The organism is Microbacterium sp. GXS0129 (assembly GCF_044769785.1).
In the GTDB taxonomy this organism is placed as follows: Bacteria; Actinomycetota; Actinomycetes; order Actinomycetales; family Microbacteriaceae; genus Microbacterium; species Microbacterium nymphoidis.
Genome location: NZ_JBIZVZ010000006.1, coordinates 57672 through 171227 on the forward strand (window position 1 = coordinate 57672; position 113556 = coordinate 171227).

Consider the following 113556-nt stretch of genomic DNA (forward strand, 5'->3'; position numbering starts at 1 on the left):
CGGGCGTTCTCGGGGGCCGAATCCGCAATCGCGACCTCGCCGAGTTTCACGAACACTCGGTTCGCGGTGAGATCCGACTCGTCTCCGCTCATCAGCGTCACCTCGGGAGCCACACCCAGCTCCATGAGGTTGGCTGCGCCGAGATCGGCCTCGTCGGTGATCGCGTCGGCGTCCCCCGCCGACACGATCACCCGTTCCACGGATCCCGTCCAGCTCCCGCCCGCGGGCTGGAAACTCTGCACCGCGGGGATGGTGACCGGGAATCCGTTCTCACCGGACGGGGGCACGCTCCAGCCGGCCGGCGCCGTCTGCGGTGAGCTCGCGGGACCGACCTCCGTCACCGTGAAGTCATCGCAGTAAGCCGGCGCCGTATTTCCTCCCACGAAGCAGAAGGCGTTGAGCTCGGTCGTGCGCGGTCCCGTCGTGATGGTGGAGGTGTAACGGCCCCAGGCGGTTCCGCCGTCGGGCGTGGTGATCCCGGCGGCATACTCCCCACCACCGTCGCCCACAGCCAGCCCCCGGTAGTACGGGGCATTCTCGGCATCGAAGATCCCCCAACGGATCCCCGATCCCTTCAGCGACACTTCGAAGGTGTACACGGTGTTCGGCTGCACTCCCGTGATGGTCTTGTTGACCATCCCCCGATCCACCCCCGTGCCGCGCACGGGGAGGTTGCCGCCGATGGGGGTCTGAGTCGTGGCATCGGCGTACGGGAGACCGATCCGCGCGGCGTGGCCGGTGCCGTCGGCTCCCGGCTCCACGATCGCCGCGTGGTTGTGCTGAGTTTGCGCGCCCCAGTCGCCCGACTCGAAGCCGCCATCGACGACGACGGGTCCTTCGTCCGCGCTGCTGGGCAGAACGGCGCCGAAGGCCCCCGCTGTCGTCACCGCCATTGTCAATCCGAGCCCGGCCGCCCAGGCTCTCGTCCGTGTCCGCACTTCCTCGTACTCCTTCCCCCGACCGCATCGTTGCGCCCGACGCGCCTGACCTTACCCGGGTAAGCATCCCAGGGGAAGACCCGCACTGACACGGGTAAGTAATTCGGGGGATAGATTCGTTCCGATGTCTTCCGATGGTCCCGCCCGACGCCTCACGATGCGCGAGCTCGCTCGCGAGCTCGGCGTCTCGCACGCCGCTGTCTCCTTCGCGCTCAACGGACGCCCGGGGGTGAGTCCCGCCACGCGCGAGCGGATCATCGCCGGAGCACGCGAGCGCGGCTGGGCACCCAACATCGCGGCCCGGGCCCTCGGCGGGCACGGTACCGGCTCCGTCGGTCTCGTGCTCGCGCGCAGCGCAGACGCCCTCGCTGCGGATTCGTTCTATCTCCGCTTCATCGCGGGGCTCCAGTCGGAGCTCTCCCCCCTGGATCTCACGCTCACCTTTCAGATCGCAGACGATGTCGACGCCGAGATCGCGCTGCATCGCCGATGGGCCGCCCAGGCGCGCGTAGACGGTCTGATCGTCGTGGATCCGCGCACCGACGACCCACGCCTTCATGAGTTGCATGCGCTTGGACTGCCCGCGGTGATCGTGGGAGCCCGGGAGCACGCCGCGGCCGGGATCGCACTCGTCTGGGCCGACGACGAACAGCCGATGACGGAGGTGGTTCGCACCTTCGCCGAGCTCGGCCACCGGAGGATCGGCTACGTGGCCGGAGCAGAGGACCTCGTGCACACCGCGTCACGCGTGCGCAGCTTCGCGTCCGCCATCGCCCGATACGGCCGGGACGCCCTGCCGGTGGTGCACACTCACCACGATCCCGACGAGGCAGAACGCGCGGTCGCGGCGCTCCTGGACGGCGGCCCGACCGCGGTGATCGCCGACGACGACCGCCTCGCCGTCACGGTACTGAGCGTGGCGAAGTCGCTCGACATCGAGGTGCCGCGTCACCTCAGCATCGTGTCGTGGGAGGACTCACCGCTGTGCACGGCGACCACACCGCCGCTCACCGCACTCTGGCGTGACCCCTTCGACCTGGGTCGCAGCGCCGCAGCCGCTCTCCTCGCCGAGATCTCCGATCATCGTGCCGCCGCGATCGCGGTGGCTCCCGCCGTGCTGCGCCGTCGGGATTCGCTCACCGAGGCTCCGTGACGGAACACGCGACCTCCCCTCAGGCGAGCCACTTGCCGGCGATAGCGCGAATCGTGTTGGCGTTGCGGTTGGTGGCCGGCTCCAGCAGCTTCGCGGCGCGGAGGGGATCCACCTCGCCGGGTGTGTAGCCCTCACCGAGGAGAGCGTGGATGGAACGACCGCGCACGACCATGCGGCCGCGCTCATCGGAGAGCCCTTCCACACGCCGCGCGGTCTCCGCGTCGAGGGGCTCGCTGCGCAGGTACACGTAGTGGCGGTGCAGCGCTGGGTCGTCGAGCTCCGCAACCGCCGACACCACGACGCGGTATTCGTCGGCGGTGAACAGCATCACCGGCACGACGAACCCTCGGTCCGCCTCGAACGCGCGCTCCAACGCGGCCGTCACCGTGGCGGGGTCCTCCGCAGTGCGCAGGAACACGTTCCCGGTGTTGATGTGGGTGGCAACGTCCGCGTACCCCAGCTCAGCGACGACGCGCCGGATGTCGGCGGCGGGGAACATCCGTCCGCCGACGTTGACGGCGCGCAGGAACGCGATCATGTCGGTCATGAGGAGATCCTGCCATCCCCGTGCGACATCCCTCAGAGGGCGCCCGTGGTCACCACCGGGATGACGATGTTCTCCAGCGTGACCTCGTAGCCGAGACCGTCGTACAGCGCGCGGGCGCCGTCGTTGTGACCGAAGACGTTGAGGGCGAGGTGGGTGGCCCCCATCTCACGTGCGACGTCTTCTGAGGCTCGCATGATCGAGGCGCCGTAACCCTTCCGGCGGTGCTCGGGCGACACGATGATGTCGTAGATGAACGCCTGCCCACCCCGATCGGCGATCCACACCATGCCCACGCGCTCATCGCGGTCGTAGGCGCTGAGCAGCAGCTGTCCGGGCGTCGACCGCCCCGCGGGCAGCAGCTGGGCGAAGGACGCCCGCGCGACGTCGAGCGCAGCGGCCTCGTCCTCCGCCCCGGCGTTCGCCCTCTCCCGCGCGTACTCGGCGATGGCTCCCCCGATCCACTCCTCGTACTCCGCGTCGGTGAACGGCGACAGGTTCACGCGGCCGTCGGCGCGCGAGGGGCGATCGAGAGCGATTCGCATGTTCGTCGCCACAATGGACTCGTCCGGGGTGCGCAGCGCCTGGGTGATGGGGTCGCCCGCGAGGCGGTTCACCCGGATGCGGGTGGCGCCGGAACGCCGAGCCCACGCCCGCAGCCCGTCCAGGCCACCGATGGCGTGCGCGGGATCCTCCACGGTGGTGGCCACGAGTTCGCACGTGTCCCCCGACTGCGCGATGACGACCTCGCCCAGCTCCCCTGCCACATCGCCCAGCAGAACGCCATCACCACCCGGACCGAACAACCGGACGAGGAGCTGGCGCTGCTGCTCGGCGAACGCGGCCTCATCGGCGATCACACCGGCGCGCGCGTAAGCTGCGGCTCGCCGATCGGCCAGGTCCGCGATGGTGTCAGCAGACGGGGAGGGAAGCCTGACGAGCGTGTACATGGCCTCACATTACGCGTGCCGACGTCGCTGCGGGCAATGTGCGAACAGGTGTCACGACCGTTCCCACACCACAGGCAACCCCTCCCACTTATCCACATTCCGCGTTCACCCGCGCTACGCGAAGCACGAGCCGAGAAGGCTGCCCCTGTGCCCGGAAACAGTTCGACAACGAAAGGGTGCTGGCCATGACCGAGCCGCAGATCTGGACCGCGCTGGGCATTCTCGCCGCAGCGCTCACCGCCATGATCACCATGTCCACGCAGTTCATGATGCGCACGATCGGCTCGCAGTTCGCCGGGGTGCACACGCAGTTCGCCGCGGTGCACACGCAGTTCGCCACTGTGCAGACGCAGTTCGCCGCCATCGACGACAAGTTCGCCGACATGAACGACAAGTTCGCCGCCATGAACGAGAATATGGACCGACGCTTCGATGAGGTCGATCGACGCTTCGATGAGGTGGACCGGCGCTTTGGTCTCGTCGAGGGCCGACTGGACCGGGTAGAGCGTCGGCTGGACGGTCTCCATACCGACGTCCAGGCCATCACCAGACGAATCCTGCCGGACTGACAGCCCACGCCTCCGGTACGTCCGGTGAGCACGATCCCGTTACGATCGCGATGTGAGCGAGCGCACGACGAAGGACACCGCGCGGCCGATCGTGGCGGGCATCGTGACAGCGCTCGTCGGGTTCACGTCCTCCTTCGTCGTGGTACTCACCGGCCTGCGCGCCGTCGGCGCGACGGATGCGCAAGCTGCCAGCGGACTGCTCGCGCTGAGCGTCACGATGGGAATCGCATGCATCCTGCTGAGCCTGCGCACGCGGATGCCCGTGACATCGGCGTGGTCCACACCGGGAGCCGCACTTCTGGCCGGAGCCAGCGCCGTGGACGGCGGATGGCCTGCCGCCGTCGGCGCGTTCATCGTCACCGGCCTGCTCATCGTGGTGACCGGAGTATGGCCCTTCCTCGGGGCACTGGTGACCCGCATCCCCACGCCCCTCGCTCAGGCGGTGCTCGCCGGAGTGCTGCTCCCGCTCTGCGTCGCACCGGTCACCGGAGCCGTGACGAATCCGTGGGGCGTGCTGCCGGTCATCGCGGTGTGGCTACTGGGGCTGCGGTTCCTGCCGCGGTGGGCGGTGCCGCTCGCCTTCGTGGCGGCGGCGGCGGTCGTCGTGGCCGGCATCGTGCAGAGCGGTGCAGCGGTGGATCCCGCGGCACTGCTGCCGCGCCTGGAGTTCGTCACCCCCGCGTTCTCGTTCGGTGGGATCATCGGGATCGCGCTGCCGCTGTTCATCGTGACGATGGCGTCGCAGAACATCCCCGGTGTGGCCATCATGCGTTCGTACGGCTACGAGGTGCCCTGGCGCTCCGCGATGATCACCACCGGTGTCGGCACGATCCTGGGAGCTCCGGCCGGCGGTCACGCGATCAACCTCGCCGCGATCAGCGCGGCGCTGGCGGCGAGCGACGAGGCGGGCAAGGACCCCTCCCGGCGGTGGATCGCCGGAGTCACCACCGGCGTCGCCTATCTGGTGCTCGGTACCGCCTCCGCGGTGTTCGCCGCTCTCGTGGTGTTCGCTTCGGCCGGCGTGATCGCAGCGGTCGCGGGCCTCGCTCTCCTGGCATCATTCGCCTCCGCCGTGCATCAGGCCATCATCGAGCCCGAGCTGCGCATCCCCGCCGCGGTGACGTTCATCGTGGCGGCATCGGGGATCTCCCCCTTCGGCATCGCGGCGGCGTTCTGGGCTCTGCTGGTGGGTCTCGTGCTCCACGTCGTGCTGCGCCGCCGCTGAGCGCGCCCGCTCAGCTCGCGTCGGACTGCTCCGGTGTGTGCAACCGCGCGAGGAATCGGTCGGCGCGGGATGGCAGCCCGCCGCGGTCCAGCAGGGAGACGGCGACCACCGTGATCGTGGCGAGCGGAATGGTCCAGGCGGCGGGCTGATCCAGCACCGAGGACCACCACGATTCCCGGGGCGCCAGTGCGGACGCCACCAGAGCTCCGGCGCTGCTCACGGCACCGACCACCATGCCCGCGGCCGCACCGCGCGCGGTGAGCCTGCGCCACCACACGCCGAGGATGAGGACCGGTGTGAGACTGGACGCCGCGAAGACGAACACGACACCGACGCTCGAGACGAGCCCACCCCCGATCGTGAAGAACGAGAACAGCAGGGGGACGATCGCGCAGAGGACGGCGGAGAAGCGGAACGAGCGCACTGTGCCGCCGAACAGGTCCTGACTCACCACCCCCGCGAGCGCCACCACCAGACCCGACGACGTTGCCAGGAACGCCGCGAACGCCCCGGCCACCACCAGCGCCGTCACAAGCTGGCCGAGCAGTCCGGGAAGCACGCGCGCGGGCAGGGCGAGCACGGCGGTGTCGGCCACGCCGGCGACGGCGAGATCCGGCGCGGCGATGCGGGCGATGAGACCCATCGCGGAGGAGACGGCGTAAAAGGCGCTGATGAGCACGATGACGATGACGGTGGCCCGCCGAGCCGAGTCTCCGTCAGGGCTCGTGTAGAACCTCACCAGCACGTGCGGGAGGCCGATGGTGCCGAGCAGCAGGGCGATCAGCAACGAGGTGGTGCGATAGAGGTCCGCTCCGGCGGGGCCCGCATCCGCGGGGAACACCAGCTGTGGGTCGGGCGGAGCCGGGTCCCCCGCCAGCACGATCACCAGCAGCACCACCGGCACCAGCAGGGCGAACAGCTTCAGCCAGTAGTGGAAGGCCTGCACGGCGGTGATCGCACGCATGCCGCCACCCGCCACCGCGCCCGCGACCACCACGGCCACCACGGCAGCCCCCACCCACAGCGGAAGTCCGGCGGCCACGTTCAGCGTGATCGCCGCGCCGTGCAGCTGGGGGACGATGTACAACCAGCCGATCACCACGACCACCAGGCTGGTGATACGTCGCGCCGCGCGGGACTGCACCCGCGCCTCCACGAAATCGGGGATCGTGTATGCCCCGGACCGGCGCAGCGGCGCCCCGACGAAGAGCAGGACGAGCAGGTACCCCGCTGCGTAGCCGATCGGGAACCAGAACCCCTCCGCTCCGGCGAGCAGCACCAGCCCCGACAGGCCGAGGAACGTCCCGGCCGACAGATACTCGCCACTGATCGCCGAGGCGTTCCACACCGGGCGCACGGTGCGAGAGGCGACGAAGAAGTCACTGGTCGTGCGGGAGAAGCGCACGCCCGCGAATCCCAGGATGACGGTAACGAGCAGCACCACTGCCACCGCGATCAAGACCAGTGTGCTTGTCATCGGCGGCCCGTCCGCCCGTTCCGGGGAGTTGCGCTCCTCATCGCCCGGACCGTCATCGCGAGTGCTCCCGCAGCGCCCGGTAGCGGCGCTCGTTGCGCCGGGCAGCGGCAGCGTAGATCAGCGCGAACACGAAGATGATCGGATAGAAGCCGAACGCATGCACCAGCCACGGCAGCGGCACCCCCGCGATGACCAGCTCGGAGAGACCGGGAACCGTGGCCAGCAGCACCGCGAGCGCTCCCGCGGTCACGACGAAGCCGAGCACGCAGCCCAGGGCGAGGCGCAGCTGCGCGCGCACCAGGCCCCGCACGTAGACGGCCTCCGGCTCGGCTACGGCTCGTCCGTCCACCGTGACGGTACGCATCAGCTCCGTCTCCGTCCGCGGGCGGTCGCCGCGACCTGGTGGGTCGGCGCTGACCCGCACGCGCTCGGTCATGGATGCATCAGCCTGTCGCGGACGTCCGAGACCAGCCGGCGGCTCACGGGCAGTTCGATCTCGGGGAGCGAGACGGTGGGCGCCTGGCCGCTGAGGCGCGCGGCGACGATCGCGTCGACGTGCACGAGGTAGGACCGGTGGACGCGGAGGAAGCCGGCCCCGGACCAGCGCTCCTCCAGTTCCGAGATCGGCACGCGCACGAGATGGTCACCGGCCGCAGTCCACAGGCGCGAGTAGTCGCCCTGCGCCTGCACCCAGCGCACCTCGCTGCGGCGAACCAGGCGCGTCTCGCCCGCGATCGTGACGGGGATGCGCTCGTCGGCGAGGGCGGGCTCGCCCGGGCCGTGCGTCTCGATCGCCCGCCCCACGGCAACGCGGAGGCGCTCGGGGCGCACGGGCTTGAGGAGGTAGTCCACGGCCGCCACGTCGAACGCCTCGACGGCACGCGCCTCGTCCGCCGTGATGAACACCACCGCCGGCCGCTGCTGGAACTGCTGCAGCGCACGGGCCAGGTCAAGACCGGACAGCCCCGGCATGTGGATGTCCAGGAACACGACCGACACGGGCGCTTCGCTCAGCAGTCGCAGCGCGTCGGCGCCGCTGCGAGCCAGCCGAATGTCACCGATCCGTTCGTCGGCGCGCAGCAATGCGGCAAGCTCGTCCAGCACGGGCTGCTCGTCGTCGGCGATGAGGATGTCGCAGGTCACCGTGCCACCGTCTCATGCTCGGGCTGGGAGCGGGGCACACGAATGCGCACCAGCGTCCCCGCGCCGATGGCCGTCTCCACGACGATGCCCTCGCCGTACAGCCGTCGCAGGCGCAGGTCGACGTTGCGGAGGCCGACGTGGTCGGATTCTGCGCCGCTGAGCAGCGCCCGCGCTCGTTCGGGATCCATCCCGGCGCCGTCGTCCTCCACGGTGATCTCGGTGTGAGCGCCCAGATCCTCGCTCGCGATGGTGAGGCGTCCGCCGCGCTCGCCGGGCTCGAGCCCGTGCTTCACCGCGTTCTCGACGAGCGGCTGCACGGCGAGATACGGGATCACGGTGGTGAGCGTCTCGGGAGCGATGCGCAGTCGCACCGTGAGCCGGTCGCCGAACCGGGCACGCTCGAGCTCCAGGTAGGAGTGGATGGAGCGGAGCTCGTCGGCCAGAGTGGTGAACTCCCCGTGACGGCGGAAGGAGTATCGCGTGAAGTCGGCGAACTCCAGCACCAGCTCGCGTGCGCGCGGCGGATCGGTGGTGATGTACGAGGCGATCGCGGTGAGGGCGTTGTAGATGAAATGAGGGCTGATCTGCGCGCGCAGTGCCCGCAGCTCCGCCTCGGCCAGGGCGGCGCGCGAGGAGTCGAGCTGCCCCAGCTCCAGCTGACCGGCGAACCACTCGGCCACTTCACCGGTGGCCCGCACGAGCGGAGCGCGCACCGGATCGGCGAACGCGATCACCACGCCCCACACGGCACCGTCCACGAGGATGGGCGCGCCTACCGCCTCACCGTCCTCGGACGATCCGCGCTGGCGGGAGTAAACCTGACGCCGGCCCGCCGCCGCCACCTGATCGGCGATGGTCCGTGCGGTCTCCGTCAGACCCGTCGCCGGGCCGTCGAAGACGATCTCGCCGCCGGGGCCGACCAGGGCGACGACGCGACTGCCGAGGAGGGCACGCACATGGCGTGCCGCGCGAGCGAGGTCGGTTGCGCCGGACTTGCGCAGATCAGCCGCGGCCCTCCGCGCCGTGTGCAGCGTGCGATAGGTGGCGCGCTCCTCCTCCGAACCGAGATCACGGGACCCCCGGGCCAGGCGCCGCGTGAGCAGCAGCACGATCACCAGCGCGGCGCCGATGACCGCGCCGATCACCAGGAGCACGGCGTCGGGCATCCTCCCATGGTAGGCGCGCCCCTCAGTACGCCGATGGCGTTCCCCGTCCGCGCGGGAAGACGGAAAACGCCACTCCGAGCGCCACGGGAGCTGGGTTTTCCGTCCGCCATCGCGCTCAGCAGCACCGCGAACCGGGATTGGCGTCCTGATCGGCGTAGTGGCGACGCCAGAACTCCCGCTCGGTCATCGGCTCGGAGTCCGGGTGGTGGCGGCGATGATGCTCCGCATACGTGGCGTAGGCCGTCTCTCCCATGAGGTTCGTGGCGTACCAGCGCACCGCGCGCGCGGCCCCCACGAGGGCGCGCCCGGCGCGGGAGAGCAGGCCCTCCCGCGCCGGGCGAATGGTGATCACCATCTCAGTGCCCCGACGAGACCGTGGGCCGCTGCTCCGCCGGCAGCTCCTGCCACTGCTTCTCGATCTCCCGCTCGGCACGGGTGGCGATGAAGCCGTCCGGTGCGAAGCGGCGCGATGCCACCGGGGCGTCCTCGTGGTTCTCCCCACCCCTGGCCCGCAGGCTCTTCACGGTGGATCCGATCGCGACGGCCATCACGATGATGGTCAGCACCACGAAGACAACGCTCAGCACGCCCTGCACCATGGTGTTGCGCACCACGGCCTCCATCGCCTCCACCGTCTTGGCGGTGCCGAACGAGGTCTGGCCGTCCGCGAGCGCGGCGCGGAACGCGGCGTTGTTGGCGAAGTAGCCCACCGCGGGGACCGGGGAGAAGATCTTGTACATCGACGCGGTGACGGTGACCACGGCGGTGAAGGCCAGCGGAACCGCCACGATCCACAGCCACTTCACGTAGCTGCGCCCGCGCTTGGCGACGATGGCGAGCACCACCGCGAGCGCGATGGCGGCGAGCAGCTGGTTGGCGATACCGAACAGCGGGAAGAAGGTGTTGATGCCGCCGAGCGGGTCGGTGACGCCCAGGATGAGGATCGATCCCCATCCCGCCACCATGATCGCGGTCGTGATCCAGACGCCGGGACGCCAGGTGACGTCCTTGAAGCGCGGCAGGAAGGTGCCGATCGAGTCCTGCAGCATGAAACGGGCGACACGCGTGCCCGCATCGACGGCGGTGAGGATGAACAGCGCCTCGAACATGATGGCGAAGTGGTACCAGAAGCCCATCATCGCGGTGCCCCCCAGCGCCTGATGCATGATGTGGGCAAGGCCCAGTGCCAGCGTGGGTGCGCCTCCCGTGCGGGAGATGATGCTCTCCTCGCCGACGTTCTCCGCGGTCTGCGCCAGCAGCTCGGGTGTGAGGTTTACACCGGTGATGCCGAGGGAGTTCACCCAGGCGACCGCGCCCTCCACCGTGCCGCCGGTGGCCGCGGCGGACGAGTTCATCGCGAAGTAGATCCCCTGGTCGATGGAGACCGCGGCGACCAGGGCCATGATCGCCACGAAGGACTCCATGAGCATGCCGCCGTAGCCGATGAAGCGCGTCTGGCGCTCCTTCTCGACGAGCTTGGGGGTGGTGCCGGAGGCGATCAGCGCGTGGAACCCGGAGAGGGCGCCGCACGCGATGGTCACGAACAGGAACGGGAAGAGCGGACCGGAGAACACCGGCCCCGTCTCGCCGGAGGCGAACTGGCTGATCGCCGGCACCTCGATGGCGGGCATCACGATGATGATCGCCCCCGCGAGCACCACGATCACGCCGATCTTCATGAAGGTCGAGAGGTAGTCGCGCGGTGCCAGCAGAAGCCAGACGGGCAGGACCGCGGCCACGAAACCGTAGATGATGATGCCCCAGGCGATGGCCTCCTTGGGCAGGTGGAACATCGCGTAGCCCCAGTCGGTGCTGGCCACCCAGCCGCCCGCGACGATCGCGGCGATGAGCAGCACGAAACCGATGATCGAGATCTCGGTGATGCGCCCCGGGCGCCAGTACCGCAGGTACACGCCCATGAACAGGGCGATCGGGATGGTCATCGACACGGAGAACACGCCCCACGGGCTCTCGCCCAGGGCGTTCACCACCACCAGGGCGAGGATCGCCACGATGATGATCATGATGAGCAGCGAAGCGATGATCGCCGCGGTGCCGCCGACACGGCCGAGCTCCTGCTTGGCCATCTGACCGATGGTGCGTCCGCCGCGACGCATCGAGAAGAACAGCACGAGGTAGTCCTGCACCGCGCCGGCGAACACGACGCCGAGGATGATCCAGATGGTTCCGGGCAGATAGCCCATCTGCGCCGCGAGCACCGGGCCCACCAGCGGCCCGGCACCGGCGATGGCCGCGAAATGGTGGCCGAACAGCACACGACGGTCCGTGGGCGTGTAGTCCTTGCCGTCGTTCTTGTATTCGGCAGGGGTGGCCCGGCGATCGTCGGGGCGGGTGATGAACTTCTGGATCACCTTCGAGTAGAAGCGATAGGCGATCAGGTAAGTGCACACCGCAGCGAACACGAACCAGACGGCGTTGACGGTCTCGCCACGAACGATCGCGAGCATCACCCAGGCCACACCGCCGAGCAGCGCGATCGCCGCCCACAGCAGGATCTTCGGCAGGGTCCACTTCGCCTCGGCGGCCCGCACCTCTGCGGGGACCGCCGTGGGCGGCAGCGCGGGATCGGTGACGATGGTCGCCCCTCCGCTGTCGGCGCCGCGTGCGCCGGATTCGTCCGTTGCCATCGTTCTCGCTCCATCTCCTGCCGCCTCGTCGCGACCGCGTCAGCCTAGGCGGGTGATGCGCCCCGGGTTCCGGCCCACCGATCAACCGCCCGAACCTGCGACGAACGGTAGGTTCGGCGCGACGAACGGGCGATGAGCGGAACCGGGAACATTCCGCGCGCAGCACCGGTTGTCTCCCGAAACGACGGGAGAACCCATGACGGAGCAGATCGAGATCACCCGCGCCGATGATCGTCAGCGCTACGAGATCCACGTGGACGGCGCGCTCGCGGGATGGGCGGATTTCCGCGACACCCCCACCGGCAAGGTGCTCTTCCCCGCCACCGAGATCGACCCGGCATACGGGGGTCGCGGCCTCGGCTCGCGCCTGATCGACGCCGCCGTTCGCGACGTCGCGGATCAGGGCCGGATCGCCGTGCCGCGCTGCCCCTTCGTGGTGTCCTATCTTCGCAAGCACGAGATTCCCGGGCTGGTCGTGGAGTTCCCCACGGCCGAGGAAGCCGCGGCGCACGCGGCGGCCCATGCCGCCGGACGTGGCGGTGACGAGGCCGCCGGCCACGGCGGTGGCGCGGAGTCCGCTTCGGTGCAAGGCTGACAACACCTGCCGGAAGGAAGAACATGTCGGACGTCACGGACGAGATCACCGTCAGCCGCAACGAGAGCGAGGGGCGCTACGAGATCCGCGTGGGCGGTGAGCTCGCCGGTTTCACCGAGTTCGTCGCCACACGCGACGGCAAGCTGGTCTTCCCGCACACACTGATCGACCCGGCCTTCGAGGGCCGCGGGCTGGCGACTCGGCTCGTCGGCGACGCCATGGCCGATGTTGCCGCGCAGGATGGCACGGTGGTGCCGCTGTGCCCCGTGGTGGCGCACTACCTCCGCAAGCACGAGGTTCCCGGGCTCACCGTCGAGTTCCGTGGCGCCGCGTCATGAGCCGCCTGGACGCCGCACCGGAGGAGGCCGAGACGCCGGTGTCGTGCGATGGACCGCGTGCCGATCTGTATGACGCGCGCGAAGTCCCGCTGGGCGGCCTCCGCGCGATGGAGGTGCGGCGGGCACTGCCTCAGCGCCCGCTGCCCACCGTGGGCGCCTGGTGCTTCCTGGATCGCTTCGGCCCTCAGCAGGCCGTGATGCGCGTGGAGCCGCATCCGCACATCGGGCTGCAGACCGTCACGTGGCCCTACTCCGGCGAGATCCGCCACCGCGACGTGCTCGGCAGCGATGTGGTGATCACGCAGGGCTCGCTGAACCTCATGACCAGCGGCCGGGGCATCGCGCACTCCGAGTACTCCGTCGGCGAGGACGCGATGCTGCTGGACGCCCTGCAGCTCTGGGTCGCGCTTCCAGACTCGCGACGCCACGGCGAGCCCGCCTTCGAGAAGCACGATGACCTGCCCCAGGTGCACCTTCCGGCGGGCGATCACGGCACCGGCGACGAGTCCACCGCCGTCGTGACCGTCGTGCTCGGCTCCTTCGCCGGAGTCCGCTCCCCCGCGAGCGTCTACACGCCCATCGTGGGAGCCGAGATCCGACTCCCCGCCGGGCGACGCGTGCGGCTGCCTCTGGAGGCGGCGTGGGAGCACGCGATCATCCCCGTCACCGGCGAGGTGATCGTGGAGGCCGACCCCACCACCGTCGCCGCCCCGGATCAGTTGCTGTATCTGGGCATCGGACGCGAGGGGATCGAGGTGGCCGCGGAGCAGGACACCACGCTGTTCCTCATCGGCGGAGAGCCGTTCGAGGCGGAGCTGGTGATGTGGTGGAACTTCGTGGGCAGGACCCACGAGGAGATCGCGCAGGCACGCGAGGACTGGGCGAACGAGGACCCCCGTTTCGGCGGGCGGATCGTGGGGCACGGGGATGAGCGTGTGCCCGCCCCGCCGATGCCGAACGTGCGCCTCACACCGCGCAAGCGCCGCCCCTGATTTTCTCCGGTCGGGCGCTGGTGAGGGTGCACTAACCTGGATCAGTGAGCCCGAACCAGCGCATCTCCACGCGCGTCCTGCTGATCTGTGCCGCCATCGGCGTGGTCACCGGACTCGTCTCTGCGCTCGCCGGAGCCCTGAGCGGACCGACCATCATCGTTGCGCCCGTCCTGTACGGGCTCGTCCTCACCGCCCATGCCCTCCCGGGAGTGCTGGCCCAGGCCGTTCTCCGCGAGCGCTGGGTCGCGCTGATCACCCATCTGCTCGCGGCGCTCGTCGCCTCCGCCACGCAGCCGGCGTTCATCGGCAGCTACCTCGCCGCCGTCGTCATCATGGGCGGCGTGCAGGAGGGGTGGGCGGCCATCGGCCGTTACCGCCGCTGGAGCGCGGGCTGGCTGTGCACGGGTGGGGCTATCCTCGGCGTGATCCTCGGTCTCACCGCGGGGCTCATCATCGGCATGAAGCACCTGCCCTGGTGGGGGACGATCCTCTCCGTGGCGCTCACGATCATCGGCGGCGTGGCGTGGTCCCTGGTGGCCGTTGCCGTCGGGCGCGCGCTCGGTCGCGCCGGACTGACGAGGACCCACCGTGGCTGACATCCTGATCCGACGAGCCTTCCCCGCCGACGCCGACGATCTCACGCGCATCGAGGAGGCGGCCGACGCCCTGCTGGTCGACCTGCTGTCGCCGCCATCCTGGCCCGAGGTGGAGCCGGGAGAGGTGCGCCTCGCGATGCCCGGTTTCGCGCTCATCGCCGAGATCGACGGCGAAGCGGTCGGCTTCGCCCACGTGATGGAGGTGGACGAGCACGCGCATCTCGAGCAGCTGTCCGTGCTCCCCACCCACGCCGGTGCCGGAATCGGGCGGGCGCTGCTCACCGCGGCGATCGATGATGCTCGCGCGCGCGGTCACGTCCTGATGACACTGCGAACGTTCGCCGAGGTTCCCTTCAACGCGCCGTTCTATGCGTCGGCGGGCTTCACGGTGACAGAGCCGGACACCGATTTCCTCCGCGAGCTCATCGACATCGAAACCTCCCTCGGCCTCACCGGCATCGGCCCTCGGGTGCAGATGTCACTCCCCCTCTGAGCTGGCCGGCGTTCTGGCGACGCTCAGCGCAGGGCGATAGCGTGGTGAGGTAAGCCTTACCCATCCCGGACTGGATACCGTGCCCTTCGACGCCGCCGATCCCCCGCTGCTGCGGGTGCGCGATCTGTCGATCCTGCACGACGGAAACGCCTCTCCCGCGCCGAACGGCGTCTCCTTCGACATCCGCGCCGGCGAGGTTGTGCTGCTCCTCGGCCCATCGGGCTCGGGAAAGTCCACGCTCGCGCTCGCACTGAACGGGCTCATCCCCCACGACATCCCCGCGGAGGTGACCGGGTCGGTGACCGTGCAGGGCCTGGATGCCGCGACGGTCACGCCCGCGGAACTCTCCTCACGCATCTCGATGGTGTTCCAGGATCCCGACGCCCAGCTGGTCACCGGCACCGTACTGGACGAGGTGGCCTTCGGCCCCGAGAACCTGCTGGTCCCCGTCGAAGAGGTGCTCGCCCGGGCCGAACGGGCGCTGCGCCGGGTGCACCTCTGGCACCGTCGCCAGGACAACCCGGACACCCTCTCCGGCGGCGGGCGTCAGCGCCTGGCGATCGCGTGCGCGCTGGCCATGGGATCTCCTCTCATGGTTCTGGACGAACCCACCGCCAACCTCGATCCCGCCGGCGTCGAGGAGGTCTACGCGCTGCTGGCTGAGATCGTCGCCGAGGGCGACCGCTCGATCCTGCTGGTGGAGCACAACCTGGACGAGGCGATCGGCTTCGCGTCACGGGTGATCGTGCTTGACGCCGCGGGACGGATCGCCTTCGACGGCCCTACCGCCGACGTGCTGCGCGAGCACGCCCACGACCTCGCGGCCCTGGGCGTCTGGCTTCCCACCCCCACGCTCGCCGGCTTGCACCTGCGCGCAGCGGGTGCTCTCCCGGGTGAGCTGCCCCTGAACGCCCCTGCGCTGCGAGCCGCGCTGCCGGGAGCCGAGCCGTCCTCCCCCGTGCCGGCGACGACCGTCGCGTCGGACGCCATCGTGGAAGTCAGCGGGCTGAGCGTGCTGCGCGGCGGCCATCGCGTACTCGACGACGTCTCGTTCCGGATTCCCCGCGGCTCCTTCACCGCGGTCGTCGGCGGCAACGGGGCGGGAAAGACCACGCTGGTGCAGGCTCTGGCCGGGGTGGTCCGCCCCCCGAAGGGTGCCATCCGCATCGACGGGATCGATGCGGGCCGTGCATCCGCTCGCGTCCTCGCGCAGCACGTCGGCTTCGTGTTCCAGAACCCGGAGCACCAGTTCATCGCGCCGACCGTGTACGACGAACTCGCCTACGCGCTGCGCCAGCTGAAGCTTCCGGAGTCCGAGGTCCGCGAACGCGTGAGTGACGTGCTCGCGCGGTTCGGGCTGGCCGACAAGGGTGAGATCCATCCCTTCCTGCTGTCCGGCGGCCAGAAGCGACGCCTCTCGGTCGGCACCGCGCTCATGTCAGCGGCCCCCGTCCTGGTGCTGGACGAGCCCACCTTCGGGCAGGACCGCGCCCGCGCCGGTGAACTGCTCGACCTGCTCGACGAGCTGAACGCCGCGGGCACCACCGTCGTCATCGTCACCCACGACATGCAACTGGTCGCCGACCGTGCCACCCACGTCGTCGTGGTACACGGTGGTCGAGTGCTCACCACGGGCGCTGCGCAGGAGGTCTTCGGCGACGACGAGCTGCTGGAGACCACCGGGCTGCGCCTTCCCGCACTGCCCGCCGCCGTACGGGTGGTGCCGGGGTACGCGCACGTGTGGGGCATGGCGGACCTGCTGTCTGCGGCGGCTTCCGGAACGCGGACAAGCGGCGATGGTGCAGGCGGCGATGGCCACTCCGACACCAGCACCCCCGTGCGTGACCTCGACGCCACGGAGACCAGTGACCTCGACACCAGCAAGCACGACACCCGCACCCCCGGAATCGCTGACACCAGCGACCTCGACACCAGCACGAGCACCACCACGACCAGCAGCACCAGCACCAGCACCAGCACCGGCACCGGCACCGGCACCGGCACCAGCGCGAGCACGAGCGAAGCTCCGAGCGTGAATCGCGACGACGCTGTGGCTGCTCGCGGGTCGCGAGGGTCATCCGTGGGTACCTCCCTGCTCCCCGGCACGGGCCCTGCGAACGATGGGACCGGATCATGACGGCCGCGCCGATCACCGGCGGCATCGCGACCGACCCGTATCTGGCCGGCGAGCCCGCGCCCTCCTGGCGGTATCTCCACCATCTCAACCCGCTGGCGAAGCTGGCCGCGCCCATTCTGCCGATCATCGCGCTGCTGTTCGTGCGGGACATTGCCACGCCCGCGGCCCTCATCGTCCTGACGTACCTGATCCTGCTCACCGGTCAGCGCCTGTCCCGCGGGCTCGTGCTCCTCCTGCTGCTCGCACCGCTTGCGATTGCGCTGCTGGCGGTCGGCCTCGCGCTGTGGACCGACCCGGGGACGCTGGAGAGGGTGGGCGAGCCGGTGGTGTCGATCGGGTCGTGGCACCTGTACTCGGGTGCGCTCGTCGCCGGGCTCGCCAGCTCGCTCCGCCTCTCGGCGATGCTGATCCTGGCTCTGATCTGCGGTGCGGCGACCACCGGTCCCGATCTGGTCCGCTCGGCGGTGCAGCACCTGCACTTGCCGTACCGCATCGGGTACACCGCGCTCGCCGCCTACCGTTTCATCCCGCGTTTCCGCCACGAGCTGGGGGTCATCCGCGCCGCACACCGGGTGCGCGGCCGCAACGCCGGCGGTGGCCCCGTCGCCGCATTCGTCCGTGGCTGGGGCTACGTGCTTCCGTTGATGGCAGGGGCCATCCGCCACGCGGAACGCGTCGCACTCGCCATGGACTCCCGCGCGTTCGGCGCCCACCCCACACGCACCGAACGCCATCTCGTCCCCTGGCACCCCCGCGACACCGCGTTCCTCATCGTGTTCACGCTGGCGTGCGCCGCGATCTTCGTGGCCGGCGCCCTCGTCTGAGCTGCCCGGCACCGGCTGCGCAACTACCCCGCCGCCGTCGCCACCACGGCCACCGCCACCACCACGGCCACCGCCACCGCCGAACCGTGCTCGCGGGGATGACGACATCGCCGCCAACTCTCGCATGTGCGTCGACATCTGCCTCTCGCATGTGCGTCGACATCCGTGCGGACCTCGCGCCAACGCGCGCATTCCCGTGACCTCGCGCCGTCCTCGCGCCCGCCCCGCCACTGTCCCCGCCGACCCACCTACCCACGCTGCTAACACCAACGCCGACGCCGCCGCCGCCGATAGTGCACCAAATGAGGACATTCACCCGAAACCAGGACCAAAACGCCCGATCGATCCTCATCTCGACGACATCTCCTCGTTTGGCGACACAACCTCGTCGTCCACTGCACGAACCCTGCACCGGCCGCAACAAGCACCGCATTTGCCAACCCATTCCGCGCTTGCGACGTGACGACACCGACGCCAACCCTCGCACTCCGCTCACGTCCGCGCCGGTCTCCCGCCCGCACCCGCTACTTCCCTGCTGACCAACGCCAACCACGCCGCCGCCACGACGCCGCCACCGCCGGTGCACCAAATGAGGACATTCACCCGAAACCAGGACCAAAACGCCCGCTCGATCCTCATCTCGACGACATCTCCTCGTTTGGCGACACGAAGCCACGCCACAGCAGCCAGCCGAAGTCCGTCGGCTCCCGTGGATGCTTGCGCCGTTCGAAAGCTGCGTGCTCGCCGATGGGCACGCCCACCTGTCGGGCCGCCGCTCGATCCGCCAGAGCCCGACCAAGACCCCGAGCCCGACCAAGACAATGAGCCCGACCAAGACAATGACGCCCGACGAACCCCTCCTCCCCGACCAGGATCGTGACGCCGGGTGCGCACAATGACGCCGAGTGCAGACAACGACGACGCCGCAGGCAAGACACCCCATCGGAGACAGCGGTGACGAACGAACGCAATGACGCGAAACGAGGAGATTGCGTTGAAACGAGGACCAAAGGGCTTGATATGTCCTTGTTCCGACGAAAAGCCCTCGTTTCGAGGCACCATCCCCCTCTCAGGGACCGGTCACCACACGTCAACGCACACCGACCGCCAACGCACACCGACCGCCCGCTCACCCCAGCGCCCGCTCACCCCAGCGCCCGCTCACCCCAGCGCCCGCTCACCCCAGCCCCCGGCTCACCCCAGCCCCCGGCTCACCCCGGCGGCTCACTTCAGAGGCGGGAGAAGCGGCGGCGGTAGGCGGTGGGTGTCGTGCCGACGGTGCGCGAGAAGTTCTGACGAAGCACCGCGGCCGAGCCGAAGCCGGCTCGGGTGGCGACGGACTCGATGTCGTCGTCGGTCTGCTCCAGCAGTCGCTGGGCGAGACCGACGCGCTGTCGGATGATCCAGGCGGCTGGCGTTGTGCCGTACTCGCCGACGAAACGGCGGGCGAAGGTGCGATCAGACATGTGTGCGCGGGCGGCGAGCGAGGCCACGCTGATGTCGTCGTGCAGGTTGTCGATGGCCCACTCGGCGACGGGCGCGAGGGACAGCTCTGCCGATGGCGGGATCGGGCGGGAGATGTACTGCGCCTGACCGCCCTCACGCTGCGGTGCGACCACCATGCGCCGGGCAACGGTGTTCGTGAGCTCCGCGCCGATCGTCTGGCGCAGCAGGTGCAGACAGGCGTCGATGCCGGCCGCGGTTCCGGCGCTCGTGATGATGCGCCCCTGTTGCACATAGAGGGCGTCCGGATCCACATCGATGCTCGGGTGCATCTGAGCGAGCACATCGGCGTACATCCAATGCGTGGTGGCGCGCAGACCATCCAGGACCCCGGCCGCAGCCATGCGGAATGATCCGCTGCAGACTCCGACCACCCAGGCGTCTCGTCGGACGGCGGCACGGATCACGTCGAGCACATCGGCAGGCGCATCGCCCCAGGTCGCGCGGGGAACCGGCAGCACGACGAGCACGTCGGCGTCTTCGGCCACATCGAGACCGTGCTCGATCTGCATGGTCAGCCCGATGCTGTTGCGCACGGGCCCCGGAACGGACGTGGCGACCCGGAAGTCGAAACTGGGCACCCCGTCGTCGCTGCGATCGAGGCCGAAGACCTCGCAGGCGATGCCGAACTCGAAGGGCGTGAAACCCGGCTCCACCAGCGCGACCACGCGTCGGATGTACTCGCTCATGCTTCCTCGCTCGCATTGGCAGAATTCGTTCGAATGATGATTATCCAGCCACTCGTGACGGGATAAGCACGATCATAGCGTTTCTGCCATGACCATTCTCCTCATCGTCCTCGCCCTCGCCGCCTGGGGCGCCGTGCGCACCCTGCGCGAGCTCCCCCGTGACGGGTACCGGGCAATCCGCACCGACCCGCGTCGGCTCCCCTGACCCCAGCGATCCCCGTGAAAACCCCAGGACGTCCGAGAGGCCCCGCGTTGCCGGGCATCTCGGACTCGGACGGGTTGCTCGCGGCGGACGAGCTCAGGCCGAGAGGACGCGGGTGTAAATCTCGAGCATCGCGGACGTGCGCGACGACTGCCGGAAGCGCTCGGCGATCTCCGGATTCACGGCAACCGCCCGCCCCGCGTCGATGTCGTCGGCGGCGCTGCGCAGCGCCTGCGCCAAGGCGGACGTCGACAGCGGCTCCGCCACGGGCCAGAACCCCGATTCCAGCTCCGCTGCGATATCAGGATCGCTCACGACCGCCGGCGTTCCGAGCGCTGCCGCCTCGAACGGCGTCATGCCCTGCGTCTCGAAACCGACGGAGGTCTGCACCACGGCATCGGCGGCCGCGAGACGAGCGAGCGTGTCACGGTACGCCAGCCGGCCCAGGAAGCGGACGTCCGCCCGGGGCGAGCGACGAGCCACCAGTCGCTCGGCTGCGCGGCGCTCCGCGCCCCCGCCGATGATGTCGACCTCGGCGCGCATTCCGGATTCGGCCACGGCCTCCAGGAATGGCAGCAGACGCTTCTCGGGACTCATCCGGCCGACCCACACGAAGCGCGGCACGCCGTCCTTACGCGGGGCGCGAGTGGCGAGGGCGACATCCAGCACCGCATCGTCGATCCCGTTCCAGACCACGTCAACCGGCCGGAACACACCGTGCTCCTCGAGCCGGTGCGCAAAGTGGGCCGAGGGGGCGGTGACAGCAGCGGAACCCGCCGCGATGCCGGCGAGGAAGCGCCACCCGGCGGACTCGCGGGTGGAAGCAGCTCCCGCACCGCCGCCAAGGTGAGTGCGCACAGCGTCGCCGGGACCGGTCTCCGCGACATCGCGCGGGTCCTCGGCCGCGTCCGCAGTCCCCGTGCGGGTGGCGCCACGCAGACCGAGACTCGGCCCCGCCGGGAGCATCCACCGCTGCCATCGCACCAGGGCGGCCAGCACGAGGGGAGCAAGCGGCGTCACGGCCTGGATCCCCACGTCGACGCGGTTGTGCATCGTGTGCACGACGGGAAGACCGTGCCGGCGGGCGAACCGATGACCGGTGAAGGCCCCCCAGAAGTCCGCCTGCACGTGCACCACATCCACCGGGGGGCGCTCGGCGAGCGCTCGATCGACGAAGGCGTCCGTACGGGCACCCGGCCAGGTCATCGAGTACTCACGATCGAGCTGGATGGGGATCGACGGCGTCTCCACGTACGCGGGGTCGCCGAAATCCCGCCCATGCATGCGCGGAGCGACGACCGTCACGGTATGACCCGCGCGCTCCAGGAACTGACGCTGCAACCTCATCGACACCTGGGCGCCGCCCGAGGACTCCACGTGCTGGTCGCCGAAGAAGACGATGTGCATCGTCACTCCGGGATGGGCTCGCCGCGGTACAGCGCCTCGAACGTGTCCAGGGTGCGGTTGATGTCGTGGATCGACACGCCGTCGAGCGACGCCTGCTGCATGCGCAGACGCTCCTCGGGCGATGCCGTCAGCACCCGTGTGATCCGCTCGCGGACGGCGTCGACATCTCCCGGAGGGAACAGGTAGCCGTTCTCACCATCGTGCACGAGGTGCGGGAGAGCCATCGCGTCAGCGGCGACGACGGGCAGCCCCGATGCCATCGCCTCCATCGTCGAGATGGACTGCAGCTCCGCGATCGAGGCGATCACGTAGAGGCTGGCTCGCGAGTACAGGGCGCGCAGCTCCTCATCACTGGCATGACCGTGGAACGTGACGACGTCTTGCAGACCGAGCTCGGTGACCAGCGCTTCCAGGTTGTGGCGCTGATCGCCGCCACCGACGATGTCCACGACCGTGTGCAGATCGGGATCCAGGCGCGCGATGGCCCGGAGGGTGACATCGACCTGCTTCTCGGAAGTCAGGCGGCCCACGATGAGCACCCGGTTCTCCTCGCGCGGCGTGAGATCGGGCGAGTAGAAGCGCCGGTCGATGCCGCAGCTGATGGGGATCACTCCGGTGAGGCCCGTGGTGCGCTCGAGGAAGTCGGCAGCCTTCCGCGTGGGGGTGGTGACGGCGCGGGTCATGTCGAACGTGCGACGCGCGTCATCCCACGCGAACTTCAGGAAGATCTTGTCCAGCAGCGGCGGCAGCGTGGTGAAGTCGAGGATGTTCTCGGCCATCACGTGGTTCGTCGCCACCACGGGGATGCCGCGCTTGCGGGCCTCGCGGGCGAGACCGCGCCCGATGACGATGTGGGACTGGATGTGCACCACGTCGGGCTTCACGGAATCCAGCACCTGACGCGCATAGTGGCGCGAGCGCCACGGCCAGACGAAGCGCAGCCAGTCGTGCGGGGGCCACCGCAACGACGGCAGGCGATGCATCATGAGCTCGGCGCCTTCGATGGTCTCGCGGTGCGGCTCGCTCTTGCGGTAGGCGGTGGCCGGTGCCATCACATGCACGTCGTGGCCGCGCTCGGTGAGCCCGGCCGCCAGCCGCTCGGCGAAGCGCGCGGCGCCGTTGATGTCCGGCGAGAACGTGTCCGCCCCCATGACGATGCGCAGCGGACGGTCGGTGCGGATGGCGCCGTCGCGGGCCTGTGCGGCGCTGGCGGGCGCGTTGCCGTCGGAAGCGGAGCCCTCGGGTGCGGGGGGCGCGGATTCGGTCACGGGTGGGGGTCGCCTATTCTCTGCGGTCGAGCGGCCGCAGTCGCGCCCCCCACTGTACCCGCTGACCTGTGCACGGACCGGGAGCAGACGTACAGGTGGCGCAACCCGCACGGGACGCACAGCCTGGGGAGGAATCGATCACCTAGCCTGTGTTGCATGCCTCGTCTGTACGCCGAAGCCGATGCCACGCGCTGGGTCCCCGTCACCGAGTCGTTCGGCCTGCGCGGACGACGCCAGCGCAAGCAGGCGATCCGCATGCTGATGGCCCAGGTGAACCGGTCGATGGGTATCGAGCAGCGCGGTGGTGGTCGCTTCACCGCGTGGGCGATGAGCCAGGCGGCCCCGATGCTCATGCGCAAAGCGGCGGGCCGCGTGCTGGTGTGGGTGTGGAAGGAAGACCCCGAGCTGATCGTCGCGATGGCGACGCTGCAGGAGGCGACCCCGCAGGCGCGCACGGCGCGAGCGATGCGCCCGATGGAGTACGACGACACCGAGTCGTTCCGCCACCCCACGTTCGGTGTGGGCGAGCGCCTCGTCATGGATGCACCCGGCGGCGACAGTCCGCCCTTCGTGGGCTACAGCTTCGACCTCGGAACGCATCTGGTGGAGCTCACCGCGATCTCCGGCGATGCGAACCGGTTCCGCACGATCCTCGGCGATCTGGATGCCCTGGCGCGCGAGCTGCGTCTGGTGGATGACCTCACGGTGGGCGAGTCCGCGGGCGTGCTGCGCCTTCCGCCGGCCTGAGTCCTCAGCCCAGCCCCGCGTCCAGGCCGGCCCGCAGCAGCGCCTCCGCGACCCGCGCCTGAGTGTCCACATCACCCGCGACGGACACGGTCGTGCTGACCACATAGGTCGGGAACTCCACGATGGCCGCGGCGATGGGCGACTCTGTTCCTGACACCGTACTGGCGAACACCACCGCCTGACCGGTGAAGCCGGACAGCGGCCGCGGCGTCTGATCCGTGAGCAGCGAGCGCGAGCCGTACGACACCTCGTTGAACGTCCCCTCCGTCCCCTCCTGCACCGCGAGGGACGCGCTGCCTCCGCTCGCGGTCGTGTACTGGCACGAGACACCGACGAGGTGCTCGGTGGTGACCGCCTCTCCGAAGACCTCCGCCAGCCGCTCCGCGCCGACGAGCGGGCAGAGGTCCTCGGTGAACACCGGTGGCGCATCGGCGGCAGTGCTGGGGTCGGCGGCAGTGCTGGGGTCGGCGGCGGTACTGGGATCGGCAGTCGCGGCGGGATCCGCGGCGGCGACGCTCGGCGACGTACCGCCGCCCGTACCGGAAGCACATCCCGCCAGCAGGACGATCGCGGTGAGGATGACCGGCGCACCGGTTCTCCTGTTGGACATGAGCCCCTCCTCTCGCGGGTGACTGCAGCCATGATCCTCAGGCGGAGGCGGTGGCGCCATGGGGGATCGGGGTAATTTCTCCGGCTCGATGCGTGCACCCGCGCACTGCCGGGGGAATACTGTCGCGCCATGGATCGACGCGCACTGATCGCCGACGCCGGAGAGGCGATCGTCACGGATGACGCCGATGCGGCGGCCGCCGTGCTCGCCGGCGAACGCGGCCCGATCGCCGATGCGCTGCGCGCCTTCGCGGCGTACTGGAGCGCCGACTACGCAGCCTGCGCGCACTTCGCCCGGCGCTCCTACGCGGATGCTGTGGACTCCCAGCAGCGAGCACTGGCCCTCGCCGTCACGCTGTGGGCACAGGCGGCGGGCGGAACCGGCTCCGCATCGGCCGAGGTGGAGGCCGCCCCTGCTGTGGTGGCCGAACTGCACGGAGACGAAGAAGTGTCGGTGCTGGCTCGCGGCTTCATCGCCGACGGCGCACTGATGATGGGCAGACTCGACGTCGCGCAGGCTGTCGCACCGGCACCGGAAGACACCTCCTGCTGGCGTGACAGCGCGTTGGAGGTGCCGTTGCGCGGGGTGCCGGTGCGGGTGGCCGCATTCGCGGGGCGGATTGAGCGGGCCCGCGCACAGCTCGCCGGCCTGCAGGATGCGGGGCGCCGCCACCGGCTGCCCGCATGGCCGCTGGCGTGCGAGGCGATGGTGGCCGCAACCGCCGGCGACACGAGTGCTGCCCGCCAGTGCGTCGATGCGCTCCTCGCACTGGGGCTGGATGAGACCTCCTTCGCGGGCCGTGGCGCACTGATGCTCGCTGCCTACGGCGCCGCGGCCACGGGCGACGAGTCTGCGGCCGCCGCGCTGGCCCGACGTGCCGGCGGTCACCGGGATCTCAGCCTGCTCGCCTGTGCGGACCGTGCCATGGCGGTCGATCTTCTCGTCGCCGACGCCATCACCCGAGGCGACGAGAGGGCCGTCGTCCGCTCCGAGCTGCTGCTCGCCGAGCTCGACCGCACGGCCGAGGTGACCCTTCCCACGCTGCTGCGCACGCGCGCACGGATCCTGCTTCATCGCGGCGACGCGGCCGATGCCGCGCTCGTGGCGGAGGCGTCCGCCGAGCTTGCCGGCGCAGCGCAGCGCCGCCTCGAACACGGGGACGCACGCATCATCGCGGCACGTGCGCTGCTTCATGCCGACCTCCCGGCCGCGGCCCGCCTGCTTCGCGACGAAGTGCGCGCGGCCGATGCCGCCGGCGAGCATGCGCTGCGCGTACGGGCCGCGCGGGTTCTGTCGGCGGCCCGTCGCCGTCTTCCTCCGCCGCAGACCGCCTGGGCCGCGCTCTCCCCGCGCGAGTGCGAGGTGCTCGACCTCCTGCGCGCGGGGCATGGCGAGGACGCCATCGCCGGCCGCCTACATCTGGAGCGCTCCACCGTGCACCGCCACCTCACGCGAGCGATGTCCGCGTTCGGGACGTCGGGTCGCGTCGCCCTGCTCTGGGCAGCCGGTGCCACCGGCGAGCGGCGCCCGCTTCCGGAGCTCACCTCGCGGCAGCGGGCGGTGACCGAGCTGATGAGCACGGGCCTCACGAACGCCGTGATCGCCGACGTCCTCGGTGTCAGCGCGAAGGCCGTGGAGGCGCACCTTGCGCAGGCGATGCTGCGGTGCGAAGTCCCCACGCGCCTCGCGCTGGCTCACCGGTGGCTGCTTCGGGAGTGAGCAGGCCCTGATCCCCCTCGCCGAGGGTAATCGCACCGCCGAGGTACCTCGAAGGTGCGATTTCCCTCGGCCACGACAAGCGCGCTCCCGAAGACGGTGGCGCGCTCCCGGGCCGCCTCAGCCCGCTGTGGCGTTCTCGTAGGCGCGCATCGCCGCCTTCTGCGCATCGGCCAATGCCTGCTCCGGCGTCTTGTCGCCGAGCAGCGCCGCGGTGATCGCGTTGTTCAGCTCGTTCTGGATCTCCTGTCCCGCCGGGGAGGATCCGAACGACTGACCGTAATCCACCACGTCGTAGTACGCGGAGATGACCTGGTCGAAGTCCGCATTGCCGCTGGGCTTGACCCACGTGTCGCGCAGCGCCTTGTCGGCGTCGGGCGAGCCCGTGAACAGGCGGGCGTCTTCGCCCTGATCGCGCTGCTTCCGGAGGACGCTCTGCACAGCTGGGGCTGGCGTGTGCCGTTCCTCCTCAGCATCGTGACGGTCGCGATCGGGCTGTGGGTGCGCACCGGGATCCACGAGACGGAGGAGTTCACGGCGCTGCGCAAGCAGGGACGGGTGGTGCGGTTCCCGCTGGGCCAGGCCATCCGTCACCAGTGGCGCGAGATCCTCATCGGCTTCGGGATCAACGGTCCGTATCTGGCGTTCTCCTCGCTCACCCAGGTCTACCTCCTCTCCTACCTGACCGGATCGATGGGCCTGCCCGCCTCGTTCGGCCTGGCGGCCAATCTCGTGTCTTCGACACTCGCCATCGCCGTCGTCCCCCTGGCGGGCTGGCTCGGCGATCGCCTCGGACGACGGCAGATCTGGCTGTTCGGCTGCGGTGTCTTCATCGTCTTCGGCGCCATCGCCTTCCCCCTGTTCGCGACGGGCAACGAGTTCGTCATCATCGCGACGATGGTGCTCGGCATCTCCGTGGGTCTGGCCACGATGTACTCGACGCAGGGCGCCATCCTCACGGCCCTGTTCGACCCCGCGCACCGGCTGTCCGCCGTGGTGATCGTGCGCGAGCCCACTGCCGCACTCATCGCGGGCCCCGTTCCGGCATTCGCCGCGTGGCTCGTGCTGTCGGCCGGCGGGGCCACCTGGCCGGTGACCGTCCTGTTCGTGGGGGCCGCTCTCATCGCGGGCATCACCGTCATCCTCGGGTGGAAGCGACTCGCGCGCGTCGAGTCGCGCTGACATCACGGCAGCGACCTGCGCGCCGGGCGGTTTCCGGCACGCAGGTCCCTCTCCCGCTCGCTGAGCGTGGCTGACCCTGGCGCGTCCGAGACGGCCGCGGCCCGACGAGGCACCGCCACCCGTCGACGCGGACTCCGTAAACTCACCGGATGGCGGGTTTCACGAGCGCGGAGAGGAGCGGCGGCGGACAGTGAGGGCACGGACGATCTTCGGCGTGCTGCGTCTGACCGCCGCAGGCGTGTGCCTGACCGCGCTGGTGCACCGCCTGTTCTGGGGACTGAGCTCGCACACCACCGCGGGCGACAACTTCTTCGCCTACCTCACGGTGCAGTCCAACTGCGCCCTGGTGGCCGTCCTCGTCATCGGCGCTGTCCTGGCCTTGCGGCGCCCGGCGGACCCGCGCTGGTTCACCGTTGCGCTCTCTCTGGTGCTGACGTGGACCATCACGGCAGGCATCGCGTTCGCGCTCATCGTCTGGCAGGCCGGGATCCGTGGCATCCGGGTGGATGTGCCCTGGTCGGATCAGGTGCTGCACTTCTGGCTGCCCGCCTGCACGGCTCTCGCGTGGATCCTCACCCCGGGCCATCGCGGTGTGAGCTGGTGGATCGTGCCGATCTCCCTCGCGTTCCCGCTGGCCTGGGGCGGCGTGACGCTGTGGCGCGGACCGTTCGTCGGCTGGTATCCGTACTATTTCCTCGACCCGCGTCAGGTCTCCGGCCCCGCCGAGTTCCTGATCACGTGCGCAGCCGCTCTCGCGATGTTCGCGCTGATCGCAACGCTCATCGTGCTCGCCAGCCGGATGCACCGGCCGGGACACCCGCGCGCGGCGGTCTGACGATCAGGCTGCCGGCGACTGCGTAGACCCGAGGAACGGCGTCAGTGACGCCAGCGCGGCTGCTTTCGCTGCATCGTCGTCGAGCTTCGCGAACTCACCCGCGGCCGCCCCGCCGACGAGACCCACCAGGATGTTCTCGCCCGTCGCCGGGGCGAGGTTGAGCCAGGTGCGGATCGTGGCGTCCCCGCCGACCACGTGCCAGAGCGAGGCGTCCGTCTCGATCACCGGCTCGTCGAAGCGCAGCCACACGGTCTCGATGAGGCCCATACCGAGGTCGGCGATGGCACCGCGATGCGCGAACGGCAGCGCGGGGGAGAACTCGATGCCGTCGGTCTTCAGCACGCCCAGGGGAACCGTCACCAGCACGCGATCGAACGAGAGAGACTCTCCCGTGGCCACGCCGAGGCTCACACCGTCATCGTCGTAGGCGATACGGCTCACGGGCGAGGACACGCTGACCTTCGCCCCGTCGAGGAGCTCCTCGAACAGCGCGGCGAGGTCTCCGAGCACGGCTGTGCGCTCGATGGGCGGCAGCACCGGCGGGAACCAGGACGATGCCTGATCGGCGTCGGCGCCCGACATCGTCGAGAGGTAGGCCAGCAGCGCCTGCAGAGCCGCGTCGTCGGGATCCGCCCCGCCTTCGGTGAGCGCTTCGGTGAGCGACTCGTCCGTCACGCGAGACTGCGCGGCGGTGATCGCCTCCGTCAGCGGCTTCGCCGAGACGGGCTCGACGTCATCGCCCTCGGTGGAGCGCCACAGGGCGCCGGACAGGACCGCGGTGCGAAGGTCGAGCGACGCGGGCCGGTCGATGACGGCATCGAGGGCATCGTCCACCAGCCATCCACCCAGTTGCGCGGACACCGGCCACTCGTCATCGTCGACGTGGGACTGAACACGCCCGCCCACCCGGTCCCGTGCCTCGAAGACCGTCAGCTCCAGTCCGCTGGAGGCGAGACGGGCGGTCGCGGCGGCACCCGCCAGTCCTGCGCCGACGATGGCGACGCGGTCACCGTTGGCGGAGGCGGCGAGCAGGGCCTCCGCAGCGCTGATACCCGACCGCACGGCGGCGGACATCGTTCCGGGTGCCTGCTCATCGGTGGCCTCACCCGCGAAGAACAGACGATCGATCACGGGGGCGGCGAGGGCGGTGCGGGCGCTCTGCTGCACGCCCACCGGCGTGAAGCTGGCCGCGCCGAGGGAGAACGGATCCTCCGACCACGCGCTACGGACGAACGCCGACGGCTCGAGCGAGCTCGGGGCGGTGGGCTCCGGCGCGGGCGTCGTGGACGACGGATCGGGCGTGGGTGAGGGCGCCGGCTCCGGGGTGCAGGAGGCTAGAAGCACCCCCAGGACACCGGCTCCGGCGCTGACCAGCAGAGTACGCCGCGTGATCCTCATCGTGTCGCAACGATACCCGTCCGGGCACGCCCGCGGGGAGCGACGACGCCGTCGGGGCTGTTCTTATCCCCCGAGACGCCCGCGCGGCAGTGGGTCCCGATGGCATCTCCGTCAGAACGGGCGGCGTGACTTCCTGAGCCCGGACGTCGATGAGGCGTCTGACACGCCGCGACGGCGGAGCTGTCGTGAGCGGAGGGCTTATCAGCGGGGCACGCCGAAACCCGGATTCGGCCCTCATCTCGCGACGGCGTCCTCATCTGGCGCCGCGCTCGGTCCGTAGCGGCCGCAGACACCGCACCGTCCTCACCGGACCACGTGCGCGTGTTCAGTCTTCGTCGAGGTGGCTCTCGCGCAGGTGCGGCGGGCGCCAGATCATGACCTCGGTCGCGCGGCGGACTCGTCGGCCGGCGCGCAGGGTGATCACCGAGCCGGTGGTGCCCGCGGCGAACACACGCGCACCGGGTCGGGTCTCCGCGTCCGCCTGCGCCTGGGCCTGCAGCTGCGACACCTGGCGGCGCAGCGCCCGCACCGACTGCTCCAGCTCGAGGATGCGCGCGATGGCGGGCAGGCTCATGCCTTCGGCGGACATCTGCGCCACCTCGCGGAGCTGACGGATGTTGGTGACCGAGTACCGGCGCGAGCCGCCGCGCGTGCGTCCGGGGACGACCAACCCCATGCGGTCGTACTGGCGCAGGGTCTGGGGGTGCATGCCGGCCAGCTCCGCAGCCGCGGCGATCGCGAAGATCGGCGCATCCTCGTCCATCTGGTCCTGATTCATGTCACCCCCGTTCCCGGCGTCGTGCTTCGTCATCGCGCACTTCAGCGCGCTTTTGCGAGCAGGTCCGCTCGCGGATTCTCCTTGGGCTCGGCCTCGGCGAACTTCTCCAGCGCCTCCTTGGCGGCGGCATCGAGGTGCGAAGGCACCACGATCTGCACCTCGGCCAGCAGGTCGCCGGTGCCCTTCGAGGACTGCACGCCACGACCCTTCACCCGCAGCACGCGGCCGGAGGGTGTGCCGGCGGCCACCTTCAGCTTCACCGGATCGCCGCCGAGCGTGGGTACCTCGATGGTGGCACCGAGGGCCGCTTCCGTGAAGGTCACCGGGACGGTGACCCGCAGGTTCAGCCCATCGCGGGTGAACACCGGGTGCTTGCGCACCGTGACGGACACCACGATGTCGCCGTTCTCGCCACCCGAGGTCGAGGGGCGTCCGCGACCGCGCAGGCGGATCTTCTGTCCGTCCTGCACGCCCGCCGGGATCTTCACCTTGAACGGCTTGCCGTCCTCACCCTGGAGGGTGATGGTCTCGCCCTTCACCGCGGTGGCGAAATCGAGTGTGGTGCGCGCCGTGACGTCGGCGCCCTTCTGCGGCCCCTGCCGGAAGCCGGCCTGTCCGCCGAAGCCACCACCGCCGCGGTTGAACATCGAGAAGATGTCGTCGAAGTCCGCCTGCTGCTGGCCCCGACCGCCGCGGTTGAACATCGAGAACACGTCCTCGAAGCCACCCCCGGCTGCGGAGCTTCCGCCACCGGGAGCCTGGAAACGAGCCCCCGAGCCCATGGCCCGGATCTGGTCGTACTCCTCGCGCTGAGCCTTGTCGCTCAGCACCGTGTACGCCTCGCTGATCTCCTTGAACTTCGCTTCTGCCGCGGTGTCCCCGGGGTTCGAGTCCGGGTGGTACTTGCGCGCCAGCTTCCGGTAGGTCTTCTTCAGGTCGGCCTCGGACACGTCCTTGGACACGCCGAGCGTCTTGTAGAAGTCCTTCTCGAACCAGTCGTTGCTTGCCATGCGTCCCCTTTCCGGCCTACTCGGCCGGGACCGAGACGACCACCTTCGCGGGACGCAGTTCCACGTCTCCCAGGCGGTAGCCCACCTCGACCACGTCGAGGATGGTGGACTCGGTGGCGCCCGGAACCGGCTGCTGGAAGATGGCCTCGTGCTGCTGCGGGTCGAAGACGTCGCCGACCGCGCCGTACGACTCCACGCCCTGACGCGACACGATGCCACGGATCTTCTCGGCGATCACGGCGAAGGCGCTGCCCTCGGCGAGGTCGCCGTGCTTCTCCGCACGATCGATGTCGTCCAGCACCGGAAGCAGGCTCTTGACCACGTCACCCGTGGTGCGCTGCTTCTCGATCTGACGCTGCTCCTCCGTGCGACGACGGTAGTTGGCGTACTCCGCCGTGATGCGCTTGAGGTCGTTCAGGTGGATCGACTCGACGTCCATCACGTCGGCCGCGGCCGCGTCGTCGGTCTGGGCAGCACCCAGGATGTCGTCGATCGTGAGTTCCTCGTCCTGCGAAGCGGGGTCGGAGGCGTGAGCCTCCGACCCCTGCTCGCCGGACGGGGCTTCGTTGTTCTCGAAGTCCTTGTCGTCCGTCATGTCTTTACTTCTTCTCGTCCTCGTCGTCCACGACCTCGGCGTCGATGACGTCCTCCTCGGGGTTCGGCACATCGCCGTTGCCCGGGTCGGTCACCGTCGGGTCACCCTCGCCGCCGGCAGCCTGGGCGGAGGCGTACAGCGCCTCACCCAGCTTGCCCTGGCTCTGGCTCAGGGTCTCGAACGCCGTCTTCACGGCGTCGTCGTCCTCACCGGCGAGCGCGGTCTTCACCGCGTCCACGTCGGCCTGGACCGACTCCTTGACGTCAGCGGGGAGCTTGTCGTCGTTCTCCTTGATGAGCTTCTCGACGGAGTACGCGAGAGTCTCAGCCTGGTTGCGGACCTCGGCGGCCTCGCGGCGCTTCTTGTCCTCGGCGGCGTGCTCCTCGGCCTCGCGGACCATCCGGTCGATGTCCTCCTTGGGAAGCGACGAGCCGCCCGTGATGGTCATCGACTGCTCCTTGCCGGTGCCCTTGTCCTTGGCGGACACGTGCACGATGCCGTTCGCGTCGATGTCGAAGGTGACCTCGATCTGCGGGATGCCGCGGGGGGCGGGTGCGATGCCCTGCAGCTCGAACGTGCCGAGCGGCTTGTTGTCGCGGGTGAACTCGCGCTCACCCTGGAACACCTGGATCGCGACCGACGGCTGGTTGTCGTCTGCCGTGGTGAAGGTCTCGCTGCGCTTGGTGGGGATGGCCGTGTTGCGCTCGATGAGCTTGGTCATCATGCCACCCTTGGTCTCGATGCCGAGGCTCAGCGGGGTGACGTCGATCAGCAGCACGTCCTTGCGCTCGCCCTTCAGCACACCGGCCTGGATGGCGGCACCGACGGCGACGACCTCGTCCGGGTTGACGCCCTTGTTGGCGTCCTTGCCGATCTCACCCTTGACGAGCTCGGCAACAGCCGGCATACGGGTGGATCCACCGACGAGGACCACGTGGTCGATGTCGCTGACCTTGATGCCGGCCTCGCGGATGACGTCTGCGAACGGCTTCTTGGTGCGTTCGAGGAGGTCCTTGGTGAGGTCCTCGAACTTCGCGCGGGTCAGCGTCTCCTGCAGGTTCGCCGGGCCGTTCTCGGTGAGCGAGAGGTAGGGCAGCGAGATGGTGGTCGACATGGAGCTGGAGAGCTCCTTCTTCGCCTGCTCCGCAGCCTCCTTGAGACGCTGCAGGGCGATCTTGTCGTTCGCCACGTCCACACCGGTGGACTGCTTGAACTGCGTGATCAGCCAGTCGACGATGCGCTGGTCCCAGTCGTCACCACCGAGGCGGTTGTCACCGGCGGTGGCGCGCACCTGGATGGTGGAGAAGTCGTCGTCCTTGCCCACCTCGAGCAGCGAGACGTCGAACGTTCCGCCACCGAGGTCGAAGACGAGGATCAGCTCGTCCTCCTTGCCCTTGTCCAGACCGTAGGCGAGCGCCGCGGCCGTGGGCTCGTTGATGATGCGCAGCACGTTGAGGCCGGCGATCTCACCGGCGTCCTTCGTGGCCTGACGCTCGGCGTCGTTGAAGTATGCGGGGACCGTGATGACGGCGTCGGTGACGCTGTCGCCGAGGTACTCCTCAGCGTCATGCTTCAGCTTGCCGAGGATACGCGCCGAGATCTCCTGCGGCGTGTACTCCTTGCCGTCGATCGACTGCGTCTTCCACGAAGTGCCCATGTGGCGCTTCACGGACGCGATGGTGCGATCCACGTTGGTGACGGCCTGGCGCTTGGCGGTCTCGCCGACGAGCACCTCTCCGTCCTTGGTGAAGGCGACCACCGAGGGGGTGGTGCGGAATCCTTCAGCGTTGGCGATGACCTTGGGCTCGCCACCCTCGAGAACGGAGACGACCGAGTTGGTCGTACCGAGGTCGATGCCTACTGCACGTGCCATGTGTTTTCCTTTCGTGCCAGGGGATTTCCCGATCCTCCAGCGGTGGCTCGCCCGTGCTGGGCCGCAGCCGAAATCTGTGGTCCGCTTGCGCGGAATCAGGACTTGAGCCCCGATGACTCAACCTTAGAACAGGAGCAGTTTTCGTGTCAAGTCGAAGTTGAGTCGCAGCGACTCAACTTCGGGTGAACATTCAGGGTCAGACCGATTTCGCCAGTTGCTGCAGGGCGACCACGCCGAATCCCGCCGCCACGAGCCCGGCCAGCACGATGATCTTCGCCAGCACCGTCAGCGTGGAACGCCGCACTGCGAGCCAGCCGATTCCCGCCAGCGTCACGATGTAGATCCACGAAGAGATGCGTAGTGCTAGGTGCAGATCCATCCACCCGAGCCACGCGGCGCCGATCAGCGCGATCGGGGCGGCCACCGTCCACAGCGCGCCCAGACCCGCGCGGATCATGATGCGTAGTTCGCTCCCCCGCGCGACGGTGCGATGGACGATGAGGTGCGCGATGTACTCGGACAGCGTGCCCGCCACGACGATGCCGATCACGCCCATCAGCAGCGCAAGGAAGGCGTGCCGCGCCTCGAGGTGGGTCCCGGACTCCACGACGCGCACGATCGCGAGGCCCGTGAAGGTGGCGTACAGCCGCTCCCGGAAGTACGGCACGGTCCCCGGCGGCAGCTCCCGCTCGACATCGCGTGATCGCACCCCCTCCCGCATCGCCCGCCTGTGCTGTCGTCCCCGCTCGCTGCTCATCCCGTCATCGTCGCAGGTCCGCGTCGGATGCGGTGGCTTGGAGTCGCGGATGAGGGGTATCGGGGCGCGGCGGTGGCGCGCGGCGGCGGCGCGGGCGGCGGTGGGGCGGGGCGGGCTGCGGGGCGCGGCGGTGGTGCGGGGCGGCGGCAGCGATGCGGCGGCGGTGAGCCGGGACGGCGAGGCGAGGCGCGGCAGCCGGCCGAGGCGAGGCGCTGCGGCAGGCCGAGGCTGCGAGTCGCGGCGCGGCGCGGCAGTGGGGCGGGGCGGGCTGCGGGGCGCGGCGGTGGTGCGGGGCGGCGGCTGGGTGGCAGCGAGGCGCGGCGCGGCAGGGGGCGGGACAGCGGTGGGGCGGCAGCGAGGCGAGGCGCGGCGCGGCAGGGGGGCGAGGCGGGCTGCGGGGCGAGGCGGCGGGGCGAGGCGGGGCTGCGGTGGTGAGGTGGTGAGGCGGGCGACGACGAGGCGGGACGGCGGGGCCAGGCGCGCCTCACGCGCTGTCGCGAAACGAGGACATTGTCGCCAAACAAGGACCATCCCGCGGCGCGCCGCCCTACATTGGCGCAAATCCCCTCCTTTCACGACACCTCAAATCACGCGACTGAGCCGCCGATACCCCAGGCAAACGCGCCCACCCCGCTCAACACTTGCGGCCGCGGAGTGCAGTCGCCAAACAAGGACGATGTCGACAAACGAGGGCCATCCCCCGGCGCGCCGCCCTACACTCGCGCAAATCCCCTCCTTTCACGACACCCACGTCACATCCACGCGCTCCGATCAGCCACCGAAACGACAGACCACGCCGGACCGCAGCACTCCATGGCGCACGCCCACCCAACGCGCTGTCACGAAACAAGGACGATGTCACCAAACCAGGACAATCCCCCGGCGCACCGCCCTACACTCGCGCAAATCCCCTCCTTTCACGGCACCCACGTCACATCCACGCGCTCCGATCAGCCACCGACAGGACAGGCCGACCCGGAGCCAGGACGGTCAGCGCGAGCGGCCAGGCGTGCCGCCACGAAACGGGCCGTCGCCCGGCACCGTTTGAACGCGAAGCCGATCACCTCCGTTGACGACAGGGCGCGCGGCGGCGGTGAGGGTCAGCGGCGCTCGAGGGCGGGGATGCGCACGAACAGCATCAGTACGAGACCGGCGGCGATCACGATGATGATGCCGAGGATGCCCCAGTAGATCGCCCCCATCGCGGCGACCAGGATCGTCCACAGGCCCGATGCCAGGAAGCTCGCGACCCGTCCGGTCGTGGCGTAGAGGCCGAAGACCTCACCCTCCCGGCCGGCCGGAGTGACCCGGGCGAGCAGCGAACGCGACGCCGACTGGACCGGGCCCACGAGCGCGGAGAGCACCATGCCGCAGATCCAGAACACCGTCTGACCGGCATCATGCAGCAGGAAGACCGCGAGACCCGCCACGCATAGTGCTGTGAGCGCTCCGATGATCACCGGTCGCGGGCCGAAGCGGTCGTCGAGACGCCCGGCGATGATCGTCCCGACGCCGGCGACGAGGTTCGCCGCGATTCCGAAGATGATCACCTCATTGGCAGAGAAACCGAACACCCGCGCCGCGATCACGGCGCCGAAGGTGAAGACGCCGCTGAGCCCATCGCGGTACACGGCACTGGCCACCAGGAACCAGAAGGTGGGACGCGAGTCACGGAAGATCGAGCGGATGTGGCGCCAGAGGTCCACGTAACTGAGGAAGAAGTTGCGTCGCGGGACACTCTGGCGCGCGGTCTCCGGCACGTTGAGCAGGAGCGGGATCGAGAACACCACAGCCCACACCGCGCACCCGACGGCGATGATCCGATACGGCAGCCCATTGTCGGTGGACAGGCCGAACCAGTCGAAGCTGTTGCACAGCACCACGATGACGAGAGCGACGATGCCGCCCACGTAGCCGAGGCCCCATCCGAGTCCGCTCACGCGCCCCACCGTCCGCGGGGTCGACACCTGCGTGAGCATCGCGTTGTAATTGACGCCTGCGAGCTCGCTGAACAACGTCCCTGCCGAGACCAGAGTGACACCCAGCAGGAAGTAGTTCGGCGACCCCTCCACGAAGAACATCCCGGCCATCGTCGCGATCAGCAGCGTGGTGTAGATGATCAGCCAGCGCTTGCGGCGGCCCGCGGCATCGGCGCGCTGGGCGAGCACGGGCGCGAGGATGGCCAGCAGGATGCCCGCTGCGGTGGTGCCGAGTCCGAGCTGGCTGCTGAGCGCTGCGAGCGCCGCGTCCTTCGCTTCATCCCCATCCGGCAGTGCGGCGATCGACGGATCGAGGAAAGTGTCGCTCACCAGATACAGCGCGGTGAACACGAACGTGAGGATCACGCTGTTGAACGGCTGCGTCGCCCAGTCGTAGATCGCCCACGACCACACCTGCTTGCGCGGGATGGTGCGATCAAGGTTCTGATCGAGCGCCAGCGCCGGCAACGCATCGGTGTCGACCGTTGCCGGGGGCGTGTGGGGAGTCTCGCCGGTCATGCGCTCACCTTAGTGGCCACGGGGGTCGCGGCGGTGAACACCCCGTTCGTTGCGCGCGAATGGACCCCATTCCCGTGGAATTCGAGCGATGTGCGCGCGATGAAGGCGAATCAGTCGCGGGGCCAGGCGGCGGCGAACTTGCCGAGCAGGCGAATGAACTCCGTCTGCTCCTCCGGGGTGAGCGCGGCAAGAGCTGTGCGGACGGTGTCATGCCGGTGTCCGCGCATGCCCCCGGCCATCGCGCGCCCCGTCTCGGTGAGCGCCACACGCGTGCGTCGAGCGTCATCGGGATCCGCTTCGCGCTGAACGAGGCCGAGCTGCACCGACTGCTGCACCAGACGCGATGCGCGCGGCTGATCCACGCCCACGGCTTCGGCGATCTCGGACACGGTCAGCGAAGCGGGTGCCGCTGCGAGCACCTCCAGCAGGCGAAAACGCGCGGGACCGCCGAGTCGCCCGCCCATCGCGGACATCCATTCGGCGGCACGCGGGTCCGCGCCCCTACCCGCAAAAGGCCCCCATTCGGGCCCGCCCCGATGCCCACGCCGACCACGGGCGCCATCGCCGCGCACATCGTCACCGCCGCGCCCATCGTGACCGCCATGCCCCTCGTGACCGCCATGCCCATCGTGACCGCCGTGCGCCTCGCCAGCGCCGTGTGCCTCACCGGCGCCATGCGCGTCGTCGTGCCGGTGCACGCCGTCGCGACCATACGCCCCCTCGGGACGAGGGCCACCGCGCGAACCATCGCGGACATGCGAATCGCTGTGGCTCTGCGAACCATCGTGGACATGCGAGTCGCCATGCCCGTGGGAACCACCGTGGCCGTGCGAATCGCCGTGGCCGTGGGAATCGCCGTGGCCGTGGGAATCACCGCGCCCGAACCCGTGCGAGCCCGGGCCTCCCGGCCGGGGTCCGCGCCGCCCCCGGATACGGCCGAGCGCGGCGACGATCGCCTCGACGGGGTCGGTGGGCTGCTCGTCGGTCATGACAGAAGCATATATGTCACTTGACAAGCTTTCCGAATGCATGTCACACTACATTCACTTGTCAGATGACATACATCCGAGCTTCGGCTCCCGAAAGGACTTCCTCATGAACACCCCGAACGACACACTGCTCCGCGAGCGATCGCTCGCGTTCCTCATCCGCGCCGCCGACCAGCTGGTTCGCGCGGAGCGCACTAACATCCTCGCCTCGGAGGGGATCCGTCGCCACGACCTGCGCCTGCTGCACCGGCTCGCCCACCGCGGCAGCACGCAAACGCAGACCGGAGACGACCCCTCATCCCCGGATTCCTCGCTGCAGGACACCACGAGCGCCGACGGGCCGGAGACCGCCGCCGGCGACATCCTCCCGGACGCACAGCCTGCGGGCGTGGATCCGACGAACGATGATCCCCGCCACGGGCGGCACCCGCGCGGAAACCACCGCCGCGGCCCCCACGCTCGCGCACGCCTCGGCGGATTCCGCCTCCGTCATCTGCTGATGCGCGGGTGGGTCACCCTCGCGGACGGATACCCCACCATCACAGTGGAGGGCGCCCGGGCACTGGCCCGCATCGACGACCGGCTGACCGAATCGCGTGCCCACATCGAATCAGCGCTCACCCCGGAGCAGCTGACCGCCGTCACCGACGGACTCTCCGCAATCGTGGAGGAGCTCGGTGGCACGGACCGGCTGCGCGAGGTGCGTCGCCGTCGCCGCCTGATGCAGCAGCTGCGGGAGGGCGGATCTCGACACGGCTTCGGCCGCCGCGGGTTTGGCGAGCGCGGCATGCACGGTGCACACGTCGGCCTCGGCGCCCACGCCGAGTTCCACGAAGGCGGGGGCTGCGGTCATCGGGCCGATGACGCCGACAGCCAGGGATACCGCGGCCGTCCTCACCACGGCGGCTTCCGCGACGGACATGGACACGCCGGCCTTTCCGGTCGGCATGAACACGACGGGCTTCCCGGCCGACACGGACACGCCGGCTTCCCCAGCCGACACGGACACCGCCGCTCCCGCGACGCATACGGACACGACGGCTTCCCCGGTCGGCATGAACACGACGGGCTTCCCGGCCGACACGACGGCCTCCCCAGCCGACACGGACACAAGGGTCCCCACGACGGACACGGACACGCCGGCTTCCCCAGCCGACACGGACACCGCGGTTCCCGCGACGCATACGAACACGACGGCTTCCCCAGCCGGCACCGACACAAGGGTCCCCACGACGGACACGGACGCAGCGGCTTCCCCAGCCGACACGGACACAACGGTCCCCGCGACGCATTCGAACACGGCGACGTCCCCGGCCGGTGCGGACACGGCGACGTCCCCGACACGCACGGCGCGCACGGCGACTCCCTCACCAGGCACGGCGGCTTCCCCGGCGGGCACCGGGGCGGACACCGTCATCACCGCGGGGCCGGACACCACGGCGAGGCGGGACGTCACCGCCCGGACTTCTGATTCACGGAAGGCCTCGACATCGGCGGCCCGGACCACCTCGGCCCGTCCCTCCGAAGCAGTCGACAGACATGACGACGCACGATCGACGAACACGACGGCGGCGCATCCCGAAAGGATGCACCGCCGTCGTGTTCGTCAGGCCGCGAGCGCTGCGGCCATGCGGCGCACGGCCTCGCGGAGGATGGGACGCGGCGTGGCGAAGATCATGCGGACGAAGCCCTCGCCCGGACCACCGCAGTCGATGCCGTCGGTGAGTGCGACCCCTGCGTGCTCACGGAAGAACGCGGCGACCGATCCCTCGATGGGCAGATCACGACAGTCGAGCCAGGCGATGTAGGTCCCCTCCGGCATCGTGTAGCGGATGCCGGGGATCTGCTCCGCGAGATCCTCACCGAGGGTGCGCCGATTCTCATCGAGATAGGCGGTCACCTCATCCAGCCAGGAACCGCCCTCTTCGTAGGCCGCGATGTTCGCCACCACGCCGATCGTGGATGCGCCCGGCGCGCCCTCGCCAAACGCAGCGGCCCAGACCTCGGCATCGGCGTCGTTGGAGAGGATCACCTGCGCGCACTTCACACCCGGCATGTTCCAGGCTTTGGAGGGCGATGTGGCGGTCACGGTGTGGGCGGCTGTCGCTGCGGAGAGCGAGGCGTACGGGATGTGAGCGGCGCCTGCGTAGACGAGCGGCGCGTGGATCTCGTCGGAGAACACGCGACCGCCGTGACGCTCGACGATGCTCGCGACCGCTTCCAGCTCCTCGCGGTCGAAGACACGACCCACCGGGTTGTACGGATTGCACAGGATGAGCAGCCCGGCACCGTCGGCGAAGGCGGCCTCGATGCCATCGAGGTCCAGGCTGTACCGCCCGTCCTCCACCAGCATCGGCACCTCCACGATCTCGCGGCCCATCGACGGCGGAATGGTGAGGAACGGCATGTAGGCGGGCGTCGGCAGGACGATCTTCGAGCCGGCGGCCGAGAACTGCTCGATCACAATGCGCAGCGCGGTGAGGACGTCACCCACCGGACGAACGCGGCCGGCCGGGACGTCCCAGCCGTACCGATCCCGCTGCCAGGCGGCCGTGGCCTCCCCCAGCCGGCTCACCAGCGTCGGCGGCAGGTAGCCCAGCAGCCCGTCGTCGATGGCGCGATGCATCGCGTCGCGGACCGCGGGCGCCGTGCCGAAGTCCATCTCGGCCACGAACATCCCGATGGTGTCGGGGAATCGCGTCCACTTCAGGCCTCCGACGGAGCGGAGGGAGTCGAGATCGATGCTGTCGAATTCGGAGGTCGCAGTGCTCACCCCTCGATTCTCCTCCGTCCGCGATGCCGCGGCACCGACCACCCGCGACGAAGTGGTCGGGCACGCCGAGGTGGAAACCGCACCGCCTCAGGGAGAGGTGCCGGCAATCCAGCGGGGTCGGTACCCATCGCCCCCCGCAGGGCAGGCCGGATCGGCGTCATGGCCCGCGGATCCAGCTGAAGATCCACGACACCGAGCAGACCTCGCCGACCGGGTCCGACTCGCCTCCCGCGGGCCGGATCCCCGCGGAGGGCGATCACTCACTGAGTTTCACCTGTGCGCGATCGTGCGGGGAGCCCCCGCGCGAGAGGGGTTCGACGTCGGTCAACCGTTCGAGCCGTCCACCCCGTGGATCCACGCATCGAAGCCATCGACGCGTGGAACTTCTGCGCCTCCTGCGGACATGTCTTGTTGTCGGCGCAGAACGCGGAGAGCCTGTCGCCAAGTCCCTGTCGCCGAGCCCCTGTCCCTGTCCCTGAGAGGAGCGACATGCTGGGAAACGCCGTAGCTCTGCCGATGCTCATCCTCGTGCTCGTCGTGATCCTGATCCTCGCCGCCGTAGCAGCCCTGATCGTTGCCATGCGGCTCATGCTGGCGCTCACCAGGGTCGCCAACCGCCGGCTCCGCGATGCTTCCGACGGAGCTGCCCTCGACAGGTAGACGACGTGAAGGCCTGCCGCCGGGTCGGCGGCTCAGCCCGCCGACCCGCCGGCGGTGGCGACCACGGCGGCCGACACCGCGGCGGAAACCGCGGCGATGGTGGCTGCTTCGGCCGCCTGCATGGCTGCCTGGAGGGTGGCCTCCACAGCGTCCGAGGCGAGGTTCGCCTCACGGATGGCCTTCGCGCGCTTGGTCACGTCGCGCAGCGTACGAGCCTCGTCCTTCGCGACCACCCGCAGCTGGTTCAGCGCCTGCAGGATCGAGATGACAGCCGCCTCGTGCGGGCTGGGATCCCGATCGAGGATCAGCACCTCGCGGAGGCCGGCGCGCAGCGCCGCCTCGTGGGCGGCGTCTGCTGTGGGCCACTCGGTGCGGGGGAAGAGACCCAGGACTCGTCCTCCGCGCCGTTCCAGCACGCCGCGCTCGACCAGCCGTGCGGCCACCAGGTCGCGCGTGGATTCGCCGTCGACCTTGGCGAGGGTGCGCACCATGACCATGGCGTTGCGTGGCTTCGCCGCGACGACTCCCGCGCCCGCGCGCAGGAGCGGATCGCTGGTGTGCGCATCGGGTACCGCGGTCACCGTCGGTGAGGACAGCAGCCCGGCACGCGGCGAGAGTTCCACAAGGCCGGCCCGTGCCAGATCCATGAGCAGCGCGCCACCCATGGCCAGCCCGGGGTCAACACCGACCGACAGCGTCCCCCGCTGATCATCCAGCAGGAGGAGCAGCAGATCCTCGACCACCAGCCAGGGCTGCGTGCGCATCGTCTCGTCCATGATCCGACCATAGGCGGAGGCACCCGCCCGGCGGATCCCCCGAGCGGCTGATCTTGGTCGTCCACCGGGCTGGACGGCCGTTCCGATGCCGCACCCCGCGTCGCGAGCGCATGATCAGGCGATCAATCCATGACGCATGCCGCGGACCGCTCATGGATTCGGTTCATGCTCATCAGTTCACGACACCGGGACGCGCTCCCCCAAGCGCGCCGGTTCAGTACCCGATGAACTCCTCGGCCTCACCGAAGTCGGGGCGCTCGCGCAGCTCGACCCGAGCCGGCAGCGACACGAAGTCCACCACACGCACCTCGTTTGGCCCCTCACGCCACAGCGGAGCGGGAGCATAAAGCGTGATCTGGGGCCCAACGCGGTCATAGCGACCGAGCAGGAATCCGTTGAGCCACACCCACCCGGCGCCGCCCTCGGCAAGCGCGAGCCACGCGTCGGCCACGTCCGTCACGTGCACCTCCGCGACGGCCACGCCATCCGAGCCCGGTGCCACGGGTGCCTCCCACACGGTCTCGGGAAGCAGTGTGTGCGACCAGCCGTGGACCAGTCGCCGCTCCAGACGCACACCCGTGATTCCCTTGTGCTCACCCAGCCGGTAGCCGTAGTTGATGCGCCCCAGGGCTTCCACCACGATCGTGATCTCGGCACGCCGCGCGCTGCCCGTGAGCACGGCGCTGGTCGCGCCATCGCGCTCCAGCGTCGCCGCGCGCACGCCGTCGACGAACACCACGGCCCGGTCATGGAGGCCGTCGACCGACAGCTCCACATCGCCCGGCAGGTCGGCGATGGCCCGGTACGCGACGACGCCGTCGGGCTGTCCGAGTTCCTCGAACGTCTGCGGCATGGCGGAACGCGGATCCGTGTCCGCGGCGTAGGCGCGCACCGTGTCATACAGCGAGGCGACCGGCGTGAACGTCACCGTCTGCGGCCGCTGGAACACCGGCGCGGGAGGGATCGCCGGCAGCTCCGCGCTGTGGAACCGCGCGAACGCCGCCCGCAGGGCGGAGAACTTCTCGGTGATCGTCCCGTCCTCACCGATCGGGGCGTCGGAGTCGTAGCTGGTGATCGTGGGCTGCAGCACGCCATCCCAGTTCGCCCCGGCCCACAACCCGAAGTTGGTCCCGCCGTGCGCCATGTACAGGCTCACCGACCCGCCCCGACCCAGCAGGTCCGTGACGGTGCCCATCATGCTCTCCGCCGAGCGCACGTGGTGCTTCTCACCCCAGTGATCGAACCACCCGCCCCACAACTCGCCGCAGATCAGCGGCGCTCCCGCCGGACGCAGCGCGTCGGCGAGCGCCGCGCCAGTGCCGAAGGTGAAGGTCGGCGTCGCCGATTCCAGCAGCGAGCCGTGGGACAGCATGTCGGCACGTGTGCCGTCAGCCGTCGTGAGCAGTTCCACCACTCCCCGCTCCCGGAGACCCGTGGCCAGATGCTCCAGATAGCCACGGTCGGAGCCGAACGAACCGTACTCGTTCTCCACCTGGACCGCGACGATCGGTCCGCCGTACGCCGCCTGCAGCGGTGTGATCCGGGGAATCAGCTCGTCGTACCAGGCATCCACGGCCGACAGGAACGCCGGATCGGAGGAGCGGAGGCTGCGGGTGCGCGCCGTCAGCCAGCTGGGAATCCCGCCGTTGTTCCACTCTGCGCAGATGTAGGGGCTCGGACGCAGCAGCACGTCGAGGCCGGCTTCCCCGGCGAGCCGGATGAAACCGGTGAGATCACGCCATCCGTCGAACGCGAACTCACCCTCGCGTCGCTCATGGAAGTTCCAGGGAACATAGGTGTCCACCGTATTGGCGCCCATGGCGGCCAGACGACGCAGGCGGTCCTCCCACTGGGCCGGGTGTACCCGGAAGTAGTGGACCGACCCGGAGAGCAGGCGGTACTCCGCGCCATCGCGGACGAGCACGCCGTCGCCGGGCGTGAGGGCGGGAGTCGTCATGCGTCTTCCATTCTGTGGGGGGTGGTGTGTGACGCGTGTGGCGGCGTGCCGCGATGGGGTGACTGCGCGCCCGCCGGCGATCCGGATGTCGAAACAACAATGTTTGCGCTCTCATTATCGCGCACAGCCCCGCATGCGCAACCCGCGCGAGGCCTACCATGGGGGCATGCCGCGAAGACCGTCGCCCGACCGCGCCCCCAACCAGGTGGACGTCGCCCGCCGTGCCGGGGTGTCGGCGCAGACGGTGTCACGCGTGATGTCCGGTCAGGACACGGTGAGACCGGAAACGGCGCAGCGCGTGCTGGCCGCCGTGGATGAGCTCGGGTACCGCGTGCACGGAGCCGCGGCTGCCCTCGCCACCGGCCGGACGCGCATGCTCGGGGTGATCGTGGTCTCCAACGTGCAGTACTCGTCCGCCGTCATCAGCGCCGGCATCGAAGACGTCGCCACCGACCGCGGCTACACCGTGACCACCACGGCCGTCGCCAAGCACGCCCCCGTCTCCGACTTCACCGACGCCTTCGACCGGCTCGAACGCCAGGGGGCCGAGGGCATCATCCTGGTGGCGCCGTTCGAGTTCGAGGACGAGGCCATGCAGCAGCGTCTGGCGCGCACTCCCACCGAGCGCGGCGACCGGCGTGCGGGCGTGGTCGATCAGGAGCTCATCGCGCGCCTGGCCACCGAGCATCTGCTGGAGCTCGGCCATGGCAACGTCTGGCACATCAGCGGCGACGAGGGGTGGGCGGAGACGCACAAGCGCCGCGACGGCTGGACGCGCGTGCTCCGGGAGCGCGACATCACACCGCCGCCGGTGATCCCCGGCGACTGGACACCGGAGTCGGGGTACCGCGCCGGACAGGTGCTGGCGGGCATCCCCGACGCCACGGCCGTCTTCGTCGCCAGCGACGAGATGGCCTTCGGCGTGATCCGCGCACTCCACGAGGCCGGCCGGATGGTGCCCGACGACGTCTCCGTGGTCAGCGTCGACGACATCGATCTCGCCGCCTACGCCTCGCCCGCTCTCACGACCGTGCGCCAGCCGTTCCGTTCCGTCGGCCGCGACGCCGGGCTGCGGGTGATCGCGCAGATCGAGGGCCGCGATCCGGACGCCGAGGATTTCGACGTCACGGAACCCACGCTCATCATCCGCTCCTCCACGGCGGCACCGGCGCGCTGACACTCACCCCCAGGGGCTGACCGGCTGCTCGCCGGGCTCCGGGTGGCGCAGCGTCCGGGGTGCGGGCCATTCCAGCTCGATCAGCTGGACCGGCACGTCGATGGCACCGAAGTCGTCGGTCTTGACGACGACGCGTTCGGGGGTCACCTCCACCAGCCGCACCGCCCAGGCACCGCCGTCCTCGCGATCGAGCACCCACTTGTCGGCGAGCCAGCTGAGGCCGATGGAGTCCAGCGAAGCCTCGGCGTCCAGCCAGTCGACCACCCCGGGCACCTCGCGGCCGAGCAGGTTCACGGCCACCCAGGCATCTCCCTCGGGGCGGATCCAGCCGAGCAGCTCGCGATCTTCGGCACGGCGGTGCTCGGTCCAGTCTTCGGGGATCATGTGCACATCGTAGGTGCAACGGTCGTCAGAGCTAGTGCACGTACTCCATGAGCTCGAGTCCGAGGATCCGCAGCGCCTCCGCCACCTGCAGGCGGTGCGCCGACGACAGATCGTCGAAGGCCGCCGTCACCGCGTACGCCACCCCTGCCCGCGGACCCGCGAGCACGCCCGCCTCGCTGCGGACGCCGTCCGCCCGGCCGGTCTTGTTGACGAACAGCAGCCGGTGCTTGTCATCCTCGTGATCGTAGGGATCGAGTCCCGTCGCCGCCCCCACCATGCTGAGGTCGGTGGCCAGATTCAGCCACTCCCCCACCTGGGCGCTGACGGCAGCATCCACCGCGGCCCCGTTGACGATGAGAGTCATCAGCTCGGCGAGTTCGCGCGTGGTGCCGAGGGCGAACTGCGGGGCGTCATCCGGGCCACGGGTGTCCCGGTGTTCGTCGAGCACCGCGAGGTGGGCGAGACCGAGTGCTTCCAGACGGGAGCTGACGGCGGGCAGCCCCACCTGCGCGAGCAGCGCGTTCGTCGCCGCCTGATCGCCCACGGCTGCAGACAACACGGCGAGGTCGGACAGCGACAGCGTTGAGGCGCGCAGGTGCGCCCACAGGCCGCGAGAGACCGAGCCACTCAGCGCGGAGCGCTCCACGGTGGCCGCGGGATCCAGCCGGCCATCGCGGAACGCGGCGGCAACCTCCACGAGGATGGCCACCGAGCCGACGTCCGCCACCGGCAGCGAGACGAAGTCGTCGCCGGCGAAGACGACCATGTCGTTGTCGAGGTCGCGCACGTGCGCCGACACCCGGGCGCCCGCACGTGCCAGATCGCTGAGCGCCGCGAGGGTGGCATCGAACGAGCGCTTCGTGGGGCCACCACGACGACGCGACACCGGCGCAGGCTGCGAGGCGCGGCTGGAACGGCGGGTGGGGCGCACTCCGCCCGCGTCGTCCGAACCCGCGGCCTCGATCATCCGCTGCTGCCTCCTCGTCCGGCTCAGGGCCGAACGGTCACCAGATCGTGACACGCTCGTCGGCCGGCAGGAAGAGGGCGTCCTTCTCGGTGACCTCGAACGCGTCGTAGAACGCATCGACGTTGCGGAGGATCTGGTTGCAGCGGAACTCGTTGGGCGAGTGCGGGTCGACCGTCAGGAGGCGGACCGCCTCAGCGTCGCGGATCTTCAGCTGCCACACCTGACCCCACGACAGCAGCAGGCGCTGCACGCCCGTGTAGCCGTCGATCACCGGCGCCTGCGCGCCCTCGAGCGAGAGCTCATACGCGCGCAGCGCGATGCCGAGACCACCGAGGTCGCCGATGTTCTCACCGATGGTGAGGGCGCCATTGACGTGGTGCTCCTCGCCGAGACCCAGCGGGGTGAGCTGGTCGTACTGCGCGATGAGGGACGCCGTGCGCTCCTCGAACGCCGCACGATCGGCATCGGTCCACCAGTCCTCGAGCTTGCCGTCGCCGTCGAAACGGCTGCCCTGGTCATCGAAGCCGTGGCCGATCTCGTGCCCAATCACCGCGCCGATGCCGCCGTAGTTCGCCGCAGCATCGCGATCCAGCTCGAAGAACGGGAACTGCAGGATAGCCGCCGGGAAGACGATCTCGTTCATCAGCGGGTTGTAGTACGCGTTGACCGTCTGCGGCGTCATCAGCCACTCGTCGCGGTCGATGGGCTGTCCCACGCGACGCACCTGACGGTCGTGCTCGAACTGGTTGGAGCGGAGCACGTTGCCCAGCAGGTCGTCGGCCGCGATCTCCAGTTCGTCGTATTCACGCCAGACGTCGGGGTAGCCGATCTTCGGGGTGAACTTCGACAGCTTGTCGAGCGCCTTCGCACGCGTCTCCGGCCCCATCCAGTCCAGCGTCTCGATGCTCTGGCGGTAGGCCTCGATGAGGTTGGCCACCAGCGTGTCCATCTCGGCCTTCGCCGCCGGCGGGAAGTGACGCTCCACGTAGACCTTGCCGATGGCGTCTCCCAGAGCGCCCTCCGCGAGCGAGACGCCCCGCTTCCAGCGAGCGCGGATCTCGGGGACACCGGTGAGGGCGGTGCCGTAGAAGGCGAAGTTCTCCTCGACGAACGCGCTGCCCAGGTACGGGGCTGCCGCGTGCACCAGGCGCCAGCGCAGCCACGCCCGCCAGTCGTCCAGTCGCTCGGCCACCAGGAGCGAGCCCAGCGACTCGGCGAAGCTCGGCTGGTAGAGCACGACCTCGGCGAAGGCGTCGGGCTGCGCCACCGCGACGGCATCGCGCCAGGGAGTCAGATCGACACCCGCGGCCTGCTGCAGCTCGTCCCAGGTGCGGAGGTTGTACGTGGCCACCGCGTCGCGGCTGCGGACGTTGTCCCAGTGGTGCGAGGCGATCTCGGTCTCCAGCGCGAACACCCGCTCGGCCTGCTCGTCGGCGTCCGAAACGTCCGCGAGGCGCAGCATGGCCGCGACGTGAGCGCGGAACTGGTCGCGGACGTCGGCGAAGTTCTCCAGCCGGTAGTAGCTCTCATCCGGCAGCGAGATGCCCGACTGGACCAGGAACGGAACGTAACGCTCGGGATTTCCCGGGTCGGGCTCGACGAACAGACCGAGCAGGGAGGCGATCCCTTCGCGATCCAGCGTGCCCAGCAGGTTCAGCAGCGATGAGACGTCGGTGACCGCCTCGACGCGGGCGAACTGCGCCTGCACGGGCGCGCTGCCGGCGGCCTCGATCGTGGCCTCGTCCATGAAGGAGGCATAGATGTCGCCGATCTTGCGTGCGGTGGTGCCGGGCTCGGCCTGCTGCGACTCCTCGACGATCTCGCGCACATGCTTCTCCGCGGCCTCGGCCAGCAGCATGAACGATCCCCAGCGAGCCTTGTCGGCGGGGATCTCGGTGCGATCGAGCCAGGTTCCGTTGACGAAGCGGTATAGGTCATCCTGCGGCCGGATGGTGGGGGAGAAGTCTTCCGTGAGCAGTCCAGAGCGCAGGTTTTCCGTCATGTCGACAAGGATATGTGCCGCGCCCGACATCGCGGCTGTGAAGCACCATTGCGTCATATCGGCGTCACATTGATGTTGCCGTCCATGCAGCGTCGCGGCGGTCTCGGGATGGCACGGGCCGGATCGACCCCGTTCCCCCGCGCCACGCCGGGGCCCGTATGCCGCGTGCATACCCATGCCAGAATCGACGTACCTCCCACCCCTCAAGGAGTGTCATGTCCCCCGAAGCGCCTCCGACAGCGCCCCGCGTCCTCGTGGTCGACGACGACCCGGACGTCGCCCTTCTGGTGAAAGTCCTGCTCGAACGTCGCGCCGGCGCGGAGGTCGAGGTCGCCACGAGCGGCGAATCCGCCCTGGCACGGGTGGGCGCCTTCCGCCCGGATCTGGTCGTCACGGACATCGAGATGCCCGGGCTCAGCGGCTTGGAGCTACTGGCCGAACTGCGCCGACGCATGCCCGGCGTCCCGGTGGTGGTCATGACCGCGCACGTCTCGGTCGAGTACGCCGTCTCGGCGCTGCGCGCCCAGGCCGACGAGTTCCTCACCAAGCCGCTGGACAATGCGCGCCTGGTGGAGGTCGTCCAGCGCCTGGCCGAGGAGGGTCGTGCACGCCGTGGCCATCGCCGCGGGACCGTGCTGGCGGTGGGCGCCCACCCGGATGACGTGGAGATCGGCGTGGGCGGGATCCTCGCCGCGCACGCCGCTGCCGGGGACGAGATCACCATCCTCACCCTGTCTCGCGGCTCGCGCGGCGGCAATGCCGACAGCAGACAGGGCGAGTCGCTGGCGGCCGCCGAGCTGCTCGGGGCGCGCCTGTTCCTCAAGGATCTGGTGGACACCGAGATCTCCGGCGGCGGGGCCACCGTCCGTCTCATCGAAGAGGTCGTCGCCGAGGTGCAGCCCACGGTCGTCTACACCCACAGCGTCCATGATCGTCACCAGGACCACCGTGCGGTGAGCGAGGCGACGACCGTCGCCACGCGGCGCGTCGGCACCGTCGCCTGCTATCAGAGCCCTTCGGCCACGATCGAGTTCCACCCGACCCGCTTCGTGCGGATCGAGGACTACCTGGATCGCAAGCTCGAGCTCTTGGCGTGCTTCGGCTCGCAGACCGCGTCCCGCGACTATCTGGCGCCCGACTTCGTCACGGCCACGGCCCGGTACTGGTCGCGTTTCGGGGGCGGCTCCGCGGTGGAGCCGCTGGAGATCCTCCGCGAGACCGCCGAATTCGTACGCGTGCACGCGTACGCCGAACAGGAGGCATGATGCCGATCCGCGTACTCGTGACAGGGGCCGGCGGCCCCGCCGGCGTCGCCGTCATCCGTTCCCTGCTCACGCGCACGGATGTCACGGTCTTCGCCGCCGACATGGACGGCTGGGCGAGCGGCATCTACCTCGTTCCCGCCCCGCAGCGGCGTCTGGTACCTCCGGGCGCGGACGCCGGCTTCGTCCCCGCCCTGGCACGACTGGTGCGCGAGGACCACCTCGACCTGGTGATCTCCACCGTCGACGTCGAGCTGATCGAGCTGGCGGATCGCCGTGGCGAGCTCGCACCCGCCGTGCTGGCGGCACCGACGGCAGACACCCTCGCCTGCGCGCTGGACAAGCTCGCCCTGGCGCGTCGCTGCCAGCACACCGGGCTGGTGCCGCGCACCGAGCCCGTCGGCCCGGACGCCCTCGCGGTGGACTGGACCTTCCCGGTGTTCGCCAAGCCGCGCCGGGGAGCCGGCAGCCGCGGCATCCGACTGGTCCCGGATCGCGCGGCCCTCGAAGCCCTGCCGGGTGACGCCGACCTCATCGTGCAGGACTTCCTGCCCGGCGACGAATACTCGGTGGACGTGATCGCCGATCACGACAGCCGTGTGGTGGCTGCAGTGCCGCGCACCCGCACACGGGTCGACTCCGGCGTGGCCATCGCCGGTCGCACCGTGCACGACCCTGAGCTGGAGGAGGCCGCAGCGCGCATCGCCGAGGCCATCGGGCTGGTGGGTGTCGCCAACGTGCAGTTGCGACGCGACCGCGACGGACGAGCGGTCCTGCTGGAAGTCAACCCCCGCTTCCCCGGAGCGCTGCCGCTCACGATCGCCGCAGGTGTGGACATCCCGTCCCTCGTGGTGGATCTATTCACCGGCGTGGACCTCCCGGACCGCCTGCCGTTCCGGGAGCTCGCCACGGTGCGCTTCCTGGAGGACGTGATCCTCGATCCCGCAGAGCTGCTGGAATCGGACCACGCCGGACACCAGGACGACTGATGCTCGAGATCCTGCGCGGCGACCATCACGTGCACTCCACGTTCTCCGACGATGCCGTCTCCACGCCGGAGGAGAACGTCGCGGCCGCGCACGCCGCAGGGCTCCGGGAAGTCCGCCTCGTCGATCACGTCCGCCGGAGCACGACGTGGGTTCCCGACTACGTCCGGGCGATGCGTGCCCTCGCCGTTCCGGACGGGCTGAAGGTGCGCACCGGCGTCGAGGCGAAGATCCTCGATCGCGACGGGACGCTCGACATCCCGCCACTGCCCGATGGCGTGGAGCGGATCCTGATCGCCGACCACCAGTTCCCCGCCGCGGAGGGTCCGCTCGGGCCGACCGAAGTGCGACGGCGCATCGATGCGGGATGGTCGATCGCCGATGTGCTGGACGACTACGTGGGTGCGCTCATCGCGGTGATGCAGCGCCACCCCGGCAACCAGCTCGCGCACTGCTTCTCGCTGCTTCCCAAGCTGGGCATCGAGGAGTCCGCCGTCGGTGAGGAGCGCCTCACCGCCTGGGCCGATGCCGCGCGGGCGACGGGCACCATCGTCGAGGTCAACGAGAAGTGGGCGTGCCCTGCCCCGGCCGCCCTCGCGGCAGCACGCCGCGCCGGTGTCGAGCTCGTGGCGGCCACCGACAGCCACACCGCCGGTGACGTGGGACGGTACGCCCGAGTCCGCGACCTGCTCGACGCGCTCGGTGACCCGCTGTGAACGGTTTCGACGTCGCGCTCATCGTGGTGCTGCTGGTGTGCGTGTTCCTGGGCACGATTCCGGTGCTGTCTTCGGCTTACCAGTTCCTGCTGCTCCCGCTGCACGCGGTGCGCAACCACTACGGCAGAGCACGTCCGCACACCCCGCGGGTCGCCGTGGTGATCCCGGCGTGGAACGAGGGGCTGGTGATCGGCTCGTCGATCGACCGCCTCCTCACCCTGGACTACCCGGAGGGCCTGCTACGCATCTTCGTCGTGGACGATGCCTCCACGGACGACACCCCGGCCGTGGTGCGCGAGCGCGCCGCACGCCATCCCGGCCGCGTGGTGCACCTGCGGCGCGAGGTGGGCGGCGAAGGCAAGGCCCACACCCTGAACCATGGGATCGGCCGGATCCTGGCGGACGACTGGGCCGACGCCGTGCTGATCATGGACGCCGACGTGATCTTCGCGCACGACTCGCTGCGCAAGATGGCACGTCACCTGGCGGACGAGCGCGTCGGCGCTGTCACCGCCTACATCGCGGAGGGCAGCGCGGATCGCAACTATCTGACGCGCTTCATCGCGATCGAGTACGTGATCTCCCAGCTGGCCGCACGACGCACGCAGAACGTGCAGGGAGCCATCGCGTGCCTCGCCGGAGGCGCTCAGCTGCACTCACGGGCCAACCTCGAGGCGATCGGCGGACGCATCCCCACGGGCACCCTCGCCGAGGACACCATGACCACCTTCGAAGGCCAGCTTCACGGGCGGCGCATGGTGTTCGAACCGCACGCGGTGGTGCTCGCGGAGGAGCCGCGGACGATCGATGCCCTGTGGAAGCAACGGCTGCGCTGGGCGCGCGGCAACGTGCAGCTCACCTCGATCTACAAGCGTCTGTGGTTCCGTCCCAGCCGCGAACACCGCCTCGGCAGCCTCTCATTCGGACTGGTCTGGTTCAGCATCCTGCTGCTGCCGGCGTTCATGCTGCTGGCATCCGCCGCCCTCCTCGTGCTGCTGATGCTGCACAGCGACATCGCTGAGGCGGCGTTTCGCTACATGTGGATCTTCACGGCGTGCGTCTACATCTATCTGATCGTCTTCTCCGTGCAGCTGGACCCCCGGATCGGATGGCACTCGTGGCGAGAAGCGATCCTGTTCCCGGGCATCGGCGCGGTGCTTCTCATGCTCGCGGCGCTCTTCCCGAACCTGCCCGAGTTCGTCGCGCAGACGGTGTTCGGGGTGACGCTGGGCCATCAGGGCCAGATCACCCTCCTCGTGATCTTCTATCTCTGGGGACCGGTGTCGATGCTGGGAGCGTGGGTGGCGCGCTTCGCCGAGCGGCTGCCCGGTGGCCGCTTCCTCGCCGGCCTCATGCTGTACGTGTTCGGCTACGGCTCGCTCCTGTGCGCCATCACCGTCGATTCGTACATCAAGGAATGGCGGCGCGCAGACGCGTCGTGGGTCAAGACCGAGAAGGTCGGAAGGGTCGCCTCATGAGCGCACACTCGCCCCGGGACGCGGAGAGGGACGCGCGGGACATCGCCCGTGACGCCCGCCGCGAGCGGCTGCTGATTCCGCAGGCGCTCATCGCCCTGATCGTCGTGGCGGCCGTGGTCGTCCTGCGCGAACTGCTGCTGCGATGATCTCGCGACCGCTTGCTCTCGTGGTCGAAGACAGCGAGGACCAGGTGGAGCTGCTCCGGCGCTACCTGGGTCGTGAGGGCTTCGACACCTTCGCCGCCTTGGACGCGGAGGCGGCCATCGCCGCGCTGGATGACATCTGCCCGCAGCTGGCGATCATCGATCTGCTGCTGCCGGGCATCTCCGGCGCGGAGTGCGCGCTCCGCGTGCGCGAACGTCACCCCGACTGCCGCCTGGTCATCAGCTCGGTGCTCGACGAGGCCGACTACCCCGCGGCTGACGCAGCGCTCCCGAAGCCGGTGCGAGGATCGGAATTCCACGACATGATGCAGCGGATGTACCCGTGAGCGGCACCCGCTCCGACCGCGCCCGCGTGCGCTGGTATGGCGTGATCGACGATCCGAACCCGCTCGTCAAGCAGCTCCCCACCATCGGGGCGGTCCTCGTCGCGCTGCTGCTGGTGCTGTCGATCCCCGGAATCGAGTTCAGCAACGCGCTGCTGGCGCTGATCGGGGTCGGCGTCGTGGCGGTGGCCACTGCGGGGGCCGCCGTGCTCAGCCGGCGCAGCGTGTCCGACGGGTGGTGGGTGCTCGCGATCCCGATGGTGGACATCCTCGCCATCGGCCTGTTCCGCGCCGGCACTGGCGGGACGACGTCCCTGTTCGGATCGCTCGTGCTCCTGCCCGTCGTGTGGCTGGCTGCCACTCCGGGGCGTCGTCACGTCTACATCGTCGCGGTGCTCACCTCCATCGCCCTCCTCATGCCCTACTTCGCGTCGCCGCCGAGCAACACGGTGGACTGGCTGCGCGGTGTGATCTCCCCCCTGGTCTTCGCGGCCGTCGCCGCAGTCGTCAACGAGCTGTCGCGCCAGCAGCGCCGGCAACTGCGCCGATCGGAGCGTCTGGTCACCGAGCGCACCCGCGCCCTGCGGGAGAACCAGGAGATCGTGCTGCGGCTGCGCGAATCGGAGCAGCGCTATCGAGGTCTCCTGGACTCCTACCAGAGCCTGTGGGCATCCATCACCGCCCAGGCGATGATCGCCACCGACCCCGAGGGAATCGTGGTCTCGTGGAACCCCGGCGCGCGCCGCCTGCTGGGCCACACCGAAGAGGAGGCGCTCGACGGGGTGAGCATCGAGCGGTTCTTCCCGGCGGGGTCGCTCGGGGGTTTCACGGGCATCGCCTCGGAGTCTCCTGTGACGGCGCTGTTCGCGATGGTCGATGCGGGTGCGGAGGTTGACGGCGACATCGACGCGATCACCGCGAGCGGCTCGGTGTTCCCGGCCCGCCTCACCGCCACGCCGCGTCGCGATGGAGCCGGCCGGCACATCGGGTACCTCCTCGTGCTCAGCGATGAGACCCGCACCGCCGAGATCGCGCGGATGAAGGACGAGTTCGTCGGAATGATCTCGCACGAGCTGCGCACCCCGTTGAGCTCGATCGTCGGATTCCTGGACCTCCTGCAGACCGACCCGGCAAGCCCGCTCACCGACGAGCAGCTCGGATTCGTGGAGGTGATCGAGCGCAACGCGCAGCGGCTGCTCAAGCTGGTCGGGGATCTGCTGTTCACCGCTCAGGTGGAATCCGGGCGATTCCCCGTCGAGCGCACCAGCATCGACCTGGGAAGCGTGGTCCGCTCCGCGGTCGCGTCCGCAGGTCCGCAGGCCGTGCGCGACGGCATCGAGCTGCACTCGGACGTGCCGGACGAGCCGGTGATCATCTCCGGTGACGCCGGGCGCCTCGGACAGGCGGTCGACAATCTGCTCTCCAACGCGCTGAAGTTCACGCGCGCGGGCGGGTCGGTGACCGTTGAGGTCGACTCCGACGCCGAAGCCACGGTGGTGCGTGTGCGCGACACCGGCATGGGCATCCCGCTCGACGAGCAGAAGAAGCTGTTCACCCGGTTCTTCCGCGCCTCCACGGCCACCCGCAACGCGGTTCCCGGTGTCGGGCTCGGGCTCACGATCACGCGCGCGATCGTGCTGGCCCACGGCGGCGAGATGAGCGTGACGAGCGAGGAGGGCGTCGGCACCGAGTTCCGCATCCGTCTTCCCCGCACGTCCCGCTGACCGCGACCCTGCGGCCCGTGTGACCCGCGACGCTTCCTTCCGGGGGCCAGAATCCCCGTAACGCCGGGATCCTCACCCGGGGACGGAAGTCCCACGGTGCCGAATAGGGTGGATTCGTGGCAGACACCCTCAATCGCGACATCCTGAGACTGGCTCTGCCCGCGCTCGGCGCCCTCATCGCCGAGCCGATGTTCCTCATCGTCGACTCCGCGCTCGTCGGCCACCTCGGCACCACTCCGCTCGCCGGTCTCGGCATCGCCTCCGCCGTGCTGCAGACCATCGTCGGTCTCATGGTGTTCCTCGCCTACTCCACCACCCCGGCGGTGGCGCGCCGATTCGGATCCGGCGACATGCGCTCGGCGGTCTCGGTCGGCATCGACGGCATGTGGCTGGCTCTCGGCCTGGGTGCGATCCTCGCGTTGATCGGCTACGGCGCCACCCCGTTCCTGGTTCAGTTGTTCGGCCCGACCGAGGCGGTGGCCCATCAGGCGGAGCAGTACCTGGGCATCTCGATGTGGGGCCTTCCGGCGATGCTCATCGTCTTCGCCGCCACCGGCCTGCTGCGCGGCATGCAGAACACCCTCATCACGCTGTGGATCGCCGGCGGCGGGTTCGCGCTGAACGCCCTGCTGAACGCCCTGTTCATCTACGGCTTCGGCTGGGGCATCGGCGGCTCGGCCTTCGGCACCGTGGTGGCGCAGTGGACCATGGTGGTGGCCTATGTGCTGATCGCTGCCCGGCTGGCCAAGCAGCACGGCGCCTCCCGGCGCCCGCAGCGTGAGGGCGTCCGCGGATCGGCGCGCTCCGGGGGATGGCTGTTCCTGCGGAGCCTGAGCCTGCGTGTCGCCCTTCTGGCAACCGTGGCCGTGATCACCGGTATCGGCACCGAGGAGCTTGCCGGTTATCAGGTGGTCTTCACGATCTTCTCCACCGCGGCGTTCGCCCTCGATGCCCTTGCCATCGCGGCACAGGCGCTCGTCGGCAAGCAACTCGGCGTGGGCGATCGGCGAGCGACCCAGGCGGTGCTTCGCCGCCTCCTCGGATGGGGTCTGTGGTTCGGCGTCATCGTGGGCGTCGTCATCGGCGCGCTCTCGGGCGTGATCGGCCTGCTCTTCACGGGCGACGCCGCCCTCGCCTCGCTGATCCAGCCCGCGCTCATCGTGCTGGCCGTCTCGCAGCCGATATGCGCGATCGTGTTCGTCCTCGACGGCATCCTCATCGGCGCGGGGGACGCGCGCTATCTGGCCGTGGCCGGGGTTCTGAACCTGGTGCCCATGGTGCCCGCCCTCGTCCTGGTCAGCGTGACGAGTCCGGCGGACGCCGCAGGGCTCGCGTGGGTGTCGGTCTGCTTCTTCGGCGTGTACATGATCGCGCGACTGCTCACGCTGGGCTGGCGGATCCGCGGCACGCAGTGGATGAACGCTCCGGTCTGATCGATGAAAGATCAGAAACGCACCGCGCACGCGGCTCGGAGGTGCGTTTTCCATCTTTCCCCGGCACTCGGCGACCTCGGGGCGGGTCGGCGGCATTCGCGCGGCGCAGCGGGTTAGCGTGGCAGCATGCGCCGCACCCTCGCCTTCGCAGCCCTCGCTCTCGCCGCGATCGGCATAGTGGGATGCACCGCGACCGCGGAGTCGGACAACAGCGCGCAGACCACGAGCACGCGGGTGCCGACTCCGGATCCCGTGATGACGGCGACGGCGCCGCCGTCACTGGATCAGATCGATCTGTCCTACTGGTCCGCGCAGGTCTTTGGCGCGGAGACGCCGCTCTGGCGCAAGGACGAGGTGCTCGCGCCAGGGCACGATGAAGAAGCCGACGTCACCGGCGGCGACGACGCCCGGGTCGACATCGCCTGCACCGGGTTCGGCGCGGCCACCGTCACCGTCGTCGTCACCTCGGCGGGCACTGCCGCCGCGCCGGAGTCGCTGACGTGCTCGCCCAATCTCGACCCCGACGCGGCCGTGCTGAGCATCGACGTGGTCGGCGGCACAACCACCACCGTCGCGATGTCCGCCAGCGCCGAAGCCGGCGTGGCGATGCAGTCCGTCGCGCGCTGACGCGGTCTGCGCGCACCAGGTCAGGGACTCAGTCCGCGTAGCGTCGGCACCACTCGTACATCACGACGGCGGCGGCAGCGCTGGCGTTGATGGATCGCGTCGATCCGTACTGGGTGATCTCGATGAATCCGTCCGCGCCCGCCAGGGCCTCCGGCGACAGGCCGGGTCCTTCCTGCCCGAACAGCAGGACGCATGCCTCCGGCAGTTCGGCGTGATTCACCGGCTGAGCGTCGCCGACGTTGTCCACGGCGATCACGGGGAGTTTCTCGCCACGCGCCCAGCTGAGGAACGAGGCCACGTCTTCGTGATGCACGACGTGCTGGTAGCGATCGGTGACCATCGCGCCCCGACGGTTCCAGCGACGGCGACCGATGATGTGCACCGTGTCGGCGAGGAAGGCGTTGGCGCTGCGCACGATGGAGCCGATGTTCATGTCGTGCTGCCAGTTCTCGATTGCCACGTGGAACGGGTGGCGGCGGGTGTCGAGGTCCGCCACGATGGCCGCCATGCTCCAGTACCGGTAGCGGTCGATCACGTTGCGGGTGTCGCCCTCGCGCAGGAGCTCCGGGTCGTACCAGGGGTCGGTCGGCCACTCCCCCGTCCAGGGCCCCACACCGTACGTGCTCTGTTCGGCAGTCTCCTCGCTCACCCCTCAACGGTAGTCGGCCCCAGACCGTTTCATTGCGCGCGAATGGCTCCATCGCGGGCCGAATAGGAACCTTTCGCACGCAATGAAACACGTCGGTGCCATCTGGACTTTTCGGCGTACCTAAATATCTGGCGTAGAGTTTTCGGCATGCCGAAAACTCTCGACGTTCCCCCCACCCGAGTCCCCCGCTCCGGCTGGCTGCTGGGCCCCGCACTGGTGGCCGGCATCGCCTACCTGGACCCCGGCAACGTCGCAAGCAACATGTCCGCCGGCGCCGAGTACGGCTTCCTGCTGGTGTGGGTCGTGGTGCTGGCGAACCTGATGGCGTGGCTCGTGCAGTACCTGTCCGCGAAGCTCGGGATCGTCACGGGTCAGAGCCTCGCCGAGCTCATCGGCGCACGGATGCGGAACCGGCCCGCGCGCATCGTCTACTGGTTGCAGGCCGAGCTCGTCGTGATGGCCACCGACATCGCCGAGGTGATCGGCGGCGCCGTGGCCCTCCACCTGCTATTCGGGGTGCCGCTCGTGCTGGGCGGGCTGATCACGGGAGTCGTGTCCCTCGGCCTGCTGATGCTGGCGTCGCGGCGCGGCATCCGTCCGTTCCAGCGCGTGATGATCGGGATGGTGGTGATCATCGCGATCGGCTTCAGCGCGGGAATGCTGCTCGCGCCACCCGACGCCGGTGACGTTCTCGGTGGCTTGGTGCCGCGTTTCGAGGGAAGCGGCTCCGTCCTCCTGGCGGCGTCGATTCTCGGGGCCACGGTCATGCCGCACGCGATCTACGCCCACTCCGCTCTGGTCCGGGACCGGTTCGGAGCCGACGACGGCACCCGGCCGCCCGTGGGACGGCTGCTGCGGGCCACGCGATGGGATGTGTCGATCGCGATGATCGCCGCGGGAAGCGTCAACCTCTGCATGCTGCTGCTCGCCGCGACCCACCTCCCCGGCGTGGCGGGTACCGACACGATCGAGGGCGCGCACGCGGCACTCGGCTCGGCCATGGGACCGGTGATCGCCACGCTGTTCGCCGTGGGACTGCTCGCCTCGGGGCTCGCGTCCACATCGGTCGGGGCGTACGCCGGTGCCGACGTGATGCACGGCCTGCTGAAGGTGGACGTACCGGTGCTGCTGCGCCGTGCGGTCACGCTGATCCCGGCGATCATCGTGCTGGGTCTCGACGTGGATCCCACCTTTGCGCTGGTGCTCAGCCAGGTGGTGCTCTCCTTCGGCATCCCGTTCGCGGTGATCCCGCTGGTGCGCCTGACCGCGCGCCGCGACGTGATGGGTGCGCAGCGCAACCACGTCATCACCAGTACGCTGGGGCTCCTCGTGGCGGCGGCGCTGATCGTGCTGAACGTGATGCTGCTCTGGCTGACCTTCACCGGCGGATGACCGGTTCTCGAACCGGCGCAGAACCTGATTGACTGGAGTCATGCGTCGGTCGCCGCTTCCCCGGATCGCACGCGGCTCGTCCGCGGCGTTCATCGCGACCTTCACCGCGCTCGTCTCCCACGTGGCCGCCGGCGGCGCTATGCCCGCTGCGACGGGTCTGATCGTGCCCCTTCTGCTTTCCGCGGCGGTGTGCATCCTGCTCGCGGGCCGGCGGCTCTCCGCCGTCCGGCTGAGCGTAGCGGTGCTGATCAGCCAGGGGATCTTCCACGTGCTGTTCGTGCTGGGCGCCGACCCGCTGATCGTCGGCCACCTGCACGGCGCTGAGCTCACTGCAGCCATGAGCGCGGCCGCCGCTTCGCCCACGACGACCATCGTGCCGACCACGGCCGCGATGTGGATGGGTCACGCGGTCGCGGCGGCTCTCACCATCACCGCCCTGCACCGGGGCGAGAGCGCGGTCCGATCCGGCCTCGCCCTGGTGCGGGAGATCGTCGCAGCCTCCGCGCGCCGCATGCGGCTGCTCCTCGGTGCCATCGCCACCCGACGTCCGGTGCGCACGCCGATCCCCGCTCCGCGCCGGATCGTGCCGCGCCCGGCTCCCCTGCTGCGATCTGTCCGCCGGCGCGGCCCGCCGCTCGCGCCTTTCGCCGTTTCCTGAGCGCACACCGCAGTGTGACTCTGCGCTGTGGCGCCCGACCACCTCGTGGCGCGGCACTCTGACGCACCGGCCGATGCCGGCTCCGCGCGTGAGCGCTCCGCGAAACGGAGGGCCGCGCACGGGCTCAAGGCGCACGCTGCGCCGCCGGCGAGTGAGCGCACGAGACGACGTTTCGCGCAGATCGTGTCGCCCACACGAGACGGCCTCGGGCTCTCAAGCACGCATGTCTGACACGTGTGCCGTTCACGGAGCTCGCGATCCGTCGCGGTGTGCGGGACGAGATTCGTGGTGTGCCATGCAGGTCTCGCTCCCGGGATGAGACCCGGAAGTCTCGCCCGCCGGACACGGAACGCATAGCTCACCCGCGGCGCACGGAACGCATGTCGGTTCGCGCCGGCTCCCGCCGACATCTGCGACGCGTTCGCGTGTCCGCGGATGCTGCGCGGGGCCGGTGCCCGGCGTCTCCGTCTCACCGCGCAAGTTCGGAAACCCCTCACGACAACGCAGCGCGCGAGCGTCACGTTCACGCTCACGCCACCTCTTCATCGCGCCTCCGCGCGCACCGACTCCGCCGGCTCTCCGGCACGACCGAAAGGCCCCCATGTCCACCACGTCCCCAGCCCGCTCCCGCCGGCACGTACGGCGAACGGCGGTGATGGCCGCCATCCTCGCGCTGCTCACCGTGTTCGCGCTGCCGACGGCGGCGTCCGCGCACGACCAGCTGATCTCCTCGGACCCCGCGGCTGACGCACAGCTCGACACCGCTCCGACCACCGTCACCCTCGAGTTCTCCGCCGCCATCATGACCACAGGTCTCGCGATGACCGTGGTGGATGCCGACGGTACGGATCACCTCGCCGATGCACCCATCGCAGACGGCACCACCGTGACCGCGACCCTCGACGCCCTCCCGGTCGGTGGGTATCAGGTGCGGTGGCGCGTGGTCTCCAGCGATGGGCACCCGATCAGCGGATACATCCCCTTCACCGTGGGGGATGCCGAACCGCTGCCGGTGCCTACCGCCGGGGAGGAGACCGCCTCCGACGGAGACACCGCAACCACGGACGACGACGAGACCATCACCACGGCCAGCACCGACTCCGCCGCGGGCTCCGACTCGGGTTCGGACGATCCGGCTGTGCTGCGCACCGTCCTGATCGGCGCCGCGGGCGCCATCGTCGCGGTCGGCGTGCTCGTCGTGATCGTCGTCCTCAACCGGCGCTCGCGCCGCGGGGATGACGCCCGCGACGACTCCACCACCGACACCACCTCGACCACTGACACCACCTCCACCACCTCCACCACCTCCACCACCTCCACCACTGACGAAAAGGCACACTCGTGAACATCTCCTCCCGCAGCGCTCTGATCACCGCCGGAGCGCTCGTCCTCTCTCTCGGCCTCGCCGGTTGCGCAGGCTCCGCCGACGCCGCCGCTCCCTCGGGCGGTGTGACCGCCGGCACCGCGTCAGAGGCGACAGCACCTCTCGCCCTGACCGATGCCTGGGCCAAGGCCGCGAAGGTGGGCGATATGACCGCCGCATTCGGCACGCTCACCAACGACGGCGACACCGATCTGACCGTCACGTCCGCCACCGTGGAGCTCGCGGGCACGGCCGCCGCGTCCGAGATCGAACTGCACGAGACCGTGATGGACGCCTCGGGGACCATGACGATGCGCCCGGTGGACGGCGGATTCACCGTGCCCGCACACGGTTCGCTCACCCTGGAGCCGGGCGGAAACCACATCATGCTGATGGGTCTGGCGTCCGACCTCGTCGCGGGTGACGAAGTGTCCATCACCCTCACCCTCACCGATGGATCGACGCTGTCGGTGACGGCGCCGGTGAAGGACTTCACAGGAGCCAATGAGACCTACGGGGGCGACGACATGAGCGGAATGGACCACGGCGAGCACACTTCGGATCCCACGCCATGACGTCGGGCGACCACTCCTCGATGCCACGTCGGCGCCTGGCGAGCCGGCGACAGTTCCTCCTCGGAGGAGCTGTCGCCGGCGTGGGGGCAGCGGTCGCGATCGGGGCGGACCAGTTGCTGGCCCGCCCCGCCGCACCCTCATCTGCCACGCCGCCCGCTGCCGCAGATGCTGCCGCCGAGCAGGTGCACGGCGCGGACATCGTGATGTTCCACGGGAAACACCAGGCCGGAATCGATACCCCGCCCGCAGCCCACGCGACGTTCCTCGGCCTCGATCTGCGAGAGGACGTCGATCGTGACGGGCTGCGCCGGCTCATGCGTGTGTTGTCGGATGACGCCGCCCGTCTCACGGCGGGTCGCGCGGCCCTGGCCGACACCGAGCCGGAACTCGGTGCGGCCCCCGCCCGGCTCACGGTGACCTTCGGCTTCGGTCCGGGCTTAGTCACGCGCGCGGGAGGCGCAGCCCCCGGCTGGCTCGCTCCGCTTCCCGCGTTCGGCATCGACCGGCTTCGGCCGGAGTACAGCGAGGGCGACCTGCTCCTCATCGTCTCCTCGGACGACGCGGTCACGCTGGCCCACGCCACCCGCATGCTGCTGAAGGACGCACGCTCGTTCGCCTCCGTGCGCTGGAGCCAGTCCGGATTCCGGCGTGCGCGGGGCACGGAGGCATCGGGCACCACGATGCGCAACCTGTTCGGGCAGGTCGACGGCACCAGCAATCTCGTCCCCGGCACGGCGGACTTCGATCGCCTGGTGTGGATCGACGACGGCTGGCTGGCCGGAGGCACGAGCTTCGTGCTGCGGCGCATCGAGATGAACCTGGACACGTGGGATGAGGTGGATCGAGCCGGTCGCGAGCAGTCCATGGGGCGCTTCCTCGACTCGGGTGCGCCCCTCACCGGGACGAAGGAGCACGATGAACCGGACTTCGCAGCGACCACCTCGCTCGGGTTCCCCGTGATCCCGGACTTCTCACACGTGCGCCGCGCGCGCAGCGACAATCCGGACGAGCGTATTCTCCGTCGGGCATACAACTACGACGAGCCGCCGGGCGGGGCAGCGGTGAGCCGTTCCGGACTGCTGTTCGGCTCATTCCAGGCGGATGTCTCCCGGCAGTTCACCCCACTGCAGCGCCGGCTGGACGAGCTGGACCTGCTCAACACGTGGACCACTCCGATCGGGTCGGCGGTCTTCGCCATCCCGCCCGGCTGCGAACCCGGCGGGTACGTCGGGGAGACTCTTCTCGACGCCTGAACCCCGTTCATCGTGCGCGAATGGCCCCTTCCCCCCGGATATGGGAGCCATTCGCGCACGATGAAGCGGGATAGATTGAGGGGGTGGCATCCCCTGCGGTCGACGACTATCTGAAGACCATCTACGCGCACACGGAGTGGCAGGACGACCCGATCACCCCGTCGGTGCTCGCCGGCGCTCTCGGCGTGGCCCCCTCCAGCGTCACCGAGATGGTCAAAAAGCTCGCGGCCGCCGGGCTCGTCTCCCACCAGCCCTACGGTGCGATCCGCCTCACTGACGGCGGGACGATCCGGGCCCTGGGAATGCTGCGGCGGCACCGCCTCATCGAGACGTGGCTGGTCCGCGAGCACGGTTATGCCTGGCACGAGGTGCACGACGAGGCAGAGGTCCTGGAGCACGCGATCAGCGATCGTCTGCTGGAATCGATCGACGAGCAACTGGGCCGCCCGCGCTTCGATCCCCACGGCGACGCCATTCCTGACGCCTCAGGTCGCATCGAACGCGAGCCCTTCGTACTGCTGGGCGACGCCCACACCGGCCACCGCGGCCGGGTGCTGCGCGTGAGTGACCGGGACCCGGACCTCCTGTGCGCCATAGAGGACGCCGGCATCCAGGTGGGGTCGGAACTCGTGGTGGGAACGGCCGTACCGGCCGGCGCGGAAGCCGCCATCTGGCTCACGGTCTGACGCCCGCCCGCGACCGACCCGTGCGGTGCGAGCGCAGGGCACATAGGGTCGAAGCGTGATCGAACCCATCGCCTTCCCCGCCGTCGATGCCGACTGGACCGCCTTCACCACCACGCGCTACGACGATCGTCTCGCCGAGGTGGTCGACCTCGCAGATCAGCTGAAGGACGGCAGCAGCCGACCCGCCGCCGACGTTCTGGAACTGTGGAACCGCCTGCAGATCGCGCTGATCAGCGTCGCAGCCGAGGCCTCGCTGGTGTCAGAGACGCATCCCGACCGGGACATCCGCGCGGGCGCCGAGGAGCGCGTGACACGCGCCGGCGCCATCGAGGCCCAGCTGATGGCCGACGCCGATCTCGCCGCCGTGTTCGCGGCGACGGACGTGACGGGTCTCGACGCGGATGCTCTCCGCCTACGCGACCGGGTGCTGCGCGATTTCCGTCGCGGCGGCGTCGACCTCGACCCGGCGACGCGGGCCGAGGTCACCCGGCTCGCGGATCGCGACACCGAGCTCAGCCTCGCGTTCGGTCGCAACATCCGCGAAGGCCGGCGCGAGATCCGCGTGACACCCGACTCTCTCGCGGGCCTTCCGCAGGACTTCGTCGACTCCCATCCCGCGGATGCCGAGGGGCTGGTGACCATCTCGACCGACTACCCCGACCTCATGCCTGTTCGAGAATACGCGCGGGATCGCGCGACGCGGCTGGCCATCTCAGCCGCGTTCGGTGATCTGGCCTGGCCGGAGAACGACGCCGTCCTCGCGGAACTGCTCGAGGTGCGCGAGCGCCGCGCGCACCTCCTCGGCTACGGAAACTGGGCCGATTACGAGACCGAGACGCGCATGGTCGGGTCCTCGGCAAACGTGGCCCGCTTCCTCGACGAGGTTGACGCGGCCTCCCGCGAGGCGATGATGCCCGAGTACGAGCTTCTCCTCGAGCGCTTGCAGGAGGACGACCCCGCCGCCACCGAGGTACTGGCGAGCGACCTGGCGTACCTTCTCGGCACCCTCCGGCGCGAGCGATATGACGTCGACTCACAGGTCGTGCGCTCTTATTTCTCCTTCGATCGCGTCCTGGAGGGTCTGCTCGGCACATCGGGCCGCCTGTTCGGCCTGACCTATATGCCAGTCTCGGCATCGACCTGGCACGAGGATGTGCGCACCTATGACGTGCTCCAGGGCGACGAGCGGATCGGCCGCATTCATCTGGACCTGCACCCGCGGGAGGGCAAGTACAACCACGCCGCGTGCTTCCCGATGGCGCCCGGAGTCGCCGACGCCGTTCTTCCTGAGGCGGCGCTCGTGTGCAACTTCTCGCGTGGCGCGATGGAGCACGACGAGGTCACCACGTTCTTCCACGAGTTCGGGCACCTGGTCCACGACATCCTCGGTGGTCACCAGCACTGGGCCCCCTTCTCCGGTGTGGCCACGGAATGGGACTTCGTGGAGGCCCCGAGCCAGATGCTCGAGGAATGGGCCTGGAACCACGACGTGCTGCGGACGTTCGCGCACAACGACGCCGGCGAGGAGATCCCCGCTGCCTTGGTCGAGCGGATGCGCACCGCGGACGCCTTCGGGCGCGCACTCGGCGTCCGCACGCAGCTGGGCCACGCTCGTACGTCCTTCCACCTGCACGTGGATCGTCCCGCCGATATCGCCGCCGCGGTGGAGGGGTATTACGAATCCGCGAGCCCGGTGCGACGGCTGCCGAACACGCACTCCTACGCGGGGTTCGGCCACCTCACCGGCTACGGCTCCTGCTACTACACGTACCAGTGGAGTCTCGTGATCGCGCGCGACCTCCTCACCGGATTCGATGCGGACCTGATGGCGCCCGAACCGGCACAGCGCTACCGCGAGCGCATCCTCGCGCCGGGGGGCTCGCGCGATGCGGCGGACCTCGTCGAGGACTTCCTCGGCCGGCCGTACTCGGTGGAGGCGTATCGGAGCTGGCTCAGCCGCGGGTGAGGCCTGCGACCTTTTTTGGAAGGCGACTGGGCCCGCAGAGGAATACCTCGTGTGAGCACAGATAGCGAGATCCTCCGCGACGCGGAGCACACGCCGCAGGCGTTCGCGGAACTCTTCGACCGGCATGCCGTCGTCGTCGAGTCCTTCCTGCGTCGACGGCTGGGTGCGGATGCCGCGGAGGATGCACTCAGCGAGACCTTCCTCGTCGCCTTCCGACGCCGCGGTTCCTTCGACCATGCGTGGGAGTCTGCGCGTCCGTGGTTGCTGGGCATCGCTGCGCGGGTCGCAGCCAGGCACCGCACCACCGAGGCCAGACACTGGCGCGCCGTGGAGGCCTCGGCGTCCCGCGGCGAGTTCACCACCGGAGGCGGGATCGATGAGGCCACCGGACGCCTGGATGCGGCAGCGGCGATACAGGCGCTGGCACCTCGGATCGCGGCCCTGTCGCAGAAGGAGCGGGACACCCTCCTCCTGTACGCCCTCGCCGGACTCGCGCCGGATGAGATCGCGCAGGCGCTCGGCACACGGGTCGGCACCGTCTGGTCGCGGCTGCACCGCATTCGGAAGAAGCTCGCTCCGGCGGGCTCGCATTCTTCTCGGCTCACGTGGATCGGAAAGGAACTGGACGATGGATCAGCTCGAGCACGTGCGTGAGATCGAATGCGCACCGGACGCCGCGGCCACGGCCCGCATCGCGCGGGCGCGCGGCCGGGTGATGTCGGAGGTGTCGACATCAGCCCGGCGACGGCACCGCATGCGATGGGTGTGGGGTGGCACGGCGACGGTGGGCGGGCTCTCCGCTGCGGCGATCGCCGCCACGGTGATCCTTGCGGGCGCCGTGGCACCTGTCGTCTCTCAGCCCGCCTCAGCGGCCGCGGCCGAAGTCGTCAGCGAAGCCGCAGAGATGGTGGTCACCGGAACGGACCCGGCCCTCCAGCCGGGCCAGTATCTGCGCGTGCGGGAGACCTACGAGCTGGTCGCTCTCTGGGATGCGGATGCAGGGGACGGGACCGACCCGATCGCCGGGTTCAACATGGCCTCGTTCCTCACCGCGGAGGGTGCCGTGCTCCAGCGCGGTGTACGCGACCTGTACGTACCGGCTGAGCGCTCCGGCGACTGGGTGCAGGACGATCGGGCCGTGAACGACGTGGTGCAGGTGTGGGGGGATCCGCGCACGGCGGATGCGTTCGCCGGACTCGTCGCTGCAGCCCCCGCACGGGACGCGGATCCGGACGGACTGACGGTGCTCCCCGGCGGGGCGTACCAGCGCACGCCACAGGAGACTCCGCCTCCGGGAAGCACCGCGGCCGCTCCGCAGGGCGAGGAGGAGTTCTACGACCTCTTCCGCCCCTTCTACGGCGAGATGCCTCGTGACCCGCAGCAGCTCCTCGGCTGGTACCGCGACCACCTGCAGACGTCGTCAGACGACTGGTACGTGTTCCAGGCGATCGGACGTCTCCTCGGCACCGACCTGATGCCCGCGGATCTGCGTGCGGCGTCACTGCGGGTGCTGGGCCTACTCGGCAATGTTGACGTGGCCGGGACGAACGGCACCGTGACGACGCTCGCCATGACGACGCAGTTCACCGAAGAGACCGAGTTCGGCGACCAGCTCGTCTCGGAGCTCGACATCGACACGAGCACGGGTCGCATCGTGGGCATCCGCGAGGGCTACCCGCATCGTTCCACGTCACTCATGCCGGCCGGTGTGCCCTGGGCTTCATGGTCGATCGAGGTCAGCGTCGTGGACAGCGCGCCGATGCCGTGATCGGATGACGGGCCGTCGGCTGTGAGGCCGGCGGCCCGCCGTCGTTCACGCAAGCGTGTCGAGTGCCGCGATCACGTGGTCCCAGAACGCCGGGACATCAAGCGCGGTGACCACGTGGACGTTCGACTCCCGGCGCAGCATCCCGTCGATGTCCACACTCGTGGCACCGCGGGTGTGGGTGCCGACGAGTTCGACATCCAGCCGGGTGTGCACGGCGGTGATGGTCTCCGGTGCCGCGAGGACCGCGACGGCGACCGGATCGTGCAGCGGCCCGTCGGGCATGCCGAAGACCTCGTCGTTCGTCGCGCAGAAGAAGTCCAGGAGTTCGGCACCGAACCGCCCGGTGCTGTTCCCCACCGCGGCCACGCGCTGCCGCACCTCGGGAGTGACCAGCGCGGTGTGCGTGACGTTGAGGCCCACCATCGTGAAGCGGATTCCCGAACGGACCACGATGTCCAGCGCCTCCGGGTCCACCCACGCGTTGAACTCGGCGTACGGGGTGACGTTGCCCCGCTCCGTGGAGCCACCCATCCAGACGATCTCGCGAATGCGTCCGTGCAGCTCCGGATGGTCGCGCACGAGCACCGCCACGTTCGTGATGGGGCCGGTGGCGATGATCGCGACGGGTTCTCCGGAGGCACGCAGCACATCCGCCATCAGCGCGGTGGCATCCCGCGCGTCGAGCTCGAACGCTGCGGGCGGAAGCTCCGGTCCACCGAGGCCGTTCTCGCCGTGGATCCACTCCGCGGTCTCCAGCTCGCGCTCCAGCGGCGCGGCCGCGCCCGCGGCGACCGGGATGTCGGTGACACCTGCGACCGTGAGGATCACGCGCGCGTTCCGCTCGGTGTGCGCAAGTCCGGCATTGCCGCCCACCGCGGTGACGCCCCGCACGTCGAGGCGGTCACTGCCGAGTGCCAGCCAGAGGGCGAAGGCGTCGTCGTGTCCGGGATCGCAGTCGATGAGCACGGGGATCGGAGTCGTCACGGCCCCATCCTCCCATTCGCACCCGGGGCCTCCGCATGTCGTCGGCCTTCCGCCGTCACCAGCCATGTCCCGAAACGAGGAGATTTCGTCGAAACAAGGACACCGCCGCCACATTCATCCTCGTTTGGCGCCAATGTCCTCGTTTCGCGACGGTGTCCTCGTTTCGCAACGGTGTCCGATCGCCCGAACCCGGACGACCACTGTGCTCATCCGGACGGCCCGAGAGCCACCCACCGAATCAGGCATGTCCCGAAACGAGGAGATTTCGTCCAAACAAGGACACCGCCGCCACATTCATCCTCATTTGGCGCCAATGTCCTCGTTTCGCAACAACAACCGTGCCTGGCGACAGTGTCCAGTCGTCTGAAGCCGCACGAGCACAGACATTCATCCGGACGGCCCGAGAGCCACCCGCCGAGTCAGCCATGTCCCGAAACGAGGAGATTTCGTCCAAACAAGGACACCAGGACGGCAGTGGTCCTTGTTTCGTGACGTTGTCCTATTTCTGCGTCACCACGGGCCCGCGAACACCCCCGCCACCGCACACGCGTCGCCCCAGACGTGCGGCGAGGAACGGGGCCGCGGCCACCGTCGCACCAGGCTCCGTGCCGCGATGCCTCAGCGGCCGAAGCGGGCGAAGGGCCAGACCGTGCGGGTGGCGTCCTCACAGAACGCCCATGCCGCAGCTCCCACCTCCGGCTCGGCGCTGATCGCCGTGAGCGGGTTGCGCGCATCGCGGTCGGTGATGCGCGGCTCTCCCCGCAGGCGCCCGACGGGTCCGACCATGTCGCCGGGGCCGACAGCGGGGTCGATGAGGGCGCGCACCTCATTGGTGGCTCCCGCCTCCTTCGACTGCGCGATGGGGGCCTGCAGGTTCGCAAGGAAGCGCTTGATCCGGGACGGCTGGTTCACCCCGGCGATGCCCGCGGAGCGTCCGCCCAGGGAATAGCCCGGGTGCGCGATCACACTCGCCACCGGAACATCCGCAGCACGCAGCCGTCGATCAGCCTCGGCGCCGAGTGCCTGCACAAGGAACTTGGACTGTACGTACGCACGTGCGACCTTGTACCCGGCTTCGAGTTCCGGCGCGAGATCCCGCGAGCGCCACGACGCCACCGATACGGATCCCAGCCACACCATCCGCGCGCCCGGCGTCTTCAGCCCGGTGCGGGCGAGGGCGGGCAGCAGCTCACCGGCGAGGGCGAAGTGGCCCAGCACATTGGTCTGCAGCACCAGCTCGTGCCCCTCGGCCTCCTCGCGCTGTTTCGGCGGGTGGACCACTCCGGCGTTGAGGATGATCCCGTCCAGCCGCTCCCGCGAGCGCAGCGTCGCCGCGGCGGAGCGGATCGATCCGCCCTTGGTGACATCGAGCAGGATCGACTCGGTGGAGGCCTCCGGCACCCGACGCATGATGGCCGCGCGTGAGGCCGAGAGCCGGTTCGGGTTGCGGCCGCTGAGAATGACGTGGGCTCCGGTGCGGGCCAGTTGCGCTGCGGCGAAGAAGCCGAGACCCGCGGTGGCACCCGTGATGAGAAACACCCGCCCCGTCTGATCCGGCAGGTGCTCCGTGTCCCAGGCAGGATCCATTCGCGCCACGGAGCCACAGTATCCCGCCGGGCGTGCTCGCCACGGCATACGCACCGGGGTCGCCTCATCCTCGTCGCCGATGTTTCGCACGCCATATGCTGGGCACATGGCGCGTCCCGAAGACATCGAGTGCTGGCTGACCGACATGGACGGCGTCCTCGTCCATGAGAACTCGGCGATCCCTGGCGCCGCCGAACTGCTCGCACAGTGGCAGGCTGCGGGGATCCCGTTCCTCGTTCTCACGAACAACTCGATCTTCACGCGCCGTGACCTCAGCGCCCGCCTCAAGCGCAGCGGCATCGTGGTCCCGGAGGAGCACATCTGGACGTCGGCGCTCGCGACAGCGGAGTTCCTCAAGCAGCAGCATCCGGGCGGCAGCGCCTTCGTGATCGGCGAGGCCGGGCTCACCACCGCCATGCATGAGGCCGGATACATCATGACCGACACGAATCCCGACTACGTGGTGGTGGGTGAGACGCGGCAGTACTCCTTCGAGGCGATCACCCGCGCCATCCGGCTCATCGACGGCGGCGCACGCTTCATCACCACCAATCCCGACGCCACCGGACCCAGCCGCGAGGGCGCCCTGCCCGCCACCGGTGCCTTCGCCGCGCTGATCACCAAGGCGACCGGCAAGGAGCCCTACGTGGTGGGCAAGCCCAACCCGATGATGTTCCGCACCGCGCTGAACCAGATCGGCGCGCACTCGCTGAAGACAGCGATGATCGGCGACCGCATGGACACCGACATCGTCGCCGGCATCGAGGCGGGGCTGCACACCATTCTCGTGATGACGGGCATCAGCGACCCCGCCGAGGTGGAGCGCTACCCGTTCCGCCCGTCCGAGATCATCGATTCCGTCGCCGACCTCGTCGGTCGCTGATCCCTGGAGGAAGAACATGCGCGTCGCCCTGCACTCCGTCCTGCGCCCCGGCGCCGAAGCCGCGTACGAAGCCGATCACGCCACGATCCCCACGGATCTCGCGGAGACCTTCGCACGCATCGGCATCCACGACTGGACGATCTGGCGCAGCGGACGTGACCTGTTCCATCTGGTGGAGTGCGATGACTTCGCCGCCGCCATCCGCGCCCTCGCCACCGACGAGGCGAACGCCCGCTGGCAGGCCTTCATCGGTCGCCACGTCGATCATTTCTCGACTTACCGCGAGGGCGACGACGAGCAGGCGATGCCCGAGGTCTGGAGCCTTTCCGCGCAGAACGCGGGCTGACTCCCCCGGGCGCGCACCCGTCGCGGCCCCAGCGCTTGTGGCTGGCGCTGTCGGAGGTACGCCGCCGTCTGCGAGGGCGGCGACGTGAGCGCCGTGCCGCGACAAGCGATCTTCCGGCGCTGGTCGCGGCACGGCGATGACGTGAGCCGTGCCCACGCGCCGCCGAGCCCGAGAGCTGGCGGTGGCTTCCGCCGCTGTGGCAAGCTCGGGAATCACGATCGACCGGAGTCAGGGGACTCATGGCGCGCAGGATCGCTCTCGCGATAGCAGCACTCTCGCTGACGGCACTCATCGCACCAGGCTGCGCCAGCCAGCCGGCGGCATCGGCGGGAAGCGCGTCTGCCCCCGCGGCGGAGTCATCCAGTGCCGCGGCGGAGATGGCGACCACTGCAGAACCGGCACACGACGCCGACGAACTGGCCGATGCCGTTGCCTGCGGTCACGCGATGGAGGTCACGGGAACGGCCTGGCGTTCGGAGTTCCGCCACGCCAACGGCGACCTCGACGATGCCGGCTATGCCGCCGTCGAGCTGGTCCTGCGCGATTCGTGGGCCACCATCCTCACGGGCGAGCCGCACAGCGACGTGACCATCGCCGCCACCACGGTCAGCGACCTGGCGCGAAATGGCGCCGATCTGAACGCCGAGGACTTCCAGGCCGCCACGCGGGCGCTATCCGAGGCGTGCGCGGGGATCGGCATCCTGGAGAGTCTGCGAGCCCTTCCCGGCCAGGGCGGCTGAGGGGCGATCTCGCGCGGGCGGCGCCGATGCGGGCCGGCGCAGCACGCTCTTCGCGTTCCGGAGGCTCAGCGCCCGTGGGCGGCGAGCCACTCCTTCGCCTTCAGCTGATTGAGCTGGTGATACACCTGCTGGAACATCCCGTCGGTCTCGGCCAGCGGCACGGTGCGCACCGTGATCAGCTCGCCGGAATCCAGCTGCTGCTCGGCGACGACGCGGCAATCCAACGCCAGGACGTAGTGCACGCGGTTCTCGTACCCGCCCCAGTTCGCCCAGGTCCACCCGAGCTCGACGAGGCGGCCGGCCTCGCGTCCAGTCTCCTCACGCAGCTCCCGCGCGGCGCAGACCGCGGGATCCTCGCCGGGCTCGACGCCACCGCCGACGATGCCCGGTGCCACGATGCGGGCGCCGGGACGGTACTCGTCGAGCACCACCGCGGAGCCGTCCTCATCGATCGCGAACACCGAGATCCAGTCCGCGGACTCATGGATGTAGTACGGCGCGATCGTGCGCCCAGCGCCGTCGACGCAGGTATCGGCACGGAGGTGGATCCAGCGGTCGTCGATGAGGCGTTCGCTGGACACGATGGTCCACGGCTGCGGCGTTGCGGTCATTCGTCGAACCTAGCCGAGCACTCTCTGGGTAGCCTGGGGCGATGAGCCCCGGATTCGATGCGGTGAACTTCGAGGCGCTCACGCGTCCGGTCGATGCCGCGGCCATTCGCGAATCCGAACGCCGGGGCGGCGGACGCTCGCGCTGGGGCGGCGTGGCCGCCATGGGATGTGCCGTTCTCGTCGTCATCGTGGTGGGCCTGCTCTTCGCCGGCGCATTCGCCATGGGTCCGCTCTCGGGAGGATCGCCGTGGTGGTGGCTGCCCTGCGGAATCGTCATCACACTGACCCTCCTGCTTGCTGGCTGGATGGTGCGCAGGGAAGCTCGATCCGTGCGCACCGGGCCGGAGATCCGCTGGCGTCTGGCGGAGTTCTTCGCTGCCAACCACGTCGAGCCCATCGCCGAGATCCGCGACCCGGACTACCGCAGCACGGTGTTCGGGGAGGGGCGGATCAGTCCCCGCCTGGTGAACGTGACGCGGTGGCTGGACGACTCCGTCGAGGTGGGACAGTTCCACTACCTCGTGCCCGGGTACCGCGGAGCGCGGTCGCCACAGCAGCGGGGATACGCACGCATTCCGCTCGGCCCGTCCGCTCCGGATCTCCTCCTCGACGCCGCCGCGAACAACGCGCCGTGGAAGGCCGGCGGGCTCGCCAACATCGCCGATGTCCGCGAACCCACGAAGCTGATCACCGCGACCGGCGCCCGGTTCACGCTCTGGGCGTGGCAGCGCGACCTCACCCGAGCCACGAGGCTGGCGGATCAGGACTTCATCGATCTCCTGGGCCGGTTCACGGCGGATCTCGAAATCACGGGCGGCGTCGCCTATCTCACCTGGGATTCGCCCCTGGAGTTCGCGGACGAGCAGCACTGGCGGTGGATCTTCGCGGTGGCCGAGGCCCTCCGCACGCGCGTCGGCTGAGCCGACGCTGCCTTTCCGCGACATCGCGGGCCAGCCGCCGCACGCCCATCGCTCCATCGCATAGCCTCGAAGAGTGTCTTTGACGTTGCAGGAAGCCCGTGTCCGCGCCGAGCTCATCAGTGAGGTTGACACCGTCGCCCATTTCGATGTGACGCCGCTCGATCGGTACACCTTCGACGTCACCATCAGCTTCTCCTGCGCGACACCGGGGGCGTCGTCGTTCCTGGAGCTCGTGGGCGCGCAGGACGTCTCCGTCGACGGAGCGACCGCGTGCTACGACGGACAGCGCATTCTGCTGAGCGACCTGTCCGCCCGCAACGAGGTGCGGGTGCGCGCGAGCATGCCGTATGTCACCGACGGCGACGGCATGACAGCGGTCACAGACCCCGCCGACGGCGAGCGGTACGTCAGCGCCTACACGGCGATGGACATCGCGCAGAAGGTGCTGCCGTGCTTCGACCAGCCCGATCTCAAGTCGACCTTCACCGTCTCGGTGACGGCACCGTCGAACGCCACGGTGCTCGCGAACGGCCGGTTCGACCGTCGCGAGGGCGATACCTGGCACTTCCGCCCGACGCCGGCCTTCTCGTCCTACATTTTCTTCTTCTGCGTGGGACCGTTCGTGTCGATCGAATGGGACGAGCCGTACGCGCTCGCCGAGGGCGGATCGCTGCCGTTCGGCTGGCACGCCCGTGCATCTCAGGAGCCGCAGCTGCGTCGGGAGATCGACCGCCTGCGTGCGATCACGTCGGCAGCGTTCGCCTACTACACGTCCGCGTTCGACGAGCCCTACCCGTTCGAGGACTACCAGCAGGTGTTCACTCCCGGCCTCAACTGGGGCGCGATGGAGTTCCCCGGCTGTGTGTCGTTCCGCGACGAGTACCTCACCCCGGGCGAGCCGACCGCGGTGGAGCAGGCCGGTATGAACTCCGTGATCGCCCACGAGATGGCGCACATGTGGTTCGGTGACCTGGTCACCTTCCGGTGGTGGGAGGACTCGTGGCTGAACGAGTCCTTCGCCGACTACATGGGCTACGAGGTCGGTGGCCGCGCCAGCGGCACCTCGCTCTGGACGGCGGCGGCGCTGGGGCGCAAGCCCACCGCGTACCGGGCCGACTCGCGCCGGTCGACACACCCCATCGCGGAGGACGCCGAGAACCTGCCGGACGTGGACACCGCGTTCTCGAACTTCGACATGATCACCTATGCCAAGGGCAATGCGGTGCTGCGCCAGCTGGTGACGTGGCTCGGCGAGGAGGACTTCCTGCGCGGCGTCAACCGCCATCTGTCCGCGCACCCCTTCGGGAACGCCTCGCTCGCCGACTTCCTCGGTGCCCTGGACTCCGTGACGGAACGCGACGTCCGCGGCTGGGCTGATCTGTGGCTGCGCACCACCGGTTTCGACACCATCACGGTGACGCGGGATGCCGGAATCCCCGTGCTCACGCGCATCGGCACCCGCCCGCACCGGTTCCACGTCACCGGCTTCGCCGAGGACGGATCGGTGGTGCGCGAAGAGCTGGTCGATCTGACCGACGACGCGCTTCGCCTTCCCGACTTCGCGGGACTCATCGTGGTTCCCAACTCCGCCGACGAGACGTATGCGCAGCTCCACCTCGACGCGGAGTCGCGCGCCGGCCTGGAGCGCATGCTCGGAGCGATAGAGTCGCCCCTCACGCGCGCTCTGCTCTGGTCGACCGCGGTCGCCGAGGTCGAGCGTGGCGTCCGCAGCGCCGCGTCTCTCGTCGCGCTGGCGGGTTCGCAACTGTCGGGCGACACCGATCCGACCGTCTTCGAAGGGGCGAGCGCAGCCGTGCTGCGCACCGCCGTGACGCACAGCCGCCCCAGCGAGCTGCCCGCGGTACTCGACAAGCTCACCGAGCTCGCCGATGCGGTGCTCGCGGCCGGCGACCCGCTTCGTGAGGCCGCCGCCGCACGCCTGCTCGCACGCACCGCCAGCGACATCGCCGTCCTCCACGACCGGCTCGAACGCGCCGAGGACCAGGCACTGCGCTGGCTCCTGGTGGCACGCCTCGCCGAGCTGGGCGACGCGTCAGCCATCGACCCCGAGGCCCGCCGCGACAACACCACGTCCGGCGCGCACGCCGCCATCCGCGCCCGAGCAGCCCTGGCGGATCCTGCGGCGAAGGCGACCTGGTCGGAGCGGCTCGTCAGCGGTGAGCTCACCAACCGGGAGCTGAGTGCCGCCGCCCTGGGCCTCTGGGGCACGGGTCAGGCCGACCTCGTCGCGCCATGGATCGTGCACGCCCCGCAGGAGCTGGCCGCCCTCGCGCACCGCTCCGGTCAGGCGATGGGCAAGCTCATCGCCGCCGCGCTGCCGTTCTATCCGCTCGCGGATTCGGGCGAGGAATTCGTGTCGGCGCTGCGTGCATCGATCGACGCCGGCCTTCCCACGGTGGCCGCCCGCGGCTTCAACGATCACCTCGATGACCTCGAGCGCGCCCGTACCGCGCACCTCGGCCAGGGCTAGTCCGGGTTCCACGGTCCTCTCCCGTCGAGGCGCGGTCCCCTCGCGGAACGAGGAGATTTCACCCAGCGGAGGACGAAACCGCCCCCGACCATCCCAATTGGGTGAAATGTCCTCTTTTCGCGAGGGGACCCGGCGCAGATATCGGTCGCCGCACCCACCCAAACCCGGATTTCGTGCACAGCGACGCACTGTTTTGCGATAACCCTCAACCACGACCACCGTGATCCGGCATTTTCATGGATCAGCACCACCGGGAGCGAACCCGCCACATCGCATTTCCCTCGCGATCCCTGTCACTCACTGCCTTTGCGACACCCGACAAGGTTCCCCGCCGTCCACTCTCGCGCACCCCTGTTACCAAACCGTGACATAACAATTCGACCTCTCCGCTTGCGCTTTGCTCCCAGGCTTCGTCCAGGCTGCGCAAAAGCCGGGGGTTGAGGCTCGCTGAGTCGCACCCGAGCGACCGCGCCGGCCTCCCTGAACTGGCGCGCCCTGCCCCCTGTCCGCTGGAGATCATGACTTCCTTCGCTTCCACCGATCCTGCGCTCGCGTCTCGACGCGCCTATCGCAGCACGCACCGCCCCGCTCATCGATCGCACCGTCTTCGCACGGCGATCGCCATCGGCCTGGGCGTTGCGACCGGCCTCGCCGCGGGAACCGCACCGGCTCTCGCATCGCAGGAGCCCGCTCGACTGGCCAGCTCGCCCGAGATCGTCACCCCCGTCGCGCCGATCAACACGGACATCCTCGCGGCCGTCGACAACTCCCCCGCCTCCGAGGTGTTCGATGCCGCCGAGGCGGCCATCGCCGACGCTGCCGCCGCCCGCGACGAGGTGACCGCCTCCGGGCTCACGATCACGGTGCCGGCTCCCGACTCGTCACCACTGAGCACCGCGCTGGTCGATCACGCCGAGGTTCGCACCCTGCCGCGCCAGCTCGTGCTCGGCGTCACCGACCACCTCACGGCCGAGACCACCGAGCTGACGGCCCAGACCGCGACTTACCGCGCCGGCCTCGCGGACGCACAGGCGAAGCACGACGCCGAGGTGCTCGCCGCGCAGCAGGCTGCGGAGGCGGCGGCCGCCGCCGCAGCGCAGGCCGCGGCTGAAGCGCTGGCCGCGGCAAACACCCCCGAGGGCGCGAAGGCCACCGCGCGCGAGCTCGCGTCGTCCCTGTACGGCTGGGGCGACAGCCAGTTCTCCTGCCTGGAGTCGCTGTGGACCAAGGAGTCCGGCTGGAACTACCAGGCGTACAACCCCAGTGGCGCCTACGGCATCCCGCAGTCGCTTCCCGGCGACAAGATGGCCAGCGTCGCCGACGACTGGGAGACCAACGCCACCACCCAGATCACCTGGGGTCTGCAGTACATCAACGGCACGTACGGCACCCCGTGCGCAGCCTGGGGCCACTCGCAGGCGACCAACTGGTACTGAGGCTCAGACATCACCGTGAGACTTCCGTCCGTGGGCGAGAATCCGTGCAACGCGCCGCTTCTCACCCCGGACGGAAGTCTTTCGTGTTGACGGGACATAGTCTGATGCGGTGAGCATCGCCGCCTCCGGACCGACCGACGAACGCCCCGACATCAGCTGGCCGCTGCGCACCGAGCGCCTGCTGATCCGCCCGGCGACGCCCGCGGACGCGGCCGCCGTCTGGGAGTACCGGAGTCTTCCCAAGGTGTACGAGTGGATCACCGCAGCGCCGTCCTCGTTCGTCGAGTTCGAGTACCACTTCAGCGCCCCGGAACGCCTTGCTCTCACGCTCATCGTCGAGCTGCCGGGCGATGAGCCCCAGGTGATCGGGGACCTCATGCTCCGCCGCGGTGACGCCTACGCCCAGGCCGAGGTGCGAGACCGCGCCCGCGACGCCGAGGTGGAGCTCGGCTGGGTGCTGAATCCGGCGTACACACGCCGCGGCTACGCCACCGAGGCCATCCGCGCCCTCATGAACGCGGCATTCGACCAGCTCGGCGCGCATCGCGTCATCGCCGCCTGCTTCGCGGCGAACGAACCGTCCTGGCGCGTGATGGAGCGGCTCGGAATGCGCCGCGAGGAGTACAGCCGGGCAAGCTCGCTCCACCGCTCCGGCGAGTGGATGGACAGCATGACCTACGCGATCCTGTCCAGCGATCCCCGCTGAGCCCCGGTTTCGTCGCGCGCAAAACGCTCGAAATCCTCCCGAATAGGAGCCATTCACGCACGATGAAACCCATCCACCCGGCTCCCGTGTCGGTGGCGGCTGAGAGAATCGGAGCATGGCGGGCGCAGGATCGGACTGGAAGGATCAGCTCGCGCCACCGCCCGACGAAGACGAGTTCGCCATGGTCGGCCTTCTCTTCCAGCTGCGCACGCTCACCCGCACCGGTGCGCAGTGGACGGCGCCCCAGGCCAAGCCCGCCGACGCAGTGCGTGCACGCGGGCGGCAGCGGCTCGCGGTCCGACCAGCGCTTCGCAGCTCCGCGGGCAACTGGACAACGGGACAGGTGACGTGGAGCTCGCTCAAGCACAAGCACGAGCGGCTCCATCTGGATCGTCGTCACGTGAACTGGTTCGGCCAGTTCGTCGCGCTGCATCGCAATCGCACCGAGGGGTTCCGTGCCACGGAGCCGGACTGGCTCTATCTCGACGACTTCGCCAGTCCCCTGCTCTGGCCGCTGCTCGCGGAGGGCGCGGGCCTCGGCATTCCCTTCGTCACCGGCAAACGGGCCACCGACGTGCGCATCGCCGATGCAGCCGAGGTCCACCTCGAGCTCGTGCGCGACGGCGGCACTGAGTCCCTGCGGCTGACCCCCCAGGTACGCATAGACGGAGAGCCCATTCTTCCCACCGGCACCATCGGCGATCACGGCCTCTACCGGTGCGAGTTCCGCGGCGGTCTTCAGGTGCTGCTCGCTCCCGTCACCGCCGAAGCCACCGACGTGCTGCGCTGGGAACAGCCCTTCCTGCGCATCCCGGGCGAGGACGTCGACGAGTTCCTGAAGCACTACCTGCCCGACCTCGCCGCACGTCTGCCGGTCACCGGACGCGGAGTGAAGGTCCCCCAGGTCACCACCGTCACGGTGCTGCAGGTCCACTTCGGCGATGACGATGCGCTCACCACCCGATGGGGCACGCGCACCGGCACACGGTGGACCCCCCTGCCAGACCCACCCGAACTCGATCTCCCAGTCCCGGTGCGGCCGCGCTGGGAAGGCGCCGAAGCGGCGGCGTTCGTCACGGAGAGCATTCCCCTCATCGAGGCCGCCGGCATCATCGTCGAGCGGCACGGCGAAGACCCCGGCTACGTGCATCGCCGGGACGACCCCACGCTCCGCTTCAGCGCCGTGCCTCGCGAGGGCGACAACGACTGGTTCGACCTGGGCTTCGTGGTGCTCATCGGACCGTACACGGTCGCGCTCAAGGACATCTTCACCGCCCTCAGCCGCGGCCGCGACAAGCTGCTCATGGTGGACAAGAGCTGGCTGTCGCTGCATCACCCGGTCTTCGACGCGCTGCGCGAGCTCATCGAGGAGGGAACGCAGCTGCGCGAGTGGGAGACGGGCGCCATCGTGCCACGCGCTCGCGCCGATCTCTTCGAGCCCTTCGAGGACACCGCCGATCAGACGCCGGAGGCCCGACAATGGCGCCGCGCGGCCCGGGCGCTCACCCAGCCGCCCGCCCCGATCGACCCACCGCCGCTGCTGCAGGCCGACCTCCGCCCCTATCAGCTGGAGGGGTTCCGGTGGCTCGCACACCTCTGGGACCACGGGCTCGGAGGCGTGCTGGCCGACGACATGGGACTCGGCAAGACGGTGCAGACCATCGCGCTGCTCGTCCACGCCGAAGGCACCGGGTCCCCGTTCCTGGTCGTCGCCCCCACATCCGTGGTGGGCGGATGGGCCGATGAGATCGCCCGCTTCGCCCCTCACCTGCGCGTCGCGGTGATCGCGAGCACGAAGGATGAGATCCCGGCTGACACGGATGTGGTCATCACCTCCTACGCCATCCTCCGGCTTGAGGCGGATCGCCTCGTCGCCCGCACCTGGGCGGGCGTGGTGCTGGATGAAGCGCAGTACGTCAAGAACCCCGCCTCCCAGGTGCACGAGGTCGCGCGCCAGCTGGACGCACGGATGACCATCGCCCTCACCGGCACCCCGCTGGAGAACTCCCTCACCGACGTCTGGGCGATCTTCCGCATCGTCGCACCGGGACTGTTCGCCTCGCGCATCACCTTCGCCAACCGGTTCATCAAGGCGCACAGCGCGGAGCGCATCGGCGAACTGCGACGACGTATCCGCCCGCTGCTGCTGCGGCGCACCAAGGCCAACGTGGCCTCCGAGCTGCCGGCGAAGTCCGAGCAGATCGTCCACGTCGACCTCGATCCGGCGCATCGGGCGCTGTACGACCGCTATCTCCAGCGCGAGCGTCAGAAGCTCCTGGATCTGGTGCAGGATCTGGATCGCAACCGCTTCATCGTGTTCCGATCGCTCACGCTCCTGCGCCTGCTCGCGCTCGATCCCCGCCTCATCCCCATCGAAGAGGAGCAGGGGCCGCAGGAGATCCCGTCCGCCAAGCTGGACGAGCTGATCGATCGCATCTCGGACCTCGCCGCAGAGGGGCATCGCGCGCTGGTCTTCAGTCAGTTCACCGGCTATCTCGCTCTCGTCCGCGAACGCCTCACCGCCGCCGGCATCGACCACGAGTACCTCGACGGGGCCACTCGGCGCCGCGCCTCGGTGATCGAGGACTTCCGCACCGGTGACGCTCCCGTGTTCCTCATCAGCCTGCGCGCCGGCGGCGTCGGGCTCACCATCACCGAAGCGGACTATGTGTTCCTGCTGGACCCGTGGTGGAACCCCGCCGCCGAGGCGCAGGCCATCGATCGCACACATCGGATCGGTCAGACACGACCGGTGATGGTGTACCGCCTGGTCGCCCGCGACACCATCGAGGAGAAGGTCCTCGCCCTCGGCGAGCGCAAGCGACGGCTGTTCGACGAGGTCATCGACGGCGGCGATCTGTTTGCGGGGGAGCTCACCGCCTCGGACATCCGCGGTCTTCTGGACTGATCACCCACAGGTCGCGCCCGTTTCTGAGCGCCCTGCGGGACGGCTGGGGGGACACGTTACGGCGGGCGACGCCATCGCTGGTCTCAGCAAGTGCTCCTTCGCGTCTGCTCTCGCACATCATGTGAGACCAGGCTGACGACTGGTCTCAGCAATCGTTCGATCGCAGGTCCCGACGAACATCTTGTGAGACCGGAGCCGCAGCCGCCGTCCTCCGTGCGCGTGGCAGCAGTGGGCAGCCCGCCCCGGCACACGGGAATGGATGCTGCGTGAGAGCTACTTCGATCAGAGTGCACCAGTTCACACCAATTCAGACCAATAGAAGCCGGGATGGGATCTGGAGTTGACGGATGCCCGCATGCCCCGGCATGCTGAAAACTCCACTGATCATCCGGGTCAACCGCCGCATCGTCGCGTAGCGCCCCCTCGACGCCGAGGAAATCCCATGACGTTCACCCTCAATAGAGAACAGAACATCACAAAAGAAACCAAACCTCGTCGAATCTCCGACGGGCTTTTCGCCGTGCTCCTGGCCGCGCCCGGACTCGCCCTCCTGCTGGCGGTGGTGGTCTATCCGCTCGTCACCGCTCTGGTGACCGCCTTCTTCAAGCAGAGCCTCGTGCTACCGGGACGTGAGTTCGTCGGCCTGCAGAACGTCATCGACGTCCTCACCGGCGATTTCGGCCGCCTGCTGGGGCAGACGCTCGTCTTCACGCTGGGCACCACGATCTTCCCGTTCATCATCGGCATGGCTCTCGCCCTCGCCCTGAACACCCGGATCCCCGGCGGCAAGACGCTGCGCGGCCTGATGCTACTGCCGTGGCTCATCCCCGGCGTGGTGGTCTCGTTCCTCTGGATGTGGATCTTCAACGCCAACTACGGCGTGATGAACGCGCTGCTGCAGGCGCTCGGCGTGATCAGCGAGCCCCAGGCGTGGCTGGCGCAGCCCGGGACGGCAATGATCGCGGTCATCGTCGCCAAGACGTGGCAGTCCTTCCCCTGGATGATGGTGATGCTGCTCGCCGGCCTCCAGACCGTCCCGAAGGAGCTCCACGAGGCCGCGGAGATCGACGGTGCCGGCACCATCCGCCGTTTCTTCTCGATCACGGTGCCGCAGATCCGCGGCATCATCGGCCTCGTCCTGCTGCTGGAGTTCATCTGGAACTTCCAGCACTTCGACATCATCTACGTGCTCACCGGGGGTGGTCCCGCCGGTTCCACGCAGACCTTCGCCACGGCGGTCTACGACACCGCGTTCCACGGCTTCGATCTGGGTCATGCCGGCGCGCTCGGACTGCTCTGGATGATCCTCCTGATGGGTCTCGTCGTCGTGTACGTGCGCTTCTCGGAGAAGGGGGAGAAGTGATGACCATCACCGACGCCCCCACCCCCGCCACCACCAGGGAGACCCCGATGAGCACCGTCACCCCGCGCCCGCGTCGCGCCAACCTGCTCCGCTCCGAGAGCCGGGGCGTCCGGATCAGCGCCTGGATCGCCGTGATCGTGTGCGGCGGCTTCGCCCTCCTCCCGATCTACTGGCTGCTGGCGACGTCCCTCACACCGCGTACCGAGGTGTTCGCTTTCCCGCCGCGCCTGTGGCCGACGCAGATCTCGTTCGAGGCGTACACCTCACTCGTGAACAACCCCGCACTGTTCACCTACCTCGGCAACAGCGTCATCGTCTCCGTGATCACCGCCGTGCTCTCGGTGCTGGTCTCCGCGTACATGGGCTACTCGTTCTCGAAGTTCCGCTACCGCGGACGGCGATCCCTGATGTACTTCGTGCTGGCGTCGCAGATGTTCCCGCAGGCACTCCTGCTGGTCACGCTGTACACGGTGTTCGCCGCGTACAACCTCCTCAACACCTACACCGCACTCGTGCTGTCGTTCACCACGTTCACGCTGCCGCTGTGCGTGTGGATGCTGAAGGGGTTCTTCGACACCATCCCGGACGAACTGATCGAAGCGGCGCGCGTGGACGGCGCCTCGCGGCTGCGCATCATCCACTCGATCATCCTGCCGCTGTCCGCTCCTGGCCTCATCGCGGCGGGCCTGTTCGCCTTCGTGCGCGGCTGGAACGACTTCGTGTTCGCCCTCACGCTCGCCGGCCCGGACAAGCAGACCCTGCCGCCGGGCCTGGTGAACACCTACATCGGCGAGGCTTCGACCGCGTGGCCCGAGCTGATGGCCGCCTCCCTGGTGGTGTCCCTGCCCGTCGCCATCGCCTTCATCGCCCTGCAGCGCTTCCTCGTCGGCGGCATGACCGCCGGCGCGGTCAAGGGCTGATCCCACCCATCGCACCACACACCCTCGAAGAGGAGGACTCATGTCCGAGACCCCCGTGCTCCGCACACCCATCACCCGCCGTCAGGCCCTCACCTGGCTCGGCCTCGGCGCCGCAGCCGCCACCCTCGCGGCCTGTGCTCCCACCGGATCCGGTGCTGCACCCGGCGCGGCCCTGCCCACCGGAGGAAGCGCCAAGCCCACCGACTTCGCGTTCGCCAGCTGGTCACTGACCGAGGAGGCGTCCGCCCCGGCCATCAAGGAACTGCTCAGCGGATTCGAGTCGAAGAACTCCATCTCGATCAAGCAGACCTCGTTCCCGTACAACGAGTACTTCAACCAGCTCATGCTCCAGGTGCGCGGCGGCCAGTTCACCGGCGCCGCCCACGTGGATGTCGCGTGGCTGGCATCGCTCGCCGCGCTCGGCAAGCTGGCCGACGTCTCCGCGTTCACCGCGAAGCGCGGCTACACCGACTCGGCGCTGGAGGCCGCGCAGTACCAGGGCGTGCAGTACGCGTTCCCGTGGACCATCGGCGCGATCGGCCTGGTCACCAACTCGGAGATCCTCGGCAAGGCCGGCATCGACGCGAACGCCTTCCCCACGTCGATCGACGACTTCGAGGCCGCGCTGGTCAAGCTCAAGGGGCTCGGCAACGGGCTCATCCCCTACGCGGCGTCGACGAAGGCAGCGCAGCTCAAGGACATCCTCATCTGGATGCAGACGTTCGGTTCCACCCTCGTCAAGGACGGCACCGTCACGATCGGCGACGACGCCAGTATCGAGGCCGTCACCTGGTACAAGAGCCTGTACGACCAGGGCCTGATCGCCGCGGACGTTGATCGCTTCGACGCTCGCTCGCTGTTCGCCCAGGGGCGCACCGCCATCTACGACGACGCACCCGTGGGGCGCAGCTCGGTGCTCAAGGACTCGCCCGACGCGAACCTCGGCGACAAGCTCGTGCCCGTCTCGCGTCCGGTGCTGAAGTCCGGCGACACCCCGCGCGCGCTGGTGTGGGGCGGCGCGATCGCCGTGATCACCGGCGCAGGTTCGGAGACCGCGGCGGAGTTCGGCCAGTGGGCCACCAGCGATCTCGACACGGTCCTGGCGGACTACGCCAACCGCGGTCTGCCGCCCGTGACCACGGAGGCGCTCACCTCCGACGCCGTCACGTCGGACGCGTTCGGTTCGCTGTTCAGCGAGCGCATCACGGCCACGGCGACCACCAACCCGTTCTGGCAGTACCCGCAGTACGCGCAGATCGAGAGCACCATCGCGGAGAAGGTGCAGGCCGTCCTGGTCGGCTCCGCCACCCCCGCCGACGCGATGAAGTCCGCCGGGGAGGCCGCGCAGAAGCTGATCGCCTGACCCCGTGCCCGCCGACGCCGGTCGTCGGCGGGCACACCCCTGATTTCGCACCACCGCTGGCACGGCCCCACGGCCGGCAGCACACGTCCCGAAAGGACATCGCCATCATGCGCACCCAGACCGTCGAAGCCGACATCATCGTCGTCGGAGGAGGCCTGGCCGGTGTGAGCGCAGCCGTTGCCGCAGCGCGGCAGGGCCGCTCCGTCGCCCTCATCAACAACCGCCCGGTCCTCGGCGGCAACTCGTCCTCGGAGGTGCGCGTGTGGGTCTGCGGGGCCACCGCGCACGGCAACCAGCGGTGGGCTCGCGAGAGCGGGATCATCGGCGAGATGTACGTCGAGAACCAGTTCCGGAACCCGGAGGGAAACCCCGTCTACTGGGACGACGTCGTGCTGGACACCGTGCGTCGTGAGAAGAACATCCGCCTCTTCCTCAACACCGAAGTCTCCGAGGTGGAGGCATCCGGACCGGAGGACGCCCGACGCATCGACGCCGTCACCGGGTGGACGATGGGCAGCGAGGTGCGCACCCGTTTCACGGCGCCCATCGTCCTCGACTGCACGGGCGACGGGCTCGTGGGCGCCATCGCGGGGGCGCGTCACCGGCTCGGCAAGGAGGGACGCGCGGAGTTCGGCGAGGAATGGGCCCCGGAGGAGCCGGTGCGCGAGTTCCTCGGCTCGACGCTGCTCTTCTACACGAAGGACGTCGGCCGCCCGGTCAAGTATGTGGCACCCGAGTCCGCCATCGACATCTCGCACACCCCGATCCCCACCTCGCGCGTCATCCGTTCCGGCGATTCCGGCGCCCACTACTGGTGGATCGAATGGGGCGGAGAGCTGGACATCGTGGACGACAACGAGCGCATCCGCGATGAGCTCCGCGGGGTGATCCTCGGGATCTGGGACTACATCAAGAACTCTGGGCGCTTCGATGCCGACAACCTCACCCTCGAGTGGATCGGGAACCTTCCCGGCAAGCGCGAGTACCGCCGTTTCATCGGCGACTACACCCTGACCCAGCACGACGTGATCGATCAGACCGCCTTCGAGGACGGCGTGGCGTTCGGCGGCTGGTCGATCGACCTGCACCCGGCGGCCGGGATGTACGCCGAGGGTGCGGGCGCGCTTCAGCGCTTCTCCGACGGACTGTTCGAGATCCCGTTCCGCTCGCTGTACTCGCAGAACGTGGAGAACCTGCTGTTCGCGGGGCGCGACGTCTCCGCCACGCATGTGGCCTTCGGCGCCGCGCGGGTGATGGCCACCTGCGCGGCCATGGGTGAGGCCGCGGGCACCGCGGCGGCCATGTGCATCGAACGGGGCGTCACGCCGCGGGAGCTGCATGACGATGCCCGGGAGGATCTGCGCCAGCGGCTGCTGCGCTGGGATGCCTCCGTGCTGGGCGTGCGCAACGAGGATCCCGAGGACATCGCGCGCACCGCCACGGTGACCGCGTCCGGACACCGAGAGGTCATCGCCGCGGGCACGCCCGGCACCGCCGTCGAACACCAGCTCACCGACGATCTCGGCATCGTGATCCCGGTGGATCCGGTGCTGGAGTCGGTGCGGCTGTGGGTGGCGGCCACCGAGGACACCACCCTCACGGTCGAGGTGTTCAGCACCGGGCGCCGCCAGAACGTCGTGCCCGCGCACCGTGAGCACGCGGCGACCGTGCCGGTGGCTGCGGGGCCGGCGCGATGGGTCGACGTGCCCACCCCGTTCGCCCCGGCCGACCCGCAGAACGCTGTGGTCGTGCTGCGGGCCAATCCGGCGCTCACGGTCCATACCGATGCGCTCACCCCCGGCACCCTCACGCTGGTGCACCGCCTCGACAGCGACGACCAGAACGTCTCGATCAGCACCGACGAGCTTCTCGTGCAGTGGCCCACCAAGCCGTTGCGCGGGCGGGCCGTCGCCTTCCGCGCCGAGCCGGTGTCGCGCGCTCTCGCTCCGGAACGCGCGATCGGCGGCTACCAGCGTCCGTTCGGCGGGCCGAACATGTGGGCCTCGGCACCGCTGTCCGACGGCGACGCCGAACTGCGCCTCACCTGGGACGCCGCGGTGACTGCGCGCGAGGTGCGCCTCGTGTTCGACGACGATGTGGACCTGGAGCTGAACACGCTGCATCATCACCGCAGTCCCGATGAGGTGCTTCCGCAGCTCGTGCGCGACTACCGCGTCGAGACCCGCGACGAATCCGGGTGGACCACGGTCATCGAGGTCTCCGGCAACCGTCACCGTCACCGGATCCACCCGCTGCCCGCCACGCCGTTCGACGCGCTGCGCGTCGTGGTCACGGCGACCAACGGGGCCCCGGAAGCGCGCATCGTCTCCCTGCGAGTGCAGTCGTGACGCGGGCACCGGGCCGGACCGCTACGGTGAGTGCACGGGCGGCATCCCGATCGGCCGCATCGAGGAGCGCGACAGTGGACACAGCAGCACAGGGCGATCTCCCCCAGCGCCGTCGGCGCACCGGGGTCATCGCCCTCGCCGTGCCCAACCTGGAGGAGCCGTACTTCGCCGAGCTGACCGCGCTGCTGTGCCGGCGCGCGAACGACCGCGGCCTCGCGGTCCTGATCCAGCAGACCGAGGGCGATCACGAGCGCGAGATCGACGTCGCCAACGGCGTCGGCCTGCCGGAGACGGACGGTCTGATCCACATCCCGCGTGCACTCACGGTCGCCGACCTCACCCGTCGCACGTCCCCCGGCCCGCTCGTGCTGCTGGGCGAGCACATCCAGATCAGCCCGTTCACCCACATCACCATCGACAACCGCCGCGCTGCAGCCGACGCCACGGCACACCTGGCGGCCGTCGGGTGCCGTCGGGTCGCCTTCATCGGCCCGCGCGACTCCCGCCCCTCCGATGCCGCTGATCAGCGCTATGCGGGCTATCGGGAGGCGGTCGCGGCTCGCGAGCTGGCGACCGACGCCGGGCTCACCGTGTCGGTGGACGCGTTCACCGCGGCCGAGGGTGCGCGCGGGGTCGCGCAGCTGCTGGCGTCGGGGGTGGCCTTCGACGGGGTGTTCTGCTCGAACGACTCGATCGCGTTCGGCGTGATCAGTGCGCTGCAGGGCGCCGGGCGCCGCGTGCCCGAGGACGTGGCCGTGATCGGCATCGACGGTGTCCGCGCGACCGAGTTCGCCTCCCCGCCGCTGTCCACCGTCGCCCCGGACAAGGATGCGATCGCGTCGGCGGCCCTGGACGAGCTTGATCGTCAGATGCGCACGCCCCCCGGGCGGGACATGCCGGTGCAGCACGTGACGGTGGTGGCCCAGGTCATCGCCCGCGCCAGTACCGGACGGTGAGCGCCGTCCGATCCGGTGCCCGTGTCTCGCGCGCTCGGCGTCAGGAGACCTCGGCCACCCGCACGTCCGCGATGAGCCCGCGCAGCACGTCGAGCCCTCCTTCGGGCATACCGGCGTCGGTGATGATGCGATCGGCCTGGCTGAGCTCGATGACGGTGGTGAGGCTGACGACGCCCCACTTGCCGTGGTCAGCCAGCAGCACGGCCTCACGCCCTGCCGCAGCGAGCGCGCGGTCGGTCTCCGCCTCAAGCAGGTTGGCGGTGGTGAGACCGGCGTGCGCGTCGACCCCGGTGGCGCTGAGGAAGACGATGTCACAGTGCAGGTGCTCCAGCGCCCGCACCGCGACAGGCCCCACGAAGGAGTCGGCCGGTGTACGGACACCACCGGTGAGCACCACGGTCTGCAGATACGGCTCGTCGGCCCGCTGGGGACGAGCGAAGAGATCGGCCACCGGAAGGGAGTTGGTGACGATGGTGAGGTCCGCGACCGCGCGAAGCTCCTGCGCGAGCACCCACGTGGTGGTGCTGCCGGAGAGCCCGATCACCATGCCGGGTTCCACGAGGCGCATCGCCTCGCGGGCGATCGCGCGCTTCTCGTCGATCATGCGCGCGCGCCGTGCCTCGACGGTGCTGCTCGCTGTCGCGCCGTGCTCGATGGTGGCTCCACCACGCACCTTCCGCAACCGGCCCTCGGCCGCAAGCGCGTCGATGTCACGGCGCACGGTCATCGCACTGACGTCGAGCTCGGCGATGAGCTCCGCGACCGTGGCCGCGCCCCGTCGACGCACCGCGTCGATCAGCTGCGCTCTGCGTTCCTCGACGAGCACCCGGACTCCTTCCACCTGCCTCGGCCAGTCTGCCATGCGCGTGCGGCCGGGCTCACCGACCCCGACCCCGGAGGTACGCGGATGATCGCCGCAGACTATGCGACCTGGTTCCCCGACGAAGAGATCGACGGTACCTACGGCTTCGATGAAGAGGCTCTGCGCCGCGTGGCACCGATTCCGCCGCGGCGGGGATTCGCCGCGCTCTGGCAGGGATGGAACGCGCGGGTGCGCGCCGTCCCTGCCCGATTCGAGGTGGGAGAGTACACGCCCATCGGCGTCGGCGCCCACGAGGCGGCGGAGATCCGCTACACGGCGGCCGACGGCACGGTGCTGGGCGCCTGGGTCGCCCGTCCCCGAGAGCGCACGCCGCGCGTCGTGATCGTGCACTCCCACGGCTACGGCGGTCGGGAACGGCCCGAGTTCGACCGGGTCCCGGACGACGCCGCCGCTGTATTTCCGCTGGCGCGTGGACTCGGCGCGCTGAACGTCGGTATCGGGGCGCCCGCGGAACGTGACGACCACGTGGTGTTCGGCATCGAGGATCCCGAGGAGTACGTACTCGGGGCGTGCGTGCGTGATCTCTGGATGACACAGAACATCGCCGACGAGCTCTGGGGTCCGCTGCCGCACTATCTGGTGGGCGAGAGCTTCGGCGGCGGCGTCGGCGCGCTCGCGCTGGCGTGGGATGACCGCTTCATCGGCGCGACGGTGGTGGTGCCGAGCTTCGGGCAGTACGACGAGCGTCTCGCCGCCCCCTGCCACGGCAGCGGGGAAGCGGTGCGCCGGTATGTGGCTGCTCGTCCCGAGGCGCGGGAGCTGCTCCGGCTCTTCGATGCCTCCACCGCTGCGACGTTCGCCCGGGTTCCGGTGCGGATCGAGGCGGCGCTGTGGGATACCCATGTTCCCCCGCCGGGACAATTCGGAGTGGCGGCGGGCTTCGCCGACCGGGAGCTCATGGTGCTCCCTGCCGGGCACGCGGAATATCCGGGCCGGGACGACGTGCTGCGCCGCGCGATCGACGGCGGACGCGAGCACTTGCGCCGCACGATGGAGGGGCTCAGCTCGCGCCCGCAGACATGATCGTGTTGAACGAGAGCGCGATGATCAGCGCGTTCAGCAGGAACGAGAGCACGGAGTGCAGCGTCGCGGTCCAACGGGTCCGCGTGGTGAGGATGTCGACGTCGGAGGCGGCGAAGGTCATGCCCAGCGTGTAGGCGAAGTAGACGTGATCCACGAGCGCGGGGGCGGGGGTGTCGGGGAACTCGAGCACGCGATCGGGCCAGACCGCCTCCGAGCGATGCGCGTACATCTGCGCGAAGCCCCAGTGCAGCATCCCCCACGCGATGATCATGGCCCACACGCCCACGACCTTCACCAGGAACGTGCCGCCGAGGTCATCGGGGGTGATGCCGAGGAGCTCGCCCGCGAAGGACTTCTCCTTGCCGAAGAGGATGACCGTGATCGCCGCACTCACGCCGATCGCCGCCGGCACCAGCGTGAACACCATCGTCAGGATGGAGCGCAGCTGCACGAATCCGGCGGGCATCGGTGCCCGTTCCCCCACCGCTGTGGCCCCGCGACGAGCCATCCACCCCAGCACGATCATCGTGATGATCGCGTACGTCGTCGCCAGAACGCACCACAGCGTGAGGGCGGTGATCAGGTCGCCCTCCCAGATCACGGCGTAGACGCCCACCGAGGCGATGCCGAGCTGCACCAGCCAGTGCAGGATCGTCAGCTGCATTCGCCGCGGGCGGCGCGGGGCACGCGCCTGACGACGACGTTCTCGTTTCGAGACGCGGGTGCGGGTTCGGGCCATGCGACAAGTGAAGCGGAGACCACCCCATCACGGGGCGCAGACACGCGTTCCGGACGCCCACCATTCCGCCAGGCGGCGCATGGTTCAATGACTCGACGGAGGAGGTCCCCATGGCCAAGCGCCCCAATCGCTCGCAGTCCGAGAACCGTATGGCCGCCGAGGCCCGCGAGGCGGCGAAGCGCACGCAGGAGCTGGCTGCCGCGGGACTGCGGCGGCGGCGGATCCTCATCTCCTCGAGTGTCGCGGCCGCGATCGTCCTCATCCTCGGCGGCGTGGCTCTGGCCATCGCCCTCAAGCCGAAGGACGTGGTGACCACCGACGCCGGCCCGGCCAACATGGCATCGTGGGGCATCGCGTTCACCGGTGGCGACGGCGAGATCTCCGCCGTGCCCACCGGGGCGACAGCGGCCACCGCATCGCCCACCAGCACACAGTGGACGGGCGAGGACGCCGACAAGAAGCACGTGCAGTTGTACCTCGACTGGGCCTGCCCCGCGTGCAAGGCGTTCGAGGGCGACAACGCGAAGCTGCTCACCGACGCCGTCGCGTCCGGCGAGATCACCCTGGAACTCTTCCCCCTCGCCGTCGTCGACCGGGCGTACACCACCGACTACGCCACGCGGGGCGCGAACGCCGCCGCTTGTGTGGCGGACATCGCCCCGGACTCCTTCCTCGACGTCCAGGAGCGCATGTTCGCCGCGCAGCCCGCCGAGGGCACCGCGGGACTCAGCAACGACGACATGATCCGCATCATCGGCGAGGCCGGGGTCACCGACCCAAAACTGAGCGCGTGCATCACCGACGGCACCTACCGCGGGTGGGTGGCGGCCGCCACCAACCGGGTGGCGCTGGACGAGTCGCTGCGGACCACCATCCAGGGGCGCACCGCGTTCTACACCCCGACCCTCGCCACCGACGGCAAGCCCTGGGATCGCGAGGGCACGGTCGAGGACTACCTCGCCCGCTGACCCTGGACCCGGTGGGTCGTCAGCGCTGCAGCCAGCCGCGCAGCAGCCGGGTGACGGCGGGGAGCACCCAGTACGCCATGATCGGCGTGAGCATCAGGGTGGTGATCAGCACGCGCAGAACGAGTGGCAGCTCGGTGAAGCCCGGGATGAAGCCCAGCAGGAACGTCGCGAGCAGGTTCACCGGGAAGAAGCCCAGCCAGATGGTGGTGGCCTGCTTCCAGCGCGGCGGCACGACCGGCTGAACCGCCACCGACCCGGTCGCGAGCGACTGCGTCACGCGGGTCTCGATCCCCGTGGCCTGTGCCGCATCGAACCAGCCCTCGATCCCGGTGCGCCGTTCCACACGCACTTCGCGCGCGAAGGCGTTTCCCGACTCCAGCCACCAGGTGCGCTGCGGCGAGGTCTCCCACCTCTCCAGCGTCGCAATGTCGCGGAAGCGGTACAGCATGTACCAGAGCTCGCTGCCCTCCCCCGCGCGCACCCACCCGGATCCGAGGAAGCCGGGGAACGTCGCGGCGAGATCGGTGCCGGCCTGCATCCAGCTGGTCGCCTCGATGGCGCGCTCGGGGTCGATCCGGCGCTCAATGGCAACCGTGATCGGTTCGAGCGTGCTTTCTGTCATGCTTCCATTCTGAAGCATGAGCAGAGCGCCCAGGCTGAACGTTACTCAGATGACAATCTGTGAACGGTCAGATCCCGTACTCGCGCTGGAACCACTCCCACAGCTGCGCAGAGCAGGCCGCGACGACGACGTCCCACTCCAGGAAGGCACCCTCGTCCGCCGCGTCCGACACCGAACGGATCACCCGGATCGGCACACCGTACTGCTGCGCCACCCAGATGTAGACGTAGGTCTCCATGTCGATCAGCGAGGCGCCCAGTGCCAGCACGGTGGCCTGGCCCGCAGCGGTGTCGACGAAGTGGTCGCCGGTCGCGATGACCTCGCCGGGGCGGCCGGTCTCCACACGCGGCGGCAGTGTGACGTGCTGACCGACCACGTGGTCACCGTCCCAGACGTCGTGCTGCACAGCTGCGGCGATCTCGTGAACACCGCCCTGCAGCTCCGGCACGACTGCGCCGGCCGTTCCCAGCACGACGATCTCGTCGTACTGACCGCGCTCCAGCGCACGGGTGAGTCCGTGAGCGGCCTTGAGCTTGCCCGCGCCGGTCACGACGCGCTCGAATCCGTCGATGTGCTCCGGGAACGCGACGAGTTCGACATCCAGGGCGGCGAGGAGAAGCTTCATACCTCCATCGTCCCATCCCCCGCGTGCCTTCCCGTGCGCGATGGCGGACGATTTGTCCCCCAAAGATCCGACACGATCTGGCACGGACGAGCCCGACACGCTTGTTAGCGTTGAGTCATCGCACTGAGCAACACCGCGAATCGAATGCAGGGGGCTTCGAGGGTCGGCGGCGCTCAGGGGGGTGCGAGAACGGCCGGCCGCGTGGGAGACCACGCGAGCCGGCCTCGGTCTTGTGTGCGGGAGTCTCAGCGCAGCAACAGGATCGCCGCCGCCGCCGTAGCGGTCACGACAACCCACAGCAGCCCGCCCAGCGCCAGGGGCCGAAGGCCCGCGCTGCGGAAGCCGGCGATGTCCGTCGACAGGCCGATCGCCGCCATCGCCATCGCGATGAGGAACATCGCCACCGCGCTGATCGGTGCGAGCGCGACGTCGGGGATCACTCCCACCGATCGCACCAGCGATGCGATCAGGAATCCGATGAGGAACCAGGGCACCAGCGCAGCGATGCCGCGCGGCGTGAACCGCACCGGGGTCCCCTCGCGCCGAGCGGTGCGGATCGCGAGCCCCACGCTGATCGGGATGATCATCAGCGTGCGCACGAGCTTCACCACCACGGCGAAACCGAGCGCGGCGGTGCCGTAGATGCCCGCTGTCGCCACCACCGAGGACGTATCGTTCACCGCCGTACCCGCGAAGAGCCCGAACTCGTGCTGCGTGAAGCCCAGCAGCCGGCCCAGCGGCGGAAAGAGCAGCACGGCCAGCACGTTGAACAGGAAGATGGTCGAGACGGCATAGGCGATGGATGCGTTTCGGGCCTTGATCACGGGGGACACGGCGGCGATCGCCGAGGCGCCGCAGATCGCCGTTCCCACGCCGATGAGCACCGCAAGATCCGACTCCACGCGCAGCAGGCGGCTGAGCGCCCAGGCGGCCAGCAGGCACACGATGAGCGTGGAGATCATGACGGGGAAGGACTCCGCGCCGACCGTCGCCACCTGCGCGAGCGAGAGCTGGCTTCCCAGCAGCACCACGGCGATCTGCAGCACCATCTTGCTCGAGAACTTCAGGCCTGCGGCGAAGGGACCCCCGGGCCTGCGTACCAGGGCGATGACGACGCCGATGACGATGGCGGGCAGGGCCGAGCCCACCAGCGGGACGAAGCCGCCGATCACGGTCGCTACGCCTGCGATCGCCGCAGCGAGCAGGACTCCGGGCAGCTTCGCGGTCACGTCGTGCATCTGCGCCATTGCTCCATCGTGGTCCGGCTCCGGCGTGTGGGACCGCCGCATCGCCGGACTACCCCCATGCTCGTGACCTTCGTCACGAGGTGGCGCCGTGGCACGAGCGGCGCGCTGCAAGCAATCGCCCTCGACCATCCGCGCTCGGGGTCTTCCCGCTGACGCTCACCGCGCGATCACGTCATGCCACGCCATTCGATGCCATGCCGAGTGAGCGCCGCCCCCGATTCGTGCTCGCTCGGCGAGGCTGCCACGCAGCGCCGCGCCTCGATGCCCACGCGAGGCGGGCATGCTGTGCCCCCGTGCCAGACTCGTCCCATGGCGACGAGCGCGTGGACAGTGCGTGACGGGCGCGCGGAACTCGCCCTCACGGCGTTACGCGCCCGCGCGTTGGTCATGCAGACCGTTCTCGGCATCGCCCTCGGTGTCGGGTTCGCGGCGTCCGTCGTGGCGTTCGTCATCGCGGATGCGCGGGGCGGCGTGATCGGCCCGCAACCGCTCCTGCTCCTCGGTGGTGCGGTGTTCCTCGCGGTGGCGGGGCTCGTCATCGTCCTCGCGCGACCGTTCCGGCGCGCGGGCGTGCTGTCGATCAGTGCCGGATCGCTGCGCTGGACCGACCCGCGCGGCGAGATCCTCGTTCCACTCACTCGCGTCCGAAGCGTCACGGTGCGACGGCGGTTCATCCCCGGGATCGACGTCGAGACGACGTCGGGAACGTGGGGGCTTCGGACGTCGGCCTCCGTGCTGGACGACGCCCGCGATGACATGCGCCCCCTGTCCGCGCGCGCTCGCCGATATCTGAGCGAGGCGGGCTTCGCCGCGCACACGCAGGGTCAGGTGACCGTGTGGCGACGCGCCGCCTCTGCCGGCGACACCCCCCACACTGTTTGATTGCCCGCAATTCGCTTACAATCGCGGGGGCGATATCTCGGTTTCGTTGCGCGCACATGGCGGCAAAGCGAGCCGAATACGAGCAAGGTGCGCGCAACGAAAGCCCCGGGAGCGCGCGCATCACCGAAACGGAGCCGCGACCGCGTTGCGGTGATAGTCGAAGATGAGGCTCGTCCGCGTCGAGGCCACGCTCGGCTGTGCGGACAGATGCTCCACCACGAAGGCGCGAACCGCCGACGAGTCCGGCACCGCGATATGGATGAGGAAGTCGTCCGCGCCACCCAGGAAGAACAGCTGGATCACCTGCGGCAGTCCGCGGATCGCATCGGCGAACGCCTCGATCGACTCCTGACGCGAACCTCCGCGCAGGGTCACCCCGATGATCGCCTGGAGCCCGCGACCGAGAACGGCCTGATCCACACCGGCGTGGAACCCCGTGATCACACCCCGCTCGAGCAGGGCACGGGTGCGCGCGTGCGCGGTGGACGCCGCGACGCCGATGGCCGCGGCGAGCTCCGCGTTCGTCATGCGACCATCGCGGGAGAGCAGCTGGACGATGCGCCGATCCGTCTCATCCAGGTCGACGGTGCGGACTTCGGAGGATCGAACAGGATTCGGTTCGGAACTCGGAGGCGGTGCCATTTTCCGAATCGTACCCCTCTTCACCGAATTCGCTCCGATGATCCTTCAGGGTATCTCCCATCGGGACGAATGTTCTGCGATCCTCGAAGCACGCGCAAACAGCGCGACACCGTCAGCCAATGGAGGCCAACATGCGTGTGGGAATCCCCGCCGAGGTCAAGAACAACGAGAATCGCGTAGCCATCACCCCGGCCGGCGTCGATGCTCTGGTCCACCGCGGACACGAGGTGCTGGTGCAGGCCGGCGCCGGCGTCGGCTCGAGCATCACGGACGACATGTATGTCGCAGCCGGTGCCCGCATCGTTCCCGCCGCGGCTGACGCCTGGGGTGCCGATCTCGTCGTCAAGGTGAAGGAGCCGGTCGCTTCCGAGTACGGCTTCCTGCGCGACCAGGTGCTCTTCACCTACCTCCACCTCGCCGCCGATCGCCCCCTCACCGAGGCACTGCTCGCCGCCGGGACCACGGCGATCGCCTACGAGACGGTGCAGCTCCCTGATCGCACGCTCCCACTCCTCTCACCGATGAGCGAGGTGGCCGGTCGTTTGTCGATCGTCGTGGGCTCCCACACGCTGATGCGCACCTCGGGCGGGCGCGGCATGCTCGTGGGCGGGATCGCCGGCACCCCGAACGCCAAGGTCGTCGTGATCGGCGGCGGCGTCGCCGGCGAGCACGCCGCGGCCACCGCGCTCGGCATGGGCGCCGACGTCACGGTGATCGACATCTCCCTGCCGCGACTGCGCGACCTGGAGCGCCGCTTCGACGGGCGCATCGAGACGCGTGTGTCCAACCGCTGGGAGATCGCCGATCAGGTGAGCCGCGCCGATCTCGTCATCGGCTCCGTGCTGATCCCGGGCGCTTCCGCCCCCAAGCTCGTCACGGACGAGATGGTGAGCACGATGAAGAAGGGCGCGGTGCTCGTCGACATCGCGATCGACCAGGGCGGTTGCTTCGAGGGATCGCACCCGACGACTCACGACGACCCGACCTTCGCGGTCCACGACACGGTCTACTACTGCGTCGCCAATATGCCCGGTGCGGTTCCGGAGACCTCCACCCGCGCCCTGACCAACGCCACGCTCCCCTACCTCGTGGCGTTGGCCGACAAGGGATGGGAGCAGGCATTCGCCGCCGATGCCGCACTCGCAGCGGGCCTGAACACCCACGCCGGTGCGATCACCAATCCCGCGGTCGCGGCTGCGTTCGCCCACTGACCCGCGGCTCCCGCGCCTCGGAATTTCCCGCGCGACTTCCCTCTGCGGGCGAGAGTCACCGCACCACGGCGATTGTCTCCACGGACGTAAGCCGCACCAGGTGGACTCAGGCGCCGATCCAGGCGGGATCCGACAGCAGTTCCTGCAGCTCGTTCACCAGGCGCGAGGTGTGAAAGCCGTCGGCCGCGGCGTGGTGGATCTGTATCGCGAGGGGGAGCAGTGTCCGGCCCTCGCGCTCCACGTACCGGCCGAGCGTGAAGATGGGCGCGAGGTGGCGCAGACCGCCCTCGATCTGCAGGGTGAATCCCGTGAAGGATGCCCACGGCAGGCTCGACACGTCGAACGAGTTCGCCGCCGGAGCGCCGAGCGGGAAGAACGCCTCCGCGCCCGCGGCCTCCCGCAACAGCGGCGCCGCGGCGTCGTGGAACGATCCGAAGTCGGCGTCGTACGCCACGGGAACACAGGCGAACGTCTCCCGGGTGGCGTTGAACACGGTGAACGCCGGATCGGAGACCGGCCAGATCGCCGGCATCCCGTCGTCGGTGATCGTCATGCGGAATTCGTCGTGGCGGTTCACCACATTCGCAATGGCCCAGACCTGCGCGAGATAGGTCTTGCGCTGCGAGCGGGCGAGCGCCTCGGCGAAAGCCGTGACGTCAAGCTCCACGGTCATCGCGTAGCTGCACGGCGACAGGCGCCAGTAGTGCTCGAAGTGCTCGCGGCGCGGCCAGGTGGCGAGATCGACGGGGACGGGCTGTCTCATCCCTCCATGCAACCACGCATGACCCGCCGGGGCGAGGCCCCGCGGATCAGGCCGTCGGGATGACGATGATGGGATCGCTCGTCGGCGCGCCAGTGGGCGAACCGCCCGACTGCTCGATCGTCACGGCGATCGCGTCGCCGGGCTTCATGGCGCCCTCCAGCTGGGCCGTTGTCTGTCCGTCGGCGGCATCGAAAACTCCTGCCGACACGGCTCCGTCCGCGCGAACGAACCACAGTTCGTAGGCACGGTCCTCGTCGAGCCGGTCCAGCCCGTCCGCCACCAGCACGGCCTCGCCGATCGATGCCGACCAGTGGGCGGTCGCCGTGCCACCCGTCTCGAGCGAGACGGTCCGCTCCTGCGCGTCGGGGGCGCTTTCGATCCGATCGAGAGCGACGACGGCTGCTGGACGCAGGAGCTGCGGAACGATCATCGAGGCGCTCACCCCCAGACCCACGAGGATCGCCAGGCAGGCCGCGAGCGCGAAGAACGCCCGGCGGCGCGGCTTCGGTCGCACAGTGCCGGCGCCTGCCGACGCCCCCGGTCCGATGTCCGCAGCCGCGGCGGGTTCTGACCTCGTCCGCTCCGACGCGGGCATCGCCTCGGACGCGACGACATCAGACAGGGACGCATCGGCACCGCGCGCCGGGATGTCAGTCGCGCCGCTCCCCGACGCCGGTGCACGGTCGGGGAGTTCTGCCGCGAGGCGCGGATGTCCCGCCTCGGGTCCGTTCTGGGGTGTCTTCGCGATCAGCGCCAGCAGCGCGTCCCGCGCCGCCGGCGGCGGAGCCACATCCGCTACGCCGTCCGACAGCAGCGTCGCGGTCTCCGCGTCCGCATCCGCGATCTCGCGCCACTGCGGATGCTCCGCCAGTGCCTCCTGGTAGCGACGCTCATCGGCCTCGCTCAGCGAGCCGAGGCTGTGTCCGGCGGACAGTTCAGCAAACTCCGACTCGTTCATGCGTTCACCCCCCAGTGCGCCCGAAGACGCGTGAGTCCATCTCTCATCCGGGTCTTCACCGTCCCCAACGGCGTTCCCGTGATCGTGGCGATCTCGCTCTGCGAGTATCCGCCGTAGTACGCCAGCACGAGGGTCTCACGCTGCGCTTCGGGGAGGGCGGCCAAGGTCTGCACAACCCGCTCCCCGATGATCGACATCTCGGCCTGCTCCGACACGCTGTCGTGGGCCACATCCAGGTCGCGGAATCCGACGCGTGCGTCCCGGTCCTCGCTGGCCTGGGACGCTCGCACCCGGTCCACCGCACGACGATGCGCGATGGTCAGCACCCAGGTGCGCCCGCGGCCCCGGTCCGGCGAAAACCGCGCGGCGCTCTGCCAGACCTCCAGGAACACCTCCTGCAGTACCTCTTCGCTCTGCGAGCGGTTCACCAGCACACGCAGGACGAGGCCGAACACCCGAGCGGAGAGCATGTCGTACAGCTGGGCGAACGCTGCCTGGTCCCCGGCGGCGATGTGCACCAGGAGCGCCGACGACGGATCGTCGCCGCCGTCCTGCTCGGCATGCTCCACGTCGTCGATCACCATCAGGTCCAGCATGCCCCACCTCCTGCCGATTGTGCACAATCCACGTCACTTTCCGGTCACGCCATCACCCGAAGGTGAAGGAGTAGACCTGCACTCCGGCCGGAACCGTCAGGGTGAACTGGCCCGCATCCCCCGACCCTCCCGACAACAGCTCGTATGATCGCGGCGTGCCGCTGACGTCGATCGTCTGTGCGGCGCCCGACTGATCGGTCACGGTGATCGCTCCCGATCCGGCCAGCACGACCCGGACCTCACGGGCGTGGTAGTTCAGACGCACCTGTGCATCATCGGAAGCCGGTGTGGCGTACTGCGTCTGCACCTCCCAGTCTCCGGCGAGGGCGAAGGTGTCCGCCGCCTGATCAGCGGGGAAGGAGAACGACTCCACGCCGGCCCGATAGGTCGCGCCTCCGCCGAAGTTGACCGCCTTCGTCGCCCCGAGGAACGTCTCCCGGGTGGTGGAGCCGAGCTCCGGTGTGACGTCGGCAACATCCGTCGCCGCGGGCAGCTGCACGTCGGGATTCGCGTCGGTGAGCAGTTCACGGATCAGCTTCTCCGTGGTGGCGTAGTTCCCCTCCCCGAACGAGATGTGGCGCACGACGCCCTGCGCATCGATCAGGTAGTGCGCCGGCCAGTACCGGTTGCGATACGCCGTCCAGGTGGAGAGGGAGTTATCGAGCGCCACCGGGTAGTCGATCCCGAACGAGCGAGCGCCGGCGGCGACGTTGGCCGGGCTCTTCTCGAAGGCGTACTCGGGAGAGTGCACGCCGATCACCTGCAGCCCCGCGTCGGCGTATGTCTGATCCCAGGCGACCACGTGCGGGATCGAGCGCTGGCAGTTGATGCACGAGTAGGCCCAGAAGTCGATCAGCACCACCTTGCCTCGGAGGCTCTCCAGATTCACCGCTTCCCCGTCCGGGGTGTTGAGCCACTACTCGATCCCGCGGATCTGCGGCGCCGTGCCGCAGCTCTGCAATTCCGTCGCGTCGTTCGCGCAGTTGTCGAGTTCGCGGTTCTCATCGGTGACCAGCCCGCCCAGCCCGAGCGATTCTCCCTGCGGCGAATCCAGCAGGCCCTGCTGCACACCGGCGGTGTAGTCGGGGAGCAGTTGCTGAAGGTACTGCGGCAGATTGAAGACGAGGCCGACGGCCAGCGCGATCATCGCGATACCCGCCGTGATGCGCAGTCCACGCTCCCGCGTGCGGAAGGCGCGGATGCGCTGGACCACCCCGCGGCCGGCGAGAGCGAACACCAGCAGCGGCACCGCCACACCAATGGCGAAGGACACGGTAAGCAGCACGGTGTCCAGACCGATCCGCCCGGTGGCGCCCGCCACGATGATCGCCGCGAGCACCGGGCCGGCACAGGGCACGAACACCGCGCCCAGCGCGAGACCTACGCCGAACCCGCTGCCGCGGTTCTCCACGTTGCGTCGCGGCACCCACTGGAACGGCTTCTCGATGAGCTGCTCGAAGCGTGGCACGATGAGTCCGATCCCGAGGATCAGGAGCACCGCGATACCCGCCCAGCGGATCACATCCTGCGGCAGATTGAGCAGCCCCAGCACAAGTGAGCCGAGCAGCGTGACCAGGCTGAAGCTGAGGACGAGCCCCGCGATCACCAGATAGGGCCGGGAGCGGCGCGCGGGAATCACCCCGTCTTCCGTCTCGAACCCCGCGGATTGCGCGCCACCCGTCAGGAAGATGACGGGGAGCACGGGGAGGATGCAGGGCGAGATCCCCGTGATGAGGCCGCCCAGCAGGCCGATGATGATCAGATCCATGGCTTCGCCTTTCGTCTCGAGTGGTTCGGATTTCGGGGCGATTCGGATTGGTCCGAAAGAAATTTCAGATTCTTCCCATCCGATCTCCGACGCACTCCGAAGAACCCTCGACGCCGCGGGAATGCCGCGACGAAACACACGGAGGTTGATGATGTTCAGCACCAAGAAGAAGTTCGCCGCAGCCGCATCGCTCGGTTTCGCGGCGGTGCTCGTCCTGTCAGGCTGCACGACGGGGGCGGGCTCCGGAGAATCGTCGAGCACGGCAGAGGCGAGCGCACCGGCCGCATCGTCCATGCCCACGAAGGCGGAGACAAGCGCCCCGGCGATGACGATGGACCCGGCGGCGGATCTGATCGGCCCCGGCTGCGCCGACTACGCGAGCGCAGTCCCGGACGGCGCCGGATCGATCCAGGGCATGTCGCAGGACCCGGTCGCCGTCGCAGCGTCCAACAACCCGCTCCTCACCACGCTGGTCGCGGCGGTCAGCGGAAAGCTCAACCCGGACGTCAACCTGGTCGACACGCTGAACGGCAGCGAGTTCACCGTGTTCGCCCCCGTCGATGACGCGTTCGCGAAGATCCCCGCCGCCACGATCGACGGCCTGAAGACCGACTCGGCAACGCTGACGTCGATCCTCACCTATCACGTGGTTCCCGGCCAGATCGACCCGTCGAAGATCGTGGGAACGCACAAGACCGTGCAGGGCGCCGACCTCACCGTCACCGGCAGCGGCGACAACCTCATGGTGGGCGACGCCAAGGTGATCTGCGGTGGCGTGCACACCGCCAACGCGACCGTGTATCTCATCGACTCGGTCCTCATGCCTCCGGCGAGCTGAGCCAGCCCGAACGCTCCCGCTGAGAGGAGAACGGCCGCGGACCCCTGGGGGGTGTCCGCGGCCGTTCCACGTCCCGGGTTCATCGTGCGCGAATGGCTCCCATTCCGGCCGGATTCGAGCGATTCACGCGCTATGAAGCTGGGTTCACGCGGTGGCGGCGACGAGCAGCTCCAGGATGTGGGAGTAGGGACGACCCGTCGCGCGCGCCATGCCGAGCTCGCAGGTGCGGTTGCAGGACGCGTGTGCGGTGGCATCGAGCTCCGCCACCTCCGCGGCCTCCGCCGCCGTGGCCGACGCGGTGAGCTCGGGGTGCAGCATGCCGCGGTCGCCCGCGAAACCGCAGCAGTTCCACGATGCGGGGACGTTCACGACGTCGGCGACAGCGTCGGCGATCACTCGCACGTCGGGATCGATCCCCAGCTGCACCGAGGAGCACGTGGGGTGCAGCGTGAGCGAGTGGATCCGATCGGTCACGGCGAGCTTGGGCAGCACCTCGCGCGCGACGAAGGTGGTCGCATCCTCCAGCCGGAAGCCCTGTCCGTCGAGCATCCGATGGAAGCCCTCGGTGCAGCTGGACGCATCGGTGATGATCGGAAGCTCGCCGCCGCGGGTCGCCTCACGCACGGCCGCGAGGACGCGGTCCGCCATGAGGTCGTGCCCGGCCTGGTAGCCCTTGGACGACCACGGTGTGCCGCAGCACATCGAGCCGATCCCGTCGGGGACGACCACCGCCACGCCGGCGCGATCGAGCAGCGTGAGCAGGGCGCTCGTGGCCCCCGGCCCGTCGCCGTCCGGGCCGAACATCTCGTTCACGCAGGCGGGCAGGTACACCGCGCGCACCTCGCCCCGCCCGCGGATCCCGCGGACCTTCGCGCGTGATGCCCCGCCACCGGGAAGGTCGGCCGAGTACTCGGGCATGACGTCTGCGCCCAGCACAGCGCGACCGATCTTCGTCACTCCGGCGACGAGTCCCACCGGCATGGCGTCGGCAACGGTCAGCGCGGCGGAGGCGACCGTCGTCATCGGTCCCCACCCCGCGGCTGCGGCCTTCCATCCCGCGGCGAGCACGGGGTTGGCCTCTTCGCGCCGGAGGCGCTTCACCAGCGCGCCGGTGTTGATCAGCACGGGGCAGTTGGTCTGGCACATCCCATCGACGGCACAGGTCTGCACGCCGGAGTAGTCGTAGTCCTTCTCCAGCTCCGCCACCAGCGCATGATCGCCCGCCTCCTCCGCCACGGCCATCGCACGACGAACGACGATGCGCTGGCGGGGAGTGAGGGTGAGGTCCCGGGACGGGCAGACCGGTTCGCAGTAGCCGCACTCCACGCAACGATCGGCTTCCGCCTCGATCGACGGTGCCGGCTTCACGTCCGCGAGGTGGACCTCGTCCTCCGTGATGATCACCCCGGGGTTGAGCACCCCACGCGGATCGCAGAGGCGCTTAAGCTGCACCATCACGTCATAGAGCTCGTCCCCGTACTGCCGGCGGACGAACGGCGCCATCACCCGCCCGGTGCCGTGCTCCGCCTTGAGGTTCCCCTCGGCATCGAGGATCACCTGTACCATGTCCTCGGTGAAGCCGAGATAGCGCTTCTCGCTGGCCGCGTCCCCGAAGCGGTCGGTGAGCATGAAGTGGATGTTCCCGTCCTTCGCATGCCCGAAGATGACGCTGTCGTCGTACTCGTAGCGGGCGAACAGCTCCTGCAGCGATTCACACGTGGCGGCGAGGCGTTCGACGGGAACCACCACGTCCTCCAGCAACGCCGTGGTTCCGGGGGCACGCGCGCCCGCCACAGAGGCATACAGGCCCTTGCGGAACTTCCAGGCAGCGGCGCGACGAGCGGCATCGCTGGAGAAGACCGCGCGATCGCGCAGATCGAATCCTGCCAGCACGCGCTCACCCGCCGCGGTCCCGAGCGCGAGCTCCTCCGCCGAGTCGGCGTGGTACTCGACCAGCAGGGCAGCCTGCGCATCCACGTCGAAGCCGAGAATGGCCTCGGGCACACCGGGCAGCTTCTGTCCGACGCGCAGCGATGTGGCGTCCATCAGCTCGAGGGTGGCCGCACCCGTCGCGACGAGATCGGGCAGCGAGCGCGTCGCCTCGTCCAGATCACGGAAGACGGCGAGGGTGGTGGCCATCTCGCGCCGGATCGGCACCGTGCGGAACGTGGCCTCCGCGACGAAGGCCAGCGTGCCTTCGGAGCCGATGACGAGGTGCGCGAGCAGTTCGGCCGGTGAGTCGAAGTCCAGGAAAGCGTTGATGCCGTAGCCCATGGTGTTCTTCAGGGCGAACTGACGACGAATCAGCGCCACGGACGCCGGGTTCGACCGCACCCGATCACGCAGCCGTTCCAGCCCCGCCACCAGTTCCGGCTCGCGCGAGCGCAGCAGCTCATCCGCATCGGGGGCGCCGGTGTCGACGATGGTGCCGCTGGGAAGCACCAGCACCAGGGATTCGACGGTGCGGTACGAGTTCTCCTCGGTGCCGCAGGCCATGCCGCTGGAGTTGTTGGCCACCACACCGCCGATGGTGCAGGCCACCTCGCTCGCGGGATCGGGGCCGAGGCGGTAGCCGTGGCGGTTCAGCCTGGCGTTCACCGACCGCAGCGTGGCACCGGGCTGCACCCGTACCCGGCGACCGCCGTCGAGCACCTCGATGCGGCGGAACTCGCGTCGGGTGTCGACGAGGATGCCACCCCCGGAGGCCTGTCCCGAGAGGCTGGTGCCACCCGAGCGGAACGTGACGTGTGCGGCACCGGCCGACCCGCGCAGGACTGCCGCCACCTCCTGGGCGTCCTTCGCGATCACCACGGCATCCGGGACGAAGAGGTAATGCGATGCGTCACTCGCGTAGGCGTAGCGATCGATGGCGCGTGTGCGGATCCGATCCGCCTCGGCGATGGCGGCCACGATCCCGGCGGGAACTCCCGCGGGAGCTTCGGGAACCCGATGTCCGGACATCGATCCTCCAAGATTGTCAGACAAGTATGCTGTGCAGACGATCATACGCAGTCGGTACACTCAGTCTCCACCGGGAGGAGCAGACGTGTCAGCAGCGGATCTGGGCGTGGTGTCGGTCGTCGACGCCGTCACCGCCGACCTGCGCACCCGGATCCTCTCCGGCGATCTCGCATCCGGGCACCCGCTGGGGGAAGTCGACACGGCGGCGCACTACGGTGTCGCCCGCCCCACGGTGCGCGCAGCCATCGAGGCCCTGGTCGCGGCGGGGCTGCTCACCCGCGGTGCGCACAAGAGCGCGCGGGTCACCGAACTCGGCCCCGCCGACGCCGCCGACATTTACTCCACCCGGGAGCGGATCGAGGCCGAGGTCGTGCGGGAACTGGCACGGCGCCGCGCCGACACGTCCGACGGCGAAGCGGCCAACGCCCAGCTCACCGGCCTGGCCGACGCGGACCCGCTCTCCATCGTGGATGCCGACATGCGATTCCACGCGGCCCTCGTCGACGCGGTGGGCAGCCCCCGCACCTCCCGCGTCTATCGGATGCTGGCCGATGAGGTCCGCCTGTGCATGACCCGCACCCAGAGCGCCGCCCTGCACACCGTGGGAGACATCGCCCGCGAGCACGAGCAGATCCTCCGCTCCATCTCCGACGGCGACGCGGACAGGGCCGCAGCCGTGCTGCGCGATCACCTCCAGCGCGCCCGCGACCGCCTGGTGGCCCATCTGGCAGATGCCGTCTGATCACCCCTGTGGACAGGCGCCGCATCACCGCGGAGATTCTGCGTAGAGTCCTACCACCGCGCGCGTAACAACCGGAGCTGTTCGAAGCGAACGCGGGACACGTCATGGGGATGACGTGTGACCCGCTGGGGCGGGCACGGTGTGATTTGGGGACACGAACGTGCAGGGGATGCAACGATGACCGCGCTGGAGCGCGGAACTGGACACCGACTCGACGCGCGCCGAGGACACCTCGACGCAGGGCCATGGGCCCGAGATCGGTGGCCGGAGAGCGCCGACTCCGTCGACGAGGACACCGTCCCGCGCGGCGCGCGCAGCAGCGATGCGACCGCGGAGACCGGCGAGCCGGTGAGCAGATTCGGCGGTAGACCGTCGCACCTGACCGCTGTCCACCGTCTGACAGCGGAGCCCGCAGCCCCCGTCCGGTCGCACACCGGAGCGGCGTCTTCGTCGGGTGATGCGCAGACCGTGGACGGGCGGACGGCTCAGCAGAGCACTCATCCGCGCCGGCAGCCCCCGAGCGCGCCCGAGCCCGCGGACCGTCGCGCGCCAGCGGCGGACCGAGGTACGGCCCTCGACATCCGTCGCCGCTGGGAACGGCGGTACCGCCGCCGGCTCCGCTGGACCGACGTCCTGGTCGTGCTCGTCGCGACCATCGCGCCGCGGGCCGTGCTGTTCTTCCCGATTCCGGCGCGCGCACCCGTCGAGACGGCGCAGCTCCTGACCGGGGCTTTCGCTCTCCCGCTCCTCGTGGCGATCTGCTGGCTTGTCACGCTCACGCTGTTCCGTTCACGGGAGGCGGCCGTCTTCGGCAGCGGTCGCTCGGAGTACACCCGCGTGCTCGGCGCCACCGGGCTCGCCTTCGGTGCCCTCGCCGCGACGTTCGTCGTGGTGCAGGCGGACGGACTGCGGCTGCAGCTGCTCGTGTCCCTTCCGCTCGGCCTTCTGCTCCTCCTGGTCGGCCGGTGGGGCTGGCGGCGCTGGCTCCTGCACGAGCGGCTGTTCGGCCACTACGTCTCACGCACGCTGGTCGTGGGTGACGCCCGTGACGTCGAATACGTCATCGAGGCCCTGCACCGCGATGGGCAACGCGCCCACCTCGTGGTCGGTGCCGTGCTCACCGGCGATCGCCCCGGCATCAGCCGCCAGACGCCGCTGGTGGTGGACGGTCGCCCGTATCCGGTGGTCGGCTGCCCGCGAACCGCCGCACGCACGGCCGCCGAGCTCGCCGCCGACACCATCATCGTGGTCAGTCACGACGACGCTGACCCCTACTACGTCAAGCGCCTCTCGTGGGAGCTGGAGGGCACCGCGGCCGAACTCATCCTCGGCAGCAGGCTGGCCGATGTCGCCGGGCCGCGCATCTCGCTGCGTCCGGTGGACGGCCTGCCCCTCATCCAGGTGCGCATCCCCACGTTCGACGGCGGCCAGTTCGTCCTCAAGCGCGCGCTCGACATCGTCGTCGCTCTGGTGGGGCTCGTGGCCGTGGCCCTCGTCATGATTCCACTGGCGATCCTCATCCCGCTGGATTCGCCCGGGCCGCTCTTCTACCGTCAGGAGCGGATCGGCCGCGACGGCAAGTCGTTCCGCATGGTCAAGTTCCGCACCATGCGTGTGGGCGCCCATGCAGAGGCTGCCGCCCTCGCGCACGCCAACGATGGCGCCGGGCCGCTCTTCAAGATGCGGGAGGACCCCCGCGTCACACGTGTCGGCCGGGTTCTGCGCCGGCTCTCGCTGGACGAGCTGCCGCAGTTCTGGAACGTGCTGCGTGGCGACATGAGCGCGGTGGGCCCCCGCCCGCCACTTCCCGAAGAGGTCCTCACCTATTCCGGAGTCGTGTCGCGGCGGCTGTACATCAAGCCGGGGATCACCGGCCTCTGGCAGATCTCCGGGCGCAGCGACCTGTCGTGGGACGAGAGCGTGCGCCTCGATCTTCGTTACGTGGAGAACTGGTCTCTGCTGTCCGATCTCATCATCATGTGGCGAACCGTTCGCGTGATGTTCTTCGCGCGAGGAGCGTACTGATGACCGCACCGCTGTCCATCGCGATGATCGGCACGCGCGGGGTTCCCGCCGCCTATGGCGGATTCGAGACGGCCGTCGAGGAGATCGGCGTACGTCTGTCCGAGAGAGGGCACGCGGTCACCGTGTACTGCCGTGGGTCACGCCACCGGGCGACGCGCTACCACGGCATGCGTCTCGTGCATCTGCCTGCGCTGCCGGTGAAACAGGCGGAGACCCTGAGTCACACCGCGCTGTCCACGCTGCACGCGATGGTGCGCCGCCCCGATGCGGCATTCGTCTTCAACGCCGCCAACGCACCATTCCTGCCCCTGCTGCGGATGCGCGGGATACCGACGGCGCTGCACATGGACGGTTTGGAGTGGCGGCGGGCGAAGTGGAGCGGACGCGGACGCGACTACTACCGATGGGCCGAGGGCCGGGGCGTCCGCACAGCGGATGCGCTGATCGCGGATGCGCCCGGCATCGCCGACTACTACACCGAGGAGTTCGGCGTCCCCACCCGGCTGCTGCGTTACGGCGCGCCGATCCTCGAGCCCACGACGTCAGCGTCGCCGGCGCTGGAGAAGTACGACCTCCGGCCCGGGGGATTCCATCTCGTCGTCGCCCGGTTCGAACCGGAGAACCACGTCCGGGAGATCGTCGACGGGTACCGCCGCTCCGACGCACGTCTGCCGCTGGTCGTCGTGGGATCCGCCCCCTACGGCGCCGCCTACACCGCCGAGATCCGCCGCATCGCCGACGACGACCCGCGCATCCGCCTCCTCGGCGGGGTGTACGACCAGGGGCAGCTGGACGATCTCTACCGCCACGCGTACACCTACCTGCACGGCCACTCCGTGGGCGGCACCAATCCCTCCCTGCTCCGGGCTATGGGCGCGGGCACGGCGGTGATCGCGTACGACGTCGGCTTCAACCGCGAGACGCTGAACGGCACGGGGTGGTTCTTCCCGGACGCCGACGGAGTCATTTCCGCCCTTGCGGACGCCGAGGCTCACCCCGACCGCGTCCGTGACGCCGCCGGCACCGGGCAGCATCGTGCCCGCACCGCCTTCCGCTGGGACGACGTCGCCGACGGCTACGAGGCGCTCGCCCACGACCTGGCCGCGGGACACACGATCCATCCGCTCGCGAAGCTGCTGCGTCGCCAGGCGCCGGAACGCGTCGATGCCTGAGGCGGGGTCAGACCTCGCTACGCTCGCGCGCCGCCACGTCCGCGCCCGTGCGCGGCGCGTAGACCACCAGAGCATGGAACACGTAGCGCACCACGAAGGCGATCACGAGGGTGACGGCGGCGACGAGTACCGGGGCGAGATGCCACGTCTGCACGGCCAGCCAGATCACGAAGATCCGCACCACGGCCTCGATGGCGTTGAAGGTGAAGGACTTGAACAGCCGCGCCCACACCGTCGAGGCATCCGCGCGCATGTCGCGGAAGACGAACCGCTCGATCAGCACGAAGTTGCCGATGATCGTGAGAATGGCCGCGATGATCGCCGCCCACACGTAGCCCATGCCGATGGCCTGCAGGCCCGCCATGATCGCGAGGTTCGCGAGCGCACCGATCCCGCCGATGACCGCGAACGCGCTCATCCGGCCGAAGCGCAGATACGCGAGCTGGGTGAGGAACCGGAAGCCCTGCTTCAGCGAGGCCTTCGACTCGCCGGCGTGGCGGCCGGCGAAGCTGAAGGGCACCTCGGCCACGTTCAGGTTCTGACGCGCCAGGATCTCCAGCAGGATCTTGAAGCCGCGGGGCTTCAGACGCTCCACGTCGATTCGGGTGCGATCCAGCAGGAAGAACCCGGTCATCGGGTCGCTCACGGTGTGCAGCCGGATCGGGAACATCGCCTTGGTCACGAGCGTGGACATGCGGGATACGAACACACGCATGCGATCCGACAGCCCGGCTGCGGTTCCATCGCCGGTGTAGCGCGATGCCACGACCACGTCGTAGTCCCCCTCCTGCTGTTTCGCGAGGAGCGCCGCGATGGTCTCCGGCGGGTGCTGCAGGTCGCCGTCCATGACGACGCAGAGGTCGGAGTGCGCGGCGGCGATGCCTTCCAGCACGGCTCCGCCGAGGCCGCCGCGGGGGTGCTCGCGATGGATCAGACGCACCGGAATGGACGCGGTGCCTGCGACGTCCCTGACGCGCTGTGGGGTGTCGTCGGTGGAGTCGTCGACGAAGATGACTTCCACCGCGGTGCCGCGCATCGCCGTGGTCACCCGGGCCACCAGCTGAGCGACGTTTCCGGCCTCGTTGAAGGTCGGCACGACGATGCTCAGGACGGGCGCAGCCGATCGCTCTTCACTCACGCGTCACTCTCCGATGGCCGCGAGGATGCCCGAAGCCAGGACGCGCGAGGCTTCCCGCACCTCCTGCAGTCCCGCGCGGTGCGCGCGAAGGGCGGCATGGTGGACGTCCGGGATGTCATTCGGATCGTTGCTCTTCCTGAGGGCCAGAAATCGGCGGTGAGATGCAGCGCCGGTGAGACCGCGCCGCTCATGAAGGATATCCGCATAGGCTGCGAGGTCGACCGCGCTCTCCCCATCTCCCGCCATGAGGCCGATGGCCTCTCGAAGGGTGAACGTGCGCGATCGAGCTGCGGGTGCCCGCAGCGCTATCGCCGCCCGCTCCTCCCGCGTCGCCGTGAGGACGAGGTCGGCGCGCTCCAGGGTGCGCTCAGCGATGGCCGTCGAGACGAAGTGGTCGCGGTAGTCGGCGAGGAGCGCGGCGTCCATGGCGTCTGCGAGCACGTCGATCGCCACCGGGCACAGCGGGCCACCGCGCGAGTCCGTGCCGCCGCTGCTCACGCGCCACTCGTCCTGGCGCCCAGCGCCCTCCAGCGCGGCGATCATCGTGCCGGCCATCACGGGCGAGCGGCACTCGTTCGCATGACACACGAAGAGTATGCGGTTTCCCATACCCCGTCCCTTCCCCCACGGTCCCACCTGGATCGTTCATCCCAGTCGATCGGAGAACCCGAGGCATGACCCTACACGACTACGCCGCTGCGATTCGCAGCCATGCGATCGTCATCCTGCTCCTCATCGTGCTCGGCGGCGCGGTGGGATTCACCACCGCGCAGTTCCTGCCCGACCAATACCGCTCCCAGGCCTCGGTCATGGTGATCGCCGATCGTGGCGACACCACCAGCGAGCTCGCCCAGGGCGCCACCTACGTGCAGAGCCTGGTGCAGACCTATACCGTTCTCGCCTCGTCACCGGCGGTGCTGGATCCGGTGATCACCGAGCTCGGGCTCGACACCACTCCGAGGGAGCTCGCCGCCCGTGTATCGGCCTCCGCTCGTCTCGGCACGGTCGTGATCGACCTGCAGGCGGTGGATGAGGATCCGCAGGCCGCTCAGCGCATCGCCGATGCCGTGGCAGCCGAGCTCAGTGTGGCTGTGGAGGACGCATCGCCACGGGTCTCCGGTGAGGATGCCGCCGTGCGGGTGGACACGATCGCGCCTGCCACGCTGCCCGCGGCGGCGTTCGCGCCCGACCCGGGTGTCTTCATCGGCGGCGGAATGCTCCTGGGGCTGGCGCTCGGTCTGCTGGCCGCAGTGGCCGACCGGCGGTTCAACGCTCGCCTGGCCACACGCGCGGACATCGAGACGCTGACCGAGACCCCCGTGCTGGGCGAGATCGGCCATGTCGCGGACGGCCGCACCCTCGCGGGCACCATCCGCGCCACGCCTGACGGTGCTCTGGCCGAGGCGATGCGTCAGGTGACCGCTTCCCTGCGCTTCCTGGACCTGCAGCATCAGCACCGCGTGCTCATGATCACCTCCGCCGACTCCGCCGAGGGGAAGAGTTCGGTGAGCCTCGCCCTGGCGCTGACCCTGGCCGAGATGAACCACCGTGTGCTGTATCTGGAGGCCGACCTTCGCCGGCCGTCGGCGGCGGAGTTCACTCAGCTCGAGTCGGCGGTGGGCCTCACGTCCGTGCTGCTGGGCGAGGCCACGCTCGACAGCGCGGCCCAGAGCTGGGCGGTACCCGGCCTGCGGGTGCTGACCAGCGGACTGCTGCCACCGAATCCGGGCCAGGTGCTCGCCACCGACCAGTTGCGGGCGGTGCTCGCAGAAGCGCGCGCGTCCTATGACTACGTCATCGTCGACACCGCCCCGGTGATCGCAGTGAGCGATGCCAAGTGGCTGCTGCCGATCGTGGACGGCACGATCCTCATCGTCCGGTCGGAGCGCACCCCGCGGGCCAACCTGCAGCGCTCGCTGCGAGCGCTCGCCGTCGGTGAACGGCGTGCGCTGGGCATCGTGCTCAACGACTCGCGCACCGCGGTCAGCAGCGTCTACTACGGCGACGACGAGCAGCCGGCTCCGCGGGCGCACCGACTTCTCGGCTGGATGCGCCGACGCCTGTGAACGCACTCGCCTCCGTCCTCGCCAAGGCCGCCACCACGCTCGTCGCGTTCGTGTGCGGCATCCTCACCGTACGTGTGATCACGGGCGGTGCGGGAGAGGCCTCGTACGCACTGTTCGGCGCTCTCACCGCGCTGCCCTCACTGCTGACGTTCAGCGATCTGGGTGCGGGGGCGGCACTGGTGGGTTCGGTGGCGGCGAGCGATGATCCGCGACGAGACGCCCATGTCCGCGATCAGCTGACCTCAGTCGAGCGCATCCTCTGCGCCTTCGCCGCTGCGGTCCTGATCGCCGGGATCGTGATGCGAGCGACGGGCGGCTGGCGCGTCCTCCTGGGCTCAGCCGGGGCCGTGCCGGGAGCCGAGGATGCCGCACTCCTGTGCTGTGCCCTCTATGCGGCCACCGTGCCGCTGGGTGTCTGGACCCGGCTCCTACTCGGTGCACGGCGCAATCACATCGTGATCCTGGTGCAGGGACTCGTCTCGCCCCTCACGCTCCTTCTGGTGTGGGGCTGGACGCAGTTGCACGGTGACGCCGCTTTCCTCGCCGTGGGATCGTTCGTCGCCGCCCTCACCGCCGGCGCGGTCGGGCTGACGGTCACGACGCTCACGCTGCGACCGCTGGTGGGTTCGGCACTGCGACGTGTGCCTCGTCCGCGCCGCCATCCCGGTGCGCGGGTCATGCACATCGGCTGGCCGATGCTGGCGCAACTGGTCTCACCGCCTCTCGCCATGGCGGCGCAGCGATATGCCGTGGCCCAGCACGATTCCGTGACCCGGCTGGCCGAGTACAACGCGGCCGCTCAGGTCTTCTTCGCGCTCATCGGTCTCATCTCCGCGGCTGGCGTTGCGCTGTGGCCGCTCTGGGCGCGCGCCCGCGCGAGAGGTGAGCTGCGCCGGGGTCCGGGCTTGCTCGCCGCCGCGTTCGGCGCCGGGGCCGCGGTGGCGTCGCTGTGCGTGGCGTTGATCGGGCCGTGGCTCTTCGGGTTCGCGACCCACGGGGTGTTCGAGGTGAGCCTCGCCACAATCCTGGCGTTCGGTGCGATGGCCACCTGTCAAGCGGTGCTGTACCCGCTCGGCATGTTTCTGATGGACCCGGCCGGCATCCGCTTCCAAGTGCTGCCGACACTCCTGATGGCCGGACTGAGCCTGGTCGGGGCCCTGCTGCTCGCGCCGGCCCTCGGGGCCGCCGGCCCTCCGCTGGCCAACGCGGCGGCCGTGCTGGTGTGTCAGATCGTGCCGTATGCGATCTCGATCCGCCGTCATCGGGACCGCCTGCTGCCCACGACCGCGAACGGTGATGACCGATGATGACCATGAACGCCACACCCCCTCTGCGCACTCCGGCCAGTCGGGCGCTCGCCACGGTCGCGGCCGCCCTCGTCGGGATGCGTTACTCCTTCGGCCCCGGGATCACGCTGCCGCTGATCGCCGCGGTTCTGCTCCTTCCGGTGTGGTGGCCGGCGCTGCGGACATTCCGGTGGGTGCGGTCGTTGATGACCCTCGGCGCCCTGGCCGTGATCAGCGGCGCCGTGCTGTCGCTCGCTTTCGCGGACGGCCGCACG

General features: G+C 69.5%; 106 protein-coding genes and 1 pseudogene (2 of these 107 running past the window's edge). 59 read left to right on the plus strand and 48 right to left on the minus strand.

The window, feature by feature from the left end; genetic code table 11:
* Positions 1–893: the start of a family 20 glycosylhydrolase gene (locus ACIQJ5_RS16170; RefSeq protein WP_402845354.1), read on the minus strand. The gene continues 2047 nt to the left of window position 1, outside the view; 893 of the gene's 2940 nt are visible here — the first part of the coding sequence; the start codon lies at positions 891–893; its stop codon lies beyond the left edge, outside the window.
* A gap of 169 nt (positions 894–1062) precedes the next feature.
* Between ACIQJ5_RS16170 and ACIQJ5_RS16175 the strand changes: the two genes are divergently transcribed.
* Positions 1063–2091, plus strand: a complete 1029-nt coding sequence (locus ACIQJ5_RS16175) for a LacI family DNA-binding transcriptional regulator (protein WP_402845356.1) — start codon at positions 1063–1065, stop codon at positions 2089–2091.
* A 19-nt stretch (positions 2092–2110) separates the two neighbouring features.
* Here the strand turns inward: ACIQJ5_RS16175 and ACIQJ5_RS16180 are convergent, their stop codons facing one another.
* Positions 2111–2638 (minus strand): DUF1697 domain-containing protein, encoded by a 528-nt coding sequence (locus tag ACIQJ5_RS16180; RefSeq protein WP_231092414.1) that lies wholly within the window; start codon positions 2636–2638, stop codon positions 2111–2113.
* A 32-nt stretch (positions 2639–2670) separates the two neighbouring features.
* Positions 2671–3585 (minus strand): GNAT family N-acetyltransferase, encoded by a 915-nt coding sequence (locus ACIQJ5_RS16185; protein ID WP_402845358.1) that lies wholly within the window; start codon positions 3583–3585, stop codon positions 2671–2673.
* A 185-nt stretch (positions 3586–3770) separates the two neighbouring features.
* On the opposite strand from ACIQJ5_RS16185, the gene ACIQJ5_RS16190 reads away from it, so the two are divergent.
* Both ACIQJ5_RS16190 and ACIQJ5_RS16195 read left to right on the plus strand, forming a co-directional pair.
* The gene (locus tag ACIQJ5_RS16190) at positions 3771–4154 is read left to right on the plus strand and encodes a hypothetical protein (RefSeq protein WP_402845359.1); all 384 of its coding nucleotides are present in this window, start codon (positions 3771–3773) and stop codon (positions 4152–4154) included.
* 52 nt (positions 4155–4206) lie between these two features.
* A complete protein-coding gene (locus tag ACIQJ5_RS16195; RefSeq protein WP_402845361.1) occupies positions 4207–5379 on the plus strand; it encodes a benzoate/H(+) symporter BenE family transporter in 1173 nt (390 codons plus the stop codon).
* A gap of 10 nt (positions 5380–5389) precedes the next feature.
* Here the strand turns inward: ACIQJ5_RS16195 and ACIQJ5_RS16200 are convergent, their stop codons facing one another.
* The 6 genes from ACIQJ5_RS16200 to ACIQJ5_RS16225 form a co-directional block, all read right to left on the minus strand.
* Positions 5390–6856 (minus strand): cation acetate symporter, encoded by a 1467-nt coding sequence (locus tag ACIQJ5_RS16200; RefSeq protein ID WP_402845363.1) that lies wholly within the window; start codon positions 6854–6856, stop codon positions 5390–5392.
* Positions 6857–6908: 52 nt separating this feature from the next.
* Positions 6909–7292 carry a heavy metal transporter gene (locus ACIQJ5_RS16205; protein WP_231092419.1) on the minus strand — a complete coding sequence of 128 codons (384 nt, stop codon included), beginning with the start codon at positions 7290–7292 and terminating at the stop codon, positions 6909–6911.
* Complete coding sequence (locus ACIQJ5_RS16210; protein WP_231092420.1) at positions 7289–7999, minus strand: LytTR family DNA-binding domain-containing protein; 711 nt, start codon at positions 7997–7999, stop codon at positions 7289–7291. The genes ACIQJ5_RS16205 and ACIQJ5_RS16210 overlap by 4 nt, the downstream gene beginning before the upstream one ends.
* The gene (locus tag ACIQJ5_RS16215) at positions 7996–9165 is read right to left on the minus strand and encodes a sensor histidine kinase (RefSeq protein WP_402845365.1); all 1170 of its coding nucleotides are present in this window, start codon (positions 9163–9165) and stop codon (positions 7996–7998) included. Before ACIQJ5_RS16215 ends, ACIQJ5_RS16210 begins: the two co-directional genes overlap by 4 nt.
* 115 nt (positions 9166–9280) lie before the next feature.
* Positions 9281–9520, minus strand: a complete 240-nt coding sequence (locus ACIQJ5_RS16220; RefSeq protein ID WP_402845367.1) for a YbdD/YjiX family protein — start codon at positions 9518–9520, stop codon at positions 9281–9283.
* 1 nt (position 9521) lies between these two features.
* On the minus strand, positions 9522–11813 hold the full coding sequence (locus ACIQJ5_RS16225; RefSeq protein ID WP_402845368.1) for a carbon starvation CstA family protein: 2292 nt from the start codon (positions 11811–11813) through the stop codon (positions 9522–9524).
* Positions 11814–12009: 196 nt separating this feature from the next.
* Here ACIQJ5_RS16225 and ACIQJ5_RS16230 point away from each other — a divergent pair, with 196 nt between their 5' ends.
* From ACIQJ5_RS16230 to ACIQJ5_RS16260, 7 genes are all read left to right on the plus strand, one after another.
* A complete protein-coding gene (locus tag ACIQJ5_RS16230) occupies positions 12010–12408 on the plus strand; it encodes a GNAT family N-acetyltransferase (RefSeq protein WP_231092424.1) in 399 nt (132 codons plus the stop codon).
* A 23-nt stretch (positions 12409–12431) separates the two neighbouring features.
* Positions 12432–12746, plus strand: a complete 315-nt coding sequence (locus tag ACIQJ5_RS16235) for a GNAT family N-acetyltransferase (protein ID WP_231092425.1) — start codon at positions 12432–12434, stop codon at positions 12744–12746.
* Positions 12743–13738, plus strand: a complete 996-nt coding sequence (locus ACIQJ5_RS16240) for a pirin family protein (RefSeq protein ID WP_231092426.1) — start codon at positions 12743–12745, stop codon at positions 13736–13738. Before ACIQJ5_RS16235 ends, ACIQJ5_RS16240 begins: the two co-directional genes overlap by 4 nt.
* Before the next feature lie 44 nt (positions 13739–13782).
* On the plus strand, positions 13783–14334 hold the full coding sequence (locus ACIQJ5_RS16245) for an ECF transporter S component (protein WP_231092427.1): 552 nt from the start codon (positions 13783–13785) through the stop codon (positions 14332–14334).
* A complete protein-coding gene (locus tag ACIQJ5_RS16250; RefSeq protein ID WP_231092428.1) occupies positions 14327–14827 on the plus strand; it encodes a GNAT family N-acetyltransferase in 501 nt (166 codons plus the stop codon). Before ACIQJ5_RS16245 ends, ACIQJ5_RS16250 begins: the two co-directional genes overlap by 8 nt.
* 79 nt (positions 14828–14906) lie before the next feature.
* The gene (locus ACIQJ5_RS16255; protein ID WP_402845372.1) at positions 14907–16964 is read left to right on the plus strand and encodes an ABC transporter ATP-binding protein; all 2058 of its coding nucleotides are present in this window, start codon (positions 14907–14909) and stop codon (positions 16962–16964) included.
* Positions 16961–17788, plus strand: coding sequence for an energy-coupling factor transporter transmembrane protein EcfT (locus ACIQJ5_RS16260; protein ID WP_231092429.1), 828 nt, complete (start codon positions 16961–16963; stop codon positions 17786–17788). Before ACIQJ5_RS16255 ends, ACIQJ5_RS16260 begins: the two co-directional genes overlap by 4 nt.
* Positions 17789–19017: 1229 nt before the next feature.
* Here the strand turns inward: ACIQJ5_RS16260 and ACIQJ5_RS16265 are convergent.
* The 3 genes from ACIQJ5_RS16265 to ACIQJ5_RS16275 form a co-directional block, all read right to left on the minus strand.
* Positions 19018–19980, minus strand: coding sequence for a GlxA family transcriptional regulator (locus ACIQJ5_RS16265; protein ID WP_231092430.1), 963 nt, complete (start codon positions 19978–19980; stop codon positions 19018–19020).
* 298 nt (positions 19981–20278) lie between these two features.
* Entirely contained in the window at positions 20279–21589 is a 1311-nt protein-coding gene (locus ACIQJ5_RS16270) for a glycosyltransferase (protein ID WP_402845485.1), read from the minus strand.
* A gap of 2 nt (positions 21590–21591) precedes the next feature.
* The gene (locus ACIQJ5_RS16275) at positions 21592–22740 is read right to left on the minus strand and encodes a glycosyltransferase (RefSeq protein WP_231092571.1); all 1149 of its coding nucleotides are present in this window, start codon (positions 22738–22740) and stop codon (positions 21592–21594) included.
* A 273-nt stretch (positions 22741–23013) separates the two neighbouring features.
* Between ACIQJ5_RS16275 and ACIQJ5_RS16280 the strand changes: the two genes are divergently transcribed.
* Positions 23014–23604 (plus strand): hypothetical protein, encoded by a 591-nt coding sequence (locus ACIQJ5_RS16280; RefSeq protein ID WP_231092431.1) that lies wholly within the window; start codon positions 23014–23016, stop codon positions 23602–23604.
* Between the two features lie 4 nt (positions 23605–23608).
* Here the strand turns inward: ACIQJ5_RS16280 and ACIQJ5_RS16285 are convergent, their stop codons facing one another.
* Complete coding sequence (locus tag ACIQJ5_RS16285; protein ID WP_402845375.1) at positions 23609–24214, minus strand: hypothetical protein; 606 nt, start codon at positions 24212–24214, stop codon at positions 23609–23611.
* 129 nt (positions 24215–24343) lie between these two features.
* On the opposite strand from ACIQJ5_RS16285, the gene ACIQJ5_RS16290 reads away from it, so the two are divergent.
* Complete coding sequence (locus tag ACIQJ5_RS16290; RefSeq protein WP_402845376.1) at positions 24344–25933, plus strand: LuxR C-terminal-related transcriptional regulator; 1590 nt, start codon at positions 24344–24346, stop codon at positions 25931–25933.
* Positions 25934–26050: 117 nt separating this feature from the next.
* Here the strand turns inward: ACIQJ5_RS16290 and ACIQJ5_RS16295 are convergent, their stop codons facing one another.
* Positions 26051–26371: a hypothetical protein gene (locus tag ACIQJ5_RS16295; RefSeq protein ID WP_402845378.1), complete on the minus strand. Its 321-nt coding sequence runs from the start codon at positions 26369–26371 to the stop codon at positions 26051–26053.
* A gap of 15 nt (positions 26372–26386) precedes the next feature.
* Here ACIQJ5_RS16295 and ACIQJ5_RS16300 point away from each other — a divergent pair, with 15 nt between their 5' ends.
* Positions 26387–27112 carry an MFS transporter gene (locus ACIQJ5_RS16300; RefSeq protein WP_402845380.1) on the plus strand — a complete coding sequence of 242 codons (726 nt, stop codon included), beginning with the start codon at positions 26387–26389 and terminating at the stop codon, positions 27110–27112.
* Positions 27113–27302: 190 nt separating this feature from the next.
* Complete coding sequence (locus ACIQJ5_RS16305; protein ID WP_231092438.1) at positions 27303–27947, plus strand: Pr6Pr family membrane protein; 645 nt, start codon at positions 27303–27305, stop codon at positions 27945–27947.
* Positions 27948–27950: 3 nt separating this feature from the next.
* On the opposite strand, the gene ACIQJ5_RS16310 is transcribed toward ACIQJ5_RS16305, so the two are convergent.
* From ACIQJ5_RS16310 to ACIQJ5_RS16345, 8 genes are all read right to left on the minus strand, one after another.
* Complete coding sequence (locus tag ACIQJ5_RS16310) at positions 27951–29345, minus strand: FAD-dependent oxidoreductase (protein ID WP_402845382.1); 1395 nt, start codon at positions 29343–29345, stop codon at positions 27951–27953.
* Between the two features lie 325 nt (positions 29346–29670).
* The gene (locus ACIQJ5_RS16315; RefSeq protein WP_231092440.1) at positions 29671–30123 is read right to left on the minus strand and encodes a heat shock protein transcriptional repressor HspR; all 453 of its coding nucleotides are present in this window, start codon (positions 30121–30123) and stop codon (positions 29671–29673) included.
* Between the two features lie 41 nt (positions 30124–30164).
* On the minus strand, positions 30165–31133 hold the full coding sequence (locus ACIQJ5_RS16320; RefSeq protein ID WP_231092441.1) for a DnaJ C-terminal domain-containing protein: 969 nt from the start codon (positions 31131–31133) through the stop codon (positions 30165–30167).
* Between the two features lie 16 nt (positions 31134–31149).
* On the minus strand, positions 31150–31728 hold the full coding sequence (locus ACIQJ5_RS16325) for a nucleotide exchange factor GrpE (RefSeq protein ID WP_231092442.1): 579 nt from the start codon (positions 31726–31728) through the stop codon (positions 31150–31152).
* Positions 31729–31732: 4 nt separating this feature from the next.
* Entirely contained in the window at positions 31733–33601 is a 1869-nt protein-coding gene (dnaK, locus tag ACIQJ5_RS16330; protein ID WP_231092443.1) for a molecular chaperone DnaK, read from the minus strand.
* 196 nt (positions 33602–33797) lie between these two features.
* Positions 33798–34358, minus strand: a complete 561-nt coding sequence (locus ACIQJ5_RS16335; protein ID WP_402845385.1) for a hypothetical protein — start codon at positions 34356–34358, stop codon at positions 33798–33800.
* Between the two features lie 1100 nt (positions 34359–35458).
* Positions 35459–36856: an MFS transporter gene (locus tag ACIQJ5_RS16340; protein WP_402845387.1), complete on the minus strand. Its 1398-nt coding sequence runs from the start codon at positions 36854–36856 to the stop codon at positions 35459–35461.
* 110 nt (positions 36857–36966) lie between these two features.
* Complete coding sequence (locus ACIQJ5_RS16345; RefSeq protein WP_402845388.1) at positions 36967–37320, minus strand: MarR family winged helix-turn-helix transcriptional regulator; 354 nt, start codon at positions 37318–37320, stop codon at positions 36967–36969.
* 72 nt (positions 37321–37392) lie between these two features.
* Here ACIQJ5_RS16345 and ACIQJ5_RS16350 point away from each other — a divergent pair, with 72 nt between their 5' ends.
* On the plus strand, positions 37393–37869 hold the full coding sequence (locus tag ACIQJ5_RS16350) for a hypothetical protein (RefSeq protein ID WP_402845389.1): 477 nt from the start codon (positions 37393–37395) through the stop codon (positions 37867–37869).
* Positions 37870–38455: 586 nt separating this feature from the next.
* Here ACIQJ5_RS16350 and ACIQJ5_RS16355 read toward each other — a convergent pair.
* Together ACIQJ5_RS16355 and ACIQJ5_RS16360 are read right to left on the minus strand one after the other, a co-directional pair.
* On the minus strand, positions 38456–39301 hold the full coding sequence (locus ACIQJ5_RS16355; protein WP_402845391.1) for a hypothetical protein: 846 nt from the start codon (positions 39299–39301) through the stop codon (positions 38456–38458).
* Between the two features lie 150 nt (positions 39302–39451).
* Positions 39452–40618: a MalY/PatB family protein gene (locus ACIQJ5_RS16360; RefSeq protein ID WP_402845393.1), complete on the minus strand. Its 1167-nt coding sequence runs from the start codon at positions 40616–40618 to the stop codon at positions 39452–39454.
* A 489-nt stretch (positions 40619–41107) separates the two neighbouring features.
* Between ACIQJ5_RS16360 and ACIQJ5_RS16365 the strand changes: the two genes are divergently transcribed.
* Positions 41108–41278 (plus strand): hypothetical protein, encoded by a 171-nt coding sequence (locus ACIQJ5_RS16365; RefSeq protein WP_231092450.1) that lies wholly within the window; start codon positions 41108–41110, stop codon positions 41276–41278.
* 32 nt (positions 41279–41310) lie between these two features.
* On the opposite strand, the gene ACIQJ5_RS16370 is transcribed toward ACIQJ5_RS16365, so the two are convergent.
* On the minus strand, positions 41311–42054 hold the full coding sequence (locus ACIQJ5_RS16370) for a GPP34 family phosphoprotein (RefSeq protein ID WP_402845395.1): 744 nt from the start codon (positions 42052–42054) through the stop codon (positions 41311–41313).
* A gap of 214 nt (positions 42055–42268) precedes the next feature.
* Positions 42269–44011, minus strand: a complete 1743-nt coding sequence (locus ACIQJ5_RS16375; protein ID WP_402845397.1) for a beta-galactosidase family protein — start codon at positions 44009–44011, stop codon at positions 42269–42271.
* Between the two features lie 166 nt (positions 44012–44177).
* On the opposite strand from ACIQJ5_RS16375, the gene ACIQJ5_RS16380 reads away from it, so the two are divergent.
* Positions 44178–45188, plus strand: coding sequence for a LacI family DNA-binding transcriptional regulator (locus tag ACIQJ5_RS16380; RefSeq protein WP_402845399.1), 1011 nt, complete (start codon positions 44178–44180; stop codon positions 45186–45188).
* Between the two features lie 3 nt (positions 45189–45191).
* Here ACIQJ5_RS16380 and ACIQJ5_RS16385 read toward each other — a convergent pair whose 3' ends face one another.
* The 3 genes from ACIQJ5_RS16385 to ACIQJ5_RS16395 are packed head-to-tail and all read right to left on the minus strand — an operon-like array spanning position 45192 to position 48541.
* A complete protein-coding gene (locus ACIQJ5_RS16385) occupies positions 45192–45572 on the minus strand; it encodes a hypothetical protein (RefSeq protein ID WP_402845400.1) in 381 nt (126 codons plus the stop codon).
* A 31-nt stretch (positions 45573–45603) separates the two neighbouring features.
* Positions 45604–46539 (minus strand): serine hydrolase, encoded by a 936-nt coding sequence (locus tag ACIQJ5_RS16390; protein ID WP_231092455.1) that lies wholly within the window; start codon positions 46537–46539, stop codon positions 45604–45606.
* A 37-nt stretch (positions 46540–46576) separates the two neighbouring features.
* Positions 46577–48541, minus strand: coding sequence for a M13 family metallopeptidase (locus ACIQJ5_RS16395; protein WP_402845402.1), 1965 nt, complete (start codon positions 48539–48541; stop codon positions 46577–46579).
* 215 nt (positions 48542–48756) lie between these two features.
* Here ACIQJ5_RS16395 and ACIQJ5_RS16400 point away from each other — a divergent pair, with 215 nt between their 5' ends.
* The 9 genes from ACIQJ5_RS16400 (at position 48757) to ACIQJ5_RS16440 (ending at position 57254) form a co-directional block, all read left to right on the plus strand.
* Positions 48757–49806: a response regulator gene (locus ACIQJ5_RS16400; protein ID WP_402845404.1), complete on the plus strand. Its 1050-nt coding sequence runs from the start codon at positions 48757–48759 to the stop codon at positions 49804–49806.
* Positions 49806–50792: an ATP-grasp domain-containing protein gene (locus ACIQJ5_RS16405; RefSeq protein WP_402845488.1), complete on the plus strand. Its 987-nt coding sequence runs from the start codon at positions 49806–49808 to the stop codon at positions 50790–50792. The genes ACIQJ5_RS16400 and ACIQJ5_RS16405 overlap by 1 nt, the downstream gene beginning before the upstream one ends.
* Entirely contained in the window at positions 50792–51505 is a 714-nt protein-coding gene (locus tag ACIQJ5_RS16410; RefSeq protein ID WP_402845406.1) for a PHP domain-containing protein, read from the plus strand. The genes ACIQJ5_RS16405 and ACIQJ5_RS16410 overlap by 1 nt, the downstream gene beginning before the upstream one ends.
* A complete protein-coding gene (locus ACIQJ5_RS16415; RefSeq protein WP_402845408.1) occupies positions 51502–52983 on the plus strand; it encodes a glycosyltransferase in 1482 nt (493 codons plus the stop codon). Before ACIQJ5_RS16410 ends, ACIQJ5_RS16415 begins: the two co-directional genes overlap by 4 nt.
* Positions 52980–53129, plus strand: coding sequence for a hypothetical protein (locus ACIQJ5_RS16420; protein ID WP_231092461.1), 150 nt, complete (start codon positions 52980–52982; stop codon positions 53127–53129). The genes ACIQJ5_RS16415 and ACIQJ5_RS16420 overlap by 4 nt, the downstream gene beginning before the upstream one ends.
* The gene (locus ACIQJ5_RS16425; protein ID WP_231092462.1) at positions 53126–53473 is read left to right on the plus strand and encodes a response regulator; all 348 of its coding nucleotides are present in this window, start codon (positions 53126–53128) and stop codon (positions 53471–53473) included. Before ACIQJ5_RS16420 ends, ACIQJ5_RS16425 begins: the two co-directional genes overlap by 4 nt.
* Positions 53470–55194, plus strand: a complete 1725-nt coding sequence (locus ACIQJ5_RS16430) for a cell wall metabolism sensor histidine kinase WalK (RefSeq protein ID WP_231092463.1) — start codon at positions 53470–53472, stop codon at positions 55192–55194. The genes ACIQJ5_RS16425 and ACIQJ5_RS16430 overlap by 4 nt, the downstream gene beginning before the upstream one ends.
* A 116-nt stretch (positions 55195–55310) precedes the next feature.
* The gene (locus ACIQJ5_RS16435; RefSeq protein ID WP_231092464.1) at positions 55311–56627 is read left to right on the plus strand and encodes an MATE family efflux transporter; all 1317 of its coding nucleotides are present in this window, start codon (positions 55311–55313) and stop codon (positions 56625–56627) included.
* 126 nt (positions 56628–56753) lie between these two features.
* Positions 56754–57254 carry a hypothetical protein gene (locus ACIQJ5_RS16440; protein WP_402845411.1) on the plus strand — a complete coding sequence of 167 codons (501 nt, stop codon included), beginning with the start codon at positions 56754–56756 and terminating at the stop codon, positions 57252–57254.
* 28 nt (positions 57255–57282) lie between these two features.
* Here the strand turns inward: ACIQJ5_RS16440 and ACIQJ5_RS16445 are convergent, their stop codons facing one another.
* Positions 57283–57903: a TrmH family RNA methyltransferase gene (locus ACIQJ5_RS16445; RefSeq protein WP_402845413.1), complete on the minus strand. Its 621-nt coding sequence runs from the start codon at positions 57901–57903 to the stop codon at positions 57283–57285.
* A 147-nt stretch (positions 57904–58050) separates the two neighbouring features.
* Between ACIQJ5_RS16445 and ACIQJ5_RS16450 the strand changes: the two genes are divergently transcribed.
* The 9 genes from ACIQJ5_RS16450 (at position 58051) to ACIQJ5_RS16490 (ending at position 67564) form a co-directional block, all read left to right on the plus strand.
* Positions 58051–59295: an Nramp family divalent metal transporter gene (locus tag ACIQJ5_RS16450; RefSeq protein WP_402845415.1), complete on the plus strand. Its 1245-nt coding sequence runs from the start codon at positions 58051–58053 to the stop codon at positions 59293–59295.
* 40 nt (positions 59296–59335) lie between these two features.
* Positions 59336–59953 carry a hypothetical protein gene (locus tag ACIQJ5_RS16455; protein ID WP_402845417.1) on the plus strand — a complete coding sequence of 206 codons (618 nt, stop codon included), beginning with the start codon at positions 59336–59338 and terminating at the stop codon, positions 59951–59953.
* 601 nt (positions 59954–60554) lie between these two features.
* Positions 60555–61298, plus strand: a complete 744-nt coding sequence (locus tag ACIQJ5_RS16460) for a copper resistance protein CopC (protein WP_402845419.1) — start codon at positions 60555–60557, stop codon at positions 61296–61298.
* On the plus strand, positions 61295–61891 hold the full coding sequence (locus tag ACIQJ5_RS16465; protein ID WP_231092470.1) for a copper chaperone PCu(A)C: 597 nt from the start codon (positions 61295–61297) through the stop codon (positions 61889–61891). The genes ACIQJ5_RS16460 and ACIQJ5_RS16465 overlap by 4 nt, the downstream gene beginning before the upstream one ends.
* A complete protein-coding gene (locus ACIQJ5_RS16470) occupies positions 61888–63144 on the plus strand; it encodes a Dyp-type peroxidase (RefSeq protein WP_231092471.1) in 1257 nt (418 codons plus the stop codon). Before ACIQJ5_RS16465 ends, ACIQJ5_RS16470 begins: the two co-directional genes overlap by 4 nt.
* A gap of 83 nt (positions 63145–63227) precedes the next feature.
* Positions 63228–63830, plus strand: coding sequence for a metal-dependent transcriptional regulator (locus tag ACIQJ5_RS16475; protein WP_231092472.1), 603 nt, complete (start codon positions 63228–63230; stop codon positions 63828–63830).
* A 55-nt stretch (positions 63831–63885) separates the two neighbouring features.
* On the plus strand, positions 63886–65796 hold the full coding sequence (locus ACIQJ5_RS16480; protein WP_231092473.1) for a M3 family metallopeptidase: 1911 nt from the start codon (positions 63886–63888) through the stop codon (positions 65794–65796).
* Between the two features lie 51 nt (positions 65797–65847).
* Complete coding sequence (locus tag ACIQJ5_RS16485) at positions 65848–66450, plus strand: RNA polymerase sigma factor (protein WP_231092474.1); 603 nt, start codon at positions 65848–65850, stop codon at positions 66448–66450.
* Complete coding sequence (locus tag ACIQJ5_RS16490) at positions 66425–67564, plus strand: hypothetical protein (protein ID WP_231092475.1); 1140 nt, start codon at positions 66425–66427, stop codon at positions 67562–67564. Before ACIQJ5_RS16485 ends, ACIQJ5_RS16490 begins: the two co-directional genes overlap by 26 nt.
* A 45-nt stretch (positions 67565–67609) precedes the next feature.
* Here ACIQJ5_RS16490 and ACIQJ5_RS16495 read toward each other — a convergent pair whose 3' ends face one another.
* Together ACIQJ5_RS16495 and ACIQJ5_RS16500 are read right to left on the minus strand one after the other, a co-directional pair.
* Positions 67610–68548, minus strand: a complete 939-nt coding sequence (locus ACIQJ5_RS16495) for a nucleoside hydrolase (RefSeq protein ID WP_231092476.1) — start codon at positions 68546–68548, stop codon at positions 67610–67612.
* 618 nt (positions 68549–69166) lie between these two features.
* Positions 69167–70135, minus strand: coding sequence for an SDR family NAD(P)-dependent oxidoreductase (locus ACIQJ5_RS16500; RefSeq protein WP_231092572.1), 969 nt, complete (start codon positions 70133–70135; stop codon positions 69167–69169).
* A 106-nt stretch (positions 70136–70241) separates the two neighbouring features.
* Here ACIQJ5_RS16500 and ACIQJ5_RS16505 point away from each other — a divergent pair, with 106 nt between their 5' ends.
* From ACIQJ5_RS16505 to ACIQJ5_RS16515, 3 genes are all read left to right on the plus strand, one after another.
* On the plus strand, positions 70242–71018 hold the full coding sequence (locus ACIQJ5_RS16505) for an HAD-IIA family hydrolase (RefSeq protein ID WP_231092477.1): 777 nt from the start codon (positions 70242–70244) through the stop codon (positions 71016–71018).
* A 16-nt stretch (positions 71019–71034) separates the two neighbouring features.
* Positions 71035–71364: an L-rhamnose mutarotase gene (locus ACIQJ5_RS16510; protein WP_231092478.1), complete on the plus strand. Its 330-nt coding sequence runs from the start codon at positions 71035–71037 to the stop codon at positions 71362–71364.
* Between the two features lie 239 nt (positions 71365–71603).
* Positions 71604–72104, plus strand: coding sequence for a hypothetical protein (locus ACIQJ5_RS16515; RefSeq protein WP_402845422.1), 501 nt, complete (start codon positions 71604–71606; stop codon positions 72102–72104).
* Positions 72105–72169: 65 nt separating this feature from the next.
* On the opposite strand, the gene ACIQJ5_RS16520 is transcribed toward ACIQJ5_RS16515, so the two are convergent.
* The gene (locus ACIQJ5_RS16520; RefSeq protein ID WP_402845424.1) at positions 72170–72715 is read right to left on the minus strand and encodes an NUDIX hydrolase; all 546 of its coding nucleotides are present in this window, start codon (positions 72713–72715) and stop codon (positions 72170–72172) included.
* Positions 72716–72756: 41 nt separating this feature from the next.
* On the opposite strand from ACIQJ5_RS16520, the gene ACIQJ5_RS16525 reads away from it, so the two are divergent.
* The 10 genes from ACIQJ5_RS16525 (at position 72757) to ACIQJ5_RS16570 (ending at position 88126) form a co-directional block, all read left to right on the plus strand.
* Positions 72757–73635: a hypothetical protein gene (locus ACIQJ5_RS16525; RefSeq protein ID WP_402845426.1), complete on the plus strand. Its 879-nt coding sequence runs from the start codon at positions 72757–72759 to the stop codon at positions 73633–73635.
* 73 nt (positions 73636–73708) lie between these two features.
* On the plus strand, positions 73709–76126 hold the full coding sequence (gene pepN, locus ACIQJ5_RS16530; protein ID WP_402845428.1) for an aminopeptidase N: 2418 nt from the start codon (positions 73709–73711) through the stop codon (positions 76124–76126).
* A gap of 518 nt (positions 76127–76644) precedes the next feature.
* Positions 76645–77562 (plus strand): phospholipase, encoded by a 918-nt coding sequence (locus ACIQJ5_RS16535; RefSeq protein ID WP_402845430.1) that lies wholly within the window; start codon positions 76645–76647, stop codon positions 77560–77562.
* A 109-nt stretch (positions 77563–77671) separates the two neighbouring features.
* Positions 77672–78268 (plus strand): GNAT family N-acetyltransferase, encoded by a 597-nt coding sequence (locus tag ACIQJ5_RS16540; protein ID WP_231092484.1) that lies wholly within the window; start codon positions 77672–77674, stop codon positions 78266–78268.
* A gap of 115 nt (positions 78269–78383) precedes the next feature.
* Positions 78384–81176 carry a DEAD/DEAH box helicase gene (locus tag ACIQJ5_RS16545; protein WP_402845432.1) on the plus strand — a complete coding sequence of 931 codons (2793 nt, stop codon included), beginning with the start codon at positions 78384–78386 and terminating at the stop codon, positions 81174–81176.
* 442 nt (positions 81177–81618) lie between these two features.
* Positions 81619–82539 carry a carbohydrate ABC transporter permease gene (locus tag ACIQJ5_RS16550; RefSeq protein WP_231092486.1) on the plus strand — a complete coding sequence of 307 codons (921 nt, stop codon included), beginning with the start codon at positions 81619–81621 and terminating at the stop codon, positions 82537–82539.
* Entirely contained in the window at positions 82539–83459 is a 921-nt protein-coding gene (locus ACIQJ5_RS16555; RefSeq protein WP_231092487.1) for a carbohydrate ABC transporter permease, read from the plus strand. The genes ACIQJ5_RS16550 and ACIQJ5_RS16555 overlap by 1 nt, the downstream gene beginning before the upstream one ends.
* A gap of 40 nt (positions 83460–83499) precedes the next feature.
* A complete protein-coding gene (locus tag ACIQJ5_RS16560) occupies positions 83500–84822 on the plus strand; it encodes an ABC transporter substrate-binding protein (protein WP_231092488.1) in 1323 nt (440 codons plus the stop codon).
* Between the two features lie 107 nt (positions 84823–84929).
* Positions 84930–87170 carry an FAD-dependent oxidoreductase gene (locus tag ACIQJ5_RS16565; protein WP_231092489.1) on the plus strand — a complete coding sequence of 747 codons (2241 nt, stop codon included), beginning with the start codon at positions 84930–84932 and terminating at the stop codon, positions 87168–87170.
* A 74-nt stretch (positions 87171–87244) separates the two neighbouring features.
* Positions 87245–88126: a LacI family DNA-binding transcriptional regulator gene (locus tag ACIQJ5_RS16570; protein WP_231092490.1), complete on the plus strand. Its 882-nt coding sequence runs from the start codon at positions 87245–87247 to the stop codon at positions 88124–88126.
* 40 nt (positions 88127–88166) lie between these two features.
* Here ACIQJ5_RS16570 and ACIQJ5_RS16575 read toward each other — a convergent pair whose 3' ends face one another.
* Positions 88167–88952 (minus strand): DeoR/GlpR family DNA-binding transcription regulator, encoded by a 786-nt coding sequence (locus tag ACIQJ5_RS16575; protein WP_231092491.1) that lies wholly within the window; start codon positions 88950–88952, stop codon positions 88167–88169.
* An 81-nt stretch (positions 88953–89033) separates the two neighbouring features.
* On the opposite strand from ACIQJ5_RS16575, the gene ACIQJ5_RS16580 reads away from it, so the two are divergent.
* Entirely contained in the window at positions 89034–90032 is a 999-nt protein-coding gene (locus ACIQJ5_RS16580) for an acetylxylan esterase (RefSeq protein WP_402845436.1), read from the plus strand.
* Here ACIQJ5_RS16580 and ACIQJ5_RS16585 read toward each other — a convergent pair.
* Entirely contained in the window at positions 90010–90771 is a 762-nt protein-coding gene (locus ACIQJ5_RS16585; RefSeq protein WP_402845438.1) for a DUF1345 domain-containing protein, read from the minus strand. The genes ACIQJ5_RS16580 and ACIQJ5_RS16585 overlap by 23 nt on opposite strands.
* A gap of 110 nt (positions 90772–90881) precedes the next feature.
* Between ACIQJ5_RS16585 and ACIQJ5_RS16590 the strand changes: the two genes are divergently transcribed.
* Positions 90882–91739, plus strand: a complete 858-nt coding sequence (locus tag ACIQJ5_RS16590) for a DsbA family protein (protein ID WP_402845440.1) — start codon at positions 90882–90884, stop codon at positions 91737–91739.
* 19 nt (positions 91740–91758) lie between these two features.
* Here the strand turns inward: ACIQJ5_RS16590 and ACIQJ5_RS16595 are convergent, their stop codons facing one another.
* The 3 genes from ACIQJ5_RS16595 to ACIQJ5_RS16605 form a co-directional block, all read right to left on the minus strand.
* Positions 91759–92361 (minus strand): antibiotic biosynthesis monooxygenase, encoded by a 603-nt coding sequence (locus ACIQJ5_RS16595; protein WP_402845442.1) that lies wholly within the window; start codon positions 92359–92361, stop codon positions 91759–91761.
* 67 nt (positions 92362–92428) lie between these two features.
* Entirely contained in the window at positions 92429–92986 is a 558-nt protein-coding gene (locus ACIQJ5_RS16600; RefSeq protein WP_402845444.1) for a nucleoside phosphorylase, read from the minus strand.
* A gap of 245 nt (positions 92987–93231) precedes the next feature.
* Entirely contained in the window at positions 93232–94233 is a 1002-nt protein-coding gene (locus ACIQJ5_RS16605; RefSeq protein WP_402845446.1) for a YeiH family protein, read from the minus strand.
* 309 nt (positions 94234–94542) lie between these two features.
* Between ACIQJ5_RS16605 and ACIQJ5_RS16610 the strand changes: the two genes are divergently transcribed.
* Positions 94543–95115 (plus strand): hypothetical protein, encoded by a 573-nt coding sequence (locus ACIQJ5_RS16610; protein WP_231092498.1) that lies wholly within the window; start codon positions 94543–94545, stop codon positions 95113–95115.
* Between the two features lie 120 nt (positions 95116–95235).
* Here ACIQJ5_RS16610 and ACIQJ5_RS16615 read toward each other — a convergent pair whose 3' ends face one another.
* Positions 95236–95757: an Lrp/AsnC family transcriptional regulator gene (locus tag ACIQJ5_RS16615; RefSeq protein ID WP_402845448.1), complete on the minus strand. Its 522-nt coding sequence runs from the start codon at positions 95755–95757 to the stop codon at positions 95236–95238.
* Positions 95758–95888: 131 nt separating this feature from the next.
* On the opposite strand from ACIQJ5_RS16615, the gene ald reads away from it, so the two are divergent.
* A complete protein-coding gene (ald, locus tag ACIQJ5_RS16620) occupies positions 95889–96968 on the plus strand; it encodes an alanine dehydrogenase (RefSeq protein ID WP_402845490.1) in 1080 nt (359 codons plus the stop codon).
* Positions 96969–97074: 106 nt separating this feature from the next.
* On the opposite strand, the gene ACIQJ5_RS16625 is transcribed toward ald, so the two are convergent.
* The 6 genes and pseudogenes from ACIQJ5_RS16625 to ACIQJ5_RS16650 form a co-directional block, all read right to left on the minus strand.
* Positions 97075–97731 carry a CatA-like O-acetyltransferase gene (locus tag ACIQJ5_RS16625; RefSeq protein ID WP_231092500.1) on the minus strand — a complete coding sequence of 219 codons (657 nt, stop codon included), beginning with the start codon at positions 97729–97731 and terminating at the stop codon, positions 97075–97077.
* A gap of 46 nt (positions 97732–97777) precedes the next feature.
* On the minus strand, positions 97778–98689 hold the full coding sequence (locus ACIQJ5_RS16630; protein ID WP_402845451.1) for an anti-sigma factor domain-containing protein: 912 nt from the start codon (positions 98687–98689) through the stop codon (positions 97778–97780).
* Positions 98686–99285, minus strand: coding sequence for an ECF RNA polymerase sigma factor SigK (sigK, locus tag ACIQJ5_RS16635; RefSeq protein WP_402845453.1), 600 nt, complete (start codon positions 99283–99285; stop codon positions 98686–98688). Before sigK ends, ACIQJ5_RS16630 begins: the two co-directional genes overlap by 4 nt.
* Before the next feature lie 52 nt (positions 99286–99337).
* On the minus strand, positions 99338–99868 hold the full coding sequence (locus ACIQJ5_RS16640; RefSeq protein ID WP_402845492.1) for a hypothetical protein: 531 nt from the start codon (positions 99866–99868) through the stop codon (positions 99338–99340).
* Positions 99851–100180 (minus strand): annotated as a pseudogene (locus tag ACIQJ5_RS16645) (redoxin domain-containing protein); the annotation flags it as partial. The gene ACIQJ5_RS16640 and the pseudogene ACIQJ5_RS16645, both read right to left, overlap by 18 nt.
* A 21-nt stretch (positions 100181–100201) precedes the next feature.
* The gene (locus tag ACIQJ5_RS16650) at positions 100202–101053 is read right to left on the minus strand and encodes a cytochrome c biogenesis CcdA family protein (RefSeq protein ID WP_402845455.1); all 852 of its coding nucleotides are present in this window, start codon (positions 101051–101053) and stop codon (positions 100202–100204) included.
* 151 nt (positions 101054–101204) lie between these two features.
* Between ACIQJ5_RS16650 and ACIQJ5_RS16655 the strand changes: the two genes are divergently transcribed.
* Positions 101205–101891 (plus strand): fasciclin domain-containing protein, encoded by a 687-nt coding sequence (locus tag ACIQJ5_RS16655; protein WP_231092574.1) that lies wholly within the window; start codon positions 101205–101207, stop codon positions 101889–101891.
* Between the two features lie 144 nt (positions 101892–102035).
* Here the strand turns inward: ACIQJ5_RS16655 and ACIQJ5_RS16660 are convergent, their stop codons facing one another.
* Positions 102036–104852 (minus strand): FAD-binding and (Fe-S)-binding domain-containing protein, encoded by a 2817-nt coding sequence (locus tag ACIQJ5_RS16660; protein ID WP_402845457.1) that lies wholly within the window; start codon positions 104850–104852, stop codon positions 102036–102038.
* Between the two features lie 85 nt (positions 104853–104937).
* Between ACIQJ5_RS16660 and ACIQJ5_RS16665 the strand changes: the two genes are divergently transcribed.
* The 3 genes from ACIQJ5_RS16665 (at position 104938) to ACIQJ5_RS16675 (ending at position 108791) form a co-directional block, all read left to right on the plus strand.
* Positions 104938–105594, plus strand: a complete 657-nt coding sequence (locus ACIQJ5_RS16665; RefSeq protein WP_231092521.1) for a GntR family transcriptional regulator — start codon at positions 104938–104940, stop codon at positions 105592–105594.
* A gap of 177 nt (positions 105595–105771) precedes the next feature.
* Positions 105772–107619, plus strand: a complete 1848-nt coding sequence (locus ACIQJ5_RS16670) for a sugar transferase (protein WP_402845460.1) — start codon at positions 105772–105774, stop codon at positions 107617–107619.
* Positions 107619–108791 carry a DUF1972 domain-containing protein gene (locus ACIQJ5_RS16675; protein WP_231092523.1) on the plus strand — a complete coding sequence of 391 codons (1173 nt, stop codon included), beginning with the start codon at positions 107619–107621 and terminating at the stop codon, positions 108789–108791. The genes ACIQJ5_RS16670 and ACIQJ5_RS16675 overlap by 1 nt, the downstream gene beginning before the upstream one ends.
* A gap of 7 nt (positions 108792–108798) precedes the next feature.
* Here the strand turns inward: ACIQJ5_RS16675 and ACIQJ5_RS16680 are convergent, their stop codons facing one another.
* Together ACIQJ5_RS16680 and ACIQJ5_RS16685 are read right to left on the minus strand one after the other, a co-directional pair.
* On the minus strand, positions 108799–109929 hold the full coding sequence (locus tag ACIQJ5_RS16680) for a glycosyltransferase family 2 protein (RefSeq protein WP_231092524.1): 1131 nt from the start codon (positions 109927–109929) through the stop codon (positions 108799–108801).
* A gap of 3 nt (positions 109930–109932) precedes the next feature.
* Entirely contained in the window at positions 109933–110538 is a 606-nt protein-coding gene (locus ACIQJ5_RS16685; RefSeq protein WP_402845463.1) for a hypothetical protein, read from the minus strand.
* A gap of 65 nt (positions 110539–110603) precedes the next feature.
* Here ACIQJ5_RS16685 and ACIQJ5_RS16690 point away from each other — a divergent pair, with 65 nt between their 5' ends.
* The 3 genes in view from ACIQJ5_RS16690 to ACIQJ5_RS16700 are tightly spaced (at most 5 nt apart) and all read left to right on the plus strand, a layout consistent with a single transcriptional unit that may run on beyond the window.
* Positions 110604–111995 carry a polysaccharide biosynthesis tyrosine autokinase gene (locus tag ACIQJ5_RS16690; protein WP_231092532.1) on the plus strand — a complete coding sequence of 464 codons (1392 nt, stop codon included), beginning with the start codon at positions 110604–110606 and terminating at the stop codon, positions 111993–111995.
* On the plus strand, positions 111992–113302 hold the full coding sequence (locus ACIQJ5_RS16695) for a hypothetical protein (RefSeq protein ID WP_231092534.1): 1311 nt from the start codon (positions 111992–111994) through the stop codon (positions 113300–113302). Before ACIQJ5_RS16690 ends, ACIQJ5_RS16695 begins: the two co-directional genes overlap by 4 nt.
* 5 nt (positions 113303–113307) lie before the next feature.
* A protein-coding gene (locus ACIQJ5_RS16700) for a hypothetical protein (protein ID WP_402845466.1) crosses the window boundary here: on the plus strand, positions 113308–113556 show its beginning. The gene runs 1008 nt beyond the window's last position; the window shows 249 of its 1257 coding nt (coding positions 1–249); it begins with the start codon at positions 113308–113310; its stop codon lies beyond the right edge, outside the window.

Coding starts and splice junctions, on each gene's coding strand:
- ACIQJ5_RS16595 (WP_402845442.1), bottom strand. CDS start 92,361: ATGACAGAAAGCACGCTCGAACCGATCACGGTTGCCATTGAGCGCCGG.
- ACIQJ5_RS16230 (WP_231092424.1), top strand. CDS start 12,010: ATGACGGAGCAGATCGAGATCACCCGCGCCGATGATCGTCAGCGCTAC.
- ACIQJ5_RS16520 (WP_402845424.1), bottom strand. CDS start 72,715: ATGACCGCAACGCCGCAGCCGTGGACCATCGTGTCCAGCGAACGCCTC.
- ACIQJ5_RS16235 (WP_231092425.1), top strand. CDS start 12,432: ATGTCGGACGTCACGGACGAGATCACCGTCAGCCGCAACGAGAGCGAG.
- ACIQJ5_RS16690 (WP_231092532.1), top strand. CDS start 110,604: ATGACCCTACACGACTACGCCGCTGCGATTCGCAGCCATGCGATCGTC.
- ACIQJ5_RS16590 (WP_402845440.1), top strand. CDS start 90,882: ATGGCCAAGCGCCCCAATCGCTCGCAGTCCGAGAACCGTATGGCCGCC.
- ACIQJ5_RS16340 (WP_402845387.1), bottom strand. CDS start 36,856: ATGACCGGCGAGACTCCCCACACGCCCCCGGCAACGGTCGACACCGAT.
- ACIQJ5_RS16440 (WP_402845411.1), top strand. CDS start 56,754: ATGCGCCGCACCCTCGCCTTCGCAGCCCTCGCTCTCGCCGCGATCGGC.
- ACIQJ5_RS16385 (WP_402845400.1), bottom strand. CDS start 45,572: ATGATCCCCGAAGACTGGACCGAGCACCGCCGTGCCGAAGATCGCGAG.
- ACIQJ5_RS16175 (WP_402845356.1), top strand. CDS start 1,063: ATGTCTTCCGATGGTCCCGCCCGACGCCTCACGATGCGCGAGCTCGCT.
- ACIQJ5_RS16525 (WP_402845426.1), top strand. CDS start 72,757: ATGAGCCCCGGATTCGATGCGGTGAACTTCGAGGCGCTCACGCGTCCG.
- ACIQJ5_RS16535 (WP_402845430.1), top strand. CDS start 76,645: ATGACTTCCTTCGCTTCCACCGATCCTGCGCTCGCGTCTCGACGCGCC.
- ACIQJ5_RS16325 (WP_231092442.1), bottom strand. CDS start 31,728: ATGACGGACGACAAGGACTTCGAGAACAACGAAGCCCCGTCCGGCGAG.
- ACIQJ5_RS16400 (WP_402845404.1), top strand. CDS start 48,757: ATGTCCCCCGAAGCGCCTCCGACAGCGCCCCGCGTCCTCGTGGTCGAC.
- ACIQJ5_RS16615 (WP_402845448.1), bottom strand. CDS start 95,757: ATGGCACCGCCTCCGAGTTCCGAACCGAATCCTGTTCGATCCTCCGAA.
- ACIQJ5_RS16470 (WP_231092471.1), top strand. CDS start 61,888: ATGACGTCGGGCGACCACTCCTCGATGCCACGTCGGCGCCTGGCGAGC.
- ACIQJ5_RS16490 (WP_231092475.1), top strand. CDS start 66,425: ATGGATCAGCTCGAGCACGTGCGTGAGATCGAATGCGCACCGGACGCC.
- ACIQJ5_RS16270 (WP_402845485.1), bottom strand. CDS start 21,589: ATGCACATCGTCTTCTTCGGCGACCAGCACGTGGAGTCCTCGGGCGGC.
- ACIQJ5_RS16580 (WP_402845436.1), top strand. CDS start 89,034: ATGATCGCCGCAGACTATGCGACCTGGTTCCCCGACGAAGAGATCGAC.
- ACIQJ5_RS16345 (WP_402845388.1), bottom strand. CDS start 37,320: ATGGGCGGGCGACTCGGCGGTCCCGCGCGTTTTCGCCTGCTGGAGGTG.
- ACIQJ5_RS16550 (WP_231092486.1), top strand. CDS start 81,619: ATGACGTTCACCCTCAATAGAGAACAGAACATCACAAAAGAAACCAAA.
- ACIQJ5_RS16390 (WP_231092455.1), bottom strand. CDS start 46,539: ATGATCGAGGCCGCGGGTTCGGACGACGCGGGCGGAGTGCGCCCCACC.
- ald (WP_402845490.1), top strand. CDS start 95,889: ATGCGTGTGGGAATCCCCGCCGAGGTCAAGAACAACGAGAATCGCGTA.
- ACIQJ5_RS16205 (WP_231092419.1), bottom strand. CDS start 7,292: ATGACCGAGCGCGTGCGGGTCAGCGCCGACCCACCAGGTCGCGGCGAC.
- ACIQJ5_RS16585 (WP_402845438.1), bottom strand. CDS start 90,771: ATGGCCCGAACCCGCACCCGCGTCTCGAAACGAGAACGTCGTCGTCAG.
- ACIQJ5_RS16545 (WP_402845432.1), top strand. CDS start 78,384: ATGGCGGGCGCAGGATCGGACTGGAAGGATCAGCTCGCGCCACCGCCC.
- ACIQJ5_RS16675 (WP_231092523.1), top strand. CDS start 107,619: ATGACCGCACCGCTGTCCATCGCGATGATCGGCACGCGCGGGGTTCCC.
- ACIQJ5_RS16460 (WP_402845419.1), top strand. CDS start 60,555: ATGTCCACCACGTCCCCAGCCCGCTCCCGCCGGCACGTACGGCGAACG.
- ACIQJ5_RS16370 (WP_402845395.1), bottom strand. CDS start 42,054: ATGGACGAGACGATGCGCACGCAGCCCTGGCTGGTGGTCGAGGATCTG.
- ACIQJ5_RS16650 (WP_402845455.1), bottom strand. CDS start 101,053: ATGGATCTGATCATCATCGGCCTGCTGGGCGGCCTCATCACGGGGATC.
- ACIQJ5_RS16420 (WP_231092461.1), top strand. CDS start 52,980: ATGAGCGCACACTCGCCCCGGGACGCGGAGAGGGACGCGCGGGACATC.
- ACIQJ5_RS16185 (WP_402845358.1), bottom strand. CDS start 3,585: ATGTACACGCTCGTCAGGCTTCCCTCCCCGTCTGCTGACACCATCGCG.
- ACIQJ5_RS16320 (WP_231092441.1), bottom strand. CDS start 31,133: ATGGCAAGCAACGACTGGTTCGAGAAGGACTTCTACAAGACGCTCGGC.
- ACIQJ5_RS16380 (WP_402845399.1), top strand. CDS start 44,178: ATGCCGCGAAGACCGTCGCCCGACCGCGCCCCCAACCAGGTGGACGTC.
- ACIQJ5_RS16600 (WP_402845444.1), bottom strand. CDS start 92,986: ATGAAGCTTCTCCTCGCCGCCCTGGATGTCGAACTCGTCGCGTTCCCG.
- ACIQJ5_RS16425 (WP_231092462.1), top strand. CDS start 53,126: ATGATCTCGCGACCGCTTGCTCTCGTGGTCGAAGACAGCGAGGACCAG.
- sigK (WP_402845453.1), bottom strand. CDS start 99,285: ATGCTGGACCTGATGGTGATCGACGACGTGGAGCATGCCGAGCAGGAC.
- ACIQJ5_RS16405 (WP_402845488.1), top strand. CDS start 49,806: ATGCCGATCCGCGTACTCGTGACAGGGGCCGGCGGCCCCGCCGGCGTC.
- ACIQJ5_RS16200 (WP_402845363.1), bottom strand. CDS start 6,856: ATGACAAGCACACTGGTCTTGATCGCGGTGGCAGTGGTGCTGCTCGTT.
- ACIQJ5_RS16515 (WP_402845422.1), top strand. CDS start 71,604: ATGGCGCGCAGGATCGCTCTCGCGATAGCAGCACTCTCGCTGACGGCA.
- ACIQJ5_RS16555 (WP_231092487.1), top strand. CDS start 82,539: ATGACCATCACCGACGCCCCCACCCCCGCCACCACCAGGGAGACCCCG.
- ACIQJ5_RS16310 (WP_402845382.1), bottom strand. CDS start 29,345: ATGAGGATCACGCGGCGTACTCTGCTGGTCAGCGCCGGAGCCGGTGTC.
- ACIQJ5_RS16350 (WP_402845389.1), top strand. CDS start 37,393: ATGCCCACGCCGACCACGGGCGCCATCGCCGCGCACATCGTCACCGCC.
- dnaK (WP_231092443.1), bottom strand. CDS start 33,601: ATGGCACGTGCAGTAGGCATCGACCTCGGTACGACCAACTCGGTCGTC.
- ACIQJ5_RS16190 (WP_402845359.1), top strand. CDS start 3,771: ATGACCGAGCCGCAGATCTGGACCGCGCTGGGCATTCTCGCCGCAGCG.
- ACIQJ5_RS16335 (WP_402845385.1), bottom strand. CDS start 34,358: ATGAGCAGCGAGCGGGGACGACAGCACAGGCGGGCGATGCGGGAGGGG.
- ACIQJ5_RS16265 (WP_231092430.1), bottom strand. CDS start 19,980: ATGAGCGAGTACATCCGACGCGTGGTCGCGCTGGTGGAGCCGGGTTTC.
- ACIQJ5_RS16560 (WP_231092488.1), top strand. CDS start 83,500: ATGTCCGAGACCCCCGTGCTCCGCACACCCATCACCCGCCGTCAGGCC.
- ACIQJ5_RS16285 (WP_402845375.1), bottom strand. CDS start 24,214: ATGTCCAACAGGAGAACCGGTGCGCCGGTCATCCTCACCGCGATCGTC.
- ACIQJ5_RS16685 (WP_402845463.1), bottom strand. CDS start 110,538: ATGGGAAACCGCATACTCTTCGTGTGTCATGCGAACGAGTGCCGCTCG.
- ACIQJ5_RS16365 (WP_231092450.1), top strand. CDS start 41,108: ATGCTGGGAAACGCCGTAGCTCTGCCGATGCTCATCCTCGTGCTCGTC.
- ACIQJ5_RS16275 (WP_231092571.1), bottom strand. CDS start 22,740: ATGGGGGCGGACACGTTCTCGCCGGACATCAACGGCGCCGCGCGCTTC.
- ACIQJ5_RS16220 (WP_402845367.1), bottom strand. CDS start 9,520: ATGGTGATCACCATTCGCCCGGCGCGGGAGGGCCTGCTCTCCCGCGCC.
- ACIQJ5_RS16315 (WP_231092440.1), bottom strand. CDS start 30,123: ATGAATCAGGACCAGATGGACGAGGATGCGCCGATCTTCGCGATCGCC.
- ACIQJ5_RS16280 (WP_231092431.1), top strand. CDS start 23,014: ATGCCTCGTCTGTACGCCGAAGCCGATGCCACGCGCTGGGTCCCCGTC.
- ACIQJ5_RS16455 (WP_402845417.1), top strand. CDS start 59,336: ATGCGTCGGTCGCCGCTTCCCCGGATCGCACGCGGCTCGTCCGCGGCG.
- ACIQJ5_RS16180 (WP_231092414.1), bottom strand. CDS start 2,638: ATGACCGACATGATCGCGTTCCTGCGCGCCGTCAACGTCGGCGGACGG.
- ACIQJ5_RS16505 (WP_231092477.1), top strand. CDS start 70,242: ATGGCGCGTCCCGAAGACATCGAGTGCTGGCTGACCGACATGGACGGC.
- ACIQJ5_RS16410 (WP_402845406.1), top strand. CDS start 50,792: ATGCTCGAGATCCTGCGCGGCGACCATCACGTGCACTCCACGTTCTCC.
- ACIQJ5_RS16395 (WP_402845402.1), bottom strand. CDS start 48,541: ATGACGGAAAACCTGCGCTCTGGACTGCTCACGGAAGACTTCTCCCCC.
- ACIQJ5_RS16605 (WP_402845446.1), bottom strand. CDS start 94,233: ATGGCGCAGATGCACGACGTGACCGCGAAGCTGCCCGGAGTCCTGCTC.
- ACIQJ5_RS16630 (WP_402845451.1), bottom strand. CDS start 98,689: ATGAACGAGTCGGAGTTTGCTGAACTGTCCGCCGGACACAGCCTCGGC.
- ACIQJ5_RS16625 (WP_231092500.1), bottom strand. CDS start 97,731: ATGAGACAGCCCGTCCCCGTCGATCTCGCCACCTGGCCGCGCCGCGAG.
- ACIQJ5_RS16450 (WP_402845415.1), top strand. CDS start 58,051: ATGCCGAAAACTCTCGACGTTCCCCCCACCCGAGTCCCCCGCTCCGGC.
- ACIQJ5_RS16655 (WP_231092574.1), top strand. CDS start 101,205: ATGTTCAGCACCAAGAAGAAGTTCGCCGCAGCCGCATCGCTCGGTTTC.
- ACIQJ5_RS16670 (WP_402845460.1), top strand. CDS start 105,772: ATGACCGCGCTGGAGCGCGGAACTGGACACCGACTCGACGCGCGCCGA.
- ACIQJ5_RS16565 (WP_231092489.1), top strand. CDS start 84,930: ATGCGCACCCAGACCGTCGAAGCCGACATCATCGTCGTCGGAGGAGGC.
- ACIQJ5_RS16610 (WP_231092498.1), top strand. CDS start 94,543: ATGGCGACGAGCGCGTGGACAGTGCGTGACGGGCGCGCGGAACTCGCC.
- ACIQJ5_RS16215 (WP_402845365.1), bottom strand. CDS start 9,165: ATGCCCGACGCCGTGCTCCTGGTGATCGGCGCGGTCATCGGCGCCGCG.
- ACIQJ5_RS16260 (WP_231092429.1), top strand. CDS start 16,961: ATGACGGCCGCGCCGATCACCGGCGGCATCGCGACCGACCCGTATCTG.
- ACIQJ5_RS16290 (WP_402845376.1), top strand. CDS start 24,344: ATGGATCGACGCGCACTGATCGCCGACGCCGGAGAGGCGATCGTCACG.
- ACIQJ5_RS16240 (WP_231092426.1), top strand. CDS start 12,743: ATGAGCCGCCTGGACGCCGCACCGGAGGAGGCCGAGACGCCGGTGTCG.
- ACIQJ5_RS16225 (WP_402845368.1), bottom strand. CDS start 11,813: ATGGCAACGGACGAATCCGGCGCACGCGGCGCCGACAGCGGAGGGGCG.
- ACIQJ5_RS16660 (WP_402845457.1), bottom strand. CDS start 104,852: ATGTCCGGACATCGGGTTCCCGAAGCTCCCGCGGGAGTTCCCGCCGGG.
- ACIQJ5_RS16510 (WP_231092478.1), top strand. CDS start 71,035: ATGCGCGTCGCCCTGCACTCCGTCCTGCGCCCCGGCGCCGAAGCCGCG.
- ACIQJ5_RS16375 (WP_402845397.1), bottom strand. CDS start 44,011: ATGACGACTCCCGCCCTCACGCCCGGCGACGGCGTGCTCGTCCGCGAT.
- ACIQJ5_RS16500 (WP_231092572.1), bottom strand. CDS start 70,135: ATGGATCCTGCCTGGGACACGGAGCACCTGCCGGATCAGACGGGGCGG.